The following is a 104,241-nucleotide window of genomic DNA, read 5'->3' on the forward strand; positions in this document are numbered from 1 at the left end:
AACGTCCGCTGCTCTCGGCGCCTGGACCATCGAACAGCGGCGCCTGGGGATAGCGCCGGTCGAGATGCTGGATGATCGCGTAGCTGTCGACGATCGCTCGACCGCTCTCCTCGCGCAGCACCGGCACCCTGCGCGCCAGACCGTCGCCTTGGCCCGAAAACGCCAGTGCATCGTTGTCGACGAAGCGCAGCGCGCGGGTTTCGAAGGCCAGTCCCTTGTGCTTGAGCGCCATACGGACCCTCCAGCAGTAGGGCGAGAAACGCACACGTGGGTCGCTCCCACGCAGTTCGAATAACGTTCGCGTCATCTCCAACTTCCTCCTGGCGAGCCACGCGGGTACGCCGTCCATCGTGGGCGAATCTCGTTCGCGCTTGTCCTCAGTGTAGCGGTCCTGGGCCATCGCGCGACGCCGTTCGCCACGGTGAACTTCACACGCCGTGCTAGACTCCAAACCGGTTCCACCTACCCTCCGCTGGATTCAGCCATGTCGAAAGAAGCCCTGCATCTCAACATCCGCAACCTCGAGTCCGCCGACTATCCACAGCTCAAAGCGCTGATGGATGCGGTCTACGAGGATATCGGCGGGGCTTGGTCGAAGCTCACCATCGACCGGCTGATCGGTGAGTTCCCCGATGGCCAGCTCGCCATCGAGGACGACGGCCGGCTGGTCGGCATGGCGCTGACCGTGCGAGTCGACTACGACGTGTTCTCGAATCCGCACAAGTACGACGATCTGATCGGCCATCGCGACATCATCCTCAATGCTCCCCAGGGCGATACGCTCTACGGCCTCGACGTACTGATCCATCCCGACTATCGCGGCTACCGCCTCGGCCGGCGGCTTTACGAGGCGCGCAAGGACCTCTGCCGCTCGCTCAACCTGCGCGCGATCCTCGCCGGCGGGCGAATTCCCGGCTATCACCGCTATGCCGAGGAGCTGTCGCCGACCGAGTACATCGACAAGGTCTCGCGCAAGGAGATCCACGACCCGATCCTCTCCTTCCAGCTGGCCAACGACTTCCTGGTCAAGCGGCTGTTGCGCAAGTACCTGCCCGAGGACGAGCACTCGATGGGCTACGCCACTTTGCTCGAGTGGAACAACATTCTCTTCGAGCCGGCCGAATCGGTGCTCGATTGGCGCAAGCAGGAAGTTCGGGTCGGCGCAGTGCAGTGGCAGATGCGCGAGTTCGCCTCGGTCGAACAGGTGCTCCAGCAGGTCGAGTTCTACGTCGATGCGATCTCCGACTACCAAAGCGACTTCGCGGTGCTGCCGGAGCTCTTCAACACCCCTCTGATGGGCCTCACCGACCAGTCGGACCAGGTCCAGGCGATTCGCTTCCTCGCCGGATTCACCGCGCGTTTCAAGGAGGAGATCTCGCGGATGGCGGTCTCCTACAACATCAACATCATCGCCGGGTCGATGATCGAGCAGGGTGAGGATGGCCGGCTCTACAACGTCGCCTACCTGTGCCGCCGCGATGGCTCCATCGACCGCCAGCCCAAGCTCCACATCACCCCGCAGGAGCGTCGCGACTGGGTGATCGAGGGCGGCGACTCGCTCACCGTGTTCGATACCGATGCCGGGCGCATCGGCATCCTGATCTGCTATGACGTCGAGTTCCCGGAGCTTGCACGATTGCTGGCCGAGCAAGAGATGGACATCCTCTTCGTGCCGTTCTGGACCGACACCAAGAACAGCTACCTGCGGGTGCGCCACTGTGCCCAGGCGCGGGCGATCGAAAACGAATGCTACGTGGTGGTCTGCGGCAGCGTCGGCAACGTGCCATCGATCGAGAACCTCGACGTGCAGTACGCGCAGTCGTCGGTGTTTTCACCCTCGGACTTCGCCTTCCCCCACGACGCGGTGATGTCGGAGACCACGCCGAACACCGAGATGCTGATGTTCTCGGATCTCGACCTGCGACGGCTCAAGGTGGTGCGCAGCGAGGGCTCGGTGACCAACCTGAAGGACCGGCGCAAGGATCTGTTCGATTTGCGCCTGCGCGACTGGTCGCTGAAGGCGGGAGGCCAGGGCTGAGCCCGAGCCGACGCGCCGGGAAAGGCATGCTTACCAAGCGACACGGGGCAATACGCAAGAGTGCTTCGCTTACAATGCGTATCGAGAAGCGAGTGGCGCTTTGATCCGGACGATCTAGGATGATCTGGTACCGCTCGCGGTGCCCATTGGGCATCGGGGCGCTTCCGTCAGATCGTGATGAAAGGAATCGGACCGTATGAAATCTCTCGTTTTCACCACAGCCGCGCTGTTTTCCACTCTACTCATGGCCGGCTGCGCCACTGACTGGCAAAAGCCCGATGGCACCGATGCTGACCGCTATAGCGACCAGGCCGAGTGCCGGGTGATGGCCAACCAGGCCGACGACAGCGAGACCTTCGACGACTGCATGAAAGGCCGCGGCTGGATGGATGACTGAGCGAATACCAGGCAGTCGCACAGAGCGCGCCCACGGGCGCGCTCTGTGCCGTTGAGCTCCCCGCCCAGACGTCATTCAGCGCCGATGGGCTGACACCGTTCGAGCCGCTGGTTATCCTCGGGACGCGCGCACTTTCATGCGTATTCCTACCCGTACTTCGAGGAGCAAGACCATCGGCTGGCTGTCGGATCTCAAGTGGCGGCACACTCGCCAACGTCATCCCTTGCCCGAGCGGCTCTGGCGCGAGGTCGTCGACCAGCTGCCGATCGCCCATGGGCTCGACGAAACCCAGCGCGCGCTGCTCGGCAAGCGCGCCTGGCGGCTGCTGCACGAACTACGGCTCACCCTGCCGGTGGATGGCGCCGATTGGCCGCTCGCCGAACGGCTGCGCCTGACCGCGCAGGTCGCCCTGCTCGCGCTCGGTTGGGAGGACGGAGAATCGGCCTTCGCCAATGTGCATGAGGTGGTGGTGGTGCCGGATGCCTTCACCCGCGAGGTGGTCGAGGTCGACGAGTATGGGGTGACCCATGAGTACGTCGACGAGCGGGTGGGCGAGACCTCCTACCAGGGGCCCGTAGTGGTGTCGCTGGCTGACGTCGAGCACAGCGGCGAGTGGAGCGGCTTCAACGTGATCATCCACGAGTTCTGCCACAAGCTCGACATGGGCAACTCCGAGGACGTCGACGGCCTGCCACCGCTGCCGCCGGGCCTTTCGGCGAAGACCTGGCACCAGGTGTTCAGCGTGGTGTGGCAGGACCTCAAGGATCGCCTCGCACACGACGAACCGACCCCGATCGACGACTACGCGGCAAGCCACCCGGGAGAGTGCTTCGCGGTCTGCAGTGAATACTTCTTCACCGCGCCGGACATCCTCGCCGAGGCCTACCCCGACCTCTATGCGCTGCTGTCGCGCTACTACGGCCAGGATCCACTGCCGCGCCTGCGGGCCTTCGAGTCGCTCACGACTCCTGAGCGGGGAGATCGGGCCGTTCGCCCTCCGCATTTCGAATCGCCCTGAAGCGCGCTTCCATCTCACGGCGGAGTTCGCGACGCCGGCGCCCCGACTCGAAGCGCTGGCGCCCGATCTCGGTGACCGGAGTAAGCGCCGGCACCGCCATCGGGCGCCCGTCGTCGTCCACCGCCACCATGGTGAAGTAGCAGCTGTTGGTATGGCGCACCACGCCCTGGCGAAAATCCTCGGCGACGACTTTGATCCCGATCTCCATCGAACTGCGCCCGGTGTAGTTGACCGCGGCGAGGAAGGTGACCAGCTCGCCGACGTGGATCGGCTGGCGAAAGATCACCTGGTCGACCGAAAGCGTCACCACGTAGCTCTGGGCCCAGCGCGCGGCGCAAGCGTAGGCGACTTCATCGAGGTACTTGAGCAGCGCTCCCCCGTGTACCTTGCCGGAGAAGTTGGCCAGATCGGGGGTCATCAGCACCGACATGGTGAGTTCATGCCTGGGGGTGTCCATAAGAAGATCGCTCTCGCGCCAAGGCACCCTCTTGATGGGGCGCTGAGCCGCTATCCTCGCACAAAAGCACGTGCAGGTGAGCACCGCGCGACCAAGGCCGTGAAGGCCCCTTCCCTCCCTCGCCGCAACCGATTAAGGTCGAACCAGGGCTGTTTTAAAACTTAACCAACTCATGCCTTCGACAGCAGGGCTCGCCACCAACAATCGGAGCCGTTACATGTCCCAACTCGCCCAGCCGTCGGACGCCGGCGCGGCACCACGCCAGCTTTCCCGCGCCAAGCTGATCATCGCCGCCAGCCTCGGCAACGGCCTCGAGATGTTCGACTTCACCGTATTCAGCTTCTTCGCATCGATCATCGGCGCGCTCTACTTTCCCTCCGAGACCCCCTATGGCTCGCTGCTGATGGCGGTCGGGGTGTTCGGGGTCGGCTTCGTCATGCGCCCGCTCGGCAGCATGGTGCTCGGCGCCTACGCCGACCGTGCCGGGCGCAAGGCAGCGATGCTTTTGACCATCACCCTGATGGGGCTCGGTACGGCAATGATCGCGCTGGCGCCAACCCACGCCCAGATCGGCATTTTCGCACCGCTCTTGATTCTCGCCGGGCGGCTGCTGCAAGGGTTCTCCGCCGGCGGCGAGATCGGCGCCTCGACGGCGCTGCTGATGGAGTCGGCCGGCAGCCACGACCGCGGCTTCTACGTCAGCTGGCAGGTGATCAGCCAAGGGGCGAGCTCGCTGCTCGGCGCCGCCTGCGGCGCGCTGCTCACCAGCACACTGTCGCAAGAGGCGCTGCACGCCTGGGGCTGGCGGCTGCCGTTTCTGGTCGGGCTCGCGATCATCCCGGTCGGTCTCTACATCCGCCGCAAGGTCGAGGAAACCTACAGCGGCCACGAGGCCCAGCGCCACAGCAGCGATGCGGCCCGCAACCCGGTCTCGATCTTCCTGCGCGAGCATCTGCGCCAGTTCGTGCTCGGCCTTGCGATCATCATGGCAGCGACGCTTTTGACCTACATCATTCTCTTCTACATGCCGACCTACATGACCCGGGTCTCCCATTTGTCGCCCACCACCGCCTACCTGATGAGCGTGCTCACCAGCCTGATGCTGATCATTTCAGCCCTGGTCGCCGGGCTCGCGCTGGATCGCCTGCGCCAGCACAAGCGCTTGGCCATCGGCTCGCTATTGGTCGCGATCGTGCTCGTCTACCCGACCTTCGTGCTGCTCGCCGATCCCGCCACCCTGTGGCTTGCGATGATCAGCCGGCTGTTCCTGGTCGCCGCGATGGGGTTCAACATGACCGCAGGGCTTTTGTTGATCATCGAGGCGCTGCCTCGTCCGGTACGCGCCACCGGGATGGCGATGACCTATGCGCTCGGCGTCGCGCTGTTCGGCGGCACCGCGCAGTTCGTGGTCACCTGGCTGCTCGAAGTCACTGGTAATCCCATGTCTCCAGCGTGGTACCTTATCGTCATGCTGCTGATCAGCCTTGCCGCCTTCGCCACTTTCCGCGAACGCCATTTCGACTGAACCAATAACGCCAAGCATTAGGAGCGAGCATGTCCCTTCCCACCCAACCCGATCCCGTACGCGCACGCATCCAGGAGTACCTGCCCGAGATGGTTTCGCTGCGCCGCGACATCCATACCCACCCCGAGCTCGGCTACCACGAGCATCGCACCAGCGACCTGGTCGCCGAGCGGCTCGAGCGATGGGGCTTCGAGGTCGATCGCGGGCTCGGCGGCACCGGGGTGGTCGGCACCCTGAAGCGCGGCAGCGGCAGCGCCGTGATCGGGCTGCGCGCCGACATGGACGCGCTGCCGATCGAGGAAGCCACCGGACTGCCCTACGCCAGCCGCAATCCGGGCGTGATGCATGCCTGCGGCCACGATGGCCATACCACCACCCTGCTCACCGCGGCGCGCTATCTCGCCGAGCATGGCGAGTTCGACGGCACCCTGCGCGTGATCTTCCAGCCCGCCGAGGAGAGCCTCGCCGGTGCTTTGAAGATGCTCGAGGAAGGGCTGTTCGAACGCTTCCCTTGCGATGCGATCTTCGGCCTGCACAACATGCCGGGCGTACCGGCCGGCAAGCTCTGCTTCGTCGAGGGACCGACCATGGCCTCCTCCGACACCGCGATCATTCGCGTCCAGGGCCGCGGCGGCCACGGCGCAGTGCCCCAGCTCTCGGTGGACCCGGTGGTCGCGGCCGCCTCGCTGGTCATGGCGCTGCAGAGCGTGGTCTCGCGCAACGTGGCACCGCTCGAGACCGGCGTGGTGACGATCGGCAGCATCCAGGGCGGCTCGGTCAGCAACGTGATCCCCGATAGCGTGGAGTTGAAGCTCACCATACGGGCGTTCTCCAACCAGGTCCGCGACCTGCTCGAACGCCGGATCATCGAGATCAGCAAGGCCCAGGCGCAAAGCTTCGGTGCCGAAGCGCTGATCGACTACCAGCGCGGCTATCCGGTGCTGGTGAACCATGCCGGCGAGACCCAGCTGGCCCGCGAAGTGGCGCTCGAGCACTTCGGCGAGGATGCGATAGAAGCCGGCTTCGAGCCGATCACTGCCAGCGAGGACTTCGCCTACATGCTCGAGAAGGTGCCCGGCTGCTACCTGTTCCTCGGCAACGGCGACAGCGCTTCGCTGCACAACCCAGGCTACAACTTCAACGATGAGATCCTGCCCGTCGGCGCGGCCTACTGGGTCAAGCTGGTCGAGCGCTATCTCGGGTGACATCGTGGCCCGCGACCACCCCGATCGGGGTGATCATGCTGGCGACCCGCTTCCCCCGCCCGCCGGGAGACATCGGTCATCCCGATACCCTCGGCGGTCGGGGGCTCTATGCGCGCGTCGAGGCGGCACGCGTTTCCAATGTAGTGGTCGATGGCCCGATCGACGCCGAAGTGGTCGAAGCGATGGCGCAGGCCGGTAATGCGCTGGTCGAGCGCGGTGCGAAGCTGCTCACCACCTCCTGCGGCTTCGCCTGCGCGATCCACGATCGTCTCCAGGCCCGCCTGCCAGTACCGCTGGTCTCCTCGGCGCTGAACCTGCTGCCGACGCTGGCGAAGCGCTTTGCCGATGACGCCCCCATCGGGATACTGACCTTCGATGGCCGCGTGCTGAACCGCCGTCACTTCGGTCGTTTCTGGTCGCCGCGCGCGGTGATCCAGGGCATCGAGGAGGGACGGGAACTGCACCGGGTGATCAGCGGGGACCTGGATAGGCTCGATCCACGCACAGCCGAAGCCGATGTGCTGGAAGCCGGTGAAGCGTTGCTGACTCGAGCCCCAGGCTGTGTGGCGATACTACTCGAGTGCACCAATCTGCCACCCTACCGGAGCGCGCTCGAACGCAGCCTCGGGCTGCCGGTATTCGATCTGGGAGATGCGCTCGCAGACGCTGACGCACGAATCGCTCGACAGATGTAACGACGCACATAGCGACAGACATAACACCAAACATAACGACAACGATCCGGAAGCTTTTCGATGTGGTCCGTACTCATCCCCTTCCTGCTGCTGTTCGCCATCACCCTGCTCCCCTTACCCAGAATCGGCGGCGACGTGCGCCTCGCTCTGCTCGCAGCAGGCGTCTCAGCGGCGCTGCTCCAGGGGCTAGCGCCGAGCGATTGGCCGATGGCGATCATCGATGGCATCGATCGGCTCTCCTGGGTGATCTGGCTGTCGCTGTTCGGCAGCCTCTATGCCGAGACCCAGCTGAGAATCGGCGCGATGCGTACCACGCTGGATTTGCTCGGCGCACTGTTCGGCCGCTCGCCGGCCGGGCTGGTCTGCGCGGTGATCGTCACCCTGGTGCTCGGCGGCTCGCTGCTGGGCGATGCGATCGCGGCCTCGGCGGTGGTCGGTTTCCTGGTAGTACGCTCGCTGGCCGAGCTGGGCATCTCCGGTGAGCGGATCGCCGCGATCATCCTCCTCGGTGCACTGGTCGGCTCGGGGATGCCGCCGATTTCCCAGTCCTTCATCATGGCCGCCGCCTTCACCGGTATCGCACCGGAGACAGTGATGAATCCCTGGGGCTACGTCACCATGCTGGTCACGCTGGCGGTGGCGCTGGCCAATGGCGTCTGGCTGGTACGCGGACGGCGGATGCCGGCAGGCCTCGCTACCCTGCCGCCGGCCATGACCACGCTGCGCCGGGGTGCGCCTAGCCTGCTGCCGCTCGGCGTGCTGCTGGTGATGGTGACACTGCTCTCTGGAGGCTGGCTATCGTTCTCCGCACTCCCGGGCTATGCCGCTCTCTCGGCGACCCCGGTGCTCAAGGGCATCGCCTTCAGCGTGGTGCTGGCGATCATCGTCGCCACCCTGTTCACCCTGCCCTACCGCCAGGTGCGTAGCGATCTGCCCTCGGTCTGCACCAATGCCCTCAGGAAGGTCGCGAAGACGGTGCAGATCCAGCTCTGTGCCGGCGCGATGATCGGCCTTTTCCACCACGCCGGGCTGCTGGGGTCGATCCGTGACTTCGCCACCCAGCTCGATGTCGGGACGATGAAGCTCGGCGGCGGTCTGGCCGTGGTGCTGGTCGGCATGGTCACCGGTTCGCAGACCACCGCGCAGACCGCGATCGTCGGCGTCATGGCGCCGACCATGGTGGATCTCGGGCTCGATCCGGTCGCGGTAGCGATCGGCGCGGCGCACCTGGCAATGGCGGGACAGGCCATGCCCCCCGTGGGCCTGACCACCTTCGTGGTCGCCGGGCTGATCGGCGGCATTCTCAACGTCCGTGTCGATCCGCTGCGGGCGATGCTGCTCTCGGTGCCGCTGTCGCTGTGCTTTCTCGCCTTCGGTGCACTCTACTGGTACATGGCTTAGGGCGAGCCGACTCGCCTTGATTGGAGGGCCAATGCAATGACTTCGCCTCACTCTCGCACCGATATCGCCGTGGTCGGCGCCGGTGCCGTGGGCACCTGCACCGCGCTCGCCCTGCAGCAGAAAGGCTTTAACGTGAGCCTGTTCGAGCGTCTCGTCACAGGCACGCAAATGACCTCCTACGGCAACGCAGGCGTCATCACCCACTCTTCGGTGATTCCGCTCAACGTATCGAACCTTTGGCGCAAGCTGCCGCGTCTGGCCGCGAATCTCGACCCGGGATTGCGCATCGCGCTGGGCTACCTGCCGCGCGCGGCGCCGTGGCTGGCCCGCTTCGTCCGCGGCTGCAACCCTGACTCGGTGGCTACGCGCGCGCTCGCGCTCGAGCGGCTGGTCGCTCCTGCGCTGGACGCCCACCGGCGCCTTTCCCGCGCCGCTGGCTGCGAGGGTCGCCTGCACCACAGCGGCTGGCTCAAGCTCTACAGGGGAGAAGCCAGCCATCGCGCAGCGGCCGGCGAGCGTCGACTCTGGGATGATCTCGGAGTCGAATACCACGAGCTCGAAGGCCGGGCGCTCGAGGAGTACCTGGATCACGGCGCCAAGGTCTATGCACGCGGCACGCTGATTCCCAACACCTCCTACGTCGATGACCCCGGCGCGTTGGTCGGCGCCTACCGGCGGATGTTCGTGCACCGCGGCGGGCGGCTGGAAGAGCTTGCTGCGCCAGCGCTGGTGCCCACTGCCTCGGGATTTCGCATCGCCGGCTGTCCGCGGGACTTCGCTCAAGCGGTGGTCTGCGCCGGCCCCTGGTCGCTCGACCTGCTCGCCCCGCTGGGCTATCGGCTACCGATGATCAGCGAGCGGGGCTACCACCAGGAGTTTCTCGAGGCGCGACCGGGTAGCGTGCGGGCCCCGTTCCACGACGTCGAAGCGGCCTTCGTCTGCACCCCGATGGCGGGACGGCTGCGGATACTTTCCGGCATCGAGCTGGATGACCGTGACCGCCCGCCGACGCCGCGCCAGCTCACCCGGCTGCTACCTCGCGCAAGGGAAGCGGTAGGGCTCGGCGAGGCGCAGGGCGCTCCTTGGCTTGGGCGACGCCCTTCGCTGCCCGACGGCATGCCGGTGCTCGGCGCCGCACCGCGCCACCCCGGACTATGGTTCGGCTTCGGCCACGGACACATCGGCCTTTCGACCAGCGCGATCAGCGGTGAATGGCTCGCCGAGATGGTCTGCGCCGGACGAGAGCTCGACGCCTATCGCGCCTTCAGTCCGCGAAGATTCCTTACCGCGCGCTGAGCCAGGCCCCGCGCCGCTAGCTCCTCTGGCCAGCGGTCAGCAGACGCACACCGAGGCCGATGAACATCGCACCGAGCAGCCGGTCGAGCCAGCGGGCGACGTTCTCGCGGCTGCGCAGCCAAAGGGTCATCCGCGAGGCGCAGAGAATCAGCGCAAGCTCCACCGGGACCGCCACCAGGGTGACCAGGCAGCCCAGCACCGCCAGCTGCGCCCATACCGGCCAGACATCGGCCAGTTCGGGACGCACGAACTGCGGCAGGAACGCCATGAAAAATAGCGCGGTCTTGGGGTTGAGCACGTCGATGAGCACGCCCTGGCGAAACGTCGCCCAGCCGCTGACCGGCCCTTTGGCCGCGGCCCGCGGGGCCAGCCCGCTCCCCGCGTTGCGCAGCGCCTGGATCCCGAGCCAGCAGAGATAGGCCGCGCCGAGCAGCTTGACCAGCGTGAACAGGGTGCTCGAGGCGACCAACAGCGCCGAGAGACCGACCGCCGCCGCACTGACATGGAACAGCGTGCCACACCACAGGCCGGCGGCGGCCCATAGCCCGATGCGTCGCCCCTGGACGCAGCTCTTGCCGAGCCAATAGAGCATATCGGGCCCCGGTGTGAGGTTGATCACCAGGGCGGCGGCGAAGAAGAGCGCCCAGAAGGCCGGATCGAACATGACTGCATCCTCATATGGCAACGGCAGGCCTTTGGCTCCCGTTGCGTTACCGAAACCCTATCTATACCAGCTCATCCATTACCACCTCACCTGAGCTACTCGCCACCCCGCTCGACGGGCACCTTTTCTCGGGCCGGGCTCAGGCCGAGCGACCGGGCTCTGGATGGACGTCGTCGTCGGCATCGAACCGCTGCCAGTCGGTCTGGCCGAGCACGCGGCTCGACAGCGCCCCGGTGGTCATCGAGCCATTGACGTTGATCGCGGTCCTCCCCATGTCGATCAGCGGTTCGATCGAGATCAAAAGCCCCGCCAGTGCGATCGGCAGGTCAAGGGTCGAGAGCACGATGATCGCGGCGAAGGTCGCCCCACCGCCGACCCCGGCGATGCCGAAGGAGGAGATCGCGACCACCGCGATCAGGCCGAGGATGAAGCCAGGCGTCATCGGATCGACCCCCACGGTCGGTGCGATCATCACCGCGAGCATCGCCGGATAGAGCCCGGCGCAGCCGTTCTGGCCGATGGTCGCGCCGAACGAGGCGGAGAAGTTGGCGATCGCAGGATCGACGCCCAGCCGTGAGACCTGGGTATCGATGTTGAGCGGGATGCTCGCTGCGCTCGAGCGCGAGGTGAAGGCGAAGGTCAGCACCGGCCAGACCTTGCGGAAGAAACGCAGCGGCGAGATGCCGCCGAGGGCCAGCAGCAGCGCATGGAGCAGCAGGATCAGGCCGAGGCCCAGGTAGGAGGCGACGACGAAGTTGATCAGTTGAAGGATATCGTGGAGGTTGGAGGTCGCCACCACCTGGGTCATCAGCGCCATCACCCCGTAGGGTGTGAGCCGAATGATCATCCGCGTGAGGCGCAGCACCCAGCGGCTGGCCAGTTCGATCCCGGCGACCACCTTCGCTCCGACCTCCGGCTCCTCGCGACGCAAAAGCATCGCCGCAAGCCCGAGCAGCATCGAGAAAATCACCACGCTGATGATCGAGGTCGGCCTGGCCCCGGTCAGCTCGGCGAAGGGGTTGGCCGGGATGAAGCCGACGATCATCTGGGCCAGGTTGAGCTCGCCGAGCTGGTCGGCACGCCCGACCAACGCGTCGCCCCGGGCCAGCTCGCGCGCCCCTTGGGCGAGACCCTCCGCACTGAGGCCGAACAGCTGCGCCATTGCGATGCCGATCGCCGCGGAGATCGCCACCGTCACCATCAGTACCGCCAGCACCGAGAAGCCGATCTTGCCCAGCGCGCTCAGATCATGAAGCTTGACCGTCGCACCGAGGATCGAGACCAGCACCAACGGCATTACGATCATCTGCAGCAGGCGCACATAGCCGCCGCCGACCACGTTGACCCAGTTCAGGGTGTCGTTGACCAGCGGATGGTCGAAGCCATAGAGCCACTGCAGGGCGAGACCGAAGGCCACCCCGAGCAGCAGGCCGGCAAGCACCAGCCGGCCCAGTGAGGCACCGCGGCGCTGGCGTTTGGAGAGCCACAGCATGGCGAGCAGGAAAACCGCGAGGTGCGGTAGGACGAACAGGAACATCGCGCACTCCAGTGAACCGAACGGGCCTGCTCACAGCACCTTCTGCATGAAGGTGAGATCCAGCCAGCGACCGAACTTGGTACCGACCTCGCGCAGGGTACCGGTCTCGACGAAGCCGAGCCGCTGGTGCAGCGCGATCGATCCATGGTTGGCGGCATCGATGCCGGCGACCATCACATGCATGCCCTGGGCCTCGGCACGCTCGATCAGCGCCAGCATCAGCGCTCGACCGATGCCCGCGCCGCGATGCGCGGCATCGACGTAGACACTGTGCTCGACGGTGAGGCGATAGCCATCATGGGGACGCCAGGCGCCATAGGTAGCGTAGCCGAGCAGCCGATCCTGCGCATCGACCGCGGCCAGCACGGGAAACCCCTGGGCGAGGCGCTGGGCGTGCCAGCCGCGGCGCTCGTCGATGTCGACCAGGCGCTCGTTCCAGATCGCCGTGGTATGCGCCACCGCGTCGTTGTAGATCGCCGTGAGGGCGGTGAGATCACGCTCTTCGAGATCGCGGATACGTTCGATCATGGGCAGGGCTCGTACGCTTGGATGAGTTGGATTGAGCAACGGTCGCATTCTGCGCGCAGCGAGCGGAAGCCACCAGCGGTGGCGATTGCCAATCCGCATCGGCACCGACACAATGGCGCCGCATCCGTGGTCCGAGACGCTTTCTCGCGTGCCGAGCCTGCCGACGGACACCATCGGTCTGAGTGAGCCGCCATCGATCTCAGCCGGGTTTGAAACGCGCCCTGAGTCGGCGCGACTGTAAGGATCACCGATGAAAGTGTCATTCCCATTCGCCCCGTCGCAGCTCCTACGCCTTTGCGTTCTCGCCGCCGCCTGGCTGCTATCCGGCTGCACGGCCTCCGCTCCCGATGAGGACGCCGTGCGTCTTGCGATCGAGTCCCACTTCGAACGCGAACTCGAGACCCTGCAGCACGCTGCCGGCGACGAGGGGCCCGGGCTCGAGGTATTCGAGGGACTCGCCTACCGGGTGGAGATCACCGGGGTATCGGAGTGCAAGCCGCTTGCGGACGATGCCCACTGGCGCTGCAAGGTGGTCGGCGAACTGGAGATCGATGGCGAGAGACGTGCGCTCGATCGCGTGCTTGAGCTGGTCCACGAAGAGGGCAGATGGCGCGTCTGAAGCCTAGAGGCCGATCGCCCGGCGCAGCACGCCCCAGACCCGCTCACGCCTTGCGGCCAGTTCATCGGCGGCATAGATGAAACGCTCGGTGAAAAGCCCATCGGCGACGCAGTAGAAGGTAGCGCCGAAGCTCGCCCGGTCGATGCCCTCGAACAGTTCCAGCTCACGCCCCTGGGCGTAGAGGGCATCGAGCAGCAGATCGCACTCCCGCTCGCAACGAGCCATTTGGGCGCCGACCTCGGTGGCGAAGCGCGGCGGCGGGAAGAGGATGAAGCGCTTGTAGAAGATGCCCTCGGCGCGACCGAAATCCTCACCGCTGGCGTCGAGGAGCAGACGCTCGAGACGCGCGTCGAACGCCCCGCCCCTCGCTGCCTCGAAGCCCGCCGCGATCCGCTCGCGCATCTGTCCCACCACCTCGTCGACCAGGAAGAGGAACAGCGCATCCTTGCTGTCGAAGTGGTTGTAGATCGAAGGCTTGCGGATTCCCACCGCCTCGGCGAGCGCGCCCAGCGACGTCGCCTCGAACCCTTCCTCGGCGAACAGCCTAAGGCCTGCGGCGGCGAGCCGCTCTCGGGTCGTGGCCATAGTCCCTCCCTCGGTGAACAGTAGCCGCATTCTAATCCGCAACCCACCGAGATTGGCGCGCCCAATCTCGATACGACCATGACAAGCTAGACTAACGACCGTTAGTTAGTCTAGCATTCCGATCACTGTCATCTGGAGGAGGCGAACCATGAGTCTCAAAGGATGGGCGATGCTGCTGCCGGCCGCCGCCGCGGAAGTCGGCTGGGCGCTGGGCCTCAAGCAGGCCCAGAGCGTTGGTGACTGGGCGCTGACCCTGGTACTGGTGGCGGCGAGCTTCGCCCTGCTTTTGCATGCCTCCCGGCGGATGCCGGTAGCCACCGCCTACGTGGTATTCGTCGCACTCGGAACCGCTGGCACCGCGGCGGTGGACATGTTCTGGCTGGGCAGCGGCTGGGATCTCGCCACCGCGGCTTTCATCGCGCTGCTGCTGCTCGGTGTGATCGGGCTCAAGCGCACCAGCTGACGCTGGTTCGACAGGGGGAACGGCCATGGCTTGGCTGATACTTGTCCTCGCCGGACTGCTCGAAGTCGTCGGCGTCACCGCGATCAAGCGGGTCACCGACGGCCATTGGCGCTCGGGCCTGGCGATCATCGTGGTGGGCTTCTCGGCATCGCTTGCGCTGCTCAACCTGGCGATGCGCGAGATCGACCTCGGCGTCGCCTACGCGACCTTCACCGGCATCGGCGCGGTCGGTAGCGCGCTGATCGGGATGTGGCTCTGGGGCGAATCGCACCGGCCGCTGAGAATCGCCTTTCTCGGCCTGATCGTCTGCGCGGTGGTCGGACTCAAGCTGGTCGCTTGAGCTCAGTCGATCGACGCCCATAGCGGCGCGCTCAGCACCCCTTCGTGCTCGAGCAGCCAGCGCTTGCGGCCGATGCCGCCGGCATAGCCGCGCAGCTCACCGCCGCGGCCGAGCACGCGGTGGCAGGGCACCACCAGACACAGCGGGTTGCGCCCCACCGCGGCGCCGATCGCCCGGGCGTGGCGGGCGCCGAAGCCGAGCCGTGACGCGAGTTCGCCGTAGCTTGCGGTGTCCCCGAAGGGCACCTCGGCGAGTGCTGCCCATACCCGCTGCTGGAAGGCACTACCGTGCGCGGCGAGCGGCAGGTCGAAGCGCTCGAGCCGGTGGGAGAAGTACGCATCGAGCTGCGCCTGGGCCTCTTTCAGCACTGCCGGGGGAGAGGTTTCGGGGTCGGGATCGTAGCGCCACTGCGACACGGCCTTGGCGGGTTGGGCGACCTCGAGATGGAAGACACCGCTGAGCCGCTCGCCCTCGGCGCGCAGCAACAGTTCACCGATCGGGGTCGAGAGGGTTGCGTAGTGCGACATGCCGGTCTCCTGGTGACGCTTGACGAGGCGATTCCCTTCTGGCCGGACACCTTAGCCGATCGCTGCGGCGCGATCGACTTGCCCGACGCCAGAGGCTATGGTCCAGTCATCGCAGTCACCCTGCCCGGAGCACCACCATGGCATCCCCTTCGCTGATCGACGCATGGCTCGATACCTTCGACCCTAGCTCATCGATGGCCGCGGCAGGCACGCTCGCAGGCGGTGCCTTCGTCCAGCATGGGCGCGGTATCTTCGAGCTGCGCCCCACCGCGATCGGCCAACGGGCCGTGGCTGTGGTGATCAGCGTCGGCGTACACGGCGACGAGACCGCACCGATAGAGCTGCTCGGCGAAACCCTCGCCCGGCTGGAGGCCGGCCTGGTCAGGCTCGGTGCGCCGACGCTCTTGCTCCTCGGCAGCCCCGAGGCGGTGGTTCGCGCGACGCGCTACATCGACACCAACCTCAACCGGCTGTTCGAGCGCGGTCGCGAGGGCACGAGCCCCGAGCAGCTGCGCGCCCGGGAGCTAATGACCGCGGTCGACCGGTTCTTCTCAGCCCACCAGGGGCGCGCGCGCCTGCATCTGGACCTGCATACCGCGATCCGCGACAGCCTCCATCCGCGCTTCGCGATCGAGCCGTTCGCCGCCACCTCCTCGCCGGCCGCATTGTGGAACGCACTGCACGGCGCCGGGCTCCAGGCCGGCCTGCGCCAGCACGCCCATAGCTGGACCTTCTCCCACTACAGCCGCCACTACCATGAGGCGCAAGGGTTCACCCTCGAGCTCGGCCGGGTGGCCCCGTTCGGGGCCAACGACCTCGCACCGCTGCGCCCGCTGGGTGCTGCGATCGAGGCCTGGATCGAAGGCGCTCCGCTCGGACTCGACGCAAGCGATGGCGAAGTGACGATGCCACTCTATCGGGTGGCCCGCGAGATCACCCGCGAAGCCGAGGATTTCCGTTTCGCTTTCGCCGACGACCTGGCCAATTTCAGCGAACTCCCGCCCGGAGCCCTGGTCGGGGCCGATGCCGTCCAGGGCGAGATCCGCGTCGGCGAACGCCCCCAGCGGGTCGTCTTTCCCAACCCCCGGGTCGAGCTCGGGGCCCGCGCCGGGCTATTGGTCGAGCGCTTGGGTTAGGCAGGCCGGGCTGGCGCAACCCGCGGGTGGCTCTGCTAGAATGCGCGCTTGCGCTGCCCGGTGGCTGACCGGGGAAGAACGCCTGCGATGCGCGCCTACCCCTTGCGCCGCCATCGCGCAGCGATAGCGCGGATTCACAGCCAATAACATCCATCGCAGCCCGACCGATGCAAGGCCACAAGCCTTTGGTCGCTGCCATGCTGGAACAGACCATGCCAGAGCCAATCCATCCGCTGGTCATCACCGACCTGCACAAGAGCTTCGGCGACAATCCCGTGCTTCGCGGCCTGTCGCTCACCGCCAGGAAGGGCGACGTGATCACCCTGATCGGTGCCTCCGGCTCGGGCAAGAGCACCTTCCTGCGCTGCATGAACCTGCTCGAGCGCCCCAACGCCGGCGAGATCGTGGTCCATGGCGAGAGCATTCGTTTCAAGGATACCCGGCGCGGCCGCGAAGTCGCCGACCACCGCCAGGTCGAGCGCATCCGCTCCAAGCTCTCGATGGTGTTCCAGAACTTCAACCTGTGGGCGCACATGACGCTGCTCGCCAACGTCATCGAGGCACCGATCCACGTGCTCAAGGTGCCCAAGGCCGAGGCCCGCGCCCGCGGCATGGCACTGCTCGAGCGGGTCGGTCTCGCCGAACGTGCCAACTACTATCCTGCCCAGCTCTCCGGAGGCCAGCAGCAGCGCGGTGCGATCGCGCGCGCCCTGGCGATGGAGCCCGAGGTGATGCTGTTCGACGAGCCGACCTCGGCACTCGACCCGGAGCTGGTCGGCGACGTGCTGCGGGTGATGCGCGAGCTCGCCGACGAGGGCCGCACGATGATCGTGGTGACCCACGAGATGGCCTTCGCCCGCGATGTCTCGAGCCAGGTGGTCTACCTGCACCAGGGCCGGGTCGAAGAGGCCGGGCCGCCGGGGCAGGTGCTCGACAACCCGACCTCGCCGCGCCTTCGCCAGTTCCTGGCCCCCAAGCACTGATACACGGCCCCGCGGAGAACCCCCATGGATCTTGCCTGGCTCGACTTCCAGGGCTACGGCCCACGCCTCATCGAGGGCGGCTGGCTGACTCTCCGGGTCGCGGTGCTTTCGATGGTGATCGCACTGCTGCTCGGCATGTTCACCGCCAGCGCCAAGCTCTCCTCGTCGGCGCTGCTCAAGGGCGTGGCGACCTTCTACACCACGGTGATTAGAGGCGTGCCCGACCTGGTGCTGATGATGCTGCTGTTCTATGGCGGCCAGATCGGCGTCAACATGCTCACCGACTATCTCTACGATGCCACCGGTGGACGAATCGACTGGTTCATCGACATCGATGCCTTCACCGCCGGAGTCATCACTATCGGCTTCATCTTCGGCGCCTACATGGCGGAGACCTTCCGCGGCGCCTTCATGGCGGTCGACGCGGGGCAGATGGAGGCCGCGCGGGCCTATGGCATGAGCCCGCTGAAAGCGTTCCAGCGGGTGCGCTTTCCGCTGATGATGCGCCACGCGCTGCCCGGGCTCGGTAACAACTGGATGGTACTGTTGAAGACCACCGCACTGGTCTCGATCATCGGCCTCACCGATATGGTCCGGGTCGCCGACGAAGCGACCAAGGCCACCCACCAGCCATTTTTGTTCCTGCTCCCGGTGGCGCTCGGCTATCTCGCCATCGCCAGCCTCTCCGAGCTGCTGTTCCAGTGGCTGACCCGCCGCTACAGCGTCGGCTTCACAGAGGCCAACGACTGATGGAACAGCTCAATCAAGCGATCATCGACCTCCTCAGTGGCAACGAGATCTTCACCGCAAACACCCTGGACATCTACTGGGAAGGGCTGGTCAACACGGTCCATCTGGTGTTCGTCTCGCTGTTGATCGGGATACTGCTGGCGGTGCCGCTGGCGATACTGCGCGGCTCCCGTTTCGCCATCATCAAGTGGCCAATCTGGTGCTACACCTACGTGTTCCGCGCCACGCCCCTGCTGATCCAGCTCTATCTCGCCTACTACGGCTTCGCCTTCGTTCCCGGGGTGCGCGACACCTGGATCTGGTTCTTCGTCGAGGAACCGATCTATCCGGCGCTGTTCGCCTTCACCCTGAATACCGCTGCCTATACCACCGAGATCTTTCACGGCGCGATCAAGTCGACACCGCGTGGTGAAGTCGAGGCCGCGCGGGCCTACGGCATGTCCCGCGCCCTGACCATCCGCCGCATCGTGCTGCCGAGCGCGTTTCGCCGCGCGCTCCCGGCCTATGGCAACGAAGTGATCTTCATGCTCCACGCCAGCGCGATCGCAAGCGTGGTGACGATCATGGACCTGACCGGCGCGGCCTACTACGTCTACGCGCGCTTCTACGCTCCGTTCACCGCCTTCATCTTCGTCGCGCTGCTCTACATGGTGCTGAGCTTCGGGATCCAAGCCATCTTCCGCGGCCTCGAGCGCTGGCTGCTCGCCCACCTGAGGCCCGCCGGATGATCGCTACGTTATCGGACGGTCCAACACCGAACTTGCGGCAAGCGACATCGCCAAGGAAATCACTCATGGCCCAAGCCACCAGACTTCGCTTCATTCCTACGCTCGCCGCAAGCCTGGTCGTCCTCGTCGCTACGCTGCCCAACGCCGCGCTGGCGAGCGGCGAACAAGTGCGTATCGCCATCGACGTGCCCTATGAGCCTTTCGTCTACCGCACGCCTTCAGGCCAACTCGAAGGCTTCGAGATCGATCTTGGCAATGAGCTGTGCAAACGTGCGCAACTCGACTGCAGTTGGGTCGAACAGGGCTGGGACGGGATCATCCCTGGCCTGCTGTCGCGCAAGTACGATGCGATCCTATCGTCGATGGCGATCACTGCGGAGCGCAAGCAGCAGGTGCTCTTCTCCGACCCCTATTACAATACGCCGAGCGTCTGGATCGCTCTGCGCGGTACTCAGGTGGACCTCGACGACAAGGCGTCTCTCAAAGGTAAGACCGTCGGTGTCCAGCGCGGCACGATTCGCGATGTCTATATCACCGAGTACTATGGGGATGTGATGCAGGTTCGTCGCTATGGGTCGTCACAGGAAGTCGCTAACGATCTGAAGGCTGGCCGCCTCGACTTCGCCTTCGAGGATTATCCAATCGCTCACGACGCCTTCGACTTCCAGAGCAGTGACGCACCTTTCGAGCAGTTCGGCCCGGATATCAGTACCCCAACCTCGATCTTCGGCGAGGGCGCAGCGATCGCATTTCGTCCGCGCGACGAGGCACTGGCCGAGAAATTCAATCAAGCGCTCGAAGAAGTGAACGCCGACGGTACCTTCAAGGCATTGATGGAACGCTATTTCGACTACGATCTATCGGTGAATGCCGAGGATTGAATCGACCCACCGCGTGCTCCGGCACGCGATCCATGAGTTGAAGACGAGAGAACAACCCGATGAAGAGAATCGTCACCGCAGCGCTCTTCGGCGCCAGTCTCACCCTCGCCGTCGGCGCGCATGCCCAAGGCCGCGACTACCAGAGCATCCGTATTGGCGTGGACGTCCCCTACGAGCCGATGGAGTATCGCAACCCCGATGGTTCGCTGACCGGTTTCGACATCGAGCTCGGCGATGCGCTGTGCGAACGCGCTGAGCTCGAATGCGAATGGGTGGTCCAGGCCTGGGACGGGATCATTCCCGGCCTGCTGTCACGCAGGTTCGACGCGATCATGTCGTCGATGACGATCAATGAAGAGCGCCGTCAGCAGGTACTGTTCTCCGAGCCCTACATTTCGCCGCCGTCGGCCTGGTTCGCGCCGAGCAGCGAAGGTTTCACCAGCGCCGACGCGCAGACGCTCAAGGGCAAGACGATCGGCGTGCAGCGCGGCACGCTGCAGGACAACTACGTCACCGACCTCTACGGCAGCGACGCGCAGATCCGCCGCTACGCCACCGCCGATGACCTGGTGATCGACATGAGCGCCGGACGTATCGACATCGCCTTCCTCGATTTCCCGATCGGCAAGACCACCATGCTCGACGCAGACCAAGGCGACTACGTGGTCGTCGGCGATATGATCGATGAACCCAAGGAGTATTTCGGCGACGGTTTCGGCATCGCTTTCCGCCCTCGCGACGAGGCGCTCGCCGAGCGTTTCAACCAGGCCCTCGCTGAGGTCCGGGAAGATGGCACCTACCAGAGCCTCTACGACAAGTACTTCGGCGTCGAAGAGTAGACCCTTCCGCTCGATCCTCGTCGGCGCCGCCCCCTCAGGCGGCGCCTTCGCGTATAGCGCCATCGCCACTTAGGATTTCACTCGTGGAACACCAAAGCCACCCGCTGCTCTCCCCGGTGCCCGGCACCGAACGCCGGATCGATAGCTTCCATTTCGGCCCGGCCGACGCCGAGCGTTCGCTCTACGTCCAAGCCTCGCTGCACGCAGATGAACTGCCGGGAATGCTGGTGGCGTGGAAGCTAAAGCAGCGGTTCGAAGCGCTCGAAGCCGAGGGCAGGCTGCGCGCGCGCGTGACCCTGGTGCCGGTGGCCAACCCGAACGGGCTCGACCAGCAGCTGATGGACACTCCGCTCGGCCGCTACGACTTCGAGAGCGTGGGCAACTTCAACCGCCGCTTCGTCGATGTTTTCGAGACGATCTCGGCAGGGCTGGAGGCAGATGCGGATACCGCACTGAGTGACGAAGCCAAGGCCAACTGCGGCGAGATCCGCCGACGTTTTCGCCAGGCGCTCGAGGCGATCACCCCGCGCAGCGCCTTCGAGTCGACCCACCTGGTGCTGCAACGCCTCGCCTGCGAGGCGGACTACGTGCTCGACCTGCACTGCGACTTCAACGCCGTCGAGCACCTCTACACCACGCCCGCCGCCTGGCCGACCTTCGAACCCTTCGCCCGCTACTTCGGATCGAAAGCGAGCCTGCTCGCCACCGACTCGGGCGGCGCTTCGTTCGATGAGTGCTTCACCCTGGTATGGGAGCGGCTGCGCGAGCAGTTCGGCGATCGCTACCCGATTCCCTATGGCAGCGAATCGATCACCGTCGAGCTCCGCGGCCAGCAGGACGTCTATCACCCGCTCGCCGATCGCGACGCCCAAGCGATCATCGACTGGATGACCCACGCAGGACTCATCGAAGGCCAAGCCCCGGCGCTACCGGCGCTGCCCTATCCCGCGACCCCGCTCGAGGCGATGGACTTCGTCCATGCCCCGATCGGAGGCCTTCTGGTGTTCGCCGTCGAGCCCGGCACCCTGGTCGACGCAGGCGACCTGATCGCCGAGGTGATCGACCCGCTCGCCGATCACGTCGCCGAGGTCCGAGCGCCCCAGGCAGGAATGCTCTACTCCCGCAGCCAGCGCCGGATGGCGACCGCCGGCATGATCGTCGCCGACATCGCAGGCCACCGGAGCCATCGCAGCGGCTATCTGCTCGCGCCCTGAGCCAGCGGAGCCTCCATATCCAGCCCATGGAATGACGAAGCCCGCCCCCGAACTGTCGGGGGCGGGCTGTGCCGGCATCGTGCTGCGGTATCGCTCAGGCAGAGCGCACCAGGGTGTAGCTCTGTGCCTCGGCGAGCGCATGGTAGTAGAAATCGACCATCCAACGCGCCATCAGCGCATCGTCGGTCTGCGCTTCGAGCGAAGCGACACCCTCGCGCAGCCGGATCGGGCAAAGCACGCTGTCGCGCAGTTTCATCAGGTCGCGGCTCAGCTCACGGGAGAACTCGGGATGCCCCTGGATGCCAAGGAAGCGTTCACGATACTCGACCAGATAGTTCGGGCAAAAAGCGCTCTCGGCGATCACTTCGCCGACCGGCGGCAGCTCGACCACCTGGTCCTGATGGCTGACCACCAGGCCGAGGCGCTCCTGCCAGGGCGACATCCAGCGCCGCTGCTTGACCACCTGATTGAACGAAACCCCGAGGCCCCAGCCCTTGTGGCTTCTCTCGACCACGCCACCGAGCGCTTTGCAGATCAGCTGGTGGCCGAAGCAGATACCGATCAGCGGACGGCGGGAGTCCCACAGCAGGCGGACGAAATCGACCAGCTCGGCGATCCAGGGATGCGCTTCGTAGACGCTCGCCTTGCTGCCGGAGATCAGCCAGACGTCGGCGGCCAGCAGGTCTTCCGGCAGCTCGCCCTCGTGCGCCCGCCAGACCTCGATCGTCGCGCTGGGCTCGGCCGAGCGCAGCAGCCGTTCGTAGAGCTCGGGATAGTTACCGTAGGTTCGTCGCAGCGAAGGCGCCAAATCATCGCATTGCAGCAGTCCAATCCTCATCGCTCGTCCTCCGCCCACCATCTGTCTACAAACCAAAGGGATGCCAACGCTCGTTGTAATGTCGTGCAGCGAAAATCATCGCCCAAGCAGCTCAGCCCAGTTCCGCCTCGGCGCGCTTGATCGCGGCGAACTCCTCCTCCGGCGCCTGGGCGACGAGCCGCTTCCTGCTGTAGAAGCCGAAGTAGGCGAGCATCAGCGCGTAGAATGCCGCCGACCACAGCGCCGCCTGGAGGCTGACCAGGAAGGTCGAGACGAACGCGACCAGTGCCAGTACCAGCGCCACGCCAGAGGTGAGACGCCCGCCCGGGGTACGGTATGGCCGAGGCAGATCGGGCTCGCGCGAGCGCAACAGCAGGTGGGAGAGCATCATCATCGCATAGGAGATGGTGGCGCCGAACACCGCCATGGTGATCATCAGATCCCCTTGGCCGGTGAGCGAGAGCAAAAAGCCGATGATCCCCGGCACCACCAGCGCGAGCGTCGGTGCGCGGCGGGCATTGGTCACCGACAGCCAGCGCGGCAGGTAACCCGCCCGGGAAAGGGCGAAGACCTGGCGCGAATAGCCGAAGATGATCGAGAAGAACGAAGCGATCAGCCCGGCGAGGCCAACCACGTTGACCAGGCCGGCCACCCAGTTGTCCGGTCCGTAGGCGGCCTCGAGGGCATCGACCAAGGGAGCGGCGCTCTCGCTCATCAGCTGCGCACCGGCGCCGCCAGGGGCGAGCAGCAGCACGCAGGCTGCGAACACCAGCAGCACCATCATCGCCACGATGATTCCGCGTGGCATGTCGCGCCCAGGATCCCGCGACTCCTCCGCGGCCAGCGGCACCCCTTCGACGGCGAGGAAGAACCAGATCGCGAACGGCAGGCAGGCCCAGATGCCGAAATAGCCGTGAGGCAGGAAGGACGAGGCGCCGAATCCTTCGCCGACGGGTATGTCGAACAGGTTGTCGGCATCGAAATAGGGAATCATCGCCAGCACGAAGATCACGATCGCGACGGCGGCAATGCCGGTGATCACCAGCAGGATCTTCAGCGCCTCACCGGTGCCCCACAGATGCAGGCCGACGAAGGCCAGGTAGAACAGCGCATAGACCACCGGGCCGTCGATGCCGATCAGGCTCGAGAGATAGCCGCCGATGAAGATCACGATCGCGGCCGGGGCGATCGCGTATTCGAGCAGGATCGCGGTGCCGGTGATGTAGCCGCCCCAGGGACCGAGGGCACGGCGGGTGAAACTGTAGCCGCCGCCGGCGTTGGGCAGGCAGGCGGAGAGCTCGGCGAGGGCGAAGACCATGCAGGTGTACATCAGCCCCATCAGCAGGGTGGCGACCAACAGGCCACCGAAGCCGCCGGCGGCGAGTCCAAGGTTCCAACCGGCGAAGTCGCCGGAAATCACGTAGGAGACGCCGAGAGTGGCGAGCAGCATCCAGCCCGCCGCGCCGCGTTTGAGCGAACGGCGCGCAAGATAATCGTTATCGACGGATTCGTAATCCACTGTCGAGGAGACAGGCTTGCTCATGGTGGGGCATCCCGATCATTGTCATTGGGGAATCGATGCGACCTACGGCTCGAGGTTGTTCGATCTAAATCTTAATTGGAGACTAAGGTCGCATTTCCCATCATGCCAACTCCTCGACGAATTGGCGACATCTCTCCTCACGTCCTCCATCGCCTCGCAGGCTACATAACGGCAGTTCGCAGTTCCTACCGCGGCATTCCCGTTGGTGACGAGCACCCGAGAAACGAGCGCAGTCGAACCATGGCCTTATCGCCACGGCACGATCCCTCGACTGGCGTCCTTCACTCCTGAGCCGGTGCTCGAGCTTGGCGCGTATGGGCGCCGCTCGGGACGAACGGGTTTATTGGCCGTGCGTGTCCTTCGGCTCGCTTCGCTCGCTCAGGATGCTCGGATAGCAGTCGAACCATGCCTCACCGCCGCCGCCCGATCCCTCGATGCTCGTTCCTCAGAACAACAGTGTCACAACAACCTCAGCCCTTGCCTCCCGACCAGCGCCAATCGGTGATCTCCGGCAGATCGTCGAAGTTCTCGCGCGTGTAGCGCAGATGCTCGTCGAGCAGGTTCTCGAGGTAGCCGATGAAGGCCGACGCTTTCTCGAGCCTGTCAGGCACGTAGCGCAGCACATCGAGACAGAGGTGGATACGGCTGATGCGGTTGAGCACCACCATATCAAAGGGGGTAGTGGTGGTGCCCTCCTCCTGGTAGCCGCGCACGTGGAAGCGCTCGGTGCTGGCACGGCCGTGGAGCAGTTGGTGGACCACGCCGGGATAGCCGTGGAAGGTGAAAAGCACAGGCTTGCTGGTGGTGAACAGGGCGTTGAACTTCTCCTGGCTGGCACCGTGGGGATGGCGGTCGTTCGGTGGCAGCATCATCAGGTCGACGACGTTGACCATGCGTATCTTGAGCTCCGGCAGGTGCTGGAGTAGCAGGTCGATCGCGGCCAGCGTCTCCTGGGTCGGGATGTCCCCCGCGCAGGCCATGACGATGTCGGGCTCCTCCCCTTCGACTTCGTTACCGGCCCACTCCCAGATGCTCGCCCCGGCGGCGCAGTGCGCGCTGGCCTCCTCGGCGTTCAGGTACTGCATCTGCGGCTGCTTGTCGATCACGATCGCGTTGAGATAGTTGACGCTGTTGAGACAATGATCGGCCACCGAAAGCAGGCAGTTGGCATCGGGCGGCAGGTAGATCCTCACGACTTCGGGGCGCTTGCTGATCAAGCTGTCGATGAAGCCAGGGCCCTGGTGGCTGAAGCCATTGTGGTCGTTGCGCCAGCAGGTCGAGGTCAGCAGGTAGTTGAGCGAGGGGATAGGCGCACGCCAGGGTACGTCGCAAGCATGCTCGAGCCATTTTGCATGCTGTATCGCCATCGAATCGATGATCGTCGCGAACGCTTCGTAAGTGGCGAAAATCCCGTGACGGCCGGTGAGCACGTAGCCCTCGAGCCAGCCGTGACAGTTGTGCTCGCTGAGCACTTCCATCACCCGCCCCTGGTGGGAGACGTGATCGTCGTAGTCATGGATGGTGCTGACCAGGCAGCGATCGCTGGCTTCGAACACCGCGCCCAAGCGATTGGAATTGGTCTCGTCGGGGCAGAAGAGCCTGAAGCTGTGCGGGTTGTCGAGATAGACGTCGCGCAGCATGCCGCCGAGTACCCGGGTCGATTCATGCCGCTCGCGGGCACGATTGGTTTCGTCGATCTCGAGGGTGTAGCTGCGCCAGTCGCGCAGCACCAGCGGTTCACGCAGCGTACCGCCGTTGGCGTGGGGGTTGCTGCCCATCCGCCGGTTGCCCTCGGGGGCGAGCTCGAGCAGCTCGGCGACCGGCTGGCCTTGCTGATCGAACAACTCCTCGGGGCGATAGCTCTTCAGCCACGCTTCCAACTGACGCAGATGCTCGGGGTGGTCGCGCAGCCCGGAGAGCGGCACCTGGTGGGAGCGGAAGGTGCCCTCGACCTGCTTGCCATCCACCTCGCTAGGACCGGTCCAGCCTTTTGGCGTGCGAAGCACGATCATCGGCCACTCGGGACGCGTATCGAAACCCTCGCTGCGCGCCCGCTGCCGGATCTCGAGGATATCGACCACCGCCTGCTCGAGCACCTCGGCCATTTGCTGGTGCACCGCCATCGGATCGTCCCCTTCGACGAAGCGTGGCGAATAACCGTGCCCTTCGAAGTACTTGGTCAGGCGCTCGTCATCCTCACGACCGAGCACGGTGGGGCCTGCGATCTTGTAGCCGTTGAGGTGGAGGATCGGCAATACCGCCCCATCGCGGGTGGGGTTGACGAATTTGTTGCCTTTCCACGAGCCCTCGAGCGGGCCGGTCTCGGCCTCGCCATCACCCACCACGGCGATCGCGATCAGGTCAGGGTTGTCGAATACCGCGCCATAAGCGTGGGTCAGCACATAGCCGAGCTCGCCCCCTTCGTGGATCGAGCCGGGGGTCGGCACGCTGACGTGGCTGGGAATGCCGCCGGGCGTGGAGAACTGCCGGAACAGCCGGCGCATCCCGGTCCGGTCGCGGGTCACTTCGGGGAAGTGCTCGGTGTAGCTGTTCTCGAGCCAGACGTTGGCGAGCAGTGCCGGACCACCGTGACCGGGCCCGGCGAGATAGAGGGCGTCCAGATCGTAGGCCTTGATCAATCGGTTGGCATGGACGTAGATCAGGTTGAGCCCCGGCGAGGTCCCCCAGTGTCCGAGCAGTCGCGGCTTGACGTCGTCGAGTTCGAGCGGCCGCTCGAGCAGCGGGTTGTCCTTCAGGTAGATCTGGCCGACGGTCAGGTAGTTGGCCGCGCGCCACCAGGCATCCAGGCGTTCGAGCTGCTCTTGATCGAGCGGTTGACGAGTTACAGCCATGCGCAAATCTCCTCTTGCGGGGTTCGTCGATGATCCACCGATCGTGCGCCGCCTGCGGCGCCGGCCTGATGGCGTTCAGTGCTCTGCTTGGCGCTCACGCCACAGTCGCCAGACGTGCTCCGCGAGCATTCCCTCTTCGTCGGTAGGCAGTACCCGGACCTCGAACCGGCTGGCGGCGCTCGAGATCAAGCGCGGGCGTTCGGCGGCATTGGCCTCGGGGTCGAGCTCGACCCCGAACAGCGGTGCGAGCAGCGCGCAGACCCGCGCCCGGATCTGCGCGGAGTGCTGGCCGATTCCGCCGGTGAAGATCAATCCCTCCAGCCCACCGAGGGAGACTGCCATCCGTGCGCAACCTTCAGCGATACGGGCGACGAAGAAGTCGACCGCCAGCCGGGCGCGCGGCTCGTCGCTTTCGAGCAGCTCCTGCATGTCATTGGAGATACCGGAAAGCCCCTTGAGCCCGGATTCGTAATAGAGCAGCCGGCGCAGCTCGTCGAGCGGCATACCGCGCCCAAGCAGGTATAACAGGATACCGGGATCGAGCGAACCACTGCGTGTCCCCATCGGCAAACCATCGAGCGGTGTCAGGCTCATGGTGGTGTCCACGCTCTTGCCCCGATGCAGCGCGCAGAGGCTCGCGCCATTGCCGAGGTGGGCGACGATCAGACGGCGCTCGGCGAGCGCCGGCGCCTCTTCGACCAGCGCCTTGGCGATGTACTCGTAGGAAAGACCGTGGAAGCCGAAGCGGCGAATGCCATGTTCGAAATACTCGTACGGCAGCCCGGTGAGCAGGGAGATAGGGTCGCGATGAAAGTGAAAGGAGGTGTCGAAGCCTGCGACCTGGAGCACGTCGGGGGCGATCCTCTCCACCGCGTCGATCCCCGCCAGGGCGTGGGGCTGGTGCAGCGGCGCGAGCACGGTCAAGGACTCGATCTCGCGTTTGACCGACTCGTCGATCACCACCGGTGCATCGAACCGGGTGCCACCGTGCACCACCCGATGGCCGACAGCCACTGGAGAGAAACCCTCGAGTCGCTCCTTCACCGCCTCGCGAAGCCTGGCGTAAGCCGCGCCGTGGTCAGGCACCTCGTCGGCACCGAAGTGCTCGTCGAGCAGCAGTTCGCCATCGGCCGATTCGAGTTTCATTCTCGGCTGGTGGCCGCCGATGTCCTCAAGCTGTCCATGGGTGTGCAGCCGCGGTGGCTCATCGTTTTCGACCGAGAAGATCGAGAGCTTGATGCTCGAAGATCCAGCGTTGACCACGATGATCACCGGGTGGCTGGGGTTGCCCATGTGCACCTCTCCTTCGGCTGGAACCTTGAGTCGAATCGGCGCGTCAGTGTCGATACGTCATACTTCATGGTTAGTCGAGCCGGCCCCGAGGGTCAAAGCCTCGGGGCGTGACCTAGCGTCGCAGTGGCCCGAATGCGAAGACGCCGCCCAGGGTGGGGCGGCGTCCGTCGGGCGATGCCGGGGAGGATCAGTCAGCGTCGTGCTCTTCGAGCCACCGCTGCATCTGCTCGATCTCCCGCTGCTGGTCGCGGATCACGTTCTCGGCCAGTTGGCGCATCTCGCTGTCCTTGCCGTACTCGAGCTGCACCTTGGCCATCTCGATCGCGCCCTGATGGTGGGCGATCATTCCGCGGACGAAATCGACGTCGGCGTTGCCGCTGTAGTCGATGTCCATGCCGTCATGCATCCGCTGCGCCGCCTGCTCGAAGGCCTCGGTCGAAGGCGTGACGACACCCTGCGCCGTGCCATGCTCGGTCGAACCATGCTCGGTCGAACCCTGGCCAGCGGCGCTATGATCCATCGAGCCGTGGCCCATCGAGCCATGGTCCATCGAGCTCATCTGCGCCGTCGCCGGCAGTGCGACGCCGAAAGTGAAGCCGGCCAGGACCAGAGGGGCGATCATCTTAGCTGACAGCATCGAAGCCTCCTTGCGGCGATGGGTAGCATCCAGCGACGCAGTGTTGAACGAGAGCCTGCATCTTAAAACCTCCACCCCACCCCCAGGTCAACATTCGCCCCTTCAGCTCGCTGCCAGCTCCGCACGTCGCGGCAGATCCGGCCCGCGCCGGGTGCAGGTGATCCCCGCCGCAGCGTTGGCGAAGGCCACCATGCGCTCGATCTCGCTGCGTTCGAGACCCGCCACGCCCTCGCGGCTCGCCTTGCCCTGCTCGTCGAGCCAGCACAGCACCGCCGCCTGGAAGGTATCGCCCGCCCCCACCGCGTCGACCACCTCGACCGGCTGGGTGCCGAGGGTATAGCGCTCCTTGCCGGTGAACACGGTCACTCCCCGCTCGCCGCGGGTGACCAGCACCAGCGAGGTGCGAGCAGCGAGCCAGCGGCGCACCACCTGCTCGCCATCGGCGTCGTCGTAGAGCGAGACCAAGTCCTCCTCGCTGACCTTGATCAGGTCGGCATGCTGGGCGAAGTAGCCGATCTGCTCGCGCCAGCGGTCGAGGTCGGGCTCGATCTTCAGCCGCACGTTCGGATCGAGGCTCACCAGCCGTTGCGCCCCTTCCTGCTCGATCAGCGCGCCAAGGGTCTCGGCGGTGGGAGAGACCACCAGCGAGTAGGACCCGACGTGGATCGCTGAGACATCATCGGCGAGCTCGGGCAAATCGCGCAGGGTGAGCGCTCGATCGGCGCCGTGCTGATGATAGAAGGCGTACTGGGGCGAACCGTTCGGGGAGAGCGCCACCATCGCAAGCGTAGTGGCATCGTCGAGACGTACCAGATAGCGGGTGTCGACTCCCTCGCGCTCGAGCACCCTGCAAAGCCGCTGGCCCAGGAAATCGGTCGACATCCCGGTGAGCAGCGCGGCATCGCGCTCGAGCCGGGCCAGACCAACGGCGACGTTGAACGGCGATCCTCCCGCCACCGCCTCGAAGGCCACCCGCGCGGCGGTGTCATCGGCGTCGGGTTGGGCGAAGAAGTCGAACAGCGCTTCACCGCAGATCAAGAACATGCTGTCTCCTCAGGGCGTCGGGTTGGTGCGCTCGAATCTCGCGCTATGGTTGAGCGGCCGCCGATCGACGGCCGGAGGCTGAAACGATCCAGCCCGGCCATATCATACGCCACCGAGCGGATGCGATCCTCGCATACCCCGCGCTCGGCGTCGCATCGTCGGGACATGGCGTTCCCGCTGCGAACAGGATACGGATTTGCCTCGGGCAGCAGCTGCGCTACTTTGGCCCAAAGTCTGGTCCAGTACCGATCCGATAAAGAAAGACCCTGCCGAAGCAGGGCCCTCCTACGCTCTGGACGGATCGACTCAGAGGAATTTCTGCATCGCAAGCGCGGTGTCGCACATGCGGTTGGAGAAACCCCATTCGTTGTCGTACCAAGCGAGCACTTTGACCAGCTTGCCCGAAACGCGGGTGTGGTTCTTGTCGAAGATCGACGAGTAGGGATTGTGGTTGAAGTCCACCGATACCAGCGGCTTCTGGTTGGTCGACAGCACCTTGGAGCCTTCCGCCGCCTTGTCGACCAGCGCATGGATCTCTTCCTTGCTGGTCTCGCGCGAAGCGGTGAAGGTCAGGTCGACCACCGAGACGTTGATCGTCGGCACACGCATCGAAAAACCGTCGAGGCGCCCCTTGAGCTCCGGGAGAACCAGGCCCACCGCGGAGGCGGCGCCGGTCTTGGTCGGAATCATCGAGTGGGTGGCGCTACGCGCGCGGAACGGGTCTTTGTGGTAGACGTCGCAGAGGTTCTGGTCGTTGGTGTACGAGTGGATGGTGGTCATCAACCCGTTCTCGATGCCGATCGAATCGTTGAGCAGCTTGGCCACCGGCGCCAGGCAGTTGGTGGTGCAAGAGGCGTTGGAGACCACCGCATGCTCGGCGGTGAGCTTGTCGTCGTTGACCCCGAACACCACGGTGAGATCGGCATCCGCGCTCGGCCCGGAGATCAGCACCCGCTTGGCCCCGGCCTCGATGTGCTTGGCGGCGTCGGCGCGCTTGGTGAAGAAACCGGTGCACTCCATCACCAGGTCGACGTTGAGCTGCTGCCACGGCAGCTTGGCCGGGTCACGCTCGGCGAAGATCGCGATCCTGTCACCGGCGACGCTGATCGTCTCGCCGTCGTGCTCGACACCAACCGAGAAGTGGCCGTGGGTGGTATCGTATTCGAGCAGGTGGGCGTTGAGCGCCGAATCCCCGAGGTCGTTGATCGCCACGACCTCGATCTTATCGCGATAGCCGTTTTCGTAGAGCGCGCGCAGCGCGTTGCGCCCGATGCGGCCGAAACCATTGATGGCGACTCGTAAAGTCATCGCTTCCTCCTTGGACAGATTGTCGGTAAATCGACGATCGTGCCCCCTGGGATTGGGGGGCGACTGGATTGCTGAATGTTCGGTCGATGCGCCAGTGGAAGCCTATCCCGCGTCCTCGGACCTCAGTCTTCAGGATAGTTCACCCGACGGCGACGCACTCGGCTGAAAGCCTCTCCTCACACATCGTTATTGCTAAATTTACGCACATTACCGCCCATCAGGTCGATAGAAATGTTGCGGATATAGCCGAAGGGAGGGCACCATTCGCGCATTTACTACGCCGCGCCGCGCCCGCTGTCACGGAGCGAGACGGTAGCCGGGGCGAGCACGACCATGGCGATGGTGAAGCACGGAACGCTTCCGCTACTATGTGACGAATAACCACACCCGCCGCTACGCGGGCAAACGGAGAGATCCCGATGACACGACCGGCCCTGGTGGGAGATATCGGCGGCACCAATGCACGCTTCGCGCTGGTGACGCCTGGCGAATTCGACCTGAGCAACATCCAGGCCCTCAAATGCGCCGACTATCCCTCCCTGTCGGATGCCGTTCGTACCTATCTCGATGGGATCGAAGGTCCGGCACCGAAGGAGGCATGCCTCGCCTTCGCCTGCCCCGTCCACAAGGACGTGGTGAAGATGACCAACAATCCCTGGACGTTCAGCAAGTCGGCGTTCAAGCGCGAGTTCGAGCTCGACAACTTCAAGGCGATCAACGACTTCACCGCCATGGCGCTGGGGCTGCCGCATATCCAGCCTGAGGACCTCCACCAATTGGGGCAAGGCGGCAGCGCCGAAGGCTGCGCCAGACTGGTGATGGGCCCCGGCACTGGACTCGGCGTCGCCGGGCTCGCGCCGAGCCAGAGGTTCTGGATCCCGCTCAGCGCCGAGGGCGGGCATGCTAGCTTCGCGCCCACCGACGATTTCGAGATGAAGCTGCTCGAATGGTTCCGCGCGCGCTACGACAGGGTCTCGATCGAGCGCATGCTGTGCGGCCAGGGCCTGGTCGATCTTTATCACGCCCATGCCGAATTCGATCGCCTCGAACCACGCCTCTCGACCCCAGCCGAGGTCACCGGCGCGGCACTCGAGGGAGACCCCCTGGCGCTGGAGACGGTGATGCGCTTCTGCCGCATCCTCGGCCACGTCGCTGGCGACATCGCACTGACCCTCGGCGCACGCGGCGGGGTCTACCTGTGCGGTGGTATCCTTCCACGCATCCTGCCGCTACTCGATCGTAGCGAATTCCGCGAAGCCTTCGCCGACAAGGGCCGGATGGGTTACTACACTGCCGAGATCGCCACCTGGGTGGTCACGGCGAAATGGACCGGGCTGCTCGGCGCCGCCGAAGCGCTGCACAACGAAGAGGTCGCCTGATGACCGCATCCGCTGCTTCCGGGCAGGCGCTGCCCTCGGCTCTCGCCACGCTGCTGGCCGCCACCAACGGTCGACACGAGGCCGAATGGGAAGGACGCAGCGTGGTGTTGATCAACCAGGCCTGGGGTTCGCTGATTCTCTCGCTCCAAGGCGCCCAGCTGCTCCACTTCGCGCCCCACGGCCAGGCGCCCTGGCTGTGGACCAGCTCGGTGCCGAAACCCGCGCCAGCGGCGATCCGCGGCGGCATTCCGCTGTGCTGGCCCTGGTTCGCCGACCGCGAGGATGGTCAAGGTCCCGCGCACGGCTATGCGCGCACCGCGAACTGGCGCCTCGATGCCTGTGAGGAAGAGGCCGAGGGCGTCGAGCTGCATCTTTCACCGGTGGAGGCGCTCGATCCACAGCTCTCCCCCCGCGTGGTGATCCAAGCCAACGCCCAGCGCCTGCGCATCGAACTGATCACCGAGCATCGTGGCGATACACCGGTCAAGTTCACCCAGGCGCTGCACAGCTACTTCGCCGTCGCCAATGCCCACGCCTGCCGCGTCGAAGGGCTCGCCGGCGCCACCTATCTCGACAAACTGCGCGGCGCGCGCGAATTCGAGCAGGCGGGAGAGCTTGCGATCCGCGGCGAGCTTGATCGCATCTATCATTCCAACCGTCCGCTGGTGCTGGTCGATCCGCGGACGAACGGCGAGCGCCGGCTGTCGATCACCAAGGAAGGCAGCGATTCGAGCGTGATCTGGCATCCCGGCGACAAACCGCCCGGCGACATCGCCGAGGCCGAGCTGCTCGAGTTCCTCTGCGTCGAAGCGGCCTGCACCCGCCTCGACCCGATCTGGCTCGCCCCTGGTGGCCAGCACCTGCTGGCCCAGCAGATTACCCTGCTCTGACCGCTCAGCCGTGGGTATCGTCACCCGCGGCTTTCCACTTCCTCCTGCATGGACGTCCCGCGTGTCTGAACTCCCGACCCTCGACAGCCCTTTCGTGCTCGGCATGCGCAACCTGCACCAGCATCCCCGGCTCGCCTCGCCCGAAGCCTTCGCCAGCTGGCTCGAGGCCCGCGTCGACGAAGGATTGCACTGGTTCGACCATGCCGATATCTACGGCGAAGGCGACGAGAACGGCGGCACGGAGCGGCACTTCGGCGCGGCGCTTTCATTGCGTCCGGGGCTTCGCGACAAGGTGCGGATCATCACCAAAACCTGCATCGTGCCCGCCGCGCGCGACCGATCGCCCTTCCAGGTCAAGCACTACGACAGTTCACCCGGCTACCTGGCCCGGGCGATCGATTCAGCCCTGCAACGGCTCGGGGTGGAACGCCTCGATCATCTGCTCCTCCACCGTCCCGATCCGCTGCTCGATGCCGAACCCACCGCGCGCGCGCTGGAAGCGGCGATCGATGCCGGCAAGATCGGCGCGGTAGGCGTCTCCAACCACCTGCCCGCGCAGTGGCGGCGGCTGCAGGCGGTACTCGAGCGCCCGCTCTCGATCAACCAGTTCGAGCTTTCGATCGCGCGCAGCGAAGCGCTGTTCGACGGTCGCTGGGACGCGTCGTCCCAGGACGGAATGCTGGCGCTGGCCTATTCGCCTCTGTGCGGCGGAAGGCTGTTCGAGGGCGTGCTGGTCAACCAGATGCTGCGCCAGCTCTCCGAGCAGAGCGGGGTCAGCGCCGCGGGCGTCGCTCTGGCCTGGCTGAAGCGGATTCCCAATGGCCCGGTGCCGGTGATCGGTACGCTGCGCCCGAATCGAATCCAAGCGCTGCTCGAGGACACGCGCTCGGATTTCGAGCTCGAACGTACCGCCTGGTTCGCACTGCTGGAGTCAGCGCGCGCCCATCGGGTGCTGTAGAGACGATACTCCGAAGACCGGATCACGAGCGGCCCGCGGGTCGCTCGCCTGCCTCGGCCGGGCCGGAAGAGATCGGGCGCCACTGGAACCCGGTACTTCAACCACGCCGCCGAGGGTCCAGGCGTGCCGATAGCGGCCAGCGAACGGCCGGATGGTGGACAAAAAAAACCCGCCACGCAGAGCGGGCGGGTGGAAAAACAGCCGAGGCTGTCGAGAGAGACACTGATTCGATGCTTTTCTACCAGCACCGAACACTGAATCGAGAATGGATATACCCATCTTAGCCGGTCGGAAATGTAGTAACAATCCTACATTAGCAGTAATCCATCGACCTGCGACAATTCACCGCAGCCTGCAATGTCGACGCCCTAAACCAGCGTCAGAAACAGGGAAGCGGAGCTCCCGCAGCCGCCTCCCTCCTGGCCGGTCGATCGCATGCACGCCGACCAACCCGTTCAGGGCGCCCAGTAAAGCGACAGCGGCGCATCCATGAAGGCGCGGATCGGCGCCTCGAACACATCGTCCCCCGCGAGCGCCTTGGCGAACACCGCGCGCTTCTCCGCACCGGTGAGGTGGACGAAGTGCCGCTTCGCCTGTGCCAGGCGGTGACGACTGAAGCTGATCCGCGGCTGCGGCACGCTCGGCGCATGCACCGCGAGCAGCGCGGCCTCGGTGGTCAGCCCATCCTTCAGCTGAGGGCTATCGGGAAACAGCGACGCGGTGTGGCCGTCACCGCCCATGCCGAGGATCACCACGCTCGCCGGCCAGCTGAGCCCCGCTGCGCTCTTCTCGAGCTCGGCCACCCCTTCCTCAGGGGTGGCATCGGCGGTGGTCAGCGGCACGAAACGCGCCTGCGCTGCACGCTCACGCAGCAGGTGGCGCTTGACCAGCCGGGTATTGCTATCGTCGCTCGATTCATCGACCCAGCGCTCGTCGGCCAGCGTCACGTCGACCCGGTCCCAGTCGAGCTCGCTCGTCGACAGCGCCTCGAAGAACGCAAGCGGCGTCGAGCCACCCGAGACGATCAAGAGCACTCGGTCCTGCTCGGCGAGATCCGCGCGGAGAGCCGCGGCGACCGCTTCAGCGAGACTTTCCGCTAGCCGCTGTCGCGCATTGACGGAGTCACTCATCTCAATACTCCTCGAACCAGGAACGACCGTCGCGGGTGATCATCGCGATCGACGACACCGGCCCCCAGGAGCCCGCCGGATAGCGCTTCGGCGGCAGCCCGCGGGATTCCCAGCCGGCGATCAGCTTGTCGACCCAGCGCCAGGAGTACTCCACCTCGTCGCGGCGTACGAACAGATATTGACGCCCCTTCATCACTTCGAGGATCAGACGTTCGTAGGCATCAGGGATACGCGCCTTGGGAAACGCCTTGTGGAAGTCGAGATGCAGCGGGCCAGGGCGCAGCCGCATGCCTTTGTCGAGGCCGGAGTCCTTGGTCAGCACCTGGAGGTTGATGCCCTCGTCGGGCTGCAGGCGGATGATCAGCTTGTTCGAGGCCAGACCGCGCTGGTCCGGGTCGAAGATGTAGTGCGGCTGCTGGCGGAAGTGGATGACGATCTGCGAAAGCTTCTCGGGCATCCGCTTGCCGGTGCGCAGGTAGAACGGCACGCCGGCCCAGCGCCAGTTGGAGACCTCGGTCTTGAACGCAACGAAAGTCTCGGTGCGCGAATCGACGTTGGCGCCCTCCTCCTCGAGATAGCCGGGTACCGGCTTGCCCCCGGAAGTACCGGAAATGTACTGCCCACGCACCACGTCGGTGGCCAAGCGCTCGCCTTCGATCGGACGCAGTGCCTTGAGCACCTTGACCTTCTCGTCGCGGATGCTGTCAGCGTCGAGGTTCGAAGGCGGCTCCATGGCGATCATGCAGAGCAGCTGCATCAGGTGGTTCTGGACCATGTCGCGCAGCTGGCCGGCCTGATCGAAGTAGCCCCAGCGGCCCTCGATGCCGACGGTCTCGGCAACGGTGATCTCGACGTGGGAGATCTGGCTCTGGTTCCACTGATTGCCGAACAACGGGTTGGCGAAGCGCAGGGCGAGGAGGTTCTGCACCGTCTCCTTGCCGAGGTAGTGGTCGATACGATAGATCTGGCGCTCGTCGAACACGCTGCCGATCGCGTCGTTGATCTCGATCGAACTCTCGAGGTCGTAACCGATCGGCTTCTCGACCACCACCCGGCTCTCCTCGTCGAGGCAGCCGCCCTGCTCGAGGTTCTTGCAGATCACCCCGAACAGGCTGGCCGGCACCGACAGATAGACGGTCAGCGGCGTGCGGCGCCCCGCCTGCCACTCAGCGATGTCGCGATAGCCTTCGACGCTGGCGAAGTCGAGCTTGAGGTAATGGAGACGGCCGATGAAGCGGTCGACCTTGTCGTCTTCGCGCTCCTTGGCATCGACGCTCTTGTCGAGCGCTTCTCTTACCCGCTCGCGAAAGGCTTCGGCATCGATGTCCTGGCGAGCGAGGCCGAGGATTCTGGTATCGGAGGCAAGCAGTCCCCCGCGGTCGAGATGATAGAGCGCGGCGTAGAGCTTGCGCAGCGCCAGATCACCGAGCGCGCCAAACAGCGCGAGATCGACGGCCGGTGTCTGTTCTACAGCCATTGCGAGCTCTCCTCGAAGTGGATGATTGGGACGACAACATTAATCATCGGGTCGACTCCTAGCAATAGACCTTTAAGTAAACTTACCACATGAAACAAGGCCTCCCCATCGCACAGACATCATAGTCATGATCAGCGCCGTGGTCGCGGCTTGCGCCATCGACTGCCCATTTGCCTCGTGCGACCTTATACTGGCCGCCCGAACGCGTATGCTGCGTCTCGCATCAATCCTTCAGGCCGGAATACCGACTCATGGTGGCACACGACCTCATCCGCAAGATCCGCGAACGCCTCGAGACCCTGAACCGCTCCGAGCGCAAGGTCGCGGAAGTGATCCTCAGTGACCCCTCATCGGCGACTGGCATGAGCATCGCCGCGCTGGCCCAGGCGGCGAGCGTCAGCGAACCGACGGTCAACCGTTTCTGCCGCAACTTCGAGACCAAGGGCTATCCAGACTTCAAGATCAAGCTCGCCCAGAGCCTCGCCGGCGGCACGCCCTACGTCACCCGCGCGGTAGAAAGCGACGACGACGCCAAGGCGTACACGGGCAAGATCTTCGGCGCCACCATCGCCGCGCTCGACGCCTCGAGCCGGCAGATCGATACCCGGCTGATCGAGCGGGTGGTCGACCATCTCTCCCAGGCACGCCAGCTGTTCTTCTTCGGCCTGGGCGCCTCGGCCCCGGTGATCCAGGACGCCCAGCACAAGTTCTTCCGTTTCAACCTGCCGGTGGTCTCCTACGAAGACGTGCTGATGCAGCGGATGACCGCCGCGGCGATGTCCACCGGCGACGTGGTGGTGGTGATCTCACACACCGGGCGCACCCGCGAACTGGTGGAGATCAGCGCGGTGGCGCGCGAGAACGGCGCGGTGGTGATCGGCATCACCGAGGCCGAGTCGCCGCTCGCCGAGCAGTGCAGCGAGGTGATCGGGGTCGAGTCCTCGGAAGATACCGAGCTCTACATGCCGATGACCTCGCGCATCGTCCACCTGGCGCTGATCGACGTGCTCGCCACCGGCGTCACCCTGCGCCGCGGCAAGGACTTCCTGCCCCACCTGAAGAAGATCAAAGACAGCATCAAGCCGACCAAGTACCCACGCAGCGAATCGGCCTGAGCCCCTCTGCGGCGGCGCCCGGGCGCCGCCGCAGAGTCATTGGCCGGGATGTTGACTCGATTCAGCTGATACTTTGGTCTAGAACTGCCCGGTTTGGCCGCCGTCCTAATGAATCCTGCTAGTCTTGGTCACAAGCGTCACATAAGGTTGCACGGCGAGCTCGAGGCTCGATGTACCGCAGCCAGCGCCCAGGATCATTCAGGAGACCTTTCATATGGTTGCAACTCCGCAAAGCCCCCAATCCAGCTCCTCGGGAGCGGACACACCGCCAGAAGTGCGCAACACAGACATCGTCCCGATGGTCTGGCTGAGCTGTGCGCTCGCCGCCATCGCCGGCCTGCTGTTCGGGATGGACATCGGGGTGATCTCCGGCGCGCTGCCGTTCATCACCGACGAGTTCGACATTTCTACCGCGATGGAGGGCTGGATCGTCGGCTCGATGATGTTCGGCGCGGCGATCGGCGCCTGCGGCGCGGGCTGGGTATCGAAATCGCTCGGCCGCAAGAAGGCGCTGCTGCTCGCGGCACTGCTCTTCTTCGCCGGCGCCTTGATCGCAGTGCTGGCTTGGAACCCGAGCGTCCTGATCATCGCCCGTATCTTCCTCGGCCTCGCGGTCGGCGTCGCCTCGTTCACCGCGCCGCTGTATCTCTCCGAGGTCGCGCCCGAACGCATCCGCGGCACCACCATTTCGTTCTACCAGCTGATGGTCACGGTGGGGATTCTCGCCGCTTTCGTCTCCAACCTGGCGTTCAGCTACATCGAGAGCTGGCGCTGGATGTTCGGCGTGCTGATGATCCCTGCGGGAATGCTCTTCGTCGGCGTGATGATGGTGCCCAACAGCCCGCGCTGGCTGGCCTCGCAGGATCGCTTCGGTGAAGCGCGCGAGGTGCTGACCAAGCTGCGCTCGAGCAAGGTCGAAGTCGACTACGAGATGAAGGAGATCGAGCAGAGCATCGAAGAGGAAGACAAGAACCAGGGCTGGGCGCTGTTTTTCAGCAATCCCAACTTCCGCCGCTCGGTGATGCTCGGGATCGGCCTGCAGATCGTCCAGCAGTTCACCGGGATGAACGTGATGATGTACTTCGCGCCCCGGATCTTCGAAATGTCGGGCTTCCAGGGCACCGAGGCCCAGCTGTGGAGCACCGTGGTGGTCGGGCTGGTCAACGTACTGGCGACCTTCATCGCGATCGGCTTCGTCGACCGACTCGGGCGCAAGCCGATACTCTACATCGGCTTCACGGTAATGGCGGCCGGCATGGCGGTGCTCAGCGGGATCCTCGCGATCGGCCCGACCACCACCTTCCTGCAGTACACCGCGATGACCGCGCTGCTGGTGTTCGTCACCGGCTTCGCGATGTCCGCAGGCCCGCTGATCTGGACGCTCTGCGCCGAAATCCAACCGCTGCGCGGCCGCGACTTCGGGATCGGCTGTTCGACGGTGGCGAACTGGGTCGCCAACATGATGATCGGTACCTTCTTCCTGACCATGCTCGACGCCCTCGGCGGCCCGGTGACCTTCGCCCTGCTGGCGATCGTCAACCTCGCATTCATCGTCTTCACCCTGCTGCTGGTGCCGGAGACCAAGGGCATCTCGCTCGAACGCATCGAACGCAACCTGATGCGCGGCAAGAAGCTGCGCGACATCGGCAACTGACGTTCACTCGCTGACCAAGCGCCGCGCGAGCGGCGCTTGCGCTGGCTCGCTGGCCGGGTGAGGAGTGCGTACAATGCAAGCGGCCGCCCGCTATCGGACGGCCGCGACGTCTCTTTCGAAAACCGGTGACCATGAACGACCCGCGCGTCTGCCTTCTGATCGTGCTGCGTGACCAGCACGAGCTGCTTCCCGAGCTGCTCGCCCATCTTCGCCCGCTCAATCTTCCGGTGCTGGCGATCGACGACGGCAGCCGGCTCGACAGCGCCGCCCGGCTCGATCACCTCGCCGCCCAGACCGGTATGGAACTGATCAGGCTGGTGCGCCGCAGCGGCAAGGGCATCGCCGTGCGGGCCGCGCTCGACGAGGCCCAGCGCCTCGGCTACACCCATGCGCTCCAGCACGACATCGGGGACGCCTACGAGCTCGCCGCGCTGGAGGCGCTGATCGCGCGCAGCCGCCGCCATCCCACCACCTTGTTCTTCGGTGTCCCGCTCGACCGGCAAGGAATGGCCCCGGCGCCGCAGCTCGGCGCGCTGCTCGCCGGGATGAACGCCTTTTCCCGTCGGGTCCGTGAGGCCCGGCCGGGCGTGCGCCTCTATCCGATCTCATCTTTCAACCAGATGCTCGCCCGCTTCCCTTGCGGCAGCGGCGCCGAATTCGATGTCGAATCACTGATCCATTGGCGCTGGCGCGATGCCCCTTGCGAGCCGCATCCACTGCCGCTGCTCGCCCGCAGGGAAGGCAGGGGGATCACCATCGCCCAGGCCTGGGCTTCGCTACTGATGCATCTGCGCACCACCTTTGGCATGCTGTTGCGCTCCCCCTGGCTGCTGCGACGCCTGCGCCGCGACCGCGAGCCCCAGCCCTAGCGGATGGCTTTGCCGCCTGACGCTTTCGCGCTGCGCGCCCATCATTGAGGAGCTCCCGCCGTTGATCCTTCGCCTGCTGTTCGCCGTGCTGCTGGCCCTGCCGGCCTTCAACGCCCTGGCCAACGCCTCCGTGGATACCGCGACGCTGGCGCAAGCGCTTGCCGATGACGAACCCAACAGCGGCCGCTTCATCCAGCGGCGCTACCTCGCCGACCTGGACACCACCCTCGAGAGCGAAGGCCGCTACGAGTATCAGCGCGGCGAGCGGATGACCTGGCGCCTCGAGCGCCCGGTGGTCGAGACGCTGAGCATCTCAAGCGAAGGGGTGGAGCGCGACGGCCGCCCGCTCGAGGGGCTTCCCGCCGAGGTCTCCCGGCTGATCCTTAGCCTTCTCGATGGCGACTTCGCCGCTCTCGAATCCCGCTTCACCATCACCCTCGAAGGCACCACGCAGTCGTGGCGCGCAACGCTGATCCCGCGCGACGAGCAGCTGCGCCAGCATCTGGAGCATGCCGAGCTCCAAGGCGGCGCTCGGATCACCAAGCTCGGGCTGTGGCTCGGCCAGGGTGATCGCCAGACCATCGAGCTGACCCCCGACGCTTACGAATGAGCAGGCGCATGCTGCGCGTCGGCGCCTGGCTCTGGGCACTGCTGCTACTGCTGGCCTGCGCGCTCGGCGCGGACGCCTTCCTGCGCCAGGGCGCGCGTTTCGACACCGACATCACCGCGCTGCTGCCGCAGAGCGGGGAGAGCGCGCTGGTCCAGCACGCCGACCGCCAGCTCGGCGAGGCGTTCAACGATCACTTCCTGCTGCTCATCGAGGCGCCGGAGCTTGCCGAGGTAAGCCGTGCGCTGGTCGATACCCTGGAACGAAGCGACGCCGTATCCAGCGTGCAGTGGCGCCGGGACGACTTCATCCAAGGCGACCCGCTGGCGCTGCTCGGCCCGAGCCGCTACCGGCTGCTGGACCCTGAGCTTGCGGCTCGGATCGAGACCGGCGATACCGAGGGGCTGCGCGAAGAGGCCCGCGGCCAGCTCTTGATGCCGTTCGGCCTCGATCATCATCCGCTGCGCGATCCCTTCGGCCTGCTCGATCGCCATATCGCGCGGATCGCACCACAGGGCGTCGGCAGCGACGACGGGCGTCTCGAGATCACCGATGGCGAGCGCCGCTTGGGGCTGGTGATCGGCCAGCTGGCAGGCGCTCCCTATGCCCAGTCGACCCAGGACGGCCTCGAATCGGCACTGGCGAGCTTCTCCGCGGCTCATCCGCAGGCGCGGCTGGTTCGCTCGGGGATGATCTTCCACGCTGCCGCGGGCGCAGCCCAGGCGCGCACCGAGACCGGACTGATCGGCACGATCGAGCTGGTCTCGCTGATCGCGCTGCTGCTGCTGGTATTCCGCTCGCTGAAGACGCTCGCCACCCTGCTGCTGCCGCTCGCCATGGCGATACTGTTCGCCTTTTCGCTGACCGCCTGGGGCTTCGGTCGGATCAACCTGATGACCCTGGCGTTCGGCACCAGCCTGATCGGCATCGCGGTCGACTATGCCATCCACCTTCAATGCCTGCGCGCAGCGCAGGGCAAGCGCTTCGTGCTCGGCGACGTCGCGCCGGGCCTGACCCTCGGCCTGGTCTGCTCGCTGCTCGCCTACGCAGCGCAGGTGCTGACCCCGCTGCCGGGCCTGCGCCAGATGGCGGTGTTCGTGATGCTCGGGCTCGCCGCCGCCTGGGCGACCACGCTGCTCTGGCTGCCGCTGTTACCCGCTCCTCCCACCCACGGGGTCGAGCGGGCGGCACGGCTGTGCTGGCGACTCCAGGCCCGGCTGCGCGGGAGACTGCCGCCGCTGCTACTCGCCTGTGCGGCAGCGCTGCTGGCCCTGCTTGCGCTGCTGTACTCGAGCGCCAACGACAGCCTGCGCCTGCTCAACACCTCGCCGGCCGCGCTGCTCGACGACGAACGGGAAGCCCAGCGGCTGCTCGAGCGCGATCCCGGTACGCGCTACCTGCTGGTGGAAGCGCCGAACGTCGAGGCGTGGCTCGAACGGGTCGAGTCGATCACGCCATCCCTGCAAGCGCTGGTCGACGCGCAGCACCTTGGCGACTTCGACGGTCTCGCCGCGCGCGTGCCGAGCCATGCCCGCCAGGACCGCGACCTGGCGCTGGTGCGCGCGCTCTATACCGCAGAACTGGGCGCGCTCTATCGCGACACCGGGCTGCCCGAGTCGCTGGTGCCACGCGCGCTGGAGAGCCTCGACGATCCTCCCTATCTTGAACTCGATGCCTGGCTCGCGAGCCCGTTGGGCACTGCCGATCGACGCCTGTGGCTCGAAAGCCTCGAAGGCGAGGGCCCGAGGGTCGCCGGCATGATCCCGCTGGAAGGCGCCTTCGACGCCCAGGCCCGCGCGAGCGTCGAGGCGCTGGCGGCCAGCCAGCCCGGCCTGACCTTCGTCGATCGGGTCGAGGAGATCAGCGCCGCCCTCGGCCGGCTGCGCGTGGAGATCGGCACCTGGGTGAGCCTGGCCTTCGCCGCGATCCTCGCGCTGATGGCGCTGCGCTATCGCGCCAGCGCCTGGCGAGTGGTGGCGCCACCGCTCGGCGCGGTACTGCTGGTTCTCGGGATCTATGCGGCGTTCGGCGTCAGCCTCAACCTGTTCCACCTGCTCGCGCTGCTGCTGGTGCTGGGCCTCGGCATGGATGCGGGCATCTTCACCGCCGAGCACCCGAGCTCCGCCCATGTCTGGCTGGCGGTGACGCTCTCGGCGCTGGCCAACCTGCTCGCCTTCGGCCTGCTCGCCTTCAGCGCCGTGCCGGTGCTGCATGCGATCGGCCTCACCGCGCTGCTCGGCCTGTTGGGGGTCTGGCTGCTGGTACCGCTGGTGCAGCGCCGCGATCCACCCCCGCTGGATTTTCGTAGCTAGGAGAACGACGATGCCCACGCGATCACGCTTGATGCCGTCCCTGCCGGTGGCGCTGCTGCTGGCATTGCTGCTCGGCGGCTGCGCCACGCCTCAGCTCGCCCCGTCACCGTCGCTCTCCCATCCCGACGCACCGCGCACTCTGGTACGCCTGCTCAGCTTCGAGCGCGGCGACGCACAACACCCACCGGAGCGGCTGATCGCGGTGATCCGGCTCGCCCCGGAAGGACTCAGGGTGGCGGTGACCAGCCCCTCCGGACAGCGCTTGATGACCTTGATCCACGATGATCGAGGCGCGCGCTTCGAAGATACCCTGGCGCCGCCGCCTTTCCCGGCCGCCTGGCTGGCACAGCGGCTCGAATGGGGACTGTGGCCGAGCGAAGCGCTCACGCGCGGCTTCGAAGGCAGCCGCTGGCGGCTGGTCGAGACCGGTCGCGCGCACCACGGCGGACGGCGGGACATTTACCTTGGGAGCAGGCTGATCGCGCGGGTCGACTATGGGTTCGCCGGCACGCGCGGCGACGATGATCAGGTCAGGCTCGACGACCGCGAGGCCGGCTACGTGCTGAACATCACCCCGCTGGACGCGGCGGGTGCGAAGGAGAAGATCGATGACCCGAGCTAATGACGCGAGCAGCGAACCGACGCCGCCCGTCCTGCGTGTCGAAGACTGGCGCGGATGGATCGAAGAAGAGCTTGGACTCGGCGCCGATCCTCGCCTGAGCATCGCCGCTAAGCCCGATGCGCCGGCGCTGCCTGCGATGCTGCGTCGACGGCTCGACGCGACCGGTCGCGCTGCCTGCCAGGCGCTCGCCGAGCTCGAACTGCCGATCGCTGCGCCGCTGATCTTTGCCTCGCGCCACGGCGCCTCCAGCCTGACGCTGAACATCATTCAGGAGCTGGCGAAGCAGATGCCGGCATCGCCGGCCCAGTTCTCGATGTCGGTGCACAACGCCGTCCTCGGCGTCTATTCGATCGCCCTCGGCCACCGTGGCCCGATCCAGGCGATCGCCGCCAGCGGCCAGGAGATCGACGCGCTGTTCATCGATGCATTGGGCTATCTGAGCGAAGGCCATCGCGTCGTCGGTGCGGTGTTCTGCGACAGCCGCCTGACCCCGCTGCACCATGAGCTCATCCCTGGCCCCATCGCCGCCTGCGCGGTGGCGATGCGGCTGACGCTCGATCGAGGGCGAGCGCTGAGCTCGTCTCCCACCTCGACACCGCTCGAGGCCTCTCCCGTCGAGCTTCTGCGCTTCATGCTCGGCCGCGAAGACCAGGTCACCGCCCAGCGCCGCTGGCACTGGAGCCCTTCGGCATGAGGCCCGCCCTGGATCGAGCCTGGCGCGGTGTCGGCACCGCGCTCTCGTTCTCGGTCTTCGGGCTCGGCGGCGTACTCATCGGCCTGGTGATCGCGCCGCTGATCCGGCTCACGGTGCGCGACCGCGAGCGGCGGCAGCGCCTCGGCAGGCGGCTGATCCAGCGCAGCTTCGCCGGCTTCATCGCACTGATGAAGGCGCTGGGCGTGATCGACTACCAGATCGACCACCTCGAGCGCCTGCGCCGTCCTGGCCTGCTGGTGATCGCCAATCATCCGACCCTGATCGACACCATTTTCCTGATCGCCCATGTCGATGATGCGACCTGCATCGTCAAGGGCGCACTGGCGCGCAACCCGGTGACGCGAGGCCCGATCCGCCTGGCCGGCTACATCAGCAACGCCTCGCCCGAGGAAGTGATCGACTCGGCCGCGGCCAGCCTGCGCGCCGGACAGTCGCTGGTGATCTTTCCCGAAGGCACCCGCACGCCGCCGGGCGGCGCGATCCGTCTGCGGCGCGGCGGAGCGAACATCGCGCTGCGTACCAACACTGCGATCACCCCAGTGGTCATCGACTGCCAGCCGCCTACCCTCGGCAAGCACGAACCCTGGTATCGCATCCCCGCACGCCGGGTTCGGCTTCGACTTAGCGTGTCGTCCGACTTGCCTGTAATATGCGCTCCTACCCTCCCCTCAGGCTTGGCGGCCCGCGCGCTGACCGCCCAGCTGAACGAGCACTTCAACAATGAATTGGAAAGGCTAAGGTATGACGCATACGCCTAACCTGTCCCTCGAACTCAAGCGTCTGATCATCGACACGCTCGAGCTCGAGGACATCACCCCGGAGGACATCGACGATGCCGCACCGCTGTTCGTCGACGGACTGGGACTCGACTCGATCGACGCGCTCGAGCTCGGTCTCGCGCTGCAAAAGCGCTACGGTATACGTCTCGATGCGGAGCAGGACGACATCCAACGCCACTTCGCCAGCATCGACGCTCTGGCCGCATTGGTGAGCGAACGCCATGTCGACTGAACTCCCCACCGCCGCCAACGACGCCTTGGCACTGGTGCGCAGCAAGCTGGTCGAGCTCTTCGACCTCGAGGCCGCGGACGTCACCCTCGAAGCGCGGCTCTACGAAGACCTGGACATCGACAGCATCGACGCCGTCGATCTGATCGTCGAATTGAAGAAGTACACCGGCAAGCGCATCGATCCAGCCGACTTCAAGGCAGTGCGTACGGTCGGTGATATCGTCACTGCTCTCGGACAGATCAACCAACGCTGATGCAACCACGCATGATCCTGGCATCGATCGGCACCGCGCTGGCGCTCGGTTGGCCGCTCCTCGTTCATTGGCTCCAGCAGCACGTCGACGGCGCTCTGCTGCTGGCCGGCGGCGCTCTGCTGCTGCTCTGGCGGCTGCCACGCCTGCCCGCGCTGCTGGCGATCGCCGCGCTGCTGTCGCTCGGCGTTTTCGGCTCCACGCGACTCGGCGTGCACGGCTATCCGGTGCTGGTCAATCTGGCGATGCTCTACACCTTCGGCGCCAGCCTGCTGCATGGCCCTCCGCTGGTCGAGCGGCTGGCCCGACTGCGCGAGCCGCAGCTGTCACCGCGGGCGATCGCCTACACCCGGCGGGTGACCCAGGCCTGGTGCCTGTTCTTCGCGATCAACGGCGCGATCGCCGGCTTCACCGTGCTCAAGGGCGATCCCGTCCTTTGGGCACTCTACAACGGTGTGATCAGCTACTTGCTGATCGCACTGATGTTCAGCGTCGAATGGCTGGTCCGGCGCCGCGTGCAAAGAGCCGATCCCCAATGTTCGTCCGCCTGAGCGATCTCCCTTGGCGTCGCATCGCGCCCTCCCCCGCCGAGCTTGCCGCTGAACACTGGGTAGGCCACGCCGAGCTGCTGCGGCGCAGCGCGGCTTGGCGCGCCTGGCTCGACGGCCGCCCGGGCGGGCGCTGGCTGCTGCACCAGCCGGACCCGCTAGAATTCACCGCCGCCCTGCTCGCCCTGTGGGAGAGCGGCCGGATCGCGGTGCTGCCCGGCGATTCGAGCGAGGCCACCCTGGGACGGCTGCACGGCGCGCTCGATGGCGCGCTGCCGCGGACGCCGCCTGCCGGAGTCACCGCCACCGCGGCGCCGGCCATGGCGCTTTCGCCATCTAGCATCGCAGTGGAGATCCACACCTCGGGCTCGACCAGCGCGCCCGAGTGGCTGCCCAAGCGCTTCGATCAGCTCGACGCAGAACTCCAAACGCTCGCGGCATGGCTCGGCGACCAGCGCTGGGCGGTGATCTCACAGGTCAGCCACCAGCACCTCTTCGGCCTGACCTTCGGCATCCTGCTGCCGCTTTGCCTCGGCGCGCCGTTCAGCGGCGGCACCAGCCGCTATCCGGAGGTACTGGCGATGCGTCTCGGCCAGCTGACCGATACCTCGCTGGCGGCGCTGGTAGTGAGTTCGCCGTCGCAGCTCTCGCGTCTGCCGTCGTGGTCCGACTGGCCGCGCGGTGGCAGGCGTCGGCTGATCAGCGCAGGGGCCCCTTTGACCACCGAGGCCGCGCGCAGCGCAGCACAGCTTCTGGATGCCGAGATGGTCGATCTCTACGGCAGCAGCGAAACCGGCGTGATCGCCAGCCGACGCCCGCTCGAGGACCCGATCTGGCGACCTTTCGAGGGCGTGGAGTGGCGCCTGGAGGGGGCGCACCTGCTGCTGCGCTCGCCGTTTCTCAGCGATCCCACCGGATGGTGGGAACAGCCTGACGAAGTGCGCTCGCAGCCAGGCGGTTTCCAGCTGCTCAAACGGCGCGACCGGATTCTCAAGGTCGCCGGCAAGCGGGTATCGCTGGATGCGCTCGATGCCTGCCTGCGCGGCGATCAGCGCGTGCTCGACGCCCGCTGCGTGCCGGTCGGCAACGCGGACGGGCGGCTCGGGGCGATCATCGTGCTTGGTGAAGCGCACCTTCCCCACCGGCGCTGCGAGCGGCGCGCGCTGATCTCCCAACTGCGCCAGCGGCTGCTCGGCCAGGGTATCGAAGCGGTGGCGATTCCGCGCTACTGGCGTTTCGTCGAGCGCCTGCCGCTCAACCTCCAGGGCAAGCTCGACCAGGGTTCGATCGCACGGCTGTTCGCCGATCTGGACGACCACCACCGCCCGCGCTGGCTGGGTTGCGATGCCCAGGCGGCGCAGCGCTGCACGATCACGCTCGAAGTACCCGAGCGCCTGGCGCAGCTGCGCGGGCACTTCGAGGAGTGCCCGATAGTGCCGGGGGTGGCCTTGGTCGACTGGGCCGCGTCGCTGGGCGAGGAGTGCTTCGGGCCGCTCGGGCGCTTCACCGCCCTCGAACAGCTCAAGTTCCAGCGCCCGCTGCGTCCCGGCATGCGCTTTCGTCTCGAACTGAGCCAGCGCGCCGATGGCCTGCAGTTCCATATCGACTCGCGCCTCGGCCGGCACTGCAGCGGCCGACTGGCCTTCACTTCGCCAGAGGAGCAACGCAATGGCTGAGCCCAGGGTCTGCGCGCTGATCCCGTTCTACAACCATCCAGCCAAGATCGCCAAGGTCTGTCGCCACCTCGCCGCACTTGGCCTGCCGATCCTGCTGGTCGACGACGGCAGCGACGAGGATTCGGCACGGGTCGTCGACGCCGTCGCCAGCGCAGGCGGGCACCGGCTGGTGCGTCTCGAGCGCAACCGCGGCAAGGGCGCGGCGGTGCGCGCGGGGCTCAAGGAGGCAGAGCGGCTCGGCTATACCCACGCCTTGCAGATGGACGCCGATGGCCAGCAGCACCCGGGCGACGTCGCGGCATTTCTCGCCTCCATGCGCGCCCGGCCCGGGGCGCTCGCGGCCGGCTATCCGATCTACGACCACAGCGTGCCGCGGGTGCGCTTCTATGGCCGCTACGCCACCCACGTATGGGTATGGATCAATACCCTGTCGATGGCGATTCGAGACACCATGTGCGGGCTACGGCTCTATCCGGTGGCGGCGGTCAACCGCATGCTCGAGCGCCATGACTGCGGCGACCGCATGTCCTTCGATACCGAGATCCTGGTGCGCTGGTACTGGGGCGGAGGCGAAGTGGTCAATCTGCCGGTGCGGATCGACTATCCCGAGGATGGGGTCAGCCATTTCGCACTGCTGAAGGACAACCTGCACATCTCCTGGATGCACACTCGGCTGTTCTTCGGCATGTTGATCCGCTTGCCGAGGCTTCTGAAACGACGCTGGGGCCGCGACGGATGAGCATGCACTGGGCGCGGATCTCGGAGCGCGGTTCGGTCACCGGCATGCGAATGATGCTCGCGATCCGGCGCGGCCTCGGCCCCTGGGCGTTCAGCGCGGCGCTGCACCCGGTGATGCTTTGGTACTTCTGCTTCCAGCGCGACGCCCGGCGCATCTCCCGGCAGTTCCTGCTGCGCGTCGATCCGAGCCTTGCCCGGCACCCCTTGAAGCTGCGCTGGCAGAGCTATCGCCATTTCGCAAGCTTCGGCAACTCGATGATGGATCGCCTGCTGGCCTGGAGCGGCCGGATCACCCGCGACGAATTGACCGGCGACGGGGTCCCGAACATCGAAGCCGCGATCGCCTCCGGGCGCGGCAGCCTGGTGCTGGTCTCCCACCATGGCAATTTCTCGGTGGTCGACGCCTTGGCGTCGCAGCAGCCGAAGCTCGATATCCTGGTACTGCAGCACACCAAGAATGCGGTCAAGTTCAATCGCGTGATCGCGCAGGTCGCCCGCCATCCAAGGCCCCCCGTCCTCGAGGTCAGCGAACTGACGCCCGCCGATGCCCAGCGCATGGCGCGCTGCATCGAAAGCGGAGGGTTCGTGGTGATCGCCGCCGACCGGCTCGCGGTCAGCGGCGGGCGCAGCCAGGAGGTCAGCTTCCTCGGCTCGCCCGCGCCATTCTCGGAGGGGCCGTTTCGCATCGCCACGCTGCTGCGCTGCCCGATCCATACCCTCGACTGCGTCAAGCGCGGTCGTAGCTTCCAGGTCGACTTCGAGCCCTTCGACGACACCAGCGCACTGGCGCGCCATCGCCGCGAGGCGTGGATCAAGGAAGCGATGCAGCGCTATGCCGACCACCTCGGCGAACGCGCGCGACGTGATCCGTTGCAGTGGTACAACTTCTTTCCCTTCTGGCGCGAGACGGCTGCTCCAGATCCGCGCGAGGACGCCCGATGACCATCGACGAACGTACGCTGCCCAGCGCTGAAATAGAGCTCAGCGTCGCCTTCCACGATCTCGATCCGATGGGGGTGGTCTGGCACGGGCACTACGTCCGCTACCTCGAACTGGCGCGCTGCGAGCTGCTGGCAACCATCGGCTACGACTATCCGCAGATGGAGGCCTCGGGCTTCGCTTGGCCGGTGATCGATCTGTCGCTGCGCTACGTGCAGCCGCTGCGCTATCGTCAGCGAATCCGGGTCGAGGCGCGACTGCGCGAATGGGAGCATCGCCTGCGGATCGACTATCTGCTGCGCGACGCCGACAGCGGTCGCCGCTTGACCCGGGCGCGCAGCGACCAGGTCGCGGTACGGATCAGCGACGGCGCGATGCAGCTGGCGTCGCCGCCGGCGCTGGTCGAGCGCCTGCTCGCCTGGCAGCGCGACGCCTTGGGGACGAAAGCGCCCTAGCCCGACGGCCGGCGTCCCCGGTCAGCACCGCCCCTGTCGATCCCAGTGCCCGTCCACCCCCGATTCGAGGACCGGAAAGCCATGCAGACATTGACCACCGACATCGCGATCATCGGTGCGGGCCCGGCGGGAGCCGCCGCCGCCGCATGGCTCGCCGGCAGAGGGCACCGCGTGCGGGTGGTCGAGCGCGCACGCTTCCCGCGCTTCTCGATCGGCGAGAGCCTGCTGCCCCAGTGCATGGCCTACCTCGCGCATTGCGGTCTGCTGGAGACGGTGGAAGCCGGTGGCTACCAGCGCAAGAACGGTGCCGCCTTCTGCTGGAGCGGCAGCTATCGCGCGATCGACTTTCGCGACAAGTTCAGCCCGGGCCCCGGCACCACCTTCCAGGTGCCACGGGCGGACTTCGACCAGCGGCTGATCGAAGGCGCCCGCGCCCTGGGCGCGGAGGTGGACTTCGCCACCGAGGTCATCGACTTCCAGGCGGATGCCGCGCGACCACGCCTCGAGGTACGCGACGAGCATGGCGTCGAGCGCGCCATCGAGGCGCGCTTCGTGCTCGATGCCAGCGGCTACGGTCGCGTGCTCGCTCGTCTCGCCAAGCTCGATCGTCCCTCACGCCTCGATGAGCGCTGCGCGCTGTTCACCCATGTCGAGGACCGAATCGATCCCGAAAGCGGCTTCGATCGGGAAAAGATCCTGATCGGCATCCACCCTGAGCGTCCTGGCGTCTGGTTCTGGCTGATCCCGTTCAGCGACGGGCGCGCCTCGCTCGGCGTGGTGGGCTCGGCCGCGGAGATCGACGCCCTGCCCGGCGACGATGCCGAGCGACTGTTCATGCTCATCAGGGAGGAGCCACGCTTGGCCGAGCTGCTGGCCCGCGCAGCGCCGGTGCGCGAGATCCAGCGCCTGCGCGGCTACTCGGCCGATGTCTCCCGGCTGCACGGCCCGGGCTACGCGCTGCTCGGCAACGCGGGGGAGTTCCTCGACCCGGTCTTTTCCTCCGGCGTCACCGTGGCGCTGCATTCGGCAGTGCTTGCCGCCCCCTTGGTCGAGCGTCAATTGCAAGGGGAGGAGATCGACTGGCAGCGGCAGTTCGAACTACCGCTGCGCCGCGGCGTGGCAACCTTTAGGGAGTTCGTCGAAGCTTGGTATGATGGCCGTTTGCCACGGATCATCTTCAGCGAAGGACAGCCTGCGCGCATCCGTACCATGATCAGCGCAGTGCTCGCGGGGTATGCCTGGGATCAGGCCAATCCGCTGGTCAGCGCCAGCCGCCGGCGTCTGGACAGCCTCGCCGCGAGCTGCACTCACCATCGTTGATCCCATCGCGGGATCGACGCGCTGGGTCTCACCGACAGGATTGCCATGCCCGCCACTTCATCGCGCCGGTGCCGCCTTTCGCCCCCGGCGATCGTCTGCCCACTCGGCCACCAGCTCGACCAGGTAGCCGATGGCTTGTTCGCCGGCCGGTCCGGGCTGGTCGAGGAAGCCGCGCTCATACCGGGGCGCCGCGTGCCGGTCGGCCGGGTCGAAGGCGAGCTGCCCCGCGCGCATGACTGGCCGATCGGCCTGCGTACCCGCAACAACCTGCTGCTGGCGATGGCGCTGGAGCGCTTGAACCCAGAACTCGAGGCGCTGCGCGAACGAATGCCAAAAGCCCGCATCGCGGTAGTGATCGGCACCAGTACCTCGAGCATCGCCGAGGGCGAGCGCGCGGTCATGCAGCGCGGACGCGACGGCACCTGGCCGCCCGACTTCCGCTACGCCACCTTCGAGCTCGGCTCCGCTGCGCGCTTCGCCCTCGACCATCTCGGCCTGGACGGCCCGGGCTATACCATCTCGACCGCCTGCACCTCCAGCGCCAAGGCGCTGAGCAGCGCGCGGCGCCTGCTCGCCTCCGGCGGCTATGATGCGGTCATCGCCGGTGGCGTCGATACCCTCTGCGGCCTGACCCTGAATGGTTTCGCCTCGCTCGAGGTGATCAGCGATCATCCCTGCCTGCCATTCTCAGCGAACCGTGCAGGCATCAACATCGGCGAGGCGGCGGCGCTGTTCCTGGTGACCGCCGAGCCGGGGGGGGTCCAGCTCAGCGGCTACGGCGAAAGCAGCGACGCCCATCACATTTCGGCACCCTGTCCCGACGGTCGCGGCGCCGAGCAGGCGATGCGCGATGCCCTGGAGATGGCCTCGCTTTCAGCGGCGCAGATCGATTATCTCAATCTCCACGGCACCGCCACCCTGCAAAACGATGCGATGGAGGCCATCGCGGTACAGCGCGTCTTCGGCTCAGAGCTCCCTTGCAGCTCGACCAAAGCGCTTACCGGCCACACGCTCGGCGCCTGCGGCGCGCTCGAGGCGGCGTTCTGCTGGCTTTCGCTCCACCATGCGCAAATGCCACCACACCGCTTCGATGGCAAGATCGATCCCAGTTTGCCTGCGCTGAACCTGACCGCGGGGGGAGCCTTCGAGGGGCGTCGGGTGATGAGCAACTCCTTCGGCTTCGGCGGCAACAACATCTCCCTGATCATGGAACGTAGCGATGCCGCCTGAGTTTCCCCAGCCGATCGGCGACTATGTGCCGCACTCCCAGGAGATGTGCCTGCTCGATCGCATACTCGAGGCCGATGCCCAAGGGCTGCTTGCCGAGCTGACCCCGCGCCGTGGCGCCATGTTCGCGCGCGACGAGGGCATCCCCGGCTGGATCGGCATCGAATGGATGGCGCAGGCGATCGCCGCATGGTCGGGCATCGAGGCCAGGGCGGCGGGCGGTGCCCCTCACCTGGGGCTGCTGCTCGGCAGCCGCCGGTATCGCTGCACGGCGCCATGGTTCGCCTTCGACCGCCCGATCGTGGTAGACATCCGGCTCGAGTACCGCTCCGCCGAGGGCCTCGGCGTCTTCGCCTGCCGCCTGCTCGACGCCGACGGCGGCGAACTCGCCACCGCACGGGTCAACGTTTTCCAACCCGACTCGTTCGAGAGCATCGAGGGCATTCTCAATGACACCCCATGAGCCCCCTTCCGCACGCACCCGTCGCACCATCCTGGTCACCGGCGCCAGCCGGGGCATCGGTCAGGCCATCGCCTCGAGATTGGCCCGCGACGGTTTCGACCTGGTGGTCCATGCGCGCAAGGAGGCATCGCTCGATGCCACCTGCGAGCTTCTCCACGGCTCGGAAGGCGCGGTACGGCGGTTGGCCTTCGACGTCACCGATCGCGCCGCCGCCCGCGCCGCGCTGGAAGCCGACATCGAGCGCCATGGCGCCTACTACGGGGTGATCTGCAATGCCGGCATCAGCGCGGACGGCGCCTTCCCGGCGCTCAGCGACGAAGACTGGGACAGCGTGATCGATACCGGGCTCGGCGGTTTCTACAACGTGATCAAGCCGACGGTGATGCCGATGATCCGCCGTCGCGCGCCAGGGCGGATCGTAGTGATCTCCTCGGTGTCGGGGGTGATCGGCAACCGCGGCCAAGTCAACTACAGCGCCGCCAAGGCGGGAGTGATCGGTGCCGCCAAGGCGCTGGCGGTGGAGCTCGCCAAACGGCGGATCACGGTCAACTGCGTAGCACCGGGGCTGATCGATACCGGCATGACCGAGGGGCTCGATCTCGATACCCTGCTGCAGGTCGTGCCGATGCGCCGCCAAGGCACGCCGGAGGAGGTCGCCTCGCTGGTCGGCTACCTGTGCCATGCCGACTCGGGCTATCTGACTCGCCAAGTCATCTCGGTCAACGGAGGGATGTACTAGCATGCGGCTCAAACGCGTGGTGGTGACGGGAATGGCGGGGTTCAGCCCGGTAGGCAGCGACTGGGAAACGATTCGCCGCCATCTGTTCGAAAACCGCAGCGGCGTGCGCTACATGAGCGAATGGGATGCCTACCAGGGCCTCGGCACGCGCCTCGGCGCACCGGTGGCGGACTTTTCCCTGCCCTCGCACTACACCCGCAAGGCGCTGCGCAGCATGGGGCGCAGCGCCCAGATGGCGACTCGCGCCAGCGAGCTTGCGCTCGAGGATGCTGGCCTTCTCGATGACCCGCTGGTGGGCAGCGGCCGGATGGGCATCGCCTACGGCGCCTCGACCGGCGAACCGGACGCCGTGGCCCACTTCGGCAACATGCTGATCAACAAATCGGTCGAGGGTCTCAACGCCAACTCCTACGTGCGGATGATGTCGCACACTTCAGCGGTCAACATCGGCGTGTTCCTCGGCGTGCGCGGACGCATCCACACCACCTCGAGCGCCTGCACCTCGGCGAGCCAGGGCATAGGCTACGGCTTCGAGGCGATCCGCTACGGCCGCCAGACCGCGATGATCGTCGGCGGCTGCGAGGAACTCTCCGCCGCCGAGGCAGCGGTGTTCGACACCCTGTTCGCCACCAGCACCCGCAACGATGCCCCCGAGCTCTCTCCACGCCCGTTCGACCGCGACCGCGACGGCCTGGTGATCGGCGAAGGCGCCTGCACGCTGATCCTCGAGGAACTCGAGCATGCTCGCGGCCGCGGCGCGCGGATCTACGCCGAGGTGGTCGGTTTCGGCACCAACAGCGACGGAGTCCACGTCACCCAGCCCAACCCCGGGACCATGGCGCAGGCGATTCGCCTCGCGCTCGAGGACGCAGCGCTCGTGCCCTCGAGCATCGGCTACGTCAGTGCCCACGGGACCGCCACCGACCGCGGCGACGCCGCCGAGAGCCTGGCGACCCAGGAGGTCCTGGGCTCGCGCACGCCGATCAGCGCGTTCAAGAGCTATACCGGCCACACCCTGGGCGCCTGCGGCTCGTTGGAGGCGATGGTCGCGATCCAGATGATGCGCGAGGAGACGTTCCATCCTACCCTCAACCTCGCGCAGCCCGGTCCCGACTGCGCGCCCTTGGACTACATCGTGGGCAGCCCGCGGCGACTGGCCTGCGAGTACGTGATGAGCAACAACTTCGCTTTCGGCGGGATCAATACCTCGCTGATCTTCAAACGCTGGGATTGACCTGCCCGCTTTCGCTCGAGGCCTTATGAATCCACACCCCTCATTGCCGCGGCTGTTGCTCAACGCGCTCTGGCGCGCGCTGCTTTCGCTGGTGGTGATACTCGGTGCGCTGTGGGGCGCGATGGCGCTAAGTTTCCAGCTGCCTGCGCCGAACTGGCTGAAAGGGGTGACGATCGGCGCCTGGACGCTGCTCGCGGTACTGGCGCTGCTCGGGCTCTGGCGGGTACCGCGTCGATGGCATCGCGGCGGCCTGTTCGGCTGGCTGCTGGCGGCGCTACTGCTGGGCATCTGGTGGGGCACCATCCAGCCATCCAACCATCGCGACTGGGCGCCGGACGTCGCGCGGATACTCGATGCCGAGGTCGACGGCAGCCGGGTGACGCTGCATAACGTGCGCAACTTCGAATGGCGCACGCGTGAGGACTTCATCGAGCGCTGGGAGACCCGCGAGTACGACCTCGACCAGCTCGAATCGGTGGACCTGCTGGTCTCCTACTGGATGGGCCCGGCGATCGCCCACACCCTGGTCAGCTTCGGCTTCGCCGATGGCCGCCAGCTGGTGTTCTCGGTGGAGATCCGCCGCGAGCGCGGCGAGACGTTCTCCACCCTCGGCGGCTTCTTCAAGCAGTTCGAGGTGGCGCTGGTCGCAAGCGACGAGCGGGACATCGTCCGGACCCGCTCCAACGTGCGCGGCGAGGAGGTGTATCTCTATCGTGTCGAGCTGCCTCGCGACGACGCCCGCGCGCTGTTCCTCTCCTATCTCGACGAGGCGCGAGAGCTGCGCGACGCACCGCGCTTCTACAATACCCTGACCACCAACTGCACCACCCTGGTGTTCGACATGGTCAAGCGGATCGTCCCGGGGCTGCCGAAGGACATCAGGCTGATACTCTCAGGCTACCTGCCGGACTACATCTACGATCTTGGCGGACTGCCATCGGGCTACACGTTCGAAGAGCTCAAGCGCCTCGGCCGGATCAACCAGCGGGCGGTCGATTCCGACCAGGGTGGCCGGTCGAGCGAGGACTTCTCGCGAGCGATCCGCGAAGGCGTGCCTGGAGCATCCGGTTCAATCCCGGGGATGCGCTGAAAGCGACCCGCCCAGGCGCTTAACCATTACTTAATTAATCCCGCTTTCTCCTTCCAGATCATCGTCACTGGCCTAATTTGTCGGCAAGCTATTCGGTCCGCCGACCCGACGACAGGGCGTTCCCGCGCGCCCAGAATGCCGTGGCTCGGTCGGCTCGCTTCGAGCAGTTCCCAAGGCATGCTTTCGTTCGTCCTCGCCTCGCGGCGGGATGCGCGGAGCCGATTCGAAGAACAAGGTGAAGATCATGACCGCACCCGCTTTCCGTCGCCCGCTGATCCAAGGCACTCTCTGTGCGATGCTCGTCGGCACCGCCCTCGCCTCCACTCAGGCAGTGGCACAGAACAATTTCGTCACCATCGGCACCGGTGGCCAGACCGGGGTCTACTACGTCGCAGGTCAGTCGATCTGTCGCTTCATGAACAGCGTCGGTGCCGACCAGGGCATCCGCTGCAATGCCCCTTCCACCGCGGCGAGCGTCTATAACATCCAGCAGCTGCGCGGCGGCGAATTCGACTTCGGCTTCGTCCAGGCCGATCATGAATACAAGGCGCTCAATGGCCTGCCGCCGTTCGAGGCCAACGGCGAAATGAGCAATCTGCGCACGGTGTTCGCCCTCCACCCCGAAGTGCTGACCCTGGTCGCGCGCAACGACGCCAATATCGAGACCCTCGCCGACCTCGAAGGCAAGCGCGTCAACATCGGTGTGCCCGGCTCCGGCAGCCGCGACACTTTCGGTGAGGTGATGCAGGCGATGGGCTGGACCGCCTCGAGCTTCTCGCTCGCCGCCGCCCTCGCACCGACCGAGATGGCCTCGGCGCTCTCAGACAACAACCTCGATGTAATGACCTATGTGGTGGGCCACCCGAGCGGGGCGATCCAGGAGGGCCTGAGCGTGGTTCCCTCCCACATCGTCCCGGTCGAGGGCGAGGCGGTCGCCGAGCTGCTCGCGTCGAGCCCCTACTTCGTCGAAGCGCAGATTCCCGGCGGCGTCTATCCGGGTGCCGACGAAGCGATCCCGAGCTTCGGGGTGAACGCACTGCTGGTCACCACCGAAGAGACCGATGCCGACACCGTCTACCTGCTGGTCAAGTCGGTGTTCGACAACCTCGACCGTTTCAAACGCCTCCACCCCGCGTTCGCCGAGCTCCAGCCCGAGCAGATGATCGAGAGCGGGATCAGCGCGCCGCTGCATGAAGGTGCGATCCGCTACTACCAGGAGCGTGGCTGGCTCTGAGTCCGGCCCTCTCCGGCCTCGCTTGCGCCCCTCGTGGCAACGCCATGGGGGGCGAGATGAATCTGGTGGCGTCCTGCCCGGCATGACGTCGCCGCACTGCCCTACCCTATCCGGACGACTGTGATGAACGACGTTCCACAAGAAGCCCAAAAACTCGTCGAAGAAGAAGCTGGCGGGCGCAAGCCGATCGGCGTACTGGGGTGGGTGATCGCCGCCTTGGCGATAGGTTGGTCGCTGTTTCAGATCTGGATCGCCTCGCCTCTTCCCTACGTGTTCGGCTTCGGCCTGCTCAACTCGACCGAGGCCCGCTCGATCCACCTCGGTTTCGCCCTGCTGCTCGGTTTCCTCGCCTATCCGGCATTCAAGCGCTCGCCGCGCGATCGGGTGCCGTTGATCGACATCGCCCTGGCGCTCGCCGCCAGCGCCTGTGCGCTCTACATCTTCGTCTTCTACGACCAGCTGGCGACCCGCCCGGGTAGCCCGATCACCCTGGACCTGGTGGTCGCCTGCGTCGGCCTGCCGCTGCTGCTCGAAGCGACCCGGCGCACCCTGGGGCCTGCGCTCACGGTGATCGCCAGCATCTTCCTGCTCTACTCGCTGGCCGGCCCTTGGATGCCCGGTGTACTCGCCCATCGCGGCGTCAGCCTGCAGGCGCTGGCCAACCACCAGTGGCTCTCGACCGAGGGTGTGTTCGGCATCGCGCTGGGCGTGTCGACCAGCTTCGTCTTCCTCTTCGTGCTGTTCGGCGCACTGCTCGACCGCGCCGGTGCCGGTCACTATTTCATCCAGCTCGCCTTCGCCCGGCTCGGTCACCTGCGCGGCGGCCCGGCCAAGGCCTCGGTTCGCCTCGATGCTCACCGGGATGGTCTCGGGCTCGTCGATCGCCAACGTGGTCACCACTGGCACCTTCACCATCCCGATGATGAAGAAGGTCGGCTACACACCGACCAAGGCCGGTGCGATCGAGGTCTCCTCCTCGCTCAACGGCCAGATCATGCCACCGGTGATGGGGGCGGCGGCGTTTCTGATGATCGAGTACGTGGGCATTTCCTACGTCGAAGTCATCCGCCATGCCTTCCTGCCGGCGGTGGTCTCCTACATCGCGCTGTTCTACGTGGTCCACCTGGAGGCCTGCAAGCTGGGCATCGAGGGGCTGCGGCGGCGCAAGCAGTCACCGTTTCTGCGTCGCATGATGGGGCTCGCCTTCGCTGTGGCGCTGCTCTCGGGGATCGGTCTGGCGGTCTACTACGGGCTCGGCTGGCTTAAGCCGCTGCTCGGCGACTGGGCGGGCCTGTTCGTCGCCTTCGCGCTGGCGCTGGTCTACCTGGCCCTGCTCACCGTCGCCTCGCGCCAGCCGCCGCTGCCGCCGGACGATCCGGATCGCGCGCTCGAGGAGCTGCCCGACTTCCGCGCGGTGCTGCTCTCTGGACTCCACTTCCTGCTGCCGGTGGTGGTGCTGGTCTGGTGCCTGATGGTCGAACGCCTCTCCCCCGGGCTCTCGGCGTTCTGGGCGGTGGTGATGATGCTGGCGATCCTGCTCACCCAGCGTCCGCTGCTCACCGCGCTGCGCAAGCGCACCGAGGCCTTCGCCAACGTCGACCACGGCGGCCTGCGCGAGGGAGTGGAGGATCTGATCCAGGGCCTGATCCAGGGCGCGCGCAACATGATCGGCATCGGCATCGCCACCGCCGCCGCCGGTATCGTGGTCGGTGCGATCTCGCAGACCGGCGTCGGGCTGGTGCTCTCCGATCTGGTCGAGGCCCTGGCGATGGGCAACCTGCTGCTGATGCTGGTACTGATCGCGATCTTCTGCGTGGTGCTCGGCCTGGGGCTGCCGACCACCGCCAACTACATCGTGGTCTCTTCCCTGATGGCGCCGGTGGTGGTCGAGCTGGGGATCCAGAACGGCCTAGTGGTGCCGCTGATCGCGGTGCACATGTTCGTGTTCTACTTCGGCCTGATGGCCGATGCCACCCCGCCGGTGGGGCTCGCCGCCTATGCCGCGGCGGCGATCTCGCGGGACAACCCGATCACCACTGGGATCCAGGCGTTCGTCTACGAGATGCGTACGGTGGTATGGCCGTTCATGTTCATCTTCAACACCAACCTGCTGTTGATAGATGTCACCTGGTTCGAAGGGATCGTCACCTTCATCACCGCGACGATCGGCATGCTGCTGGTCGCTTCCGCGGCGATGGGCTGGTTCCTGGTCCGCAGCCGCTGGTACGAGCAGCTGCTGCTGGCGGTGGCGGCCCTGACCTTCCTGCTGCCGACCTTCTGGCTCGACCGGATCCAACCGCCCTGGCAGAGCCATCCCGCCACCGAGCTCAACCAGGTGCTCGAGCAGGCGCCCGAGGGCAGCCAGTTCCGCCTGCTGGTGGCCGAGCCGCAGGTCGGCGGCGGTGAGCGCGAGCTCTTCATCTCGATGTCGGTGCCCGAGATCGCCCCGGGGCAGACCCCGAGCGAAGCGCTCGGCCTCGAACTGATCGAGCAGGATGGCGAGACGGTGGTCGATATGATCGATTTCGCAAGCCCCGCCGAGGCGACCAGCCTGGACTTCGACCAGCGGATCATCGCGGTGGAGACGCCGGCCGAGCGCTGGCCGGCGGAAATCCTCTGGCTGCCTGCCTTGCTGCTGGTCGGACTGGTCGCAGCGCTGCAGCGCCGCCGTGCGCCCAAGCACGACGCCAAGGCAACGGTCCAGACCGGCTGAACCCGCACCGCTCCATGGTGGCATGGAGCGGCTTTGAGACGAAGACGAGCCCTGGCCGGGAGGCCAGGGCTCGTCTTCGTCAGATTAATGATAACCCCCTTTTGACCCAGCGACACTCTCGATCCTGGCGAGTCGAGAACCGTTTGGGTCCTAACGCGCCTCTTGCTCGCTTAGATGCGAGGGGCGGTCCCCTCGCGCTCCCCCTGAAAGGGGACGCGCCGCCACGAGATCGCGAAACCCTGACCGATCAATCGATTGCACTCGGGTCGGCGCGCATGGACGTCCCTGTCCGGGCGCGCCTTTTGCGACATCCATGTCGCAAACCCCGGTGCAAGCGATTGCCGTCCAGCGCGCTCTCAGAGGCGGCTGCAAGCCATCGTGGCATCTTCAAATACTTTGTCAGCAGTCTGTCGGTAAATCCACTGCATGACTTCCCTCGCGCCAGGCCGACCTTCAACCGCGTTCGGGCATCGCGCTCAGGTCGATTTCATCCAGGTTATCGACCAGGAACAGAAAGCACAGGGCGCCGGCGAAGGCGACGATGCTCAGGTAGTACATCGCCCCATGGAAATTGCCGTTCATATCGATGAACAGACCGAACATGATCGGCGTCAGGATACCGGCCATGTTGCCGCAGATGTTGAACACCCCGCCGACCGTGCCGATCATCTTCTTCGGCAGTATGTCGCTCATCGCCGTCCAGCCCAGGTTGGAGTAGGCGTTGGCGAAGAAGGCCAGCGACAGGATCACCACCACCACCGTCGGCGAGGACTCGAAGAAGTTGCACAGGAAGATCAGCGAGGAGAACGCGAGCCCCGACACGATCGGTACCTTGCGCGACCAGACCAGGCTGACCCGGCGCTTGAACAGCATGTCGCTCAGCACCCCGCCGAACAGCACCCCGACCGCGGCCAGCAGATAGGGGAAGCTGGCCAGCACGCCCACCGAAGCGGTGGAGAGCCCCAGCCCCTGCTCCAGGTAGATGATGAACCAGGTGAGGAAGAAATAGAGAATGCTGGTGGCGGCGAAGTGGGTGAAGCAGATCGCCCAGAATCGACGATGGCGCATGACGAAGCGGACTTCGGCCCAGCTGACCTTGTGCTTACCCTCCTGCGCGACGACCGCCTGGCCGAAGCGGCTCGCATCGCTTATGTAGTCGAGCTCGGCCTGATTGGCATGCCGGCTGTTCTGCGGATCGCGATAGCGCAGCCACCAGTAGACCGCGAATACCAGCCCCAGCCCGCCGGTGAGGAAGAACACCGAGGACCAGCCGAATATCCCCATCAGGTAGCCCAGCAGCGGCGTCATCAGCGCGATGACGACGTACTGGCCGATCGAATAGGTACCGATCCCACGGGCGCGCTCGTGATGAGGCAGCCACATCGCGGCGATCTTGGCGTTCGCCGGGAATGAAGGCGCCTGGGCGAGGCCTAGTATCAGACGGCACACCAGCAGCAGGCCAAAGACCGCCGCAGCCGAGCCGATGATCGGCAAGGCGCCGAGGCCCATGGCGAAAGTCGCAGCGCTCCAGACCAGGATCAGCAGCGCATAGAAACCCTGCGTACCGAAGCGGTCGAGCAGCCAGCCGCCGGGAATCTGGGCGAAGAGGTAGGCCCAGGTAAAGGCGGACATCAGCCACCCCAGCTGCATGCCGGAGATGCCCAGGTCGGCCTGGATCGCGGTACTGGCGATCGACAGGTTGACCCGATCCATGTAGTTGATGCCCACCGCGACGAACAGCATGCCCACCACCCAGAAACGGGCGTGGGTGGGCGCCGCCTTAGTATCAAATCCAGCGTCCGGTGCGTCGAGTGGCGTAGCGCGGCTGTTCGGTGTCATGGCAAACCTTATCGGACCCACACTCGAGCTGAGCGCGGCCCTGTTGCAAAGTTGAGATCGATGACGGACCGCTGGATGAAAATCGCAGCCGCCCGTCATCACCTTTTCGCCGCCACGCACCGGCGGCCCACGGCATCAGGATCCTCCGTCCGCCCTTCGATGATACCGTTCCCATTGAAACATAGACGATGAGCACTTCATCGCCCTGCCCCAAAGTGCGCTCTCGCCCGGTATCGAACAAGGGACACAGTGACGCATCGACGACACCGGCGGAGATGGAGGCAAACGAGACCGCCCCACCGGGCGAAGGCCCTCTTGTTCACCTCGAGGCGATGGAGATCAGCCAGCAGCGGCGAAGCTCCGCAAACAGAGTGACTGTCGACAATACTTGTGTCTAATGGCAGATTACACGTCTATACAATAGCTTTACCACCTACTCCCTACCAATATTGTCGACACATGTCCTCTTCGATCCTCACCCCATCCGCCGATGCGGACGCGCGCGAGACCCGCGCAGAGCAGGTATTCCACGACCTGCAGCGCGCGATCATCACTGGCGAACTGGCCGCCGGCAGCAAGCTCTCGGAGCCGGCGCTGGCCAGCCGCTACGGCATCAGCCGCGGCACCCTGCGTGCCGCGCTGCACCGCCTGGAGGGACATCGCCTGGTGGTGCGCGAGGCGCACATCGGTACCCGGGTGGTCACGCTCGAGCTGAGCTCGCTGATCGAGCTGTTCCAGATCCGCGAATCGCTCGAGGGATTAGCCTGTCGCCTCGCGGCGGCGCGAATGCCGGCGAGCGAGATCGCCTCCCTTTCGCGGCTGCTCGACCAGCATGCCGAATCACCCGACTTCAGCGCAGGGAGAGGCTACTGCCACCAGGAGGGGGATTTCGACTTCCACTATCGCATCGTCCAGGCCAGCGGCAATGCCGCCCTGACCCAGATGCTCGGCGATGGGCTCTACCAGCGGCTGCGCATCTATCGGGTACAGCTGGCCGCGGACGCCGGCCGCGCGCCTCAGGCGATGATCGAGCACCGCCGCATCCTGGAAGCGCTCGCCGCCCGGGACGGCGAACTCGCCGAGCTGCTGATGCGCCGCCACATCGCCGCTTCGCGGCACCACATCGAACGCCGTCTGAGCGCGCAATCATCCACTGAGGAGACAAGCCCATGACCCGTGACAGCGCCGGTGCGAAACTTCGCGCAGCCGTCGATGCCGAACGCCCGCTGCAGGTAGTGGGCGCGACCAATGCCAACCATGCGCTGCTCGCCCAGCGCGCCGGATTCCGCGCGCTCTATCTCTCCGGCGGCGGCGTCGCCGCCGGCTCGCTGGGCATGCCGGATCTCGGCATCACCCAGCTCGAGGACGTCCTGGTCGACCTGCGCCGGATCGTCGACGTATGCGAACTGCCGGTGCTGGTCGATGTCGACACCGGCTTCGGCCCCTCGGCGTTCAACGTCGCCCGCACCGTGCGTTCACTGATCCGCGCCGGCGCGGGCGGGCTGCACATCGAGGACCAGGTCGGCGCCAAGCGCTGCGGCCACCGGCCCGGCAAGGCGATCGTCAGCCGCGCCGAGATGGTCGATCGGATCAAGGCCGCAGTGGATGCCCGCTTCGACGACGACTTCGTGATCATGGCGCGCACGGACGCGCTCGCCGTGGAAGGCCTCGAGGCCGCGATCGAACGCGCCCAGGCCTGCGTCGAGGCCGGTGCCGACATGATCTTCCCCGAAGCGGTGACCGATCTCGCCACCTACCAGCGTTTCGTAAGCCAAGTACCGGTGCCGGTACTGGCCAACCTGACCGAATTCGGCGCCACGCCGCTGTTCACCCTCGATGAGCTCGAGCGCTGCGGCGTGGCCCTAGCGCTCTATCCGCTCTCCGCCTTTCGCGCCGCCAACCGCGCCGCCGAGCGGGTGTTCGAGACGATCCGCCGCGATGGCACCCAGGCGGCGGCGGTCGAGACCATGCAGAGTCGCGAGGAACTCTACGAGCGGATCGGCTATCACGCCTTCGAGCAGCGTCTGGATGCATTGTTCGCCCAGGATCGCGAAGGAGGTGCCCGGTGAGCCATGCCAAGCCGTTGGGCGGTGCCGGCCTGCGCGGCCAGGTCGCAGGGCGTACCGCGCTCTCCACCGTTGGCCGCGAGGGCCACGGGCTGACCTATCGCGGCTATGCGATCGAGGCCCTGGCCGAGCAGGCCAGCTTCGAGGAGGTGGTCTGGCTGCTGTTCGAGGCCGAACTGCCCAATGTCGAGCAGCTCGATGAATTGAAGCTCAGGCTGCGCCTTCATCGCCGCCTACCGGAGGCGCTCAAGCGCGGGCTCGAACAGATTCCGGCGCAAACGCCACCGATGGAGGCGGTGAGGACCGGTGTCTCGCTCTACGGCAACCTCGTCCCCGAGTCAGGCTTCAGCACCCAGCGCGAGGCCGCCGAACGGCTGCTCGGCGCGCTGCCGGGGATCATCTGCTACTGGTACCGCTATGCCCATCGGGGCGAACGGATCGATACCGAAAGCGCAGCGGACGGCGTCGCCGAGCACTTCCTCACCCTGCTCCACAGCACGCCGCCGAGCGAGATGCATCGGCGGGCGCTCGACGCATCGCTAGTGCTCTACGCCGAGCACGAATTCAACGCCTCGACCTTCACTGCGCGGGTGGTCGCCTCGACCCTGGCCGATCTCTACTCCTGCCTCACCGCCGCGGTCGGCGCACTGCGCGGGCCGCTGCACGGCGGCGCCAACGAGGAAGCGATGGCGCTGATCGAGCGCTTCGACAGCGTCGAGGCGGCGCGGATCGGAGTCGCGGGGATGCTCGAGCGCAGGGAGAAGGTGATGGGCTTCGGCCATGCGATCTATCGCGACAGCGACCCACGCAGCGCGGTGATCGAGCGCTGGGCCGAACGGCTCGCCACCGATCCCGACTCGCACCGGCTGCTCGAGGTGTCGCGTGCGATCGCCGCGCTGATGGACGAGCGGAAGGGACTCTTCCCCAACGCCGATTTCTACCATGCCAGCGCCTACCACTCGCTGGGCATCCCCACCGGGCTGTTCACGCCAATCTTCGTCATCGCTCGCGCCGCCGGCTGGAGCGCCCACGTGTTCGAGCAGCGCGCCGACAACCGCATCATTCGTCCCAGCGCCGACTACGTCGGTTCCGAGCCGCGCGAGTTCGTGCCGCTGGCCCAGCGCTGAGCTTTTTCCCTCCCTCCAGGATTCCCATCGATGAGCGACCATTCAGACCTCAACCAGCGCCCCGACTACGACGCGGTGCTCCAGCGGATCGCCGACTACGTGCTCGATACCCCGATCGACAGCCGCGATGCCCTCGACACCGCGCGGCTGTGCCTGATGGATACCCTCGGCTGCGGCATGCTGGCGCTGCGCTTCCCCGAGTGCGTCAAGCACCTCGGCCCGATCGTGCCGGGCACGGTGGTGCCGTTGGGCGCCCGGGTCCCCGGCACCAGCTACGTGCTCGACCCGGTCCAGGCGGCCTGGAACATCGGCTGCCTGATTCGCTGGCTCGACTACAACGACTGCTGGCTGGCCGCCGAGTGGGGCCATCCCTCGGACAACCTCGGCGCACTGCTCGCGGTCAGCGACCATCTGTCCCAGCGCCGGATTGCACAGGGAGAGGCGCCCTTCAGCGTCGGCGAGCTGCTCGAGGCGATGGTCAAGGCCCATGAGATCCAGGGGGTGATGGCGCTGGAGAACTCGTTCAACCGGGTGGGCCTCGACCATGTAGTGCTGGTCAAGCTCGCCTCCACCGCGCTCAGCGCAAAGATGATGGGCGCCAGCCGCGAGCAGCTGCTCGCCGCACTCTCCCAGGTCTTCGCCGACGGCCAGGCGCTGCGCACCTATCGACACGCGCCCAACGCCGGGTCGCGCAAATCGTGGGCGGCGGGAGACGCCAGCGCCCGCGGGGTGCGCCTGGCCGACATCTCCATGCGCGGCGAGATGGGCATCCCCGGCGTCCTAAGCGCCCCCCAGTGGGGCTTTTTCGATGTCTCGTTCAGCCACTTCAATCGCGATCTCTCGCTCAAGCCCGAAGCCGAGCGGCGCTTCCGGCTCGAGCAGCCGTTCGCCAGCTACGTGATGGAGAACGTGCTGTTCAAGATCAGCTTCCCTGCGGAGTTCCATGCACAGACCGCCTGCGAGGCGGCGGTGCGGCTGCATCCCGAAGTGAAGGAGCGGCTCGAACGGATCAGCAGGATCCGCATCCGCACCCACGAGTCGGCGATCAGGATCATCTCCAAGCGCGGGGCGCTGGCCAACGCCGCCGATCGCGACCACTGCCTGCAGTACATGGTCGCGGTACCGCTCGCCTTCGGCGACCTGCGCGCGGAGCACTACGAGGACGAGTTCGCCGCCCAGCCGATCATCGACCAGCTGCGCGAGAAGATGGAAGTGGTCGAGGAGCCGCGCTTCTCGCGTGAGTACCTCGAAGCCGACAAGCGCTCGATCGCCAACGCCGTGCAGGTGTTCTTCGACGACGGCAGCTCGACCGAAGAGATCGTGGTCGAGTATCCCATCGGCCACCGCCGCCGCCGCGCCGAAGGCGCGCCGCTGCTCGAGGCCAAGTTCGCCGCCAACCTCGCCACTCGCTTCCCGCGCGGGCGCTCGGAGGAGATCCTCGCACTGTTCCGGGATTCCGCCCGGCTCGAGGCGATGCCGGTACACCGCTTCGTCGAGCTGTTCATCGGCTGAGCGCAGGCTTTGCGCCCGATCCAGCCTGGGCCGGGTGGGCCAAGCGCCGTCGCGGTGCTACACTGGATGCCATTTCCGGCCGAGCGGCGCTCGGCCGCGTCGCGTTCAAGGAACCTCGATGCCAGCCTCCCCGCCTTCCCGCGCCATGCGCTGGAGCGCCTTCTTCGCCGTGATCCTCGCCCTCGCCCTGGGCTTCGCCAGCAGTTCGATGCCGACCCCGCTCTACCCGCTGTATCAATTGGCGTGGTCGCTTCCGCCCAGCGCGCTGAGCTACATCTATGCCGGCTACATGTTCGGGGTACTCGGTGCGCTGCTGTTCTGCGGGCGCCTGGCCGATTCGATCGGCCGCTTCCGGGTGCTGCTCGCCGCACTCTGCCTGCTGCTGCTCGGACTCGGGATCTCCGCGCTGGTCTCGAGCGTACTGCCCATGGTGTTGGCGCGGATGATCGTCGGCTTCGCCAACGGCCTGCTGACCACCATCGCCGGCGCGGCGATGCTCGCCGCCCATCCGCGTGGCGATCGCCGCGTCGCCGCGGTCGCCACCTCCACCGCGATGGCGAGCGGCTTCGGCCTCGGCCCACTGATCGGCGGCACCATCGCCGAATCGATGCCAGCGCCCCTGCGCCTGCCCTACCTGGCGATGGGGCTGATCGCGCTGGCCGACCTGGCGCTTTTGCTCTACGCCCGGCGCGCGCTGGACGATCGCCGCCTCAAGACGCAGCACCCTGCGTTCAGGCTGCGTCCCAAGCTCACCCTGCCGAGCGAACCGGGCCCGAGGCGACTGTTCCTGCTGATGTCGCTGTGCATCTTCATGATGTTCGCGATCGTCGGCCTGATGGCCTCGCTGCTCCCCTCGCTGATCCACCAGCTCGGCCTGGGCCGCGGCCCTAGCGTCGTCGGCATCGCCTTCAGCCTGCTCGCCCTGGCCTCGGTGTGCGCCCAATTCGGCATGCGCCGGCTGCGCGCCAGCCGCGGCCTGCTGATCGGACTCGCCGCCCTGCTCGCCTCGATGGCCGCGCTGGTCGCCTGCCTTTTCTACCAATCCCCCAGCGCATTCTTCGCCAGCATGCTGTTCGCCGGCATCGGCCAAGGCTTGAGCCTGATGGAGACCAACCTGATCGCCTCCCACTGCGCCGAAGAGCACCACCGCACCACCACCATGGCCAGCTACTTCACCATCGCCTATCTCGGTGGCGTCGCCCCGGTAGTCGCGATCGGACTGCTCGCCGACTACCTCGGCCTCGAGCACGCCGTACAGCTGTTCTGCCTGATCTGCGCCCTGGTCATCGTCTTTCTCGCCCTGCGCGTCTCACGCTCCACGCGGGCCAGGGAGATTTGACCCGCCAGCGCCGTAGCCTCTACCCGATCGCGTGGTGCGGGGTGAAGTACTTGGCCGGGATGACATGCAACTTCTCCTCGGGAACCAGCAGGACATCATCGGCCCGCGCCGCGGTAAGGGGGTTGAAGGGAAACAGCTCGAGCCTACGCTCGTGCTCGTTTTTATATCTCCACCTTTTCACTCTCCCTATCACGCCCTTCCATTTGCTTTTTTCATAATTATCCAAAATCGCAAACAGTTCATATCGCTCCAACTTCAAGCCGTCCAAGAGATCATCCTGGGGATTCAAATACTCCATGATGATGATCGGACGGTTCACCTCTATCGACTCCTTCAACCCCTCCAGCACCTGTTTCTCATGCCCCTCCACATCGATTTTCATCAAATCTATGTTCTCGATCGCATGCGCATGTACGAAATCATCACCGCGGATCAAAAAGGTCCGCTCTTCGGCATAGTTGTTGGATTCCTCCTTGCTCAGACGACTGCCCCCAAGGTTGCCATCCATCTGCACGAATATCTTCGCTTCTCTACTGCTATCGGACAAAGCAACGTTAGAGATGAAAACGTTGGTCACGCCATTGTCCGCGACATTTTTCTCCAACAGCTTGTAAATGGAAGGCGCCGCCTCGAAGGCATAGACCTTCTCGGCCCCGATGGAAAATACGAGCGTGTGATTGCCGATGTTAGCACCGATATCCAGCACCACCGGACAATCGATGTTCGCCAAGACATCGAGAACAAAATCCAGCGTCCTGACATCATGCGCACCTTTTTTTAGTATCGAGAGAGTGATTTCATCATCCTCGATGCAACTCAACGTCTGGCCATACTTGTTTTCAATCTCGACGATGGACATATCCCTTTCCCGGCTCCCTTTCCCCCATCGCCTCCCAGCTATCGCTAGACGCGATAGTGAGAAGAGCGAATTCAGTGGCGAACGAAAGAGGGAATATCGGCCAGGTCAGGGATTGCTTTAGATTCATTCCCGTCGCGGCGGAGAGCACCCGCACTGCAAGAAAGCGACCCTGAGGATTATTAGTTCATGCCCACCTCTGTGGAGAACCCGGTTGGCCGTACTGGTTGATCATCGGAAAGTACGGTTCATCTTCATGCCGGTGGGGACCAGAGCCGCACGCTCGAAGCAAAGAAAAAGGTCGACGGTTCATCCCCACTGGCGCGGGGATCTGTCGCTCTGCTGGGCGACTCGGATGTTCACGACCGGTTCATCCCCGCTGGCGCGGGGAACGCCCCGTGGGGAACGCTCTAAATGTAACTAACTATTTTCATTGATGAAAATGGGGCGAGTGAAATCCACCATACAACCAGTCCATTTTTTTGCCGTTTATACCGCGGCGCTCACAGTGGCCCCAGCTGTCATTCACGCTGTTCGACCCTTGGATTGGCACCGGTCAGCACCGTGGCTGGATGGGCTTAGGCGAACCACTGGCCCGAGGCGACAAGGATGGCGGCGAGGCTTGGCGCACTGGCGGGCTCCAGGGTGAGGCCGGGGTGTTCGAAGCCGAGCCGCATGGCTGCCCGCGGATGAAGTAGTCGTGGCCTTCGACCCGGGCGTGAGCCGTTCATCATCATCACAGTCGACCCAGCCGGAGCAACCGCAACGGCTGCTCGTGATTGAGTCCGCGCGGCCGCTCGATCCAGCGCCGGCGCTCAGCGCGAGTCCGGCTGGAGGGACGGGATGATCTAGCCTGAATGTTGCGATCGTTCGAACAATAGGCAGAGGCAATGGAGAAAAAAAATTTCAGCAATTACTTTCCGATGATGGAAAATACCAGCGCTACGACCGCCCATGCCGCCTGCCCAGGAGCACTCCTTGCCACAGGATCTTGACCTGATCACCCGCATCACTGATCGCTTCGCTTCGCTGCGCGAGGCGGAGAAGCGGGTGGCGACGCTGATCTTCGAAGACATCGATTTCGTCATCTCGAGCAACATCACCCGGATCGCTGAGCGCGCGGGGGTCAGCGAGGCGAGCGTGACGCGTTTCAGCAAGGCGGCGGGCTGTACCAACGTGCGTGAGTTGAAGCTGGAGCTCGCTCAGTCGCTGGTGGTGGGCAGGCGGTTCATCGAGGAGGTGTATGAAGAGGACAGCATCGGTGCGGTCTACGAGGTGGCCAAGCAGACCTTGGATTTGAATCGCCAGCTGATCGAGGCGGCGGACCTGGAAGGTGCGTTGGACCTGCTCGATGGGGCGCGCCAGATCCTGGTCTTCGGTGCTGGAGGCGGTTCGACCGCGCTGGCCCAGGAGCTGCAGTTCCGCTTGATGCGCTTCGGCTATGCGGTGAGCGCCTACCATCAGGCGCTGCTGCCGCGCATGGCGGCGGCGACCTTGGACGGCGCCGACGTGGTGGTGGCGCTGTCCAGCACCGGGCACACCCCCGAGATCAATGACGCGGTGCGCCTCGCCCGGCGCAACGGTGCGAGCACCATAGGTCTGACCGCGACCGGCTCGCCGCTTGCCGATCACCTCGACATCCTGCTGCCGATCGCGACCCGTGAGAGCGATTTCGTCTACCACCCCTCGTCGTCGCGCTATGCCATGCTCGCGGCCATCGATGTGCTGGCGATGGGGCTGGCGCTGCGCCATCGCAGCCGCTCGCGGGACAAGCTGCGTCGACTGAAGCTGGCGCTCGACGCCCATCGCGGCGGCCCCGAGCGCCAGCCGCTCGGCGATTGAGCGACGGCCGACGGCGCCGGACGGTAGGTGCGGTCCGCTAGCCGCGGGACTGCGCCAGTGACAGCCAGGTCTTGACCACGGTGTCGGGGTTCAACGACAGGCTGTCGATCCCCTTCTCCATCAGCCAGGCGGCGAAGTCCTCGTGATCCGAAGGCCCTTGGCCGCAGATCCCGACGTACTTGCCCTGCGCCTTGGCGGCGTCGATCGCCATCGCCAGCAGTGCCTTGACTGCGTCGTCGCGCTCGTCGAACTGCGCCGACACCACGCCCGAGTCGCGGTCGAGCCCGAGGGTCAGCTGAGTCATGTCGTTGGAGCCGATCGAGAATCCATCGAAGTGCTCGAGGAAGCGCTCGGCGAGCAGGGCGTTGGAGGGCAGCTCGCACATCATGATCAGCTTGAGTCCGCCCTCGCCGCGCTTGAGCCCGTGGACGGCCAGGCTCTCGACCACCGCGGCCGCCTCGGCGACGGTACGCACGAACGGGATCATGATCTCGACGTTGTCGAAACCCATCACTTCGCGCACCCGCTTGAGCGCGCGGCACTCGAGCGCGAAGCACTCGCCGAACTCCTTGGAAACGTAGCGTCCGGCGCCGCGGAAGCCGAGCATCGGGTTCTCCTCGCGGGGCTCATAGCGCTCGCCACCGATCAGGTTGGCGTACTCGTTGGACTTGAAGTCCGACATCCGCACGATCACCCGCTTCGGCCAGAATGCGGCCGCGAGGGTGGCGATCCCTTCGGTCAGGCGGGCGATGTAGAACTCGACCGGGTCGTCGTAGCCGGCCATCCGCTCGGTGATCTGCGCGCGCAGCTCGGGGCTCTGCTGCTCGAACTCGAGCAGTGCCCTGGGGTGCACGCCGATCATCCGGTTGATGATGAACTCGAGCCGCGCCAGGCCGACGCCGTCGTTCGGCAGCTGGGCGAAGTCGAAGGCGCGGTCGGGATTGCCGACGTTCATCATGATCTTGACCGGCAGCGCCGGCAGCTGGTCGATGCTGGCGGCGGACACCTCGAAGGCGAGCTCGCCGGCGTAGACGTAGCCGGTGTCCCCTTCCGCGCAGGAGACCGTCACCGCCTCTCCATCGGACAACCGCTCGGTGGCGTTGCCACAGCCCACCACCGCCGGGATGCCCAGCTCGCGGGCGATGATCGCGGCATGGCAGGTGCGCCCGCCGCGGTTGGTGACGATCGCCGACGCGCGCTTCATGATCGGCTCCCAGTCGGGATCGGTCATGTCGGTGACCAGCACGTCGCCGCGCTCCACCCGATGCATCTGGTCGATACTGGCGATCACCTTGACCGGACCGGCGCCGATCTTCTGTCCGATCGCGCGCCCTTCGATACGCACTTCGCCGCGCTTGGCGAGCTGGTAGCGCTCCATCACTTGATTGCGCGAGCGCACCGTTTCCGGGCGGGCCTGGACGATGAAGAGCTCGCCGCTGTGGCCATCCTTGGCCCACTCGATATCCATCGGGCGGCCATAGTGGCGCTCGATCGTCAGCGCCTGCCGGGCGAGCGTCTCCACCTCCTCGTCGCAGAGGCTGTAGCGGCGCGCCTCGTCGGGCGCCACCTCCTCGATCCGCACCTGCTTGCCGTGGCCGCGGTCGTCGGCGTAGACCATCCGCTCGCGCTTCGAGCCCAGCGTTCGGCGTACCACCGCGGGCCGTCCGGCCTCGAGGGTCGGCTTGTGGACGTAGAACTCGTCCGGATTGACCGCCCCCTGCACCACCATCTCGCCGAGCCCGTAGGCCGAAGTGATGAACACCACCTGGTCGAAGCCCGACTCGGTATCGAGAGTGAACATCACCCCGGAGCAGGCGAGGTCCGAGCGCACCATACGCTGGACCCCGGCGGATAGCGCGACGCCGCGATGGTCGTAGCCCTGGTGGACGCGGTAGGAGATCGCGCGGTCGTTGAAAAGCGATGCGAAGACGTGCTTGACCGCCTCCATGATCGCATCGATCCCCTGGACGTTGAGGAAGGTCTCCTGCTGGCCGGCGAAGGAGGCGTCCGGCATGTCCTCGGCGGTAGCGGACGAGCGCACCGCGAAAGAGACGTCGGCATCGCCGTCCGAGAGCTGCTCGTAGGCTTCGCGGATGGCCCGATCGAGCCCGGGTTGGAACGGCGTCTCGAGCACCCAGCGACGAATCTCCCGGCCCGCCGCGGCCAGCGCCTGGGTATCGTCGATGTCGATCGCATCGAGACGCTCATATATACGTTTATTTACGCCACTTTGATCCAGGAATTCATTAAAAGCATGCGCCGTAGTGGCGAATCCGTCCGGAACGGTAACTCCCAGGTCCGTAAGATTAGTAATCATCTCACCCAAAGAGGCATTCTTCCCGCCGACCGACTCAACATCATCCATGCCAATTTGGTGATACCAAAGAACATTTTCGACCTCGCCCACGACGTTGGACATGATCTTACACCTCTCTTTGAAATCAAAAAGATACGAAACATTCCGACTTTTTTGTAAGTCAATCACGCAGGGATTAAGCCGAGCCGAGATTATCACAGCCCATCCTCAAGAAAACATATTTTAATTTTCAGCCAGAATGTTCCTTTTCGCCATTTACATTACACGAGCGATTGGACAACCAAATTAGAATCAGTCACTTTAACCGTTGTCCGTGGCATATCGCCCGCGCGCCGTCGGGCACGCGCGTCCGATGCGGGGCGCAGGGCACGAATGGGAAACGAGCATGGAAAACCAGGTCACTCGCGCGGTGTTCTACGTCTCCGACGGCACCGCGATCACCGCCGAGGCGATCGGCCATGCGGTACTGTCGCAGTACCCGGTCAGCCTGACCCAGCACATCCTGCCGTTCGTCGAGACGGTCGAACGGGCGCGGGAGATCCGCACCCGGATCGATGAGATTTACGCTCGCAGCGGATGCCGGCCGCTGGTGTTCTACTCGATCGTCGCTGAGGAGGTGCGTGAGCAGATCGTCGCCAGCCAAGGCTTCTGCCAGGACATCCTCGCCGCGCTGGTTTCGCCGCTGCAGCAGGAGCTCGGCGTGCCGCCGCAGTCGACCCTCAGGCGCACCCACGGCCTGACCAAGCACAACTTCGAGCGCTACGACGCGCGGATAGCCGCGATCGACTACACCCTCGCCCACGACGACGGCATGTCGCTGCGCCAGCTCGACCAAGCCGAGGCGATCCTGCTCGGGGTATCACGCTGCGGCAAGACCCCGACCAGCCTGTACCTGGCGATGCAGTTCGGCATCCGCGCGGTGAACTACCCCTTCATCGCCGACGACATGGACGTGCTGACCCTGCCCCCCGGCCTTCGCCCCCACCACGACAAGCTGTTCGGGCTGACCATCGATCCCGAGCGCTTGGCGGTGATCCGCGAGGAGCGCCGCAGCGGCAGCCTCTACGCCTCGCTGCGCCAGTGCCGGCTGGAGATCACCGAGGTCGAGGCGCTCTACCGCCGCCATGGCATTCCGCATCTGAACACCACCAACCATTCGGTGGAAGAGATCTCGACCAAGGTGATCGAGATGCTCGGCCTCGAACGACGGATGTTCTGAGCCGATCGATCGCGCGGATCAGCGATTTCGCTCGTTCACCGCCCGCACGCCGCAGCGTTCGAGGCAGAACGTCAGCGACACGCCGGCGATCACGCCGAGCGCGAGGTTGTGGGTGGCGAGCACGATGCCCATGGTGGCCAGCATCACCAGGCTGGCGCCGGGAGGCTGGCGGCGCATGTCGTGTACCGAAGCCCAGTTGATCGTGGTCAGCGCGACCATGATCATTACCGCCACCAGCGCCGCCATCGGGATCAGCGCCACCCAGTCACCGAGGAACACCACCAGCACCAGCAGACCCAGCCCGGCGGTCATGGTCGAGAGCCGGGTATAGCCGCCCGATCTCACGTTGATCACCGTCTGGCCGATCATCCCGCAGCCCGCCATGCCGCCGAACAGCCCGGTGACCAGGTTGGCGATGCCCTGGCCGCGGCACTCGCGGTTCTTGTCGCTCTCGGTACTGGTCATCTCGTCGACCACCTCCGCGGTCATCAGCGACTCCATCAGCCCGACCAGCGCCATGGTCGCCGAATAGGGCAGGATGATCGCAAGCGTCTCCAGGTTCCAAGGGACATCGGGGATCAAAAAGCTCGGCAGGTCTTCGGGTAGAGCGCCGATATCGCCGACCCGGTGCAGCTCCAGCCCCCACCATACCGACACCAGGGTCAGCGCCACGATGCACACCATCGGCGACGGAATGGCCCGGGTCAGGCGTGGAAACAGGTAGATGATCAAAAGCCCCGCGACGACGATCGCCAGCACCGGCCAGAAGCCGGACCAGCCGGCGCGATAGAACTCAGGCAGCTGGGCGAGCAAGACCATCACCCCCAGCGCGTTGAGAAAGCCCCCTACCACCGGCGCAGTGACGAAGCGCATCAGGTCACCGATCCTCAGCACCCCGGCGATGAATTGCAGCACTCCGGTCAGAATCCCCGCGGCGAACAGATACTGAAGACCGTGATCGCGCACCAGCCCGACCATCAGCAGCGCCATCGCCCCGGTCGCCGCCGAGATCATCGCGGGGCGGCCACCCGTAATCGAGATCGTCACCGCCATGGTGAACGAGGCGTAGAGCGCCACCTTGGGATCGACCCCGGCGATTGCCGAGAACGCCAGCGACTCAGGAATCAGCGCCAGCGCCACCACCAGCCCAGCCAATACGTCCCGGCGCAGGTTGCCGAGCCAGTTGCGCTTCAACCAATCGATCAAGGGTGCCGTCCAATCATTCGTCGGGGTCGCGCAAAGGCTCGCTCGGGCGACAAAAGGTTTAAGTCTAAAGACAGACAACACCCTAAGCCAGGTCGCCGGGATCAATTACGGGCTCGGGATACGCGGAAGTTCTCCAACCACGCCTCACCGCCCCGCTCGCTCCCTCGACTGGCGCTCTCCACTGCCTCGCTGAGGCCCGAGCTTGACGCGTATGAGCGCCGCTCGAGGCCACCGCGCATGCCCCGAGGGGATGTACGATCGCTCAGCCCAATGCCCGCACCGCACGCTCGACCCCGCGCAGCTCGGCAAGCCCCTTGAGCCGACCGATCAATGGATAGCCGGGCGCGGTGGTACGCACCAGATCGTCGAGCAGCCGATGACCATGGTCGGGGCGCAGCGCCAGCCGTGCGCCCCCCTCGCGTTCGCGACGGCGCTCCTCTGCGACCAGCGCGCGGATCACCTCGACCATATCGACATCGCCATCGAGGTGCGGCGCTTCGATGAAGCTGCGCGGCTCGTCCACATCGCGCCGGGTGGCACGCAGGTGGACGAAGTGGATGCGCGGGGCGAAACGCTCGATCATCTCGACGAGCCGGTTGTCGGCGCGCACGCCGAACGAACCGGTGCAGAAGGTCAGCCCGTTGGCCGGACTCGGACACGCCTCGAACAGCCAGTCGACATCGGCGGCGGTGGAGAGCACCCGGGGCAGACCGAGCAGCGGCCGCGGCGGGTCGTCCGGGTGGATGCCAAGCCGCATACCCAAGGACTCGGCGAGCGGGGCCACTTCGCGGATGAAGTGGCCGAGATTCTCGCGCAGCCGCGCGGCGTCGATCTCGTCGTAGGCGGCCAGCGCCGCGCGCAGCTGATCCAGCGTATAGCCCTCTTCCGCCCCCGGCAGCCCCTTGATCAGGGTCGCGACCAGCCGCGCCCGCGATGGCTCGTCCAGTTCGGCGTAGCGGCGCCGGGCCTGCTCGATCTCAGCGCTCGTGTATTCCTCCTCCGCCCCCGGTCGCTCAAGGATGCAGAGCTCGAAGACCGCAAAGTCGCGCTGGTCGAAACGCAGCGCGTCGCCGCCTCCGGGCAGCGGCCAAGCGAGCTCGGTGCGGGTCCAGTCGAGCACCGGCATGAAGTTGTAGCAGACCGTATCGATCCCCTCGGCGGCGAGGTGGCGAAGCGTGCGCCGGTAGGCCTCGATCAACTCATCGCGCTCTGGCCGCCCCTGCTTGATCGCCTCGTGCACCGGCACGCTCTCGACCACCGACCAGCGAAGCCCCGCCGCCTCGATCATCTCGCGGCGCGCGCGAATCGCCTCGCGCGGCCACGCCTCGCCGTTGGGAATCTCGTGCAGCGCAGTGACCACACCGGTGGCGCCGGTCTGGCGCAGCTCCGCGAGGGTGATCGGGTCGTGGGGGCCAAACCAGCGCCAGGTATGTTCCATCATCGGCTCTCCATCGCATCCTCGAGCGCCGCTTCGACACCACGCTCATCGATCGCCCGGTAGGCTTCGGCCACAGCGCGAGTGGCGCGGTGATCGCCCGCCAGACCCGGGTGGAAAATCGCGCGCTCGCAAAGCAAAGCCTCGACCCGCTGGTCGGACGGCCGCGCGGCGACCGCGAACAACAGCTCGGCGAGCGGGTCGTCGAGTTCACCCGTGCCGCTGGCGGCGACGATGAATGCAAGCCACCCCGCCAGTCCAAGCGCCGTGACCGCGATGCCGCGCCCCGCCGCGAGATTGGCCTCCAGGCCGCTCAGCCAGCGCTGGGGCAGCTTCTGCGAGCCATCCATCGCGATCTGGTCGAGCCGGTGGCCGAGGCTCGGATTGGCGAAGCGCTCGAGCAGCGATCCAGCGTAAGCGGCAAGCTCCTGCGCCCCTGGCGTTCCCGGCGCGTCGAGGCTGGGCGCCGCTTCCTCCTCCAGGTAGCGCTCGAGCACCCGGCGCAGGCGCGGATCGAGCACCGCCTGATCGACCGTGCGATGGCCCAACGCAAGGCCGAGATAGGCGAGCAGGGAGTGGCTGCCGTTGAGCATCCGCAGTTTCATCTCCTCGAACGGTGCCACCGAGGCCACCATGGTCACCCCGACCCGCTCCCAGTCCGGCCGGCCGAGCGGAAAGCGATCCTCGATCACCCACTGGCTGAACGATTCGCAGGCCAGGGCATCGGGATCGGACACGCCCAGCTCGCCGAGCCGCGAACGGGTGGTCTCATCGACGCGCGGCACGATGCGATCGACCATGCTCGAAGGGAAAGCGACTTGCGCCTCGATCCACCCGGCGAGTGCAGGGTCGCGCAGCGCGGCGAGCCGGACCACCGCGCTGCGCACGCGCTCGCCATTGGCGGCGAGATTGTCACAGCTGAGCACGGTGAACGGGGCGGTTCCCCGCGCCCGCCGCTCGGCCAGAGCGGCGACCAGCAGCCCCGGCGCGCTGCGCGGACGGTCGGGATGCTCGAGGTCGTGGAGGATCGACGGATCGCGCTCATCGAGCGCGCCGTCGCTCGGTTGCAGGCAGTAGCCTTTCTCGGTCACCGTGAGGGTGACGATGCGGGTGGCGGGCGCCACCAGCGTTTCGAGCAGCGCCTCGAGCTCCTCCCCTTCAGGCCCGGTGTAGCGCACCTGGGCGATCGAGGCGATCTCGCGCACCGTCACGCGCTGGTCGTCGGCATACTCGACGACTTGGTAGCGGTAGCCCGCCACCCGCAGGCGGGCGACCAGCCCGCGATTGGCACGCAGGTTGGCGGCCTCGATACCCCAGCGCGGGTCGCCGCCCGCATTCAGCCAGCGCTGCAGATAGACCGCCTGGTGCGCACGGTGGAAGGCACCGAGCCCAAGATGAACGATACCCACCGCGCTCGGTAGTACGCTTGCCGGTCGATGCTCGATCAGCCTCGGGGTCATGAGCGCGGCCCACCTTCCCTCGCGCTGGGGAGGGTCACGCCGAACCGCGCCGCGAGCCCCTCCAGGGTCGCCACCACCCCCGCTTCCAGCGGGACACCCTCGATCTGCGCACGCTCCTCGCGTTCGCTCTCCACCAGCCCTGAGTAGTAAACCCGCTCCTCGCCCTCGGCGGGAGGCGACTCGCGCAGCGCCGCGAGCATCCGGTCCATGTCGGCGCGAAACTGCTCCGGAGGACGGAACAGGTCGATTCTGAAGGCGGCGAAGAAATGTCCCATGCGCCCGGCGCTGGCCCCGCTGTCACGCAGCTGCGCGCCGAAACCGTGGGCCGAGAGCACACCGCTCAGGATATCGACCATCACCGCCAGGCCGTAGCCTTTGTGCCCGCCATGGCTGGTGCCGAGCCCGCCGAGTGGCAACAGCCCACCCCCTGCGTGGCGTCTCATCTCGTCGAGCAGCGCAGGACCATCGAAGGCCGTCGCACCACGAGCATCGACCGCCCAGCCCGCCTCGAGCGGCTGGCCCTGTCGCGCGCGCACCTCGATCTTGCCGCGCGGCACCGCGGTGGTCGCCATGTCGAGCACGAAGGCGCGCTCATCGCCGGCCGGGGCGGCGAAGGCGAGCGGATTGGTGCCGAACATCGCTTCACGACCGAAGGTCGGCACACCCAGCGCTGCGGTGTTGGTCATCACCAGGCCGATCATGTCGTGCTCGAGCGCCTGCATCGCATACCAGCAGGCGATACCGAAGTGGTTGGAGTCGCGCACCGTGGCCATGCCGATGCCGTGGGCACGGGCCTTGTCGAGCGCGGCGCTCATGCCGGCCTGGGCCGCGTGGGTGCCCATCGCGCCGTGGGCATCGATCGCACACGAAAGCGGCGTATCGTGCACCACCTCCAGCACCGCGGCCGGGTCGATCGCGCCGTCCTCGAGTCCCGCCAGATAGCGCGGCAGCCGCGCGAGGCCGTGGGAGGCAAGCCCCCGCGCATCGGCCGCCACCAGGACTTCCGCGGCCTGGCGTGCCTGGAGGTCGGGGAGCCCGGCGGCGGCGAGCACCGCATGGGCGAAATCGATCAGTGAACTGCGTGTAAAGCGTGGCATCACTCAACCTCCTGCGAACAAGGAAGGCAACCACAGCGACAGGGCGGGCACGTAGGACACCAGCAGCAGCACCACCAGGTTGCAGAGTATGAACGGAGCGATCGCCTTGACCACGGTGACCATCGACAGCTTGCCAATACCCGCGACCACGAACAAGCAAACGCCGACCGGAGGGGTGGTGAGACCGATCATCAGGTTGAGCACCATCACGATCGCGAAGTGGATCGGGTCCATGCCGACGCCGGTGGCGACCCCCAGCAGCGCGGGGAAGAGGATCAGCAGGGCGGCGATCGTCTCCATGAACGCGCCGATCAGCAATAGCAGCAGGTTGATGATCAAAATCACCACCAGCGGGTTGTCGCTGATGCCGAGGATCAGGTCGGCGATCATCTGCGGAATCTGCTCGCTGGTGAGGATCCAGCCGAACAGATTGGCGAAACCGACCAGCAGCATCAGCGAGGCGGAGGTGAGCACCGTCTCGCTCAGCACCATGCGCAGGTTGTGCCAGGTGATTCCTTTGTAGACCAGGCAGCCGACCACCAGCGCATAGAGGCTGGCGACGATGGACGCCTCGGTCGGGGTGAAGAACCCGCCGATGATGCCGTAGAGGATGATCACCGTCATCAGCAGCGCCCAGAATGCACTGCGTCCCTCCTTCAGCACCCGGCGCAGTGACGCCCGGGGCTCGCGCGGATAGCCGCGCCTCAGGGCGATCAAATAGACGGTGACCATCATCGCGATGCAGAGCATGACGCCGGGCACCACACCGGCCAGGAACATGCTGCCGACCGAGATCCCGCTCAGCGAGCCGGCGATGATCATCGGCACGCTCGGCGGCAGCATCGGCGCGATGGTCGAGGAAGCCGCGGTGACCGCGGCGGCGAACGGCTTGTCGTAGCCCGCCTTGGCCATGCCCGGAATCATCACCGAGCCGAAGCTCGCCGCGTCGCCCACCGCGGTGCCGGAGATCCCGCCGAAAATCATCGAGCCGCCGACGTTGGCGAGCCCCAGCCCGCCGCGCACGTGACCCAGCAGCGCGTTCGAGAAACGGATGATGTTCTCGGTGATGTTGCCGACGTTCATCAGGTTGCCGGCGAGCACGAAGCCGGGAATGCACAGCAGCACGAACGAGTCGATGCCCGAATACATCCGCAGCGGTACCACCGCCAGGGGAATGCCCTCGACCAGCAGATAGACCAGCGAGGCGATACCCAGGCAGAAGGCGATCGGGATGCCCAACAGCATCAGGCCGAGAAAGATCACGAACAGCAGCACGACCATCATGGCGCCGACCTCCCAGTGCTTGCGGGCGCACCGCGCGCCAGTGCATTGACGCCTTCGGCGACACCGATCAGGCCATAGAGCGCGACCAGGCCGAACAGCGCCACCGAAGAGCAGAACATGTAGATCATCGAAACCCCCAGCGTCGGCGAATGCTGCCAGAGGCCGATGCGCGCGTACTGCCAGGCATGCGGGAGCACGATCAGGGCGAACGCGCCGGCCATCGCCGAGGAGAAGATCAGAAACAGCGCCTGCCCGCGCGGGCCGAGCCAGTCGTGGAAGAGCTCGACGCTGAGGTTGCGCCGGCGATGCACCACCACGCCTGCCGACATCGCCACCATGTAGATGAACAGGTAGCGCGAGAGCTCCTCCGTCCAGGAAAGGGTGAATGGCAGCAGCAGCCGCACCACGATCTGCAGAGTCACCGTCGCCGCCAGCCCGACCAGCGCGCAGATGGCGACCGCCATCAGCAACCGGTCGAGCTGCGCTATCGCTCTGCCCGCGAGGCCGGGAAGCTCGGGCACCGAGCCGAGCGCGCTGCGCTCGTCGATCGCATCCAATCCGGAATCACTCATGCTGGAATACTCCGTACGGGGGAGATACCGGGTGATCCGGGCTCAGAGCGCCTGGATCTTTTCGAACAGCGCCCGCTGCTCCTCGTCGAGCGCACCGAGCACCGCCTCCCGCGCCTGCTCGGCGAATGCTTCCTGGTCGACCTCGACGAACACCATGCCCCGCTCGCGCAGCGTCTGGTCCAAGCGCTGCTGGTCCTGTTCGAACAGCTCGGCGTGGTAGCGCTGCATCTCGTCGGCGGCCTCGCGCACTACTCGCTGGAGCTCTTCTGGCATGCGCTCGAGCTGGCGCTGGCCGATCACCACGTAGATCCAGCCACGCACGTGATGGGTCAGGCTGACATGGCTCTGCACTTCGAACAGGCTGCCGCTTTCGATCAGATCGAGCGGGTTCTCCTGCCCTTCGATGGTGCTCTGCTGCAGCGAGGTGAACACCTCGCTGAACGCCATCGGCGTCGGCCGCGCGCCGAGCGCTTGCCAGGTAGCCACGAACAGCGGCACGTTGGGTACGCGCAAGCGGATTCCGCGCAGGTCGTCGGGATGGGATATGGGGCGGTTGGCGGTCAGCTCCCGCGGGCCGCGCTCGAGCCAGGTCAGTGGGATCAGCCCGGTGCGCTGGTTGATCTGCGCACCGATCTCCTCGCCCACCTCCCCCTCCACCGCCCGGCGCAGCTGCTCCCTGTCGCGAAACGCGTAGGGCGCGGCCATCAGTGCGGCCTTCGGCGCCCAGTTCTGCAGGCTCTCGCCGGTGATGGTCATGTCGGCGATGCCCAGCTGGATGCTGTTGATCATGTCGAGCTCGCCGCCCAGCTGGTCGCTCGGATAGACCCGCACCTCGATGCGGCCGCCCGAATCGGCTTCGACCCGCTCCTTGAAACGCAGCGCCGCCCTGTGCCAAACGTTGTGCTGGTTGGCCAGATGGCCGAACTTGAGCACGTACTCGGCCGCCTGCGCCGGCTGTACCACGCATAGCGAGAACGCGACGCACAGGCCGAACCCGATCAGTCCGGCGGCGCGGCAGCGGTGCCATCGCCTTGGGGGTTGAATCGCTGTCATCGAGTGATTTCCTCACCTCTCGTCGAGTGCGCAAGAGACGCTCACCAATGCCAGAGCGTGCCGTCGAGCAGCCGGTTGACCGGCAGGCTGGCGCGTCGATAGGGAAAACGCGCGGCCAGCTCCTCATCGATGTCGACGCCGTGCCCAGGGGTCTGGCCGGCGATGAAGTGGCCATCCTCGAAGCGGTAATCGTGGGGGAATACCTCGTCGACCACGGCTTCGTGAGGCATGTATTCCTGGATGCCGAAGTTGGGTACCCAGGTATCGAAGTGGATCGCCGCTCCCATGCACACCGGCGACAGGTCGGTGGCGCCATGGAAGCCGGTGCGGACGTGATGAAGGGCGGCGAAGTCGGCGATCCGCCGTACATGGGTGATCCCGCCGGCGTGGGTCAGGGAGGTGCGGATGTAGTCGATCCAGTGGCTCTCGATCAGCGCCTTGCAGTCGTGGATCGAGTTGAACACTTCGCCGACGGCGAGCGGCGCGGTGGTGTGCTGACGAATCAGCGCAAAGGCGTCCTGTTCCTCCGCCGGTACGCAATCCTCCAGCCAAAAGGGATGGAACTCCTCCACCTCCTTGCCGAGCCGCGCGGCCTCGATCGGGGTCAATCGATGGTGGACGTCGTGGAGCAGGTGGAGTTCGTTGCCGAAGCGCTGGCGCGCGGCGGCGAAGAGCTTGGGTGCGTGGTCGAGATAGCGGGCGGTATCCCAGACGTGCTCGGCGGGCAGCTCGGCGTCGGCCGGCTCGTAGCGCTCGCCGCTCTTCTTGGCCACGCCATAGGTGGTCGCCATGCCGGGGATGCCGCACTGCACCCGCACAGCCCTGTAGCCGAGCTCGACATGTCTTTGCACCTCATCGAGACAGCTTTCGATGTCGCGCCCGGTGGCATGGCCATAGACCATCACCCGCTCGCGACTGGGGCCGCCCAGCAACTGGTGCAGGGGGAGGCCCGCGACCTTGGCCTTGATATCCCAAAGCGCGATGTCCACCGCCCCGATCGCGCTCATCGTCACCGGACCACGACGCCAGTAGGCCCCACGGTAGGCGTAATGCCAGATATCCTCGATCGCCGCCGGGTCACGGCCGATCAGCGTCGGCAGCAGGTGCTCTTCGAGGTAGGCCACCACCGCCAGTTCGCGGCCGTTCAGCGTGGCATCGCCAATGCCGTAAAGTCCCTCGTCGGTCTCGATTTTCAGCGTCACCAGGTTTCGCCCTGGAGAGCAGACAATCACTCTCGCCCGCGTGATCTTCATAGCATCCCTCTGCCTCGATGGTGGCTATCTCGCATGACCATGGTGCGATGCTAAGCGGTTGTCCTTTTTATTGGCATACCAATCAAGACCTATGTCTCGATATACCTTGGTTAAATGGCATACCAATTTGACGCACGAATGCATCGATGCGACTTGGCGCCGCGACGGATGCCCGCGAGTGACCGCTCAGGTAGGATGAAGATGTTGGCATGCCAAAAGGAGTGCAAAATGGCGCAGCGCCAGTATCAGCACATCGCCGCGCGCTTGAAGCAAGAGCTCACCGACCAGACCTTCGTGGTCGGCACCCGGCTGCCGACCGAGCGCGACTACGCGCAGCGTTTCGAAGTCAGCCGCACGGTGGTGCGCGAGGCCTTCATCATGCTCGAGATCGAAGGTTGGGTGGAGGTACGCAAGGGCTCGGGCACCTATCTGCTCGAGCGTCCGGCACGCTCACCGGCGGACGGGGACGAGGAGATCGGTCCGTTCGAGCTGCTCGACGCGCGCCAGGTGGTCGAAAGCGCCATCGCCGCCCACGCCGCGCAGCGGATCAGCAAGGCGGAGCTGCTTGCGCTCTCGTCACTGCTGGAGCGCGAACGCGAGCTGCTGGCGCGCGAGGAAGCCGGGCAGCGCGATTTCGAGGCAGCCGACTCCACCGACCAGGCCTTCCACCTCGGCATCGCCCGGGCGAGCCAGAACGCCATGCTGGTCGAGATCGCCCAGCGACTCTGGGAACAGCGCAGGAGTACGATGTGGCGCAGGCTGCACGGCAGGATCCTGGACTTTTCCTATCGCGGGGAGTGGCTCGAGCATCACCAACGGATCCTCGCCATGCTGCGCAAGCGAGATGAAGAGGGAGCGCGGGACGCGATGTGGAACCATATCGAGCGGGTCAAGGAGGTGCTGTTCGCGCTCTCCGACACCGACGACCCCGGGTTCGACGGTTTCCTCTTCGATACTCCCACCGCCGCGCACTGAACCCACGATAGGGGCGAAACGGATATTCATCTTCGGGGCTTTGCTCGCGATGGCCTCTGCGGGTAGTCTTTGCCGGCGGTAACGGGACGTCCAGGTGGTCATGGCATCCGTGCGCCGCACCCGAATTCGAGGAGGAACCGTACCATGTCGTTGTCGCTGTTCAAGACTTTGTCGACCGCAGTGCTGATCACGCTCGGAGTTCTCGTGGCCCAGGCGGCCCAGGCTCGCGATACCTTCTACATGCTGCCCTTTCGCGATGTCCTCGCGCTGCCCGAAGCGCAGTCCAAGCTCGATCCGTCGATCCGGCTCTACTTCGGCAACCAGTTGCACCCCGAGATCATCACTCGCCGCGGCGGTTACTACACTGATCGCAAGACCAATTCAGTGCTCAAGTCCGACGAAGGCGCCTGCCGTTGGGTCGCGCTGTCGGCGCTGATCAACCTGCAGGAGCGCGCCCGGGCGGTCGGCGCCAATGCCGTGGTCAACATCTCCAGCTACTACAACCAGCGCGAGAACGTCGACAACGAAAACTACGAGTGCCATGCCGGCAACGTGGTCGCGGGCGTGGCGCTGAAGGGCGACATGGTGACGATCTCCAACTGAGCGATGCGTCTCGTGCATACGGGCTGTACCCGATCCAAGCCGCCCGAGCGCATCCCGCCTCGGGCGAGTTCTTTTCTCTCCTCCACACCGAACTGGAGCCTCCGATGAGCGAGCGCTGGAGCCTGATCTTCGATTGCGACGGTACCTTGGTCGACAGCGAGCCGCTGCTGGCCAGAGAGCTGGCGGTGACCTTCACGAGCCTTGGGCTGCCTTTCGAGCCGCAGGACTACATGCTCGACTACCGCGGCGTGGCCTTTCCGTTCATCCTCGCCGACCTGGAGGCGCGCCACGGGCGCAAGGTCGATGACATGGAACGGCGCAAGGAGCTGGAACAGCAGATGCGCGCGAGCCTCGAGGAGCGGATGAAGCAGGAGCTCGAGCCCATCGACGGCGTCGCCGAGGCGCTCGAGGCGCTCAGCGCCCATCCGCGCTGCGTCGCCTCCAACGGACCGCTGCGCAAGATCAAGCTCTCCATGTCGCTGAGCGGCCTGGCGGCACAGTTCGGCGATCATCTCTATTCCGCCTACGAGGTCGGCATCTGGAAGCCGGATCCGGGGCTCTACCTCTACGCGGCCAAAGCGCTCGATACCCCGCCGGAGCGCTGCATCGTGATCGACGACGCAGCGGTCGGCCTCAAATCGGGCATCGACGCCGGCATGCAGGTGATCCACCTCAATCGCTTCAGCGAGCGCGAGCGTACCCCTGAGGGCGCCCATGAGATTCGAACGATGGCGCAGCTGCCATCGATGGTGGAGAAAATCATCGCCGAACGAAGTGCGGCGAGCGCTTAGGGAACCCCGAGGGGCAGCGCGCGATCCAACCATGGTGTCGATGTACGACTGCCCGGCCGCGCGTTCGACCGACGCGCGGCGAGGCTATGGCGAGGGCTGCGTCGTCGGCGGCGGCGCGGCATTATCCAATGCATTTCGAGTCCAGCACATTTCGAGGTAGCAACCCATGTCTTCAGCGGACGAGCAACGCCTGATCAACGGTCTCTTCGACCGCCTCAAGCAGGCCGAACAGCAGACCGGCGAACGTGACGCCGAAGCCGCGCGGCTGATCCAGGAGCGCCTCGACGCCCAGCCGGCGGCGCCCTACTACATGGCGCAGACGATCATCATCCAGGAGTCCGCGCTCGAGCGCCTCAACGAGCGCGTCGAGGCGCTGGAGAAATCGCTCGAGCAAGCCAAGAGCGAACGCTCCAGCGGTGGCTTCCTCGCTGGCCTGTTCGGCGGCGCGGGCCCCCAGCGCAGCGCGGCACAGGCGGCGCCGAGCCAAAGAGCGCAGCGCGGCAGCGCACGGCCCCAGCCGGGCTGGGGCGCCAACAACGCTCAGCCGCAGCCCCAGGGCGGCGGCGGCAGGGGCTTCCTCTCCGGCGCACTGCAGACCGCGGCCGGGGTGGCCGGTGGCGTGGTGCTGGGCAATATGCTGATGAACATGTTCAGCGGCCACAGCGGCGAAGAGATCGTCAACGAAGGCGCCAGCAACCTCGATACCTCGGCGCAGGATGCAGGCTTCGACCAGGATGCCGATCAAGGCTACGACGACGGCATGCAGAGCGCGGGCTTAGACGACCAGGGTGTCGACGACGGCATGCAGGACGCAGGCTACGACGATGGCGGCGGCTTCGACGACTTCAACGACGACGAATTCATCTGATCATCGCCTCGGACCACTGCCCTGGTCGCTCGCGGGGCGGCTCATCGCCGCCCCGCCCAATGGACGCCCGGCCAGCGACGCTATGCGCGCTTCCCTTCCATCGGCGGACGCTCTTCTGCCTGCGCCACGGGGGCTTCTGCCGCTTTTGACCGGGGCGCGGAGCGATAGCTCACGCCGTGGCGGACTCTCGGCGGGGCCTCTCCCGCATGCAGGGTCATCACCGCATCGATGATCACCTTGTCGCTGATCGTCATCCGATCGAGCATCCTCAAGTGCTGCAGCCAGTTGCGCACCAGGAACACCTCCTGCCAAAGCTCATGCTCCTCGATGTCGCGATAGAGCGACCAGCGCTCCGCGCCGTTGCGCATCCTGAGCTTGCGCAGCGCCCGGGCGGCGCGCACGAAATCCCGCGTGCGCTCGGTAGGGATGCGATACTCGATCGATACCTGCACCGACCCCCGCTGAGGATCGAAGTTGAAGCTGGGGCCCGCCATTCTCGGCAGTGGCACCTGCACGGTCCCCTGAGGGTCGAGCTCAGGCAGGCGAGAAGGCAGGAAGACCGCCGCCGAGAGCAGCAGCAGGATGCCGGCGGCGAGCAGTGCGCCATGCACTCCCATCGTCTCGGCGAGGTGCCCCCAGAGAAACGAGCCCAATGCCAGACCGCTGTAGAGCGCGGTCTGGTAGAGCGCCAGTGCCCGAGCCTTGACCCAGTCCGGCACCAGCAGCTGCACCGAGGTGTTGTAGGTCGCAAGCGCCGCGATCCAACAGCTGCCGATCATGATCAGGGCGGGGAATAGCAGCCAGAGCGTGCTGGATACGCCGATCAGTACCAGCATCAGCGCAAGCGTCGCCGCTGCTGCGCTGATCAAGCGGCTGCTGCCGAGCAGCTGCCGCACCCGGCCTACCTGGGTGCTGCCGAAGATCGCGCCAAGCCCCAGCGCGCCGAGCATCAGTCCATAGAGCGAGGCACTGCCACGCGGATTCTGGTGGGCGACCAGCGGCAGCAACGCCCAGACCGAACTGGCCGAGAGACCGAAGGCGAACGAGCGCGCCATCACCAGTCGTGTGACGCTCGAGTACTGGGTAAAGTGCAGCGCCGCGACCACGCCCTCGTAGAGCCGCTCGGGCGGCAGCCGCCGCTCGGGCAGCGCACGCCGCCAGCGCCAGATCGCCCAGATCAGGGTGACGTAGCAGAAGCAGTTGAACAAAAACACCCAGGCGGGACCGACCAGGCTGAGCAGCAAGCCCCCGAGCGCCGGTCCCAGCGCGCGGGCGACGTTGTAGTTGACGCTGTTGAGCAGCACGGCGCTGCCGACCATCCGCTTGGGCACCTGCTCGTTGACCGCCGCCTGCCAGGCCGGGATGGTGATCGCCGCGCCCAGCGAGATCCAGAGGATCGACATGATCAGAAGGATCGGGTCTAGATAGCCGAGGAACGCGCAGGCGGTGACGAACACCCCGCCGCTGATCTCGAATCCCAGCCCCACCAACATGATCCGCCGACGGTCGTAGTTGTCGGCGACCACCCCGGAGACGATCGAAAGAATCACCAGCGGCAGGGAGGCGGCAACCTGTATCATCGCCACCATCAGCGGGCTTGCCTGCGCCGAGGTGACTACCCAGGCGGCGGCCACCGACTGGGCCCAGACACCGAGGTTGGCGAACAGATAAGCGATCCAGATCGCTCGGTAGGCAGGTACTCGAAGCGGCGCCAATGCACCCTCGTCGCGCTTGCTCTGCTCGGGTTCGGCCCGCTGGGATTCGAGAGGGAGATCGTTCTGGGGTGAAACGGGCTGCAACATGAAGAGCCTCGGCGGAGAGCGGTTCGTTCATCTCGACGCCTGATGCGGCGCTCCCCCACTCTAGGCGCTCCGGGCGTCCCACGGCCAGCGCAATTCATGCATCGGCGACGCTCGCACCGCCAACCGATAGTACGCTGGCAGCCAGCTCGCACTTGAGCCTCAAGCGCGAACCACCTACCGTTGCAGCTGTTACAACCATCATCCTCGAAGGACTCTCAAGTGAGCCCCCATCTATTTCGCACCGTCCCACTGCTATTCGGCGCCGCCTTCGCGGCGGCCAGCGCTCCGGCACTGGCCGACATCGCCGACTTCGACGTGCTCGACGATCCGGCCTCCGCCGAGCAGCCCTTCATCGGCAAGGTGGAGCTGGGCTATACCGGACACACCGGCAATAGCGACGCCTCCAGCCTCAACGCCGCCACCACCATGACCTGGTTCAGCGAACCCTGGTCCTACAGCCTCTGGGCCTCGGCCAACAGCGCCTCCTCCGGTGACGAAACCACCGCGGAGCGCTACGCGCTGGGCGGCCGCAGTCGCTACAACCTATCGTCGCAGAACTACTTGTTCAGCCAGCTGAGCTGGCAGAGCAACCGCTTCGCCGGCTACCAGAACCGCTACACCCTGGCTGGCGGCTACGGCCGGCAAGTGCTCATCGGCCCGCCGCACTCTTTCTCCTATGAATTCGGCCCGGGGGTTCGCCACGACGATCTCGAGGAGGATGGCACCGAAACCCGGATGATCGGCTATGGTGCGATCAACTACGGCTATCAGTTCTCCGATACCGCGCGCTTCACCCAGGGCGTGGCGACCGAGATAGCCGGCAACAACACCACTACCACCGCTGAATCGGCACTCAGCGTCTCGATCAACAGCAACTTCACCCTGCGCGTCGCCTACAGCGTCGAGCACAACGATTCCCCCCCCGAGGGCACCGACCACAAGACCGATACCACCACCACGGTCTCGCTGGTCTACGGCCTTTGAACCCGCCGGTGTGAAGCTGAAACGGCGGCCACTGGCCGCCGTTTCAGCTTCGAGAAGGGAAAAGCGCAGGAACGGCTAGTAGCCGACGGTGAAGCGCCGCTGCGAATGCGCCGGCCGTTCGAGCTCATCGACCAGGGCGACGGCGAGATCTTCATAGCTGATCCAACTGCGCCCGTGCTCATCGACCAGCAGATGGTCTTCCCCTAGCCGGAAGTGCTCGGTCCGCTCGCCGATCACCAGCTCCGCCGAGGGCGAAAGGAAGGTCCAATCGAGCCCGCTGGTCTGCTGCAGCCGGGCGAGGAAGCGCGCGCCGCCCTGCGCCTCGTCACGATAGGCAGCGGGGAAGTCCGGGGCGTCCAGCAATCGCCTGCCCTGCCCGTCGAGCAGCGTCGCCGCCCCACCCACCAGCAAGAGTCGCGGCACCTCGGCACGCTCGACAGCGGCGATCACCGCGTCGGGATCCACCGAGGAGAAACGCGCCGCATGGATCACCGCATCGTGACCCGTGAGCAGCGCCGCGAGCCCTTCGGCATCGTTGGCGTCGCCGCGTACCAGGGTGAGCCACTGATGCGATAGCGACGACTGGGGAGAGCGTGCTATCCCGGTAACCTGGTGCCCTCTGGCGAGGAGCTCGGCGGCGAGCCTCGATCCCGCGTTACCGCTGATACCGATCACTGCGACTTTCATGGCGTTGCTCCCTTCGAGAATACTCGATCGTCGAACCGATCAACGGGTGGCGACACGCCCTGGCCGCTGGCCACGCACGAAGATGCGGCTGAAGTCCAGGCCGATGCCGCCAGGATGAGAACCTGTCCTCATCCTAGCCTCGAAGAGAGCGAGGAACAGCCGCGTAACGGTGGCGGCATCGTTGCATGGATCGAGCGAATCACTCGAATCGATGCGTCCTGCGCATCGGCAGGCCGGAGCGATCGTAAGTGCTCACCCCCGCGAGGTGAGCACCGGCACCGGCGAATGACGCACCACCCGTTCAGCGGTCGACCCCGCGAGGGCGCGCAGCACGCCACTGCGGCCATGGGTCCCCATCACGATCATATCGGCACCGATCCGCTCTGCCTCGGCGATGATCGCTTCGAACGGCACCCTGGCCTCCACGACCTTGCGCTCGATCTCGAGCGGCTCACCGAACGCGGGATCTTCGAAGTAGCGTTCGACGAATCGCCCCAGCTCGTGCTCCGCCTGGGTGCGCAGCTCTTCATCGAGGCGGCGCTGGTCGACTCCGGCGGCGATCATCGGCGTCTGCCAATAGACCGAGGTCTCGAGCAAAGTGAGCACGTGCACGACATGGAGCTTGGCGCCAGTGAGGCGGGCAAGCGTGTTGGCGATTTCGGTGGCATGGGCCGCACCGGTGGAGAAATCGGTCGCGAACAGCAGGGTGTCGAGCTTTTTCATCGTCGCCTCCCAACAGGGGTGGAGCGGGTGACACCGCGTCACCCTTCTGGCTTATCGATAGCACGCATCTCCCTTCGCTACGAGTGGACTTAACGCCGCACGACTTTAGTCCAAGCCTACGCCTTCCCTGATCAATTCATCACGCACCCGGTCAACCGCGCGCCCCGCCCGCTCGACCAGGTCGTCGACTTCCTCCGTGGTGATGACCAAAGGAGGAGCGAACCCCAGGATGTCACCATGCGGCATCGCTCGGGCGATCAATCCCTGCTCGAGCGCTGCGGCGCTGACCTGTGCGCCGATCTTGAGCGCGGGCTCGAACTGCCTGCGCTCGCGCGGCCGAGGCGAGAACTCGAGCGCGGCCAAAAGGCCTGCGCCACGCACGTCACCGACCAGCGGATGCCCTTCGAAGCGCTCGGCCAGCCGGGCCTGGAGATGGGCACCGACCCGAGCGGCGTTGGCGGTCAGCCCCTCGCGCCGGATGATCTCCAGATTCGCCAGCGCGGCGGCGGCGCCGAGCGGGTGCCCCGAATAGGTGTAGCCGTGGCCGATCGGGCCGAACTCACCCGTGCCCTGCTCCAGCACCCTCCAGACCCGCTCGCCGACCATCACCCCGGAAAGCGGCAGATAGGCGCTGGTGAGCCCTTTGGCGACGGTGATCAGGTCAGGTTTCATCGTGTAGTACTGGGAGCCGAAGTCGACACCGAGCCGACCGAAGCCACACACCACTTCGTCCGCGATCAAGAGCACCTGGTAGCGGTCCAGCACCGCGCGGATCTCCTTCCAATAGCCCTGCGGCGGCGGCACGATGCCGCCGGTGCCGAGCACCGGCTCGGCGATGAAGGCCCCGACCGTGTCCGGCCCTTCGCGCAGGATCAGGGCTTCCAAGCTCTCGGCGCACTGGCGCGAGAACTCCCGCTCGCTTTGCTCGGTGCGGTCGCGGCGATAGTAGTAAGGTGCGTCGGTGTGGAAAACGCCCGCGATCGGCAGGTCGAAGTGGTCATGGAAGCTCGGCAGGCCGGTCAGCGAACCGGCGGCGATGGTCGAGCCGTGGTAGCCGCGCGTGCGCGAGATGATCTTCTTCTTGTCGGTACCGAGCACGTTGGCGTGGTAGCGCACCAGCTTGATCTGGGTCTCGTTGGCATCGCTGCCGGAGAGCCCGTAATAGATCTTCGACATCCCCTGCCCGGCGATCCCGAGGACCTTCTCGGAGAGCTCGACCAGCGGCTCGTTGGTGTGGCCGGCGTAGGTATGGTAGTAGGCGAGCTTTCGCCCCTGGGCGGCGATCGCCTCGATGATCTCCTCACGCCCATAGCCTACGTTGACGCAGTAGAGCCCGGCGAAGCCATCGATCAGCTCATGGCCGTCGCGATCGCGCAGGCGAATGCCACGACCGCCGCTGATCACCCGCCCGGGCACCCTGCCCTGGGCATAGTCGCGCAGATGGGTGGAGGCATGGAAGACCAAGGCGCGGTCGCGCTCGAGCAACGATTGGGTCGAGACGTTCTCTCTCATCACAGCTCTCCGGTCGAATCACGATTCGCGGCGGATCTGCCCTCGCCGGGCGGATCGCTGATGCAGACGTACTTGGTCGCCAGGTACTCCTCGAGCCCGGCGCGGCCGCCCTCGCGGCCGAGTCCGGACTGCTTGACGCCGCCGAACGGCACCGGGGGTCCGGTCATCTTCACCGAGTTGACGCTGACCATGCCGAAGCGCAGCCCGCGCACCAGCCGCCGTACACGCGCGAGGTCACGGCCATAGACGTAGGCGGCGAGGCCATATTCGGTGTCGTTGGCGTCGCGCAGGAGCGTCTCCTCGTCATCGTAGGCGCACACCGCCGCGACCGGGTCGAAGCTCTCCTCACGGAACACCCTCATCGCCGGGGTGACGTCGGCGAGCAGCGCGGGGACGAAGAAGTTGGGCCCCGGCGCGCGGGTCTGGTCGCCGCCATAGAGCCGCGCACCGCGCGTCACCGCGTCCTCGACCAGCGCCTCGGCCTGCTCGACCGCGCGGCGATGGATCAACGGACCGAGCTCGACTCGATCGAAGCCATTACCCAGCTCGAGTTTCAGCATCCGCTCGACGAAACGCTCGATGAACGGCTCGTAGATCGAGCGGTGGACGAAGATCCGGTTGGCCGCCAGGCAGTCCTGCCCGGAGGTCTGGAACTTGGCCTCGACCGCCGCCTCGGCGGCGAGCTCCGGATCGATGTCGGCACAGACGATGAACGGCGCGTTGCCGCCGAGCTCCAGCGATACCCGCTTGACGCTGTCGGCGCACTGCGCGAGCAGCAGACGCCCCACCCGAGTCGAGCCGGTGAACGACAGCGCCATCACCCGAGGGTCGCTGCACAGCCGCCCAGCCACCATCGGGGCATCGCCGGTGACCACGTTGAACGTACCGGAGGGCAGTTCGGCGCGCTCCGCAAGCTCGGCCAGGGCGAGGGCGATGAAAGGCGTCTCGTTGGCGGGCTTGACCACTACGGTGCAGCCGGCGGCCAGCGCGGCCGCGGCCTTGCGGGTGATCATCGCCAACGGAAAGTTCCACGGCGTGATCAGGGCGGCGACGCCGACCGGCTCCTTGACCGTCGCGAGCGAGGCGCCGTGGATGTGACTCGGGATCGTCTCGCCGTAGGCACGCCGGCCCTCCTCGGCGAACCACTTGACGAAGCTCGCGGCGTAGTCGACCTCGCCCCGGGCATCGTTCAACGGCTTGCCCTGCTCCAGGGTGATCAACCGGGCGAGGTCCTCACGGTGCTCGAGGATCAAGCGGTGCCAGCGCTCGAGCAGCGCGGTACGCCGGTCGATGCCGAGCTCGCGCCAGGTAGCGAATGCGCGATCGGCGGCGGCGATCGCCGCGTCCACTTGCGATGCCGAGAGCATCGGCACGTGCCCCAGCACCTCGAGCGTCGCGGGGTCGGTAACCGCCAGATCGCGCTGGGCGCCCTCGCCATGGACCCATTTGCCATCCAGGTAGGCGAGCTGGCGAAACAGACAAGGGTCGAGGAGTCCGGGAACGGCAGGCATGGCGACATCTCCGCTGGCCCGCGGCTGGGCGCGGACGGTGATCGATGTCTCAAGGCTACTCGCCAAGTCCCGACGAGGTTTTCCGAAACCCGGCCATCCTGGTTGGCGTTTTTTTCGTCCTGCCTGGGGAGGGATGGGATTTTTTCTGCCCTGCACGGGCCCCTGCGTCTGGAATCAGCGCCAGACGCAGGAACCGGGCCGGTCGAGAACCGCTTCGCTCAGCGGTTCTCGACCCCGACACGATGGCTGCTGGATGCGCGCTCGAGGCGCTCGCGCCGCCCCGAGTTGATCAACCCGGCGGCCAGTACCAGGGCGCCGACCGCGGCGGTCATCACCGCCTCGGCACGAAACGCCGGCGCCCAGGCCATGTAGCCGAGCACCAGCACCAGCGCGGCGACGGTCAGATAGCTCAAACCGGGGAACAGCCACATGCGAAGCTCGGGCCGTTCACCCTTGGCCTCGAGGGCACGGCGCAGGCGAATCTGCGATACCGCGATCACCAGATAGACCAGCAGCGCCACCGCGCCGGTGGTCGCCAAGAGGGTATCGAACACCTGGCCGGGAAACAGGAAGTTGGCAAGGCAGGCGAGTATGCCGACCAGCGTGGAGGTGAGTACCGCCACCCTGGGCACGCCCTTGAGCGAGAGCCGGGTGACCGCCGACGGTGCGTCGCCGCGCCGGCCGAGCGAGAACAGCATCCTCGAGGCGGTATAGAGCCCCGAGTTCATGCAGCTGGTCACCGCGACCAGCACCACCAGGTCGACGATCAGCTTGGCCGCGGGTATCTCGAGCACCTCGAGGGCACGCTGGAAGGTGCCGACCTCGACCAGGCGCGGGTCGTTCCAGTCGACCAGGGCGACCACCAGGAAGATCGACAGCAGGTAGAAGATCGCGATGCGCCATACCACCAGGTTGGTCGCACGAGTGATCTGGCGCTGCGGATCCCGCGACTCGGCAGCGGCGATGGTGACGATCTCGGCGCCGAAGAAGGAAAACGCGGTGATCAGCACACCGCCGACGATCGCACCCATACCGTTGGGCGCGAAGCCGCCGTTGGAGACCAGCCGTTCGACGCCGCCGACCTCGGGCACCGGCAGCAGGCCGAACACCGCGGCGAGTCCCAGCGCGATGAAGGCGATGATCGCCACCACCTTGACCAGCGCGAACCAGAACTCGAACTCACCGAATCCCTTGACGCTGAGCAGGTTGGTCAAGGTCAGCACCACGACGATCGCAAGCGACACCAGCCAGACCGGCAGCGAAGGCAGCCAGCTATTGATGATCGCACCGCCCGCGATCGCTTCTACAGGTATTACCAATACCCAGAACCACCAATAGAGCCAGCCGATGGTGAAGCCCGCCCACTTGCCGATCGCGCGATCGGCGTAGGTCGAGAACGAGCCGGAGTCGGGCTGAGCGACCGCCATCTCACCGAGCATGCGCATGACCAGCAGCACCAAAAGGCCGGTGAATGCATAGGAGATCAGCACGGCGGGGCCCGCCGTGGCGATGGCCTTGGCCGAGCCGATGAAAAGCCCGGCACCGATGATTCCAGCGATCGAAATCATCGTCACTTGACGGGTCTTGAGCTGCCCCTGCAGCTCTGTTGGTCGAACGGTTGAAGACATGGAACCTCGCACTGCGTTGTGATTGGACTCATGCGAGCCGGCATCGCCGGCGACGAATGGGGGTGCTTTTAACCCTGGCTGAATGGAAACGTGACTTGGCCCTTGGGTAAAGAGCCATTTAGCCAATACACAGAGAGCCAATCGATCTCTGCATACGCATGGATGAAGCCACCCCCTGGCGCTATGATGGGAGCACCGATAACGCCCACCATGCTCAGCTGGTCGCCTTCCCGGCAGCCAGCACGGAGACGGGAGACGACTCCGCTTCGCTCGCCAGCGCTCCACGCCCGGGGAGGAGGTAAGGCGCTTCGCCATTCACTATTCAGGAATTCTCAATGAGCAGTGCAGATATCGATTGGAAGACGCTCGGTTTCGACTACATCAAGACCGATCTCCGCTACATCTCCCACTGGAAGGGCGGTGAGTGGGACGAGGGCCAGCTGACCGAGGACAACAAACTCCACATCAGCGAAGGCTCGACCGCATTGCACTACGGTCAGCAGTGCTTCGAAGGCCTCAAGGCCTATCGCTGCAAGGACGGCTCGATCAACCTGTTCCGCCCCGACCAGAATGCCGCGCGCATGCGTCGCAGCTGCGCTCGCCTGCTGATGCCGGCGGTCTCGACCGAGAAGTTCATCGATGCCTGCAAGCAGGTGGTGCGCGCCAACGAGCGATTCATCCCGCCGTACGGCACCGGCGGCGCACTCTACCTGCGGCCTTTTTTGATCGGCGTCGGTGACAACATCGGCGTCCATTCGGCACCGGAGTTCATCTTCTCGGTGTTCGCCACGCCGGTAGGCGCCTACTTCAAAGGCGGCATGACGCCGACCAACTTCATCGTCTCGGACTACGACCGCGCAGCGCCCAACGGCACCGGCGCGGCCAAGGTCGGTGGCAACTATGCCGCCAGCCTGCTGCCCGGCCTGGATGCCAAGAATCGTCAGTTCGGCGACTGCATCTACCTCGATCCGGAGACCCATACCAAGATCGAGGAGGTGGGCTCGGCCAACTTCTTCGCGATCACCGAGGACGGCCGCTTCGTCACCCCGAAATCGCCCTCGATCCTGCCGAGCATCACCAAGTACTCGCTGCTCGAACTGGCCAAGGAGCGCCTGGGCCTCGAGGTCGAAGAAGGAGATGTCTTCATCGACAAGCTCGACGGCTACAAAGAGGCCGGCGCATGCGGTACCGCGGCGGTGATCACGCCGATCGGCGGGATCCAGAACGGCCCCGACTTCCACGTCTTCTACAGCGAGACCGAGGTCGGCCCGGTGACCAAGCGGCTCTACGAGGAGCTGGTCGGCATCCAGTACGGCGATCGTGAAGCGCCCGCGGGCTGGATCGTCAAGGTCGATTGATCCGCCTTTCCCTCGCACCGTTCCCGTCGCGCCGTGCGACGGGGACGTCGTTCGATCCCTCGAATACCGGAAGCGACGAACCCCATGAGCATTACCTGGCTTTCCATCCTCGCGGTCGCCGCTGCCGTCGTGATACTGGTACTGATCCGCCTGATCCGCTCACGCTCCCGGCCGAATCCGGCGCGCACCGCCGATAAAGAGATCACTCCCGGCAAGCGGCTACGCTGCACCACCCGGCCCCGCGACCGTGCGATCGGCGTTTTCATCAACGGCAGCTTCTATCGCGCACGCATCGCTGACCTGCGCCAGCCCACGCTCGAGCATGGCGAGGATGTGGCCTTCGTGCGGTTCGAAAACAACGCAGCCCTGGTCGAGCGCATCGCCGAACCGACGGATCACTGAACCAGCTTCGCTGTCCCTCCTCTCTGCCAGGCACAGGCTGCATGCCACTGCCCTCGCTCGAGCTCGAGCGCCTGAGTACGCTCCGCCCAATTGATGCCCGCCTACCTTCAGCGAACTGCGCGATGCATCCGTCGCCAACGCCCACCTTTCCCTTCGTTATTAAAACGTCTTAATACTTCCGTATCTTCGACCAATGAAAATAAAATCGAGGGTTTAAAACAATCGTTTTAACTTGACCAATACACTCCCTACCGAGCAAATAAAGAGGAGGAAAAAGACGCTCTACGAGCGAGCCTTCATGGCCGCTTTCGCGCGTCATTGGATAGGATTTGCTCAAGGGATGAGGCTCATGAACACACGATCGAAAAGCATCGTCGCCACCTTCACCGTCCTGGCAGCGGGAGGACTTCCGGCTGCGGCGCTGGCCGGTGGATGGCAGCTCAACGAGCAGAGCGTCAGCGCCCAGGGGGCCGGCTTCGCAGGGCGCAGCTCGAACGTACAGGATGCGTCCATCGTCCATGGCAACCCGGCGGGGATCTCGTTTCTCGATCGCGCACAGCTGTCGGTCGGCGGCACCTATCTCGACGTCAAGACCAAGGTACGAGATTCGAACGGATACCTGGGCAGCCCGCTGGCGCCAAACCAGCGCATCCCCACCGCAGGCGCCTCGAGTGACGATATGGTACCGGGCACTTTGGTGCCTTTCGGCTTCTTCGCCATGCCACTCGATCAACGATGGGGTTTTGGCTTTGGCGTCTACTCACCCTTCGGCGCGGTCACCGACTATGGTCATGACTTCCAAGGCCGATATTTCGGCGACTACACTTCGGTCAGAGTGATCACCGCGCAACCGACGATTTCGTATAAATTCAATGATCGCTTCTCGGTGGGCCTGGGGATTACCTACAACCGCGTCGATGGGGAGCTGCGTAGTTTCACTCCTGACGTCTCGGCTTTGGCCAGCGGATCGGGCCGCGGTGAGGGACGGGTCAACGTCAGGGGAGACGACGAAGCCTGGGGCTACAACCTCGGCATGATGTACCGGCCGAGCGACGCCACCACCCTGGGCCTGAGCTATCGGTCCAAGGTTTCCTATCACCTGGATGGGCGGGTCCACTACACCAACGTCGCAGGCCAAGGCACGCCCTCCGCCGATAACCCATTGGCGGTCGGTACTACCCGCCGCGGCGGCAGTCTCGCGCTGACCACCCCGGAAACCATCGACCTATCGGTGACCCACAAAATCGACGATCGCTGGACGGTGATGGCGGGCGCGGCCTGGGTGCGCTGGAGCCAGTTCAGGGAGATCCACGTGCGTCCGGAGGGCTCGGCGGCGCTGTTCGAGCAGCAGGACTACAAGAATGCTTGGCAGTTCGCCCTCGGCGGCTCCTACCAGCTCGATCCGAAATGGGTGCTGCGTGCAGGACTCTCCTACGACAAGACGCCGACCGAGGACGGACACCGCAGCGTGCGCATTCCTACCGACGACAGATATATCGCCTCGATCGGCGCCGGCTGGACGCCGATCCCCGAGCTGACCCTCGACTTCGCCTACTCCTATCTCCAGGAGGTCTCCTCCGACGTCGACCAGCAGCGCAGCTATGGCGGTGGACTGGTCGAGGCGAACTACTCGGCCCGATACCGGAACAAGGCCCATGGCTTCGGCGCGCAGCTGAGCTATCGGTTCTAGTCATCGGTTCTAGTCAGCGCTTCTAGTCAGCGCATCTGAGTCGTTCCCACCGAGCAAGCCCCCGACACCTCGCGGTGCCGGGGGCTTTTGGTGTCGTCTCGAGACGAGATTCAGCGCGCGCAGCGAGCGAAGGTGGCTTCCAGGCGGTGGTCCGGCATCGCCCGGGCTCGCAGGGCGGTCAGGGTGTTGGCGAGGTAGTCGCGGCTGCTGCCGCAGTGGCCGCGGGCATGATCGAACACCTGGCGAATCACCGTATCGGGCTGCTGGCCTGCGTAGTTTGGCCGCTCACGCTCGAGGACGAAACCGAGCGCCTCGATCCTGCGCCCGTCGGCGAGCCTGCAGCCGAGCCAGGCGGGCCGATAGGAGTCATCCGGCATTTCCCGCCGCCAGAGCGCCATCAGCTGGGGCTCGAGTCCTTCGCTCGGCAGCCTGTAGGCGACGCCCAGGCAGCTGCCACCGCGATCGAGCCCGAGCACTAGCCCCGGCCGCTCGGGAGTACCGCGATGGATGCGCGACCACAGATTGAGACCGCGGTGATAGCCATGGACGCGGGCGCGCTGGCGCTCCAGCGCCGGCCCTTCGGGCCGCCAGATCAGCGAGCCATAGGCGAACAGCCAGATCTCGCCTTCGCGACGCTGCCTGAGGGTAGCGGTGATGGAGGCCGCCAGCTCGACATCGTCGTAGCGCCTGGAGGCGGCGAGCCTCGGCGGGTAGCAAGGCATCGAAGCCGCACGCACCAGGGAGGTGGTGGCGAAAGCAGGGGAGGAACTGGAGGCTTCGATCATGGACGACCCTTGAGCGGCAAGGCGACTGGGATGAGTCATCCTACGACCTCGCTAAACTGCGAAAAAGAAATTTAAAAACATTTTTTTATTCGAAATAGGAATTTATCGGTGTCACAGCTTGCTCTCGCAGGGTTGAACCGACATCCTTCCGGCGCCATTCAACGATGGGTCGGCACCGCGCCCTTGGCTCGATTCCGATAGCGCTTGGCAATTTCAGCCATGCGCTCAATCAATTGTTTCGATAACCGGCTTTCCCATAAAGTCGTAACTCCCACTTACCAGCAGGAGCTCGTGTCCATGTCGCTTCTCAATACCGAAATCAAGCCGTTCAGCGCCACCGCCTATCATCAGGGCGAATTCGTTCCGGTCTCCGAAGAGACCCTCAAAGGCAAGTGGTCCGTCGTGTTCTTCTATCCGGCCGACTTCACCTTCGTCTGCCCGACCGAGCTGGGCGACGTGGCCGATATCTATGACGAATTCACCAAGCTGGGCGTCGAGATCTACAGCGTCTCCACCGACACCCACTTCACCCACAAAGCGTGGCACGACACTTCCGAAACCATCGCCAAGCTGCAGTTCCCGATGATCGGCGACCCGACCGGGCGCATCTCGCGCAACTTCGACGTGCTGATCGAGGAAGACGGTCTGGCCGAGCGTGGCACCTTCCTGATCGACCCGGAAGGCAAGATCAAGCTGGTCGAGATCAGCGACGGCGGCGTCGGCCGCGATGCCAGCGAGCTGCTGCGCAAGGTCAAGGCTGCTCAGTACGTCGCCGCCCACCCTGGCGAAGTCTGCCCGGCCAAGTGGAAAGAAGGCGAAGCGACCCTGTCGCCCTCGCTGGACCTCGTCGGCAAGATCTGACCCCGGCCGCATGAATACAGCGCCCGCGCGAGCTCTTTACCGCGGGCGTTTTCATTGCACACCACTTCCGTTTTCGACAAAGGCAACGTCACCATGCTGGACGCCAATCTAAAAACTCAATTGAAGGGCTACCTGGAGCGGGTCACTCGTCCAATCGAGATCGTCGCGTCCCTGGATGACGGCGACAAGTCGCGTGAACTCTCCACCCTGCTCAGGGACATCGAGAGCCTCTCCGACAAGGTCAGCCTGCGCGAGGACGGCGCCGACGCACGTCGGCCCTCTTTCTCCCTCGGCACCCCGGGCAAGCAGATCGACCTGCGCTTCGCCGGCCTGCCGATGGGTCACGAATTCACTTCGCTGGTGCTGGCGCTGCTGCACGTGGGCGGCCACCCCTCCAAGGCCAGCGAAGAGTTGATCGAGCAGATCCAGTCGATCGAAGGCGAATACGTCTTCGAAACCTACATCTCGCTCTCCTGCCAGAACTGCCCCGACGTGGTCCAGGCGCTCAACCTGATGGCGGTGCTCAATCCGAACATCCGCCACACCATGATCGACGGCGCGCTGTTCCAGGATGAGGTGGAGAAACGCCAGATCATGGCGGTGCCGACCGTGTTCCTCAACGGCGAGAACTTCGGCCAGGGCCGGATGACCGTCGAGGAGATCGTCGGCCGCCTCGATACCGGCGCCGCGGCCCGCGAGGCCGAGAAGCTCAATGCCAAGCAGGCCTACGACGTGCTGGTGGTCGGCGGCGGTCCGGCCGGCGCGGCGGCGGCGATCTACGCCGCGCGCAAGGGCATTCGCACCGGCGTCGCCGCCGAACGCTTCGGCGGCCAGGTGCTCGACACCCTGGCGATCGAGAACTTCATCTCGGTCAAGGAGACCGAAGGACCGAAGCTCGCCGCCGCGCTCGAGGAGCACGTCAAGCAGTACGACGTCGAGATCATGAACCTGCAGACCGCCGAGAAGCTGATCACCGCGAAGGAACAAGGCGGCCTGCACGAAGTGCTGTTCGCCAACGGCGCCTCGCTCAAGGCCAAGTCGCTGATCATCGCCACCGGTGCGCGCTGGCGCAAGATGAACGTGCCCGGCGAGCTCGAGTATGCCAACAAGGGCGTCGCCTACTGCCCGCACTGCGATGGTCCGCTGTTCAAGGGCAAGCCGGTCGCGGTGATCGGCGGCGGCAACTCGGGCGTCGAGGCGGCGATCGATCTCGCCGGCATCGTCTCCCACGTCACCCTGATCGAGTTCGACACCGCGCTTCGCGCCGATGCGGTGCTCCAGCGCAAGCTGATGAGCCTGCCCAACGTCACCGTGCTGACCAACGCCCTGACCACCGAAGTGGTCGGCGACGGCAACAAGGTCAGCGGGCTGGTCTACAAGGACCGCGCGAGCGGAGAAGAGCGCACCGTCGAGCTGGCGGGGATCTTCGTCCAGATCGGCCTGGTGCCCAACACCGACTGGCTCAAGGGCTCGATCGAGCTCAGCGGCCGCGGTGAGGTGATCATCGACGAGCGCGGCCAGACCTCGGCTCCCGGAGTGTTCGCCGCTGGCGACGTGACCACCGTGCCTTACAAGCAGATCGTGATCGCGATGGGTGAAGGCGCCAAGGCGTCGCTCTCCGCCTTCGACCACCTGATCCGGATCACCGCACCGGCCTGAGCCGAGCGAAGATGATCGAAGAGCCCGCTGCCTTTGGCGCGGGCCTTTTTTCGTTTGCGCCAGACGGGCGGGATCTTTCGCATTGACCGCCGGTGGCGATCGCAGACACTGTATCCACAGGCCTTGCGCTGCGAGGCCCTGCCGAAAGCCGTCACGAGGAGCCCGCATGAGCATCGTCATTTCCGTACCCGTCAGGGAAAAGACCGAATGGTGGTGCCAGGCGCTGCGGGAATTGATGCCCGAGTGGGATATCCATCCGATCGAGGACTGCCCCGATCCGCGCGCCGTCGAGTACTGCGTCGTCTGGCGACCCGAGACCGGCTGCATGAAGCCGTTCGTCAATCTCAAGGCGATCGTCTCGCTCGGGGCGGGGATAGACCATGTGCTCGCGGATGCGGAGCTGCCGCAGGGAGTACCGATCATCCGCACCGTGGGCACCGACCTGACCCAGAGGATGAAGGAGTACATCGTCCTGCACGCGCTGCGTCACCACCGGGCGCTGCCCGAGATACAGGCCGCACAGCAGCGACACCAATGGCACCCGGTGATCGTGCCCCCCGCCACCTCGCGCAGGGTCGGGGTCATGGGCCTTGGCAACCTCGGCGCCGTCGCAGCCCAGGCGCTTGCCGCCCTCGGCTTCCAGACCGTCGGCTGGTCGCGCAGCCCCAAGGAGATCGCCGGCGTCACCACCTATGCGGGAAGCGAGGGCTTCGATGCCTTTCTCACCGGGACCGAGATCCTCGTCTGCCTCCTTCCGCTTACCGGCGCGACCCGAGGCATCCTCAATGCCGAGACGTTCAGCCGACTCGCCCGCGGTGCCTCGGTGATCAACGCCGCACGCGGTGCCCACCTGGTGGATGACGACCTTCTCGCCGCGCTGGATGACGGTCAGCTCGCCGGCGCCACGCTCGACGTATTCCACCTCGAACCGCTGCCGGCGGCGCATCCGTTCTGGGCTCATCCGAAGATCACCGTCACCCCGCACATCGCCTCGCAGATCGACGCCCCCACCGGCAGCCGGATCGTCGCCGCCAATATCCGCGCCTTCGCCGAGACCGGTACCGTCGCCGATATCGCAGACGCAGCGCGGGGCTACTGAGCGCTCGACAACGCGAGGAACGAGCCGAGTCGAACCACGGCCTCACCGCCGCCGCTGGATCCCTCGACTGGCGCCCCCACTGCCGAGCCGGGACTCGACCTTGGCGCGTACCGGCGCCGCTCGGGACGAACGGGTTGGGGT

Annotated in this window: 95 protein-coding genes and 2 pseudogenes (1 of these 97 cut by a window edge); 63 read left to right on the plus strand and 34 right to left on the minus strand. The window is 65.8% G+C overall.

What is annotated here, in order from left to right:
• Positions 1-307, minus strand: the start of a protein-coding gene (locus Q376_RS21040) for a glutathione S-transferase N-terminal domain-containing protein (protein ID WP_081803337.1). It extends 452 nt beyond the left edge of the window; 307 of the gene's 759 nt are visible here — the first part of the coding sequence; it begins with the start codon at positions 305-307; its stop codon lies beyond the left edge, outside the window.
• Positions 308-484: 177 nt separating this feature from the next.
• Here Q376_RS21040 and Q376_RS0101600 point away from each other — a divergent pair, with 177 nt between their 5' ends.
• The 3 genes from Q376_RS0101600 to Q376_RS21045 all read left to right on the plus strand — a co-directional run bounded on the left by Q376_RS0101600 (position 485) and on the right by Q376_RS21045 (position 3,453).
• Positions 485-2,038, plus strand: a complete 1,554-nt coding sequence (locus Q376_RS0101600) for a bifunctional GNAT family N-acetyltransferase/carbon-nitrogen hydrolase family protein (RefSeq protein ID WP_027348812.1) — start codon at positions 485-487, stop codon at positions 2,036-2,038.
• A gap of 196 nt (positions 2,039-2,234) precedes the next feature.
• Complete coding sequence (locus Q376_RS0101605; RefSeq protein WP_027348813.1) at positions 2,235-2,435, plus strand: hypothetical protein; 201 nt, start codon at positions 2,235-2,237, stop codon at positions 2,433-2,435.
• 136 nt (positions 2,436-2,571) lie between these two features.
• On the plus strand, positions 2,572-3,453 hold the full coding sequence (locus Q376_RS21045; RefSeq protein ID WP_081803338.1) for a M90 family metallopeptidase: 882 nt from the start codon (positions 2,572-2,574) through the stop codon (positions 3,451-3,453).
• Here Q376_RS21045 and Q376_RS21050 read toward each other — a convergent pair.
• Positions 3,395-3,910: an acyl-CoA thioesterase gene (locus Q376_RS21050; RefSeq protein WP_052364847.1), complete on the minus strand. Its 516-nt coding sequence runs from the start codon at positions 3,908-3,910 to the stop codon at positions 3,395-3,397. The two genes, Q376_RS21045 and Q376_RS21050, sit on opposite strands and share 59 nt — an antisense overlap.
• 217 nt (positions 3,911-4,127) lie before the next feature.
• Here Q376_RS21050 and Q376_RS0101620 point away from each other — a divergent pair, with 217 nt between their 5' ends.
• Genes Q376_RS0101620 through Q376_RS21060 form a run of 5 tightly spaced genes read left to right on the plus strand, consistent with a single transcriptional unit; the run spans position 4,128 to position 10,032 of the window.
• Complete coding sequence (locus tag Q376_RS0101620; RefSeq protein ID WP_043445698.1) at positions 4,128-5,435, plus strand: MFS transporter; 1,308 nt, start codon at positions 4,128-4,130, stop codon at positions 5,433-5,435.
• Positions 5,436-5,464: 29 nt separating this feature from the next.
• Entirely contained in the window at positions 5,465-6,640 is a 1,176-nt protein-coding gene (locus Q376_RS0101625; protein ID WP_027348815.1) for a M20 aminoacylase family protein, read from the plus strand.
• Positions 6,637-7,335, plus strand: coding sequence for an aspartate/glutamate racemase family protein (locus Q376_RS21055; protein ID WP_052364848.1), 699 nt, complete (start codon positions 6,637-6,639; stop codon positions 7,333-7,335). The genes Q376_RS0101625 and Q376_RS21055 overlap by 4 nt, the downstream gene beginning before the upstream one ends.
• A 60-nt stretch (positions 7,336-7,395) precedes the next feature.
• Positions 7,396-8,736: a TRAP transporter large permease subunit gene (locus Q376_RS0101635; RefSeq protein ID WP_027348816.1), complete on the plus strand. Its 1,341-nt coding sequence runs from the start codon at positions 7,396-7,398 to the stop codon at positions 8,734-8,736.
• A 36-nt stretch (positions 8,737-8,772) separates the two neighbouring features.
• Positions 8,773-10,032 carry an NAD(P)/FAD-dependent oxidoreductase gene (locus Q376_RS21060; RefSeq protein ID WP_043445702.1) on the plus strand — a complete coding sequence of 420 codons (1,260 nt, stop codon included), beginning with the start codon at positions 8,773-8,775 and terminating at the stop codon, positions 10,030-10,032.
• Positions 10,033-10,048: 16 nt separating this feature from the next.
• Here the strand turns inward: Q376_RS21060 and Q376_RS0101645 are convergent, their stop codons facing one another.
• The 3 genes from Q376_RS0101645 to Q376_RS0101655 all read right to left on the minus strand — a co-directional run bounded on the left by Q376_RS0101645 (position 10,049) and on the right by Q376_RS0101655 (position 12,761).
• Entirely contained in the window at positions 10,049-10,696 is a 648-nt protein-coding gene (locus Q376_RS0101645) for a LysE family translocator (protein ID WP_027348817.1), read from the minus strand.
• 139 nt (positions 10,697-10,835) lie between these two features.
• On the minus strand, positions 10,836-12,233 hold the full coding sequence (locus Q376_RS0101650) for an L-cystine transporter (RefSeq protein ID WP_027348818.1): 1,398 nt from the start codon (positions 12,231-12,233) through the stop codon (positions 10,836-10,838).
• A 30-nt stretch (positions 12,234-12,263) separates the two neighbouring features.
• Complete coding sequence (locus tag Q376_RS0101655; RefSeq protein ID WP_027348819.1) at positions 12,264-12,761, minus strand: GNAT family N-acetyltransferase; 498 nt, start codon at positions 12,759-12,761, stop codon at positions 12,264-12,266.
• A gap of 250 nt (positions 12,762-13,011) precedes the next feature.
• Between Q376_RS0101655 and Q376_RS0101660 the strand changes: the two genes are divergently transcribed.
• Positions 13,012-13,380 (plus strand): hypothetical protein, encoded by a 369-nt coding sequence (locus tag Q376_RS0101660; protein WP_027348820.1) that lies wholly within the window; start codon positions 13,012-13,014, stop codon positions 13,378-13,380.
• A 3-nt stretch (positions 13,381-13,383) separates the two neighbouring features.
• On the opposite strand, the gene Q376_RS23860 is transcribed toward Q376_RS0101660, so the two are convergent.
• Positions 13,384-13,965 (minus strand): TetR/AcrR family transcriptional regulator, encoded by a 582-nt coding sequence (locus tag Q376_RS23860; protein ID WP_052364849.1) that lies wholly within the window; start codon positions 13,963-13,965, stop codon positions 13,384-13,386.
• A gap of 148 nt (positions 13,966-14,113) precedes the next feature.
• On the opposite strand from Q376_RS23860, the gene Q376_RS0101670 reads away from it, so the two are divergent.
• Both Q376_RS0101670 and Q376_RS0101675 read left to right on the plus strand, forming a co-directional pair.
• Positions 14,114-14,428, plus strand: a complete 315-nt coding sequence (locus Q376_RS0101670; protein ID WP_027348821.1) for a DMT family transporter — start codon at positions 14,114-14,116, stop codon at positions 14,426-14,428.
• 25 nt (positions 14,429-14,453) lie between these two features.
• Positions 14,454-14,768 (plus strand): DMT family transporter, encoded by a 315-nt coding sequence (locus Q376_RS0101675; RefSeq protein WP_027348822.1) that lies wholly within the window; start codon positions 14,454-14,456, stop codon positions 14,766-14,768.
• A gap of 2 nt (positions 14,769-14,770) precedes the next feature.
• On the opposite strand, the gene Q376_RS0101680 is transcribed toward Q376_RS0101675, so the two are convergent.
• Entirely contained in the window at positions 14,771-15,295 is a 525-nt protein-coding gene (locus Q376_RS0101680; RefSeq protein WP_027348823.1) for a methylated-DNA--[protein]-cysteine S-methyltransferase, read from the minus strand.
• A 137-nt stretch (positions 15,296-15,432) separates the two neighbouring features.
• Here Q376_RS0101680 and Q376_RS0101685 point away from each other — a divergent pair, with 137 nt between their 5' ends.
• The 7 genes from Q376_RS0101685 to Q376_RS0101715 all read left to right on the plus strand — a co-directional run bounded on the left by Q376_RS0101685 (position 15,433) and on the right by Q376_RS0101715 (position 21,826).
• Positions 15,433-16,431, plus strand: a complete 999-nt coding sequence (locus Q376_RS0101685; protein WP_155834099.1) for a succinylglutamate desuccinylase — start codon at positions 15,433-15,435, stop codon at positions 16,429-16,431.
• Between the two features lie 212 nt (positions 16,432-16,643).
• A complete protein-coding gene (locus tag Q376_RS0101690) occupies positions 16,644-17,414 on the plus strand; it encodes an ABC transporter ATP-binding protein (RefSeq protein WP_027348825.1) in 771 nt (256 codons plus the stop codon).
• A gap of 24 nt (positions 17,415-17,438) precedes the next feature.
• Positions 17,439-18,164: an ABC transporter permease gene (locus tag Q376_RS0101695; protein ID WP_027348826.1), complete on the plus strand. Its 726-nt coding sequence runs from the start codon at positions 17,439-17,441 to the stop codon at positions 18,162-18,164.
• Positions 18,164-18,892, plus strand: a complete 729-nt coding sequence (locus tag Q376_RS0101700; protein WP_027348827.1) for an ABC transporter permease — start codon at positions 18,164-18,166, stop codon at positions 18,890-18,892. The genes Q376_RS0101695 and Q376_RS0101700 overlap by 1 nt, the downstream gene beginning before the upstream one ends.
• A 65-nt stretch (positions 18,893-18,957) precedes the next feature.
• Positions 18,958-19,773, plus strand: a complete 816-nt coding sequence (locus Q376_RS0101705) for a transporter substrate-binding domain-containing protein (protein ID WP_052364850.1) — start codon at positions 18,958-18,960, stop codon at positions 19,771-19,773.
• A 59-nt stretch (positions 19,774-19,832) separates the two neighbouring features.
• Positions 19,833-20,612 (plus strand): transporter substrate-binding domain-containing protein, encoded by a 780-nt coding sequence (locus Q376_RS0101710; RefSeq protein WP_027348829.1) that lies wholly within the window; start codon positions 19,833-19,835, stop codon positions 20,610-20,612.
• An 83-nt stretch (positions 20,613-20,695) separates the two neighbouring features.
• Entirely contained in the window at positions 20,696-21,826 is a 1,131-nt protein-coding gene (locus Q376_RS0101715) for a succinylglutamate desuccinylase/aspartoacylase family protein (RefSeq protein WP_027348830.1), read from the plus strand.
• Positions 21,827-21,920: 94 nt separating this feature from the next.
• On the opposite strand, the gene Q376_RS0101720 is transcribed toward Q376_RS0101715, so the two are convergent.
• From Q376_RS0101720 to gap, 7 genes are all read right to left on the minus strand, one after another.
• Positions 21,921-22,664, minus strand: coding sequence for a glutamine amidotransferase-related protein (locus Q376_RS0101720; RefSeq protein WP_027348831.1), 744 nt, complete (start codon positions 22,662-22,664; stop codon positions 21,921-21,923).
• Positions 22,665-22,755: 91 nt separating this feature from the next.
• Positions 22,756-24,186, minus strand: a complete 1,431-nt coding sequence (eat, locus tag Q376_RS0101725) for an ethanolamine permease (RefSeq protein WP_027348832.1) — start codon at positions 24,184-24,186, stop codon at positions 22,756-22,758.
• Between the two features lie 470 nt (positions 24,187-24,656).
• Positions 24,657-27,038: a phosphoketolase family protein gene (locus Q376_RS0101730; RefSeq protein ID WP_027348833.1), complete on the minus strand. Its 2,382-nt coding sequence runs from the start codon at positions 27,036-27,038 to the stop codon at positions 24,657-24,659.
• A gap of 75 nt (positions 27,039-27,113) precedes the next feature.
• Positions 27,114-28,331: an acetate/propionate family kinase gene (locus Q376_RS0101735; RefSeq protein ID WP_027348834.1), complete on the minus strand. Its 1,218-nt coding sequence runs from the start codon at positions 28,329-28,331 to the stop codon at positions 27,114-27,116.
• Positions 28,332-28,518: 187 nt separating this feature from the next.
• Complete coding sequence (copM, locus tag Q376_RS0101740) at positions 28,519-28,968, minus strand: CopM family metallochaperone (protein ID WP_027348835.1); 450 nt, start codon at positions 28,966-28,968, stop codon at positions 28,519-28,521.
• 102 nt (positions 28,969-29,070) lie between these two features.
• Positions 29,071-30,012 (minus strand): carbohydrate kinase family protein, encoded by a 942-nt coding sequence (locus tag Q376_RS0101745; RefSeq protein ID WP_027348836.1) that lies wholly within the window; start codon positions 30,010-30,012, stop codon positions 29,071-29,073.
• A 306-nt stretch (positions 30,013-30,318) separates the two neighbouring features.
• Positions 30,319-31,320 carry a type I glyceraldehyde-3-phosphate dehydrogenase gene (gap, locus tag Q376_RS0101750; RefSeq protein ID WP_027348837.1) on the minus strand — a complete coding sequence of 334 codons (1,002 nt, stop codon included), beginning with the start codon at positions 31,318-31,320 and terminating at the stop codon, positions 30,319-30,321.
• Positions 31,321-31,739: 419 nt separating this feature from the next.
• Between gap and glk the strand changes: the two genes are divergently transcribed.
• The 3 genes from glk (at position 31,740) to Q376_RS0101765 (ending at position 34,547) form a co-directional block, all read left to right on the plus strand.
• Positions 31,740-32,699 carry a glucokinase gene (gene glk / locus Q376_RS0101755; protein WP_027348838.1) on the plus strand — a complete coding sequence of 320 codons (960 nt, stop codon included), beginning with the start codon at positions 31,740-31,742 and terminating at the stop codon, positions 32,697-32,699.
• A complete protein-coding gene (locus Q376_RS0101760) occupies positions 32,699-33,589 on the plus strand; it encodes a D-hexose-6-phosphate mutarotase (protein ID WP_043445710.1) in 891 nt (296 codons plus the stop codon). Before glk ends, Q376_RS0101760 begins: the two co-directional genes overlap by 1 nt.
• Positions 33,590-33,650: 61 nt before the next feature.
• Positions 33,651-34,547, plus strand: a complete 897-nt coding sequence (locus Q376_RS0101765) for an aldo/keto reductase (protein ID WP_027348840.1) — start codon at positions 33,651-33,653, stop codon at positions 34,545-34,547.
• Between the two features lie 455 nt (positions 34,548-35,002).
• On the opposite strand, the gene pgl is transcribed toward Q376_RS0101765, so the two are convergent.
• Complete coding sequence (gene pgl, locus Q376_RS0101770; RefSeq protein ID WP_027348841.1) at positions 35,003-35,677, minus strand: 6-phosphogluconolactonase; 675 nt, start codon at positions 35,675-35,677, stop codon at positions 35,003-35,005.
• Position 35,678: 1 nt separating this feature from the next.
• Entirely contained in the window at positions 35,679-37,154 is a 1,476-nt protein-coding gene (gene zwf, locus Q376_RS0101775) for a glucose-6-phosphate dehydrogenase (RefSeq protein ID WP_027348842.1), read from the minus strand.
• 254 nt (positions 37,155-37,408) lie between these two features.
• On the opposite strand from zwf, the gene hexR reads away from it, so the two are divergent.
• From hexR to Q376_RS21090, 24 genes and pseudogenes are all read left to right on the plus strand, one after another.
• Complete coding sequence (gene hexR, locus Q376_RS0101780; protein WP_027348843.1) at positions 37,409-38,269, plus strand: transcriptional regulator HexR; 861 nt, start codon at positions 37,409-37,411, stop codon at positions 38,267-38,269.
• A 274-nt stretch (positions 38,270-38,543) separates the two neighbouring features.
• On the plus strand, positions 38,544-39,923 hold the full coding sequence (locus Q376_RS0101785) for a sugar porter family MFS transporter (RefSeq protein ID WP_043445715.1): 1,380 nt from the start codon (positions 38,544-38,546) through the stop codon (positions 39,921-39,923).
• Between the two features lie 131 nt (positions 39,924-40,054).
• Positions 40,055-40,792 carry a glycosyltransferase family 2 protein gene (locus Q376_RS0101790; protein WP_027348845.1) on the plus strand — a complete coding sequence of 246 codons (738 nt, stop codon included), beginning with the start codon at positions 40,055-40,057 and terminating at the stop codon, positions 40,790-40,792.
• A 61-nt stretch (positions 40,793-40,853) separates the two neighbouring features.
• Complete coding sequence (locus tag Q376_RS0101795; RefSeq protein WP_027348846.1) at positions 40,854-41,402, plus strand: LolA family protein; 549 nt, start codon at positions 40,854-40,856, stop codon at positions 41,400-41,402.
• On the plus strand, positions 41,399-43,711 hold the full coding sequence (locus Q376_RS21070) for an MMPL family transporter (RefSeq protein WP_155834101.1): 2,313 nt from the start codon (positions 41,399-41,401) through the stop codon (positions 43,709-43,711). The genes Q376_RS0101795 and Q376_RS21070 overlap by 4 nt, the downstream gene beginning before the upstream one ends.
• A gap of 10 nt (positions 43,712-43,721) precedes the next feature.
• A complete protein-coding gene (locus tag Q376_RS21075) occupies positions 43,722-44,333 on the plus strand; it encodes a DUF3261 domain-containing protein (RefSeq protein WP_245598883.1) in 612 nt (203 codons plus the stop codon).
• Positions 44,320-45,027, plus strand: a complete 708-nt coding sequence (locus tag Q376_RS23865) for a beta-ketoacyl synthase chain length factor (RefSeq protein ID WP_052364853.1) — start codon at positions 44,320-44,322, stop codon at positions 45,025-45,027. Before Q376_RS21075 ends, Q376_RS23865 begins: the two co-directional genes overlap by 14 nt.
• Positions 45,024-45,806, plus strand: a complete 783-nt coding sequence (locus Q376_RS0101815) for a lysophospholipid acyltransferase family protein (protein ID WP_027348847.1) — start codon at positions 45,024-45,026, stop codon at positions 45,804-45,806. Before Q376_RS23865 ends, Q376_RS0101815 begins: the two co-directional genes overlap by 4 nt.
• Positions 45,790-46,059 carry a phosphopantetheine-binding protein gene (locus tag Q376_RS0101820; RefSeq protein ID WP_027348848.1) on the plus strand — a complete coding sequence of 90 codons (270 nt, stop codon included), beginning with the start codon at positions 45,790-45,792 and terminating at the stop codon, positions 46,057-46,059. The genes Q376_RS0101815 and Q376_RS0101820 overlap by 17 nt, the downstream gene beginning before the upstream one ends.
• Positions 46,049-46,312, plus strand: a complete 264-nt coding sequence (locus Q376_RS0101825; protein ID WP_052364854.1) for an acyl carrier protein — start codon at positions 46,049-46,051, stop codon at positions 46,310-46,312. The genes Q376_RS0101820 and Q376_RS0101825 overlap by 11 nt, the downstream gene beginning before the upstream one ends.
• The gene (locus Q376_RS0101830; protein ID WP_245598884.1) at positions 46,312-46,860 is read left to right on the plus strand and encodes a COG4648 family protein; all 549 of its coding nucleotides are present in this window, start codon (positions 46,312-46,314) and stop codon (positions 46,858-46,860) included. Before Q376_RS0101825 ends, Q376_RS0101830 begins: the two co-directional genes overlap by 1 nt.
• A complete protein-coding gene (locus Q376_RS0101835) occupies positions 46,845-48,533 on the plus strand; it encodes an ApeI family dehydratase (protein ID WP_027348851.1) in 1,689 nt (562 codons plus the stop codon). The genes Q376_RS0101830 and Q376_RS0101835 overlap by 16 nt, the downstream gene beginning before the upstream one ends.
• Positions 48,526-49,272: a glycosyltransferase family 2 protein gene (locus Q376_RS0101840; protein WP_027348852.1), complete on the plus strand. Its 747-nt coding sequence runs from the start codon at positions 48,526-48,528 to the stop codon at positions 49,270-49,272. The genes Q376_RS0101835 and Q376_RS0101840 overlap by 8 nt, the downstream gene beginning before the upstream one ends.
• A complete protein-coding gene (locus Q376_RS21085) occupies positions 49,269-50,213 on the plus strand; it encodes a lysophospholipid acyltransferase family protein (RefSeq protein ID WP_043445718.1) in 945 nt (314 codons plus the stop codon). Before Q376_RS0101840 ends, Q376_RS21085 begins: the two co-directional genes overlap by 4 nt.
• Complete coding sequence (locus Q376_RS0101850) at positions 50,210-50,665, plus strand: acyl-CoA thioesterase (protein ID WP_027348853.1); 456 nt, start codon at positions 50,210-50,212, stop codon at positions 50,663-50,665. Before Q376_RS21085 ends, Q376_RS0101850 begins: the two co-directional genes overlap by 4 nt.
• Positions 50,666-50,746: 81 nt before the next feature.
• The gene (locus Q376_RS0101855; protein WP_027348854.1) at positions 50,747-51,985 is read left to right on the plus strand and encodes an NAD(P)/FAD-dependent oxidoreductase; all 1,239 of its coding nucleotides are present in this window, start codon (positions 50,747-50,749) and stop codon (positions 51,983-51,985) included.
• A 45-nt stretch (positions 51,986-52,030) separates the two neighbouring features.
• Positions 52,031-53,215, plus strand: coding sequence for a beta-ketoacyl-[acyl-carrier-protein] synthase family protein (locus tag Q376_RS0101860; RefSeq protein ID WP_027348855.1), 1,185 nt, complete (start codon positions 52,031-52,033; stop codon positions 53,213-53,215).
• On the plus strand, positions 53,205-53,675 hold the full coding sequence (locus tag Q376_RS0101865; RefSeq protein ID WP_027348856.1) for a hotdog family protein: 471 nt from the start codon (positions 53,205-53,207) through the stop codon (positions 53,673-53,675). The genes Q376_RS0101860 and Q376_RS0101865 overlap by 11 nt, the downstream gene beginning before the upstream one ends.
• Positions 53,662-54,414 carry a 3-oxoacyl-ACP reductase FabG gene (gene fabG, locus Q376_RS0101870; protein WP_052364855.1) on the plus strand — a complete coding sequence of 251 codons (753 nt, stop codon included), beginning with the start codon at positions 53,662-53,664 and terminating at the stop codon, positions 54,412-54,414. Before Q376_RS0101865 ends, fabG begins: the two co-directional genes overlap by 14 nt.
• Position 54,415: 1 nt before the next feature.
• Complete coding sequence (locus Q376_RS0101875) at positions 54,416-55,648, plus strand: beta-ketoacyl-ACP synthase (RefSeq protein ID WP_027348858.1); 1,233 nt, start codon at positions 54,416-54,418, stop codon at positions 55,646-55,648.
• A 25-nt stretch (positions 55,649-55,673) separates the two neighbouring features.
• Positions 55,674-56,738 (plus strand): Lnb N-terminal periplasmic domain-containing protein, encoded by a 1,065-nt coding sequence (locus tag Q376_RS0101880; protein WP_043445721.1) that lies wholly within the window; start codon positions 55,674-55,676, stop codon positions 56,736-56,738.
• 244 nt (positions 56,739-56,982) lie between these two features.
• Positions 56,983-57,972 (plus strand): TAXI family TRAP transporter solute-binding subunit, encoded by a 990-nt coding sequence (locus Q376_RS0101885; RefSeq protein WP_155834103.1) that lies wholly within the window; start codon positions 56,983-56,985, stop codon positions 57,970-57,972.
• A 123-nt stretch (positions 57,973-58,095) separates the two neighbouring features.
• Positions 58,096-58,753 (plus strand): annotated as a pseudogene (locus Q376_RS25585) (C4-dicarboxylate ABC transporter); the annotation flags it as partial.
• An 81-nt stretch (positions 58,754-58,834) separates the two neighbouring features.
• Entirely contained in the window at positions 58,835-60,685 is a 1,851-nt protein-coding gene (locus Q376_RS21090) for a TRAP transporter permease (protein WP_342665948.1), read from the plus strand.
• Between the two features lie 453 nt (positions 60,686-61,138).
• On the opposite strand, the gene Q376_RS0101895 is transcribed toward Q376_RS21090, so the two are convergent.
• Positions 61,139-62,524, minus strand: a complete 1,386-nt coding sequence (locus tag Q376_RS0101895; RefSeq protein WP_081803340.1) for an MFS transporter — start codon at positions 62,522-62,524, stop codon at positions 61,139-61,141.
• A gap of 459 nt (positions 62,525-62,983) precedes the next feature.
• Here Q376_RS0101895 and Q376_RS0101900 point away from each other — a divergent pair, with 459 nt between their 5' ends.
• The 5 genes from Q376_RS0101900 (at position 62,984) to Q376_RS0101920 (ending at position 68,568) form a co-directional block, all read left to right on the plus strand.
• Complete coding sequence (locus Q376_RS0101900) at positions 62,984-63,697, plus strand: GntR family transcriptional regulator (RefSeq protein WP_027348862.1); 714 nt, start codon at positions 62,984-62,986, stop codon at positions 63,695-63,697.
• Positions 63,694-64,593: a methylisocitrate lyase gene (gene prpB, locus Q376_RS0101905; RefSeq protein ID WP_027348863.1), complete on the plus strand. Its 900-nt coding sequence runs from the start codon at positions 63,694-63,696 to the stop codon at positions 64,591-64,593. Before Q376_RS0101900 ends, prpB begins: the two co-directional genes overlap by 4 nt.
• Positions 64,590-65,717 (plus strand): citrate/2-methylcitrate synthase, encoded by a 1,128-nt coding sequence (locus tag Q376_RS0101910; protein ID WP_027348864.1) that lies wholly within the window; start codon positions 64,590-64,592, stop codon positions 65,715-65,717. Before prpB ends, Q376_RS0101910 begins: the two co-directional genes overlap by 4 nt.
• A 30-nt stretch (positions 65,718-65,747) precedes the next feature.
• A complete protein-coding gene (locus Q376_RS0101915; protein ID WP_027348865.1) occupies positions 65,748-67,229 on the plus strand; it encodes a bifunctional 2-methylcitrate dehydratase/aconitate hydratase in 1,482 nt (493 codons plus the stop codon).
• Between the two features lie 118 nt (positions 67,230-67,347).
• A complete protein-coding gene (locus Q376_RS0101920) occupies positions 67,348-68,568 on the plus strand; it encodes an MFS transporter (RefSeq protein ID WP_081803341.1) in 1,221 nt (406 codons plus the stop codon).
• A 19-nt stretch (positions 68,569-68,587) separates the two neighbouring features.
• Here the strand turns inward: Q376_RS0101920 and Q376_RS0101925 are convergent, their stop codons facing one another.
• A complete protein-coding gene (locus tag Q376_RS0101925; RefSeq protein WP_027348867.1) occupies positions 68,588-69,427 on the minus strand; it encodes an FkbM family methyltransferase in 840 nt (279 codons plus the stop codon).
• Between the two features lie 975 nt (positions 69,428-70,402).
• On the opposite strand from Q376_RS0101925, the gene Q376_RS0101935 reads away from it, so the two are divergent.
• Positions 70,403-71,266 (plus strand): MurR/RpiR family transcriptional regulator, encoded by an 864-nt coding sequence (locus Q376_RS0101935; protein ID WP_027348868.1) that lies wholly within the window; start codon positions 70,403-70,405, stop codon positions 71,264-71,266.
• Positions 71,267-71,303: 37 nt separating this feature from the next.
• On the opposite strand, the gene ppsA is transcribed toward Q376_RS0101935, so the two are convergent.
• Positions 71,304-73,685 carry a phosphoenolpyruvate synthase gene (gene ppsA, locus Q376_RS0101940; protein WP_027348869.1) on the minus strand — a complete coding sequence of 794 codons (2,382 nt, stop codon included), beginning with the start codon at positions 73,683-73,685 and terminating at the stop codon, positions 71,304-71,306.
• Positions 73,686-73,968: 283 nt separating this feature from the next.
• Here ppsA and ppsR point away from each other — a divergent pair, with 283 nt between their 5' ends.
• Complete coding sequence (ppsR, locus tag Q376_RS0101945) at positions 73,969-74,802, plus strand: posphoenolpyruvate synthetase regulatory kinase/phosphorylase PpsR (RefSeq protein ID WP_027348870.1); 834 nt, start codon at positions 73,969-73,971, stop codon at positions 74,800-74,802.
• 72 nt (positions 74,803-74,874) lie between these two features.
• Here ppsR and Q376_RS21095 read toward each other — a convergent pair.
• The 8 genes and pseudogenes from Q376_RS21095 to manD all read right to left on the minus strand — a co-directional run.
• Positions 74,875-76,008, minus strand: a pseudogene (locus tag Q376_RS21095) (SulP family inorganic anion transporter); the annotation flags it as partial.
• Between the two features lie 262 nt (positions 76,009-76,270).
• Positions 76,271-77,446 (minus strand): mannonate dehydratase, encoded by a 1,176-nt coding sequence (gene uxuA, locus Q376_RS0101955; protein WP_027348871.1) that lies wholly within the window; start codon positions 77,444-77,446, stop codon positions 76,271-76,273.
• On the minus strand, positions 77,446-78,903 hold the full coding sequence (locus tag Q376_RS0101960) for a mannitol dehydrogenase family protein (RefSeq protein ID WP_027348872.1): 1,458 nt from the start codon (positions 78,901-78,903) through the stop codon (positions 77,446-77,448). The genes uxuA and Q376_RS0101960 overlap by 1 nt, the downstream gene beginning before the upstream one ends.
• Complete coding sequence (locus Q376_RS0101965) at positions 78,900-80,000, minus strand: Ldh family oxidoreductase (protein WP_027348873.1); 1,101 nt, start codon at positions 79,998-80,000, stop codon at positions 78,900-78,902. The genes Q376_RS0101960 and Q376_RS0101965 overlap by 4 nt, the downstream gene beginning before the upstream one ends.
• 3 nt (positions 80,001-80,003) lie before the next feature.
• Positions 80,004-81,284 carry a TRAP transporter large permease gene (locus tag Q376_RS0101970; RefSeq protein WP_027348874.1) on the minus strand — a complete coding sequence of 427 codons (1,281 nt, stop codon included), beginning with the start codon at positions 81,282-81,284 and terminating at the stop codon, positions 80,004-80,006.
• Positions 81,281-81,856, minus strand: coding sequence for a TRAP transporter small permease (locus tag Q376_RS0101975; RefSeq protein ID WP_027348875.1), 576 nt, complete (start codon positions 81,854-81,856; stop codon positions 81,281-81,283). Before Q376_RS0101975 ends, Q376_RS0101970 begins: the two co-directional genes overlap by 4 nt.
• Before the next feature lie 42 nt (positions 81,857-81,898).
• Positions 81,899-82,909, minus strand: a complete 1,011-nt coding sequence (locus Q376_RS0101980; protein WP_081803342.1) for a TRAP transporter substrate-binding protein — start codon at positions 82,907-82,909, stop codon at positions 81,899-81,901.
• 41 nt (positions 82,910-82,950) lie between these two features.
• Positions 82,951-84,162 carry a D-mannonate dehydratase ManD gene (gene manD / locus Q376_RS0101985; protein WP_027348877.1) on the minus strand — a complete coding sequence of 404 codons (1,212 nt, stop codon included), beginning with the start codon at positions 84,160-84,162 and terminating at the stop codon, positions 82,951-82,953.
• A gap of 228 nt (positions 84,163-84,390) precedes the next feature.
• On the opposite strand from manD, the gene Q376_RS0101990 reads away from it, so the two are divergent.
• The 4 genes from Q376_RS0101990 (at position 84,391) to Q376_RS0102005 (ending at position 87,399) form a co-directional block, all read left to right on the plus strand.
• Positions 84,391-85,137 (plus strand): FCD domain-containing protein, encoded by a 747-nt coding sequence (locus Q376_RS0101990; RefSeq protein ID WP_027348878.1) that lies wholly within the window; start codon positions 84,391-84,393, stop codon positions 85,135-85,137.
• A gap of 144 nt (positions 85,138-85,281) precedes the next feature.
• Positions 85,282-85,740 (plus strand): hypothetical protein, encoded by a 459-nt coding sequence (locus Q376_RS0101995; RefSeq protein WP_043445726.1) that lies wholly within the window; start codon positions 85,282-85,284, stop codon positions 85,738-85,740.
• A gap of 104 nt (positions 85,741-85,844) precedes the next feature.
• Positions 85,845-86,531, plus strand: coding sequence for an HAD family hydrolase (locus Q376_RS0102000; RefSeq protein WP_027348880.1), 687 nt, complete (start codon positions 85,845-85,847; stop codon positions 86,529-86,531).
• Between the two features lie 166 nt (positions 86,532-86,697).
• On the plus strand, positions 86,698-87,399 hold the full coding sequence (locus Q376_RS0102005) for a DUF2076 domain-containing protein (protein WP_027348881.1): 702 nt from the start codon (positions 86,698-86,700) through the stop codon (positions 87,397-87,399).
• Positions 87,400-87,479: 80 nt separating this feature from the next.
• Here Q376_RS0102005 and Q376_RS0102010 read toward each other — a convergent pair whose 3' ends face one another.
• Positions 87,480-89,201: an MFS transporter gene (locus Q376_RS0102010; RefSeq protein WP_027348882.1), complete on the minus strand. Its 1,722-nt coding sequence runs from the start codon at positions 89,199-89,201 to the stop codon at positions 87,480-87,482.
• 219 nt (positions 89,202-89,420) lie between these two features.
• On the opposite strand from Q376_RS0102010, the gene Q376_RS0102015 reads away from it, so the two are divergent.
• On the plus strand, positions 89,421-90,185 hold the full coding sequence (locus tag Q376_RS0102015) for a DUF481 domain-containing protein (RefSeq protein ID WP_027348883.1): 765 nt from the start codon (positions 89,421-89,423) through the stop codon (positions 90,183-90,185).
• 75 nt (positions 90,186-90,260) lie between these two features.
• Here the strand turns inward: Q376_RS0102015 and Q376_RS0102020 are convergent, their stop codons facing one another.
• From Q376_RS0102020 to Q376_RS0102040, 5 genes are all read right to left on the minus strand, one after another.
• On the minus strand, positions 90,261-90,872 hold the full coding sequence (locus Q376_RS0102020) for an NAD(P)-dependent oxidoreductase (RefSeq protein WP_027348884.1): 612 nt from the start codon (positions 90,870-90,872) through the stop codon (positions 90,261-90,263).
• Between the two features lie 252 nt (positions 90,873-91,124).
• Positions 91,125-91,595, minus strand: coding sequence for a universal stress protein (locus tag Q376_RS0102025; protein ID WP_027348885.1), 471 nt, complete (start codon positions 91,593-91,595; stop codon positions 91,125-91,127).
• A gap of 105 nt (positions 91,596-91,700) precedes the next feature.
• Complete coding sequence (locus Q376_RS0102030) at positions 91,701-93,107, minus strand: aminotransferase (RefSeq protein WP_027348886.1); 1,407 nt, start codon at positions 93,105-93,107, stop codon at positions 91,701-91,703.
• Entirely contained in the window at positions 93,107-94,618 is a 1,512-nt protein-coding gene (locus Q376_RS21100; protein ID WP_052364858.1) for an NAD-dependent succinate-semialdehyde dehydrogenase, read from the minus strand. Before Q376_RS21100 ends, Q376_RS0102030 begins: the two co-directional genes overlap by 1 nt.
• Positions 94,619-94,836: 218 nt before the next feature.
• The gene (locus Q376_RS0102040; RefSeq protein ID WP_027348887.1) at positions 94,837-96,246 is read right to left on the minus strand and encodes an amino acid permease; all 1,410 of its coding nucleotides are present in this window, start codon (positions 96,244-96,246) and stop codon (positions 94,837-94,839) included.
• A 335-nt stretch (positions 96,247-96,581) separates the two neighbouring features.
• On the opposite strand from Q376_RS0102040, the gene Q376_RS0102045 reads away from it, so the two are divergent.
• From Q376_RS0102045 to Q376_RS0102055, 3 genes are all read left to right on the plus strand, one after another.
• Positions 96,582-97,604, plus strand: a complete 1,023-nt coding sequence (locus Q376_RS0102045; protein WP_027348888.1) for a branched-chain amino acid aminotransferase — start codon at positions 96,582-96,584, stop codon at positions 97,602-97,604.
• Positions 97,605-97,688: 84 nt separating this feature from the next.
• The gene (locus tag Q376_RS0102050) at positions 97,689-98,006 is read left to right on the plus strand and encodes a hypothetical protein (protein ID WP_027348889.1); all 318 of its coding nucleotides are present in this window, start codon (positions 97,689-97,691) and stop codon (positions 98,004-98,006) included.
• Between the two features lie 349 nt (positions 98,007-98,355).
• Positions 98,356-99,696 (plus strand): OmpP1/FadL family transporter, encoded by a 1,341-nt coding sequence (locus Q376_RS0102055; RefSeq protein ID WP_027348890.1) that lies wholly within the window; start codon positions 98,356-98,358, stop codon positions 99,694-99,696.
• Between the two features lie 110 nt (positions 99,697-99,806).
• On the opposite strand, the gene Q376_RS0102060 is transcribed toward Q376_RS0102055, so the two are convergent.
• Positions 99,807-100,481 (minus strand): gamma-glutamylcyclotransferase, encoded by a 675-nt coding sequence (locus Q376_RS0102060; protein WP_081803344.1) that lies wholly within the window; start codon positions 100,479-100,481, stop codon positions 99,807-99,809.
• A gap of 297 nt (positions 100,482-100,778) precedes the next feature.
• On the opposite strand from Q376_RS0102060, the gene ahpC reads away from it, so the two are divergent.
• The 3 genes from ahpC to Q376_RS0102075 all read left to right on the plus strand — a co-directional run bounded on the left by ahpC (position 100,779) and on the right by Q376_RS0102075 (position 104,100).
• A complete protein-coding gene (gene ahpC, locus Q376_RS0102065) occupies positions 100,779-101,342 on the plus strand; it encodes an alkyl hydroperoxide reductase subunit C (protein ID WP_027348892.1) in 564 nt (187 codons plus the stop codon).
• 93 nt (positions 101,343-101,435) lie between these two features.
• Positions 101,436-103,001, plus strand: a complete 1,566-nt coding sequence (ahpF, locus tag Q376_RS0102070; protein ID WP_027348893.1) for an alkyl hydroperoxide reductase subunit F — start codon at positions 101,436-101,438, stop codon at positions 102,999-103,001.
• A 166-nt stretch (positions 103,002-103,167) separates the two neighbouring features.
• A complete protein-coding gene (locus Q376_RS0102075) occupies positions 103,168-104,100 on the plus strand; it encodes a 2-hydroxyacid dehydrogenase (protein ID WP_027348894.1) in 933 nt (310 codons plus the stop codon).
• The last annotated feature ends 141 nt before the right edge of the window (positions 104,101-104,241 follow it).

It is taken from the genome of Halotalea alkalilenta DSM 17697 (assembly GCF_000621205.1).
Lineage (GTDB): Bacteria > Pseudomonadota > Gammaproteobacteria > Pseudomonadales > Halomonadaceae > Halotalea > Halotalea alkalilenta.

What these genes read in the sequence shown, in the direction of transcription:
- Q376_RS0101600 (WP_027348812.1), top strand. Translation starts at nt 485, where the DNA reads ATGTCGAAAGAAGCCCTGCATCTCAACATCCGCAACCTCGAGTCCGCC.
- Q376_RS0101605 (WP_027348813.1), top strand. Translation starts at nt 2,235, where the DNA reads ATGAAATCTCTCGTTTTCACCACAGCCGCGCTGTTTTCCACTCTACTC.
- Q376_RS21045 (WP_081803338.1), top strand. Translation starts at nt 2,572, where the DNA reads ATGCGTATTCCTACCCGTACTTCGAGGAGCAAGACCATCGGCTGGCTG.
- Q376_RS21050 (WP_052364847.1), bottom strand. Translation starts at nt 3,910, where the DNA reads ATGGACACCCCCAGGCATGAACTCACCATGTCGGTGCTGATGACCCCC.
- Q376_RS0101620 (WP_043445698.1), top strand. Translation starts at nt 4,128, where the DNA reads ATGTCCCAACTCGCCCAGCCGTCGGACGCCGGCGCGGCACCACGCCAG.
- Q376_RS0101625 (WP_027348815.1), top strand. Translation starts at nt 5,465, where the DNA reads ATGTCCCTTCCCACCCAACCCGATCCCGTACGCGCACGCATCCAGGAG.
- Q376_RS0101635 (WP_027348816.1), top strand. Translation starts at nt 7,396, where the DNA reads ATGTGGTCCGTACTCATCCCCTTCCTGCTGCTGTTCGCCATCACCCTG.
- Q376_RS21060 (WP_043445702.1), top strand. Translation starts at nt 8,773, where the DNA reads ATGACTTCGCCTCACTCTCGCACCGATATCGCCGTGGTCGGCGCCGGT.
- Q376_RS0101645 (WP_027348817.1), bottom strand. Translation starts at nt 10,696, where the DNA reads ATGTTCGATCCGGCCTTCTGGGCGCTCTTCTTCGCCGCCGCCCTGGTG.
- Q376_RS0101650 (WP_027348818.1), bottom strand. Translation starts at nt 12,233, where the DNA reads ATGTTCCTGTTCGTCCTACCGCACCTCGCGGTTTTCCTGCTCGCCATG.
- Q376_RS0101655 (WP_027348819.1), bottom strand. Translation starts at nt 12,761, where the DNA reads ATGATCGAACGTATCCGCGATCTCGAAGAGCGTGATCTCACCGCCCTC.
- Q376_RS0101660 (WP_027348820.1), top strand. Translation starts at nt 13,012, where the DNA reads ATGAAAGTGTCATTCCCATTCGCCCCGTCGCAGCTCCTACGCCTTTGC.
- Q376_RS23860 (WP_052364849.1), bottom strand. Translation starts at nt 13,965, where the DNA reads ATGGCCACGACCCGAGAGCGGCTCGCCGCCGCAGGCCTTAGGCTGTTC.
- Q376_RS0101670 (WP_027348821.1), top strand. Translation starts at nt 14,114, where the DNA reads ATGAGTCTCAAAGGATGGGCGATGCTGCTGCCGGCCGCCGCCGCGGAA.
- Q376_RS0101675 (WP_027348822.1), top strand. Translation starts at nt 14,454, where the DNA reads ATGGCTTGGCTGATACTTGTCCTCGCCGGACTGCTCGAAGTCGTCGGC.
- Q376_RS0101680 (WP_027348823.1), bottom strand. Translation starts at nt 15,295, where the DNA reads ATGTCGCACTACGCAACCCTCTCGACCCCGATCGGTGAACTGTTGCTG.
- Q376_RS0101685 (WP_155834099.1), top strand. Translation starts at nt 15,433, where the DNA reads ATGGCATCCCCTTCGCTGATCGACGCATGGCTCGATACCTTCGACCCT.
- Q376_RS0101690 (WP_027348825.1), top strand. Translation starts at nt 16,644, where the DNA reads ATGCCAGAGCCAATCCATCCGCTGGTCATCACCGACCTGCACAAGAGC.
- Q376_RS0101695 (WP_027348826.1), top strand. Translation starts at nt 17,439, where the DNA reads ATGGATCTTGCCTGGCTCGACTTCCAGGGCTACGGCCCACGCCTCATC.
- Q376_RS0101700 (WP_027348827.1), top strand. Translation starts at nt 18,164, where the DNA reads ATGGAACAGCTCAATCAAGCGATCATCGACCTCCTCAGTGGCAACGAG.
- Q376_RS0101705 (WP_052364850.1), top strand. Translation starts at nt 18,958, where the DNA reads ATGGCCCAAGCCACCAGACTTCGCTTCATTCCTACGCTCGCCGCAAGC.
- Q376_RS0101710 (WP_027348829.1), top strand. Translation starts at nt 19,833, where the DNA reads ATGAAGAGAATCGTCACCGCAGCGCTCTTCGGCGCCAGTCTCACCCTC.
- Q376_RS0101720 (WP_027348831.1), bottom strand. Translation starts at nt 22,664, where the DNA reads ATGAGGATTGGACTGCTGCAATGCGATGATTTGGCGCCTTCGCTGCGA.
- eat (WP_027348832.1), bottom strand. Translation starts at nt 24,186, where the DNA reads ATGAGCAAGCCTGTCTCCTCGACAGTGGATTACGAATCCGTCGATAAC.
- Q376_RS0101730 (WP_027348833.1), bottom strand. Translation starts at nt 27,038, where the DNA reads ATGGCTGTAACTCGTCAACCGCTCGATCAAGAGCAGCTCGAACGCCTG.
- Q376_RS0101735 (WP_027348834.1), bottom strand. Translation starts at nt 28,331, where the DNA reads ATGGGCAACCCCAGCCACCCGGTGATCATCGTGGTCAACGCTGGATCT.
- copM (WP_027348835.1), bottom strand. Translation starts at nt 28,968, where the DNA reads ATGCTGTCAGCTAAGATGATCGCCCCTCTGGTCCTGGCCGGCTTCACT.
- Q376_RS0101745 (WP_027348836.1), bottom strand. Translation starts at nt 30,012, where the DNA reads ATGTTCTTGATCTGCGGTGAAGCGCTGTTCGACTTCTTCGCCCAACCC.
- gap (WP_027348837.1), bottom strand. Translation starts at nt 31,320, where the DNA reads ATGACTTTACGAGTCGCCATCAATGGTTTCGGCCGCATCGGGCGCAAC.
- glk (WP_027348838.1), top strand. Translation starts at nt 31,740, where the DNA reads ATGACACGACCGGCCCTGGTGGGAGATATCGGCGGCACCAATGCACGC.
- Q376_RS0101760 (WP_043445710.1), top strand. Translation starts at nt 32,699, where the DNA reads ATGACCGCATCCGCTGCTTCCGGGCAGGCGCTGCCCTCGGCTCTCGCC.
- pgl (WP_027348841.1), bottom strand. Translation starts at nt 35,677, where the DNA reads ATGAGTGACTCCGTCAATGCGCGACAGCGGCTAGCGGAAAGTCTCGCT.
- zwf (WP_027348842.1), bottom strand. Translation starts at nt 37,154, where the DNA reads ATGGCTGTAGAACAGACACCGGCCGTCGATCTCGCGCTGTTTGGCGCG.
- Q376_RS0101790 (WP_027348845.1), top strand. Translation starts at nt 40,055, where the DNA reads ATGAACGACCCGCGCGTCTGCCTTCTGATCGTGCTGCGTGACCAGCAC.
- Q376_RS21070 (WP_155834101.1), top strand. Translation starts at nt 41,399, where the DNA reads ATGAGCAGGCGCATGCTGCGCGTCGGCGCCTGGCTCTGGGCACTGCTG.
- Q376_RS21075 (WP_245598883.1), top strand. Translation starts at nt 43,722, where the DNA reads ATGCCCACGCGATCACGCTTGATGCCGTCCCTGCCGGTGGCGCTGCTG.
- Q376_RS23865 (WP_052364853.1), top strand. Translation starts at nt 44,320, where the DNA reads ATGACCCGAGCTAATGACGCGAGCAGCGAACCGACGCCGCCCGTCCTG.
- Q376_RS0101815 (WP_027348847.1), top strand. Translation starts at nt 45,024, where the DNA reads ATGAGGCCCGCCCTGGATCGAGCCTGGCGCGGTGTCGGCACCGCGCTC.
- Q376_RS0101820 (WP_027348848.1), top strand. Translation starts at nt 45,790, where the DNA reads ATGACGCATACGCCTAACCTGTCCCTCGAACTCAAGCGTCTGATCATC.
- Q376_RS0101825 (WP_052364854.1), top strand. Translation starts at nt 46,049, where the DNA reads ATGTCGACTGAACTCCCCACCGCCGCCAACGACGCCTTGGCACTGGTG.
- Q376_RS0101830 (WP_245598884.1), top strand. Translation starts at nt 46,312, where the DNA reads ATGCAACCACGCATGATCCTGGCATCGATCGGCACCGCGCTGGCGCTC.
- Q376_RS0101835 (WP_027348851.1), top strand. Translation starts at nt 46,845, where the DNA reads ATGTTCGTCCGCCTGAGCGATCTCCCTTGGCGTCGCATCGCGCCCTCC.
- Q376_RS0101840 (WP_027348852.1), top strand. Translation starts at nt 48,526, where the DNA reads ATGGCTGAGCCCAGGGTCTGCGCGCTGATCCCGTTCTACAACCATCCA.
- Q376_RS21085 (WP_043445718.1), top strand. Translation starts at nt 49,269, where the DNA reads ATGAGCATGCACTGGGCGCGGATCTCGGAGCGCGGTTCGGTCACCGGC.
- Q376_RS0101850 (WP_027348853.1), top strand. Translation starts at nt 50,210, where the DNA reads ATGACCATCGACGAACGTACGCTGCCCAGCGCTGAAATAGAGCTCAGC.
- Q376_RS0101855 (WP_027348854.1), top strand. Translation starts at nt 50,747, where the DNA reads ATGCAGACATTGACCACCGACATCGCGATCATCGGTGCGGGCCCGGCG.
- Q376_RS0101860 (WP_027348855.1), top strand. Translation starts at nt 52,031, where the DNA reads ATGCCCGCCACTTCATCGCGCCGGTGCCGCCTTTCGCCCCCGGCGATC.
- Q376_RS0101865 (WP_027348856.1), top strand. Translation starts at nt 53,205, where the DNA reads ATGCCGCCTGAGTTTCCCCAGCCGATCGGCGACTATGTGCCGCACTCC.
- fabG (WP_052364855.1), top strand. Translation starts at nt 53,662, where the DNA reads ATGACACCCCATGAGCCCCCTTCCGCACGCACCCGTCGCACCATCCTG.
- Q376_RS0101875 (WP_027348858.1), top strand. Translation starts at nt 54,416, where the DNA reads ATGCGGCTCAAACGCGTGGTGGTGACGGGAATGGCGGGGTTCAGCCCG.
- Q376_RS0101880 (WP_043445721.1), top strand. Translation starts at nt 55,674, where the DNA reads ATGAATCCACACCCCTCATTGCCGCGGCTGTTGCTCAACGCGCTCTGG.
- Q376_RS0101885 (WP_155834103.1), top strand. Translation starts at nt 56,983, where the DNA reads ATGACCGCACCCGCTTTCCGTCGCCCGCTGATCCAAGGCACTCTCTGT.
- Q376_RS21090 (WP_342665948.1), top strand. Translation starts at nt 58,835, where the DNA reads ATGGTCTCGGGCTCGTCGATCGCCAACGTGGTCACCACTGGCACCTTC.
- Q376_RS0101895 (WP_081803340.1), bottom strand. Translation starts at nt 62,524, where the DNA reads ATGACACCGAACAGCCGCGCTACGCCACTCGACGCACCGGACGCTGGA.
- Q376_RS0101900 (WP_027348862.1), top strand. Translation starts at nt 62,984, where the DNA reads ATGTCCTCTTCGATCCTCACCCCATCCGCCGATGCGGACGCGCGCGAG.
- prpB (WP_027348863.1), top strand. Translation starts at nt 63,694, where the DNA reads ATGACCCGTGACAGCGCCGGTGCGAAACTTCGCGCAGCCGTCGATGCC.
- Q376_RS0101915 (WP_027348865.1), top strand. Translation starts at nt 65,748, where the DNA reads ATGAGCGACCATTCAGACCTCAACCAGCGCCCCGACTACGACGCGGTG.
- Q376_RS0101920 (WP_081803341.1), top strand. Translation starts at nt 67,348, where the DNA reads ATGCCAGCCTCCCCGCCTTCCCGCGCCATGCGCTGGAGCGCCTTCTTC.
- Q376_RS0101925 (WP_027348867.1), bottom strand. Translation starts at nt 69,427, where the DNA reads ATGTCCATCGTCGAGATTGAAAACAAGTATGGCCAGACGTTGAGTTGC.
- ppsA (WP_027348869.1), bottom strand. Translation starts at nt 73,685, where the DNA reads ATGTCCAACGTCGTGGGCGAGGTCGAAAATGTTCTTTGGTATCACCAA.
- ppsR (WP_027348870.1), top strand. Translation starts at nt 73,969, where the DNA reads ATGGAAAACCAGGTCACTCGCGCGGTGTTCTACGTCTCCGACGGCACC.
- uxuA (WP_027348871.1), bottom strand. Translation starts at nt 77,446, where the DNA reads ATGGAACATACCTGGCGCTGGTTTGGCCCCCACGACCCGATCACCCTC.
- Q376_RS0101960 (WP_027348872.1), bottom strand. Translation starts at nt 78,903, where the DNA reads ATGACCCCGAGGCTGATCGAGCATCGACCGGCAAGCGTACTACCGAGC.
- Q376_RS0101965 (WP_027348873.1), bottom strand. Translation starts at nt 80,000, where the DNA reads ATGCCACGCTTTACACGCAGTTCACTGATCGATTTCGCCCATGCGGTG.
- Q376_RS0101970 (WP_027348874.1), bottom strand. Translation starts at nt 81,284, where the DNA reads ATGATGGTCGTGCTGCTGTTCGTGATCTTTCTCGGCCTGATGCTGTTG.
- Q376_RS0101975 (WP_027348875.1), bottom strand. Translation starts at nt 81,856, where the DNA reads ATGAGTGATTCCGGATTGGATGCGATCGACGAGCGCAGCGCGCTCGGC.
- Q376_RS0101980 (WP_081803342.1), bottom strand. Translation starts at nt 82,909, where the DNA reads ATGACAGCGATTCAACCCCCAAGGCGATGGCACCGCTGCCGCGCCGCC.
- manD (WP_027348877.1), bottom strand. Translation starts at nt 84,162, where the DNA reads ATGAAGATCACGCGGGCGAGAGTGATTGTCTGCTCTCCAGGGCGAAAC.
- Q376_RS0101990 (WP_027348878.1), top strand. Translation starts at nt 84,391, where the DNA reads ATGGCGCAGCGCCAGTATCAGCACATCGCCGCGCGCTTGAAGCAAGAG.
- Q376_RS0101995 (WP_043445726.1), top strand. Translation starts at nt 85,282, where the DNA reads ATGTCGTTGTCGCTGTTCAAGACTTTGTCGACCGCAGTGCTGATCACG.
- Q376_RS0102000 (WP_027348880.1), top strand. Translation starts at nt 85,845, where the DNA reads ATGAGCGAGCGCTGGAGCCTGATCTTCGATTGCGACGGTACCTTGGTC.
- Q376_RS0102005 (WP_027348881.1), top strand. Translation starts at nt 86,698, where the DNA reads ATGTCTTCAGCGGACGAGCAACGCCTGATCAACGGTCTCTTCGACCGC.
- Q376_RS0102010 (WP_027348882.1), bottom strand. Translation starts at nt 89,201, where the DNA reads ATGTTGCAGCCCGTTTCACCCCAGAACGATCTCCCTCTCGAATCCCAG.
- Q376_RS0102020 (WP_027348884.1), bottom strand. Translation starts at nt 90,872, where the DNA reads ATGAAAGTCGCAGTGATCGGTATCAGCGGTAACGCGGGATCGAGGCTC.
- Q376_RS0102025 (WP_027348885.1), bottom strand. Translation starts at nt 91,595, where the DNA reads ATGAAAAAGCTCGACACCCTGCTGTTCGCGACCGATTTCTCCACCGGT.
- Q376_RS0102030 (WP_027348886.1), bottom strand. Translation starts at nt 93,107, where the DNA reads ATGAGAGAGAACGTCTCGACCCAATCGTTGCTCGAGCGCGACCGCGCC.
- Q376_RS21100 (WP_052364858.1), bottom strand. Translation starts at nt 94,618, where the DNA reads ATGCCTGCCGTTCCCGGACTCCTCGACCCTTGTCTGTTTCGCCAGCTC.
- Q376_RS0102040 (WP_027348887.1), bottom strand. Translation starts at nt 96,246, where the DNA reads ATGTCTTCAACCGTTCGACCAACAGAGCTGCAGGGGCAGCTCAAGACC.
- Q376_RS0102045 (WP_027348888.1), top strand. Translation starts at nt 96,582, where the DNA reads ATGAGCAGTGCAGATATCGATTGGAAGACGCTCGGTTTCGACTACATC.
- Q376_RS0102050 (WP_027348889.1), top strand. Translation starts at nt 97,689, where the DNA reads ATGAGCATTACCTGGCTTTCCATCCTCGCGGTCGCCGCTGCCGTCGTG.
- Q376_RS0102055 (WP_027348890.1), top strand. Translation starts at nt 98,356, where the DNA reads ATGAACACACGATCGAAAAGCATCGTCGCCACCTTCACCGTCCTGGCA.
- Q376_RS0102060 (WP_081803344.1), bottom strand. Translation starts at nt 100,481, where the DNA reads ATGATCGAAGCCTCCAGTTCCTCCCCTGCTTTCGCCACCACCTCCCTG.
- ahpC (WP_027348892.1), top strand. Translation starts at nt 100,779, where the DNA reads ATGTCGCTTCTCAATACCGAAATCAAGCCGTTCAGCGCCACCGCCTAT.
- ahpF (WP_027348893.1), top strand. Translation starts at nt 101,436, where the DNA reads ATGCTGGACGCCAATCTAAAAACTCAATTGAAGGGCTACCTGGAGCGG.
- Q376_RS0102075 (WP_027348894.1), top strand. Translation starts at nt 103,168, where the DNA reads ATGAGCATCGTCATTTCCGTACCCGTCAGGGAAAAGACCGAATGGTGG.